Origin of the sequence: Providencia sp., from assembly GCF_052096715.1 — a bacterium.
Lineage (GTDB): Bacteria > Pseudomonadota > Gammaproteobacteria > Enterobacterales > Enterobacteriaceae > Providencia.
In genome coordinates, this window is record NZ_JBQDNB010000006.1 from 1 (window position 1) to 115343 (window position 115343).

At 38.4% G+C, this 115343-nt stretch carries 84 protein-coding genes, 1 tRNA gene and 3 pseudogenes (1 of these 88 running past the window's edge); 40 read left to right on the forward strand and 48 right to left on the reverse strand.

The features are described 5' to 3' along the window. The 9 genes and pseudogenes from ACTH6U_RS06760 to ACTH6U_RS06800 all read right to left on the reverse strand — a co-directional run. A partial coding sequence (locus tag ACTH6U_RS06760) for a SulP family inorganic anion transporter (protein WP_441831869.1) occupies positions 1 to 1309 on the reverse strand: 1309 nt, incomplete at its 3' end. 284 nt (positions 1310 to 1593) lie between these two features. After that, positions 1594 to 2019, reverse strand: a complete 426-nt coding sequence (arsC, locus tag ACTH6U_RS06765) for a glutaredoxin-dependent arsenate reductase (protein ID WP_441831870.1) — start codon at positions 2017 to 2019, stop codon at positions 1594 to 1596. A 10-nt stretch (positions 2020 to 2029) separates the two neighbouring features. After that, positions 2030 to 3302: pseudogene (locus ACTH6U_RS06770) on the reverse strand (arsenic transporter). Positions 3303 to 3357: 55 nt separating this feature from the next. After that, positions 3358 to 5108 (reverse strand): annotated as a pseudogene (gene arsA, locus ACTH6U_RS06775) (arsenical pump-driving ATPase). Positions 5109 to 5121: 13 nt separating this feature from the next. Continuing rightward, positions 5122 to 5487, reverse strand: a complete 366-nt coding sequence (gene arsD, locus ACTH6U_RS06780) for an arsenite efflux transporter metallochaperone ArsD (protein WP_042847034.1) — start codon at positions 5485 to 5487, stop codon at positions 5122 to 5124. 47 nt (positions 5488 to 5534) lie between these two features. Beyond that, positions 5535 to 5870 (reverse strand): metalloregulator ArsR/SmtB family transcription factor, encoded by a 336-nt coding sequence (locus ACTH6U_RS06785; RefSeq protein WP_161738256.1) that lies wholly within the window; start codon positions 5868 to 5870, stop codon positions 5535 to 5537. Positions 5871 to 6379: 509 nt separating this feature from the next. Continuing rightward, entirely contained in the window at positions 6380 to 7051 is a 672-nt protein-coding gene (locus ACTH6U_RS06790) for an inovirus Gp2 family protein (protein WP_441831871.1), read from the reverse strand. A gap of 297 nt (positions 7052 to 7348) precedes the next feature. Next, entirely contained in the window at positions 7349 to 8842 is a 1494-nt protein-coding gene (locus tag ACTH6U_RS06795; protein WP_441831872.1) for a YfjI family protein, read from the reverse strand. A gap of 24 nt (positions 8843 to 8866) precedes the next feature. Further along, on the reverse strand, positions 8867 to 9097 hold the full coding sequence (locus tag ACTH6U_RS06800; RefSeq protein ID WP_441831873.1) for a helix-turn-helix transcriptional regulator: 231 nt from the start codon (positions 9095 to 9097) through the stop codon (positions 8867 to 8869). Between the two features lie 98 nt (positions 9098 to 9195). On the opposite strand from ACTH6U_RS06800, the gene ACTH6U_RS06805 reads away from it, so the two are divergent. From ACTH6U_RS06805 to ACTH6U_RS06855, 11 genes are all read left to right on the forward strand, one after another. Then, positions 9196 to 11199, forward strand: a complete 2004-nt coding sequence (locus ACTH6U_RS06805) for a hypothetical protein (protein WP_441831874.1) — start codon at positions 9196 to 9198, stop codon at positions 11197 to 11199. A gap of 896 nt (positions 11200 to 12095) precedes the next feature. After that, positions 12096 to 12647 (forward strand): inovirus Gp2 family protein, encoded by a 552-nt coding sequence (locus ACTH6U_RS06810; protein ID WP_441831875.1) that lies wholly within the window; start codon positions 12096 to 12098, stop codon positions 12645 to 12647. Between the two features lie 320 nt (positions 12648 to 12967). Beyond that, positions 12968 to 13108, forward strand: coding sequence for a hypothetical protein (locus ACTH6U_RS06815; RefSeq protein ID WP_441831876.1), 141 nt, complete (start codon positions 12968 to 12970; stop codon positions 13106 to 13108). A gap of 324 nt (positions 13109 to 13432) precedes the next feature. Next, positions 13433 to 14305 (forward strand): GTPase family protein, encoded by an 873-nt coding sequence (locus ACTH6U_RS06820; RefSeq protein ID WP_441831877.1) that lies wholly within the window; start codon positions 13433 to 13435, stop codon positions 14303 to 14305. 91 nt (positions 14306 to 14396) lie between these two features. Continuing rightward, positions 14397 to 14822: an antirestriction protein gene (locus ACTH6U_RS06825; protein WP_441831878.1), complete on the forward strand. Its 426-nt coding sequence runs from the start codon at positions 14397 to 14399 to the stop codon at positions 14820 to 14822. A gap of 14 nt (positions 14823 to 14836) precedes the next feature. After that, positions 14837 to 15673: a DUF932 domain-containing protein gene (locus ACTH6U_RS06830; RefSeq protein WP_441831879.1), complete on the forward strand. Its 837-nt coding sequence runs from the start codon at positions 14837 to 14839 to the stop codon at positions 15671 to 15673. 645 nt (positions 15674 to 16318) lie between these two features. Then, positions 16319 to 17053 (forward strand): outer membrane protein, encoded by a 735-nt coding sequence (locus ACTH6U_RS06835; protein WP_441831880.1) that lies wholly within the window; start codon positions 16319 to 16321, stop codon positions 17051 to 17053. A 77-nt stretch (positions 17054 to 17130) separates the two neighbouring features. Beyond that, positions 17131 to 17451 (forward strand): hypothetical protein, encoded by a 321-nt coding sequence (locus tag ACTH6U_RS06840; protein ID WP_441831881.1) that lies wholly within the window; start codon positions 17131 to 17133, stop codon positions 17449 to 17451. A gap of 7 nt (positions 17452 to 17458) precedes the next feature. After that, the gene (locus ACTH6U_RS06845) at positions 17459 to 17761 is read left to right on the forward strand and encodes a hypothetical protein (RefSeq protein ID WP_441831882.1); all 303 of its coding nucleotides are present in this window, start codon (positions 17459 to 17461) and stop codon (positions 17759 to 17761) included. 36 nt (positions 17762 to 17797) lie between these two features. Beyond that, positions 17798 to 18220 (forward strand): hypothetical protein, encoded by a 423-nt coding sequence (locus ACTH6U_RS06850; RefSeq protein WP_441831883.1) that lies wholly within the window; start codon positions 17798 to 17800, stop codon positions 18218 to 18220. A gap of 79 nt (positions 18221 to 18299) precedes the next feature. Further along, positions 18300 to 19718, forward strand: coding sequence for a hypothetical protein (locus tag ACTH6U_RS06855; protein WP_441831884.1), 1419 nt, complete (start codon positions 18300 to 18302; stop codon positions 19716 to 19718). Positions 19719 to 19918: 200 nt separating this feature from the next. Here the strand turns inward: ACTH6U_RS06855 and ACTH6U_RS06860 are convergent. After that, positions 19919 to 20006: transfer RNA gene (locus ACTH6U_RS06860), tRNA-Ser, on the reverse strand. A 182-nt stretch (positions 20007 to 20188) separates the two neighbouring features. Between ACTH6U_RS06860 and tusE the strand changes: the two genes are divergently transcribed. Continuing rightward, positions 20189 to 20518 carry a sulfurtransferase TusE gene (gene tusE, locus ACTH6U_RS06865; RefSeq protein ID WP_294107286.1) on the forward strand — a complete coding sequence of 110 codons (330 nt, stop codon included), beginning with the start codon at positions 20189 to 20191 and terminating at the stop codon, positions 20516 to 20518. 6 nt (positions 20519 to 20524) lie between these two features. On the opposite strand, the gene ACTH6U_RS06870 is transcribed toward tusE, so the two are convergent. Next, the gene (locus ACTH6U_RS06870; protein ID WP_434720017.1) at positions 20525 to 20803 is read right to left on the reverse strand and encodes an acylphosphatase; all 279 of its coding nucleotides are present in this window, start codon (positions 20801 to 20803) and stop codon (positions 20525 to 20527) included. Between the two features lie 303 nt (positions 20804 to 21106). Between ACTH6U_RS06870 and hspQ the strand changes: the two genes are divergently transcribed. After that, a complete protein-coding gene (gene hspQ, locus ACTH6U_RS06875; protein ID WP_294107288.1) occupies positions 21107 to 21427 on the forward strand; it encodes a heat shock protein HspQ in 321 nt (106 codons plus the stop codon). Positions 21428 to 21521: 94 nt separating this feature from the next. Here the strand turns inward: hspQ and ACTH6U_RS06880 are convergent, their stop codons facing one another. After that, positions 21522 to 21935, reverse strand: coding sequence for a CoA-binding protein (locus tag ACTH6U_RS06880; protein WP_294107289.1), 414 nt, complete (start codon positions 21933 to 21935; stop codon positions 21522 to 21524). A 112-nt stretch (positions 21936 to 22047) separates the two neighbouring features. On the opposite strand from ACTH6U_RS06880, the gene ACTH6U_RS06885 reads away from it, so the two are divergent. Continuing rightward, positions 22048 to 22506, forward strand: coding sequence for a methylglyoxal synthase (locus ACTH6U_RS06885; protein ID WP_294107290.1), 459 nt, complete (start codon positions 22048 to 22050; stop codon positions 22504 to 22506). Between the two features lie 57 nt (positions 22507 to 22563). On the opposite strand, the gene helD is transcribed toward ACTH6U_RS06885, so the two are convergent. After that, the gene (gene helD / locus ACTH6U_RS06890; protein WP_441831885.1) at positions 22564 to 24618 is read right to left on the reverse strand and encodes a DNA helicase IV; all 2055 of its coding nucleotides are present in this window, start codon (positions 24616 to 24618) and stop codon (positions 22564 to 22566) included. Between the two features lie 123 nt (positions 24619 to 24741). Here helD and yccS point away from each other — a divergent pair, with 123 nt between their 5' ends. Beyond that, positions 24742 to 26889, forward strand: a complete 2148-nt coding sequence (gene yccS / locus ACTH6U_RS06895) for a YccS family putative transporter (RefSeq protein ID WP_441831886.1) — start codon at positions 24742 to 24744, stop codon at positions 26887 to 26889. A gap of 94 nt (positions 26890 to 26983) precedes the next feature. Here yccS and ACTH6U_RS06900 read toward each other — a convergent pair whose 3' ends face one another. After that, complete coding sequence (locus ACTH6U_RS06900) at positions 26984 to 27586, reverse strand: TfoX/Sxy family DNA transformation protein (RefSeq protein ID WP_441831887.1); 603 nt, start codon at positions 27584 to 27586, stop codon at positions 26984 to 26986. 233 nt (positions 27587 to 27819) lie between these two features. On the opposite strand from ACTH6U_RS06900, the gene sulA reads away from it, so the two are divergent. After that, positions 27820 to 28341 carry an SOS-induced cell division inhibitor SulA gene (gene sulA / locus ACTH6U_RS06905; protein ID WP_294107293.1) on the forward strand — a complete coding sequence of 174 codons (522 nt, stop codon included), beginning with the start codon at positions 27820 to 27822 and terminating at the stop codon, positions 28339 to 28341. Positions 28342 to 28694: 353 nt separating this feature from the next. Then, positions 28695 to 29780: a porin OmpA gene (ompA, locus tag ACTH6U_RS06910; protein WP_294107294.1), complete on the forward strand. Its 1086-nt coding sequence runs from the start codon at positions 28695 to 28697 to the stop codon at positions 29778 to 29780. Between the two features lie 170 nt (positions 29781 to 29950). Here the strand turns inward: ompA and matP are convergent, their stop codons facing one another. Continuing rightward, positions 29951 to 30424, reverse strand: coding sequence for a macrodomain Ter protein MatP (gene matP / locus ACTH6U_RS06915; RefSeq protein WP_441831888.1), 474 nt, complete (start codon positions 30422 to 30424; stop codon positions 29951 to 29953). 228 nt (positions 30425 to 30652) lie between these two features. Here matP and ACTH6U_RS06920 point away from each other — a divergent pair, with 228 nt between their 5' ends. The 3 genes from ACTH6U_RS06920 (at position 30653) to fabA (ending at position 33319) form a co-directional block, all read left to right on the forward strand. After that, positions 30653 to 30775: a GhoT/OrtT family toxin gene (locus ACTH6U_RS06920; protein ID WP_434720022.1), complete on the forward strand. Its 123-nt coding sequence runs from the start codon at positions 30653 to 30655 to the stop codon at positions 30773 to 30775. A 203-nt stretch (positions 30776 to 30978) separates the two neighbouring features. Then, a complete protein-coding gene (locus ACTH6U_RS06925; RefSeq protein ID WP_441831889.1) occupies positions 30979 to 32715 on the forward strand; it encodes an AAA family ATPase in 1737 nt (578 codons plus the stop codon). Between the two features lie 85 nt (positions 32716 to 32800). After that, positions 32801 to 33319 carry a bifunctional 3-hydroxydecanoyl-ACP dehydratase/trans-2-decenoyl-ACP isomerase gene (gene fabA, locus ACTH6U_RS06930; protein WP_294107298.1) on the forward strand — a complete coding sequence of 173 codons (519 nt, stop codon included), beginning with the start codon at positions 32801 to 32803 and terminating at the stop codon, positions 33317 to 33319. Between the two features lie 126 nt (positions 33320 to 33445). On the opposite strand, the gene rmf is transcribed toward fabA, so the two are convergent. The 6 genes from rmf to rlmKL form a co-directional block, all read right to left on the reverse strand. Further along, positions 33446 to 33616 carry a ribosome modulation factor gene (rmf, locus tag ACTH6U_RS06935; protein ID WP_294107299.1) on the reverse strand — a complete coding sequence of 57 codons (171 nt, stop codon included), beginning with the start codon at positions 33614 to 33616 and terminating at the stop codon, positions 33446 to 33448. A 382-nt stretch (positions 33617 to 33998) separates the two neighbouring features. Next, positions 33999 to 34553 carry a membrane integrity-associated transporter subunit PqiC gene (gene pqiC / locus ACTH6U_RS06940; protein WP_441831890.1) on the reverse strand — a complete coding sequence of 185 codons (555 nt, stop codon included), beginning with the start codon at positions 34551 to 34553 and terminating at the stop codon, positions 33999 to 34001. Continuing rightward, positions 34553 to 36202: an intermembrane transport protein PqiB gene (gene pqiB, locus ACTH6U_RS06945; protein ID WP_294107301.1), complete on the reverse strand. Its 1650-nt coding sequence runs from the start codon at positions 36200 to 36202 to the stop codon at positions 34553 to 34555. The genes pqiC and pqiB overlap by 1 nt, the downstream gene beginning before the upstream one ends. Then, complete coding sequence (gene pqiA, locus ACTH6U_RS06950) at positions 36199 to 37473, reverse strand: membrane integrity-associated transporter subunit PqiA (RefSeq protein ID WP_336430809.1); 1275 nt, start codon at positions 37471 to 37473, stop codon at positions 36199 to 36201. The genes pqiB and pqiA overlap by 4 nt, the downstream gene beginning before the upstream one ends. Positions 37474 to 37508: 35 nt before the next feature. Then, positions 37509 to 39416 carry an ABC transporter ATP-binding protein gene (locus tag ACTH6U_RS06955; RefSeq protein ID WP_336430810.1) on the reverse strand — a complete coding sequence of 636 codons (1908 nt, stop codon included), beginning with the start codon at positions 39414 to 39416 and terminating at the stop codon, positions 37509 to 37511. 13 nt (positions 39417 to 39429) lie between these two features. After that, positions 39430 to 41538 (reverse strand): bifunctional 23S rRNA (guanine(2069)-N(7))-methyltransferase RlmK/23S rRNA (guanine(2445)-N(2))-methyltransferase RlmL, encoded by a 2109-nt coding sequence (gene rlmKL / locus ACTH6U_RS06960; RefSeq protein WP_294107304.1) that lies wholly within the window; start codon positions 41536 to 41538, stop codon positions 39430 to 39432. 98 nt (positions 41539 to 41636) lie between these two features. Between rlmKL and ACTH6U_RS06965 the strand changes: the two genes are divergently transcribed. Continuing rightward, entirely contained in the window at positions 41637 to 42752 is a 1116-nt protein-coding gene (locus ACTH6U_RS06965; protein WP_441831891.1) for a YcbX family protein, read from the forward strand. Between the two features lie 153 nt (positions 42753 to 42905). Here ACTH6U_RS06965 and ACTH6U_RS06970 read toward each other — a convergent pair whose 3' ends face one another. The 3 genes from ACTH6U_RS06970 to pepN all read right to left on the reverse strand — a co-directional run bounded on the left by ACTH6U_RS06970 (position 42906) and on the right by pepN (position 47691). Further along, positions 42906 to 43451 (reverse strand): cell division protein ZapC, encoded by a 546-nt coding sequence (locus tag ACTH6U_RS06970; RefSeq protein ID WP_294107306.1) that lies wholly within the window; start codon positions 43449 to 43451, stop codon positions 42906 to 42908. A 249-nt stretch (positions 43452 to 43700) separates the two neighbouring features. Then, positions 43701 to 44711 carry a quinone-dependent dihydroorotate dehydrogenase gene (gene pyrD / locus ACTH6U_RS06975; RefSeq protein ID WP_441831892.1) on the reverse strand — a complete coding sequence of 337 codons (1011 nt, stop codon included), beginning with the start codon at positions 44709 to 44711 and terminating at the stop codon, positions 43701 to 43703. Between the two features lie 361 nt (positions 44712 to 45072). Continuing rightward, on the reverse strand, positions 45073 to 47691 hold the full coding sequence (gene pepN, locus ACTH6U_RS06980) for an aminopeptidase N (RefSeq protein ID WP_441831893.1): 2619 nt from the start codon (positions 47689 to 47691) through the stop codon (positions 45073 to 45075). A 586-nt stretch (positions 47692 to 48277) separates the two neighbouring features. Between pepN and pncB the strand changes: the two genes are divergently transcribed. The 4 genes from pncB to ACTH6U_RS07000 all read left to right on the forward strand — a co-directional run bounded on the left by pncB (position 48278) and on the right by ACTH6U_RS07000 (position 54723). After that, complete coding sequence (gene pncB, locus ACTH6U_RS06985; RefSeq protein WP_441831894.1) at positions 48278 to 49492, forward strand: nicotinate phosphoribosyltransferase; 1215 nt, start codon at positions 48278 to 48280, stop codon at positions 49490 to 49492. A gap of 499 nt (positions 49493 to 49991) precedes the next feature. Continuing rightward, a complete protein-coding gene (gene asnS, locus ACTH6U_RS06990) occupies positions 49992 to 51392 on the forward strand; it encodes an asparagine--tRNA ligase (RefSeq protein WP_441831895.1) in 1401 nt (466 codons plus the stop codon). Between the two features lie 594 nt (positions 51393 to 51986). Next, positions 51987 to 53099, forward strand: a complete 1113-nt coding sequence (locus tag ACTH6U_RS06995) for a porin (protein WP_441831896.1) — start codon at positions 51987 to 51989, stop codon at positions 53097 to 53099. Positions 53100 to 53532: 433 nt separating this feature from the next. After that, a complete protein-coding gene (locus tag ACTH6U_RS07000; RefSeq protein WP_294107312.1) occupies positions 53533 to 54723 on the forward strand; it encodes an amino acid aminotransferase in 1191 nt (396 codons plus the stop codon). An 89-nt stretch (positions 54724 to 54812) separates the two neighbouring features. Here the strand turns inward: ACTH6U_RS07000 and ACTH6U_RS07005 are convergent, their stop codons facing one another. From ACTH6U_RS07005 to cmoM, 9 genes are all read right to left on the reverse strand, one after another. Then, a complete protein-coding gene (locus ACTH6U_RS07005) occupies positions 54813 to 64337 on the reverse strand; it encodes an anthrax toxin-like adenylyl cyclase domain-containing protein (RefSeq protein WP_441831897.1) in 9525 nt (3174 codons plus the stop codon). Positions 64338 to 65152: 815 nt separating this feature from the next. After that, the gene (locus ACTH6U_RS07010) at positions 65153 to 65800 is read right to left on the reverse strand and encodes an MBL fold metallo-hydrolase (protein WP_441831898.1); all 648 of its coding nucleotides are present in this window, start codon (positions 65798 to 65800) and stop codon (positions 65153 to 65155) included. Between the two features lie 39 nt (positions 65801 to 65839). Beyond that, positions 65840 to 66388, reverse strand: coding sequence for a YcbK family protein (locus ACTH6U_RS07015; protein ID WP_294107315.1), 549 nt, complete (start codon positions 66386 to 66388; stop codon positions 65840 to 65842). A gap of 304 nt (positions 66389 to 66692) precedes the next feature. Next, entirely contained in the window at positions 66693 to 68420 is a 1728-nt protein-coding gene (gene ldtD / locus ACTH6U_RS07020; RefSeq protein ID WP_441831899.1) for a L,D-transpeptidase, read from the reverse strand. Between the two features lie 301 nt (positions 68421 to 68721). Next, entirely contained in the window at positions 68722 to 69435 is a 714-nt protein-coding gene (gene aphA, locus ACTH6U_RS07025; RefSeq protein ID WP_294107317.1) for an acid phosphatase AphA, read from the reverse strand. Between the two features lie 378 nt (positions 69436 to 69813). Beyond that, complete coding sequence (mukB, locus tag ACTH6U_RS07030) at positions 69814 to 74256, reverse strand: chromosome partition protein MukB (protein ID WP_441828978.1); 4443 nt, start codon at positions 74254 to 74256, stop codon at positions 69814 to 69816. After that, positions 74253 to 74981 (reverse strand): chromosome partition protein MukE, encoded by a 729-nt coding sequence (mukE, locus tag ACTH6U_RS07035; RefSeq protein WP_336430811.1) that lies wholly within the window; start codon positions 74979 to 74981, stop codon positions 74253 to 74255. The genes mukB and mukE overlap by 4 nt, the downstream gene beginning before the upstream one ends. Then, positions 74962 to 76287, reverse strand: a complete 1326-nt coding sequence (gene mukF, locus ACTH6U_RS07040) for a chromosome partition protein MukF (RefSeq protein WP_336430812.1) — start codon at positions 76285 to 76287, stop codon at positions 74962 to 74964. Before mukF ends, mukE begins: the two co-directional genes overlap by 20 nt. Then, the gene (gene cmoM, locus ACTH6U_RS07045) at positions 76284 to 77072 is read right to left on the reverse strand and encodes a tRNA uridine 5-oxyacetic acid(34) methyltransferase CmoM (protein WP_441831900.1); all 789 of its coding nucleotides are present in this window, start codon (positions 77070 to 77072) and stop codon (positions 76284 to 76286) included. The genes mukF and cmoM overlap by 4 nt, the downstream gene beginning before the upstream one ends. A 323-nt stretch (positions 77073 to 77395) precedes the next feature. Between cmoM and elyC the strand changes: the two genes are divergently transcribed. After that, positions 77396 to 78223: an envelope biogenesis factor ElyC gene (elyC, locus tag ACTH6U_RS07050; RefSeq protein WP_441828980.1), complete on the forward strand. Its 828-nt coding sequence runs from the start codon at positions 77396 to 77398 to the stop codon at positions 78221 to 78223. A gap of 87 nt (positions 78224 to 78310) precedes the next feature. Here the strand turns inward: elyC and kdsB are convergent, their stop codons facing one another. The 13 genes from kdsB to seqA form a co-directional block, all read right to left on the reverse strand. Continuing rightward, positions 78311 to 79060, reverse strand: coding sequence for a 3-deoxy-manno-octulosonate cytidylyltransferase (gene kdsB / locus ACTH6U_RS07055; protein WP_294107322.1), 750 nt, complete (start codon positions 79058 to 79060; stop codon positions 78311 to 78313). Between the two features lie 5 nt (positions 79061 to 79065). Then, positions 79066 to 79245 carry a Trm112 family protein gene (locus ACTH6U_RS07060; RefSeq protein WP_294107323.1) on the reverse strand — a complete coding sequence of 60 codons (180 nt, stop codon included), beginning with the start codon at positions 79243 to 79245 and terminating at the stop codon, positions 79066 to 79068. 143 nt (positions 79246 to 79388) lie between these two features. After that, positions 79389 to 79604 carry a cold-shock protein gene (locus tag ACTH6U_RS07065; RefSeq protein WP_294107324.1) on the reverse strand — a complete coding sequence of 72 codons (216 nt, stop codon included), beginning with the start codon at positions 79602 to 79604 and terminating at the stop codon, positions 79389 to 79391. 392 nt (positions 79605 to 79996) lie between these two features. Beyond that, complete coding sequence (lpxK, locus tag ACTH6U_RS07070) at positions 79997 to 80995, reverse strand: tetraacyldisaccharide 4'-kinase (protein ID WP_441831901.1); 999 nt, start codon at positions 80993 to 80995, stop codon at positions 79997 to 79999. Next, positions 80992 to 82737, reverse strand: a complete 1746-nt coding sequence (gene msbA, locus ACTH6U_RS07075; RefSeq protein WP_336430815.1) for a lipid A ABC transporter ATP-binding protein/permease MsbA — start codon at positions 82735 to 82737, stop codon at positions 80992 to 80994. Before msbA ends, lpxK begins: the two co-directional genes overlap by 4 nt. A gap of 38 nt (positions 82738 to 82775) precedes the next feature. Then, on the reverse strand, positions 82776 to 85184 hold the full coding sequence (locus ACTH6U_RS07080) for a DNA internalization-related competence protein ComEC/Rec2 (protein WP_441831902.1): 2409 nt from the start codon (positions 85182 to 85184) through the stop codon (positions 82776 to 82778). 321 nt (positions 85185 to 85505) lie between these two features. Further along, positions 85506 to 85793, reverse strand: a complete 288-nt coding sequence (gene ihfB, locus ACTH6U_RS07085) for an integration host factor subunit beta (protein WP_294100205.1) — start codon at positions 85791 to 85793, stop codon at positions 85506 to 85508. A 52-nt stretch (positions 85794 to 85845) separates the two neighbouring features. Continuing rightward, on the reverse strand, positions 85846 to 87519 hold the full coding sequence (gene rpsA, locus ACTH6U_RS07090) for a 30S ribosomal protein S1 (RefSeq protein WP_294101314.1): 1674 nt from the start codon (positions 87517 to 87519) through the stop codon (positions 85846 to 85848). A 174-nt stretch (positions 87520 to 87693) separates the two neighbouring features. Beyond that, a complete protein-coding gene (gene cmk, locus ACTH6U_RS07095; RefSeq protein ID WP_336428478.1) occupies positions 87694 to 88377 on the reverse strand; it encodes a (d)CMP kinase in 684 nt (227 codons plus the stop codon). A 279-nt stretch (positions 88378 to 88656) separates the two neighbouring features. Continuing rightward, positions 88657 to 89937: a 3-phosphoshikimate 1-carboxyvinyltransferase gene (aroA, locus tag ACTH6U_RS07100; RefSeq protein WP_294100207.1), complete on the reverse strand. Its 1281-nt coding sequence runs from the start codon at positions 89935 to 89937 to the stop codon at positions 88657 to 88659. Positions 89938 to 90054: 117 nt separating this feature from the next. Beyond that, complete coding sequence (serC, locus tag ACTH6U_RS07105) at positions 90055 to 91143, reverse strand: 3-phosphoserine/phosphohydroxythreonine transaminase (RefSeq protein ID WP_294100209.1); 1089 nt, start codon at positions 91141 to 91143, stop codon at positions 90055 to 90057. 278 nt (positions 91144 to 91421) lie between these two features. Continuing rightward, positions 91422 to 93056 (reverse strand): phosphoglucomutase (alpha-D-glucose-1,6-bisphosphate-dependent), encoded by a 1635-nt coding sequence (gene pgm / locus ACTH6U_RS07110; RefSeq protein ID WP_441831903.1) that lies wholly within the window; start codon positions 93054 to 93056, stop codon positions 91422 to 91424. Between the two features lie 56 nt (positions 93057 to 93112). Beyond that, positions 93113 to 93658, reverse strand: a complete 546-nt coding sequence (gene seqA, locus ACTH6U_RS07115; RefSeq protein WP_294100211.1) for a replication initiation negative regulator SeqA — start codon at positions 93656 to 93658, stop codon at positions 93113 to 93115. Between the two features lie 314 nt (positions 93659 to 93972). Between seqA and ybfF the strand changes: the two genes are divergently transcribed. From ybfF to ACTH6U_RS07155, 8 genes and pseudogenes are all read left to right on the forward strand, one after another. Further along, positions 93973 to 94749 (forward strand): esterase, encoded by a 777-nt coding sequence (gene ybfF, locus ACTH6U_RS07120; RefSeq protein WP_441831904.1) that lies wholly within the window; start codon positions 93973 to 93975, stop codon positions 94747 to 94749. Between the two features lie 304 nt (positions 94750 to 95053). Beyond that, a pseudogene (locus ACTH6U_RS07125) lies at positions 95054 to 97143 on the forward strand (peptidase domain-containing ABC transporter). Positions 97144 to 97157: 14 nt separating this feature from the next. Then, a complete protein-coding gene (locus ACTH6U_RS07130) occupies positions 97158 to 98486 on the forward strand; it encodes an HlyD family type I secretion periplasmic adaptor subunit (RefSeq protein ID WP_294100216.1) in 1329 nt (442 codons plus the stop codon). 3 nt (positions 98487 to 98489) lie between these two features. Beyond that, positions 98490 to 100589: a type I secretion system permease/ATPase gene (locus tag ACTH6U_RS07135; protein WP_294100217.1), complete on the forward strand. Its 2100-nt coding sequence runs from the start codon at positions 98490 to 98492 to the stop codon at positions 100587 to 100589. A 171-nt stretch (positions 100590 to 100760) separates the two neighbouring features. Continuing rightward, entirely contained in the window at positions 100761 to 101054 is a 294-nt protein-coding gene (gene ybfE / locus ACTH6U_RS07140; RefSeq protein WP_294101318.1) for a LexA regulated protein, read from the forward strand. A 150-nt stretch (positions 101055 to 101204) separates the two neighbouring features. Then, entirely contained in the window at positions 101205 to 101732 is a 528-nt protein-coding gene (gene fldA / locus ACTH6U_RS07145; protein WP_294101320.1) for a flavodoxin FldA, read from the forward strand. A gap of 182 nt (positions 101733 to 101914) precedes the next feature. Beyond that, the gene (fur, locus tag ACTH6U_RS07150) at positions 101915 to 102367 is read left to right on the forward strand and encodes a ferric iron uptake transcriptional regulator (protein WP_294100219.1); all 453 of its coding nucleotides are present in this window, start codon (positions 101915 to 101917) and stop codon (positions 102365 to 102367) included. Positions 102368 to 103140: 773 nt separating this feature from the next. After that, entirely contained in the window at positions 103141 to 103656 is a 516-nt protein-coding gene (locus ACTH6U_RS07155; RefSeq protein WP_294100220.1) for a bactofilin family protein, read from the forward strand. A 263-nt stretch (positions 103657 to 103919) separates the two neighbouring features. Here the strand turns inward: ACTH6U_RS07155 and chiP are convergent, their stop codons facing one another. Beyond that, positions 103920 to 105317, reverse strand: coding sequence for a chitoporin ChiP (gene chiP / locus ACTH6U_RS07160; protein WP_434720045.1), 1398 nt, complete (start codon positions 105315 to 105317; stop codon positions 103920 to 103922). 550 nt (positions 105318 to 105867) lie between these two features. Further along, positions 105868 to 106911: an L-asparaginase 2 gene (gene ansB, locus ACTH6U_RS07165; RefSeq protein ID WP_441831905.1), complete on the reverse strand. Its 1044-nt coding sequence runs from the start codon at positions 106909 to 106911 to the stop codon at positions 105868 to 105870. 195 nt (positions 106912 to 107106) lie between these two features. On the opposite strand from ansB, the gene ycaO reads away from it, so the two are divergent. The 6 genes from ycaO to ACTH6U_RS07195 all read left to right on the forward strand — a co-directional run. After that, positions 107107 to 108861, forward strand: a complete 1755-nt coding sequence (gene ycaO / locus ACTH6U_RS07170; protein WP_441831906.1) for a 30S ribosomal protein S12 methylthiotransferase accessory factor YcaO — start codon at positions 107107 to 107109, stop codon at positions 108859 to 108861. A gap of 331 nt (positions 108862 to 109192) precedes the next feature. Then, positions 109193 to 110050, forward strand: a complete 858-nt coding sequence (gene focA / locus ACTH6U_RS07175) for a formate transporter FocA (RefSeq protein WP_294100226.1) — start codon at positions 109193 to 109195, stop codon at positions 110048 to 110050. Between the two features lie 67 nt (positions 110051 to 110117). Further along, entirely contained in the window at positions 110118 to 112400 is a 2283-nt protein-coding gene (gene pflB, locus ACTH6U_RS07180; protein ID WP_441831907.1) for a formate C-acetyltransferase, read from the forward strand. A gap of 203 nt (positions 112401 to 112603) precedes the next feature. Then, positions 112604 to 113413, forward strand: coding sequence for a pyruvate formate lyase 1-activating protein (gene pflA / locus ACTH6U_RS07185; RefSeq protein WP_441831908.1), 810 nt, complete (start codon positions 112604 to 112606; stop codon positions 113411 to 113413). Positions 113414 to 113917: 504 nt separating this feature from the next. Then, on the forward strand, positions 113918 to 114760 hold the full coding sequence (locus ACTH6U_RS07190; RefSeq protein WP_434720048.1) for a BPSS1780 family membrane protein: 843 nt from the start codon (positions 113918 to 113920) through the stop codon (positions 114758 to 114760). 166 nt (positions 114761 to 114926) lie between these two features. Beyond that, a protein-coding gene (locus ACTH6U_RS07195) for a LysR substrate-binding domain-containing protein (RefSeq protein WP_434720049.1) crosses the window boundary here: on the forward strand, positions 114927 to 115343 show its 5' portion. It continues 465 nt past the right edge of the window; only the first 417 of its 882 coding nucleotides appear in the window; the start codon lies at positions 114927 to 114929; its stop codon lies off the right edge, out of view.

Genomic DNA, 115343 nt, shown 5'->3' on the forward strand with positions numbered 1-115343 from the left:
AATGAGCATGATTCACATCAATAATCGCTTTATCAATGTCTTCTTTAAAATCAAAGACATTAACAAAGCGTTCCGATGTGGCAAAGAAAATTTGTCCCCGAACTTCATAATGACGTACCTTTCTGTCTAGTCTTGATGTAACTGTCATGTATCTCGCGACTTTATTGGCAAAATTAAGCGCTGCGATGAGCACCCCGACAAGTACCCCGTAAGCCAGGTTATGGGTCCAAACGACAACAATGACGGTGGCTATCATAACGATGCTGGTTGATAGCGGATGGACTCGTATATCGGCAAGGGATTGCCAAGAAAAGGTCCCAATTGACACCATAATCATCACTGCAACTAACGCCGCCATAGGGATTTTTGATACCCAATCATTAAGAAAAACCACCATTAGCAATAAAACAACACCCGCAACCAGTGTCGATAATCGACCTCGGCCACCCGATTTTATATTGATAATGGATTGACCGATCATCGCACATCCTGCCATCCCGCCAATAAATGCAGTGGCTATATTGGCAATGCCTTGCCCTTTACATTCTCGATTTTTATCACTGGTTGTATCCGTCAAATCATCCACAATCGTTGCAGTCATCATTGATTCCAATAAGCCAACAACAGCAAGCGCTAATGAGTAGGGTAATATGATAAGTAGCGTTTCAATATTCAAGGGAATATCGGGCAAAAGAAAGATAGGCAAACTGTCAGGCAGAACGCCCATATCACCAACCGTTCGGATATCAAGACCAAGCCATATTGAAATTATCGTTAATACAACAATACACACTAATGGAGACGGAATGGTTTTATTGACTAATGGAAACAGATAGATAATCCCTAAGCCTGCCGCGGTCATTGCATAAACATGCCAACTCACATTGGTTAATTCAGGGAGTTGCGCTAAAAAAATCAAGATAGCCAGCGCATTAACAAATCCCGTTACCACCGAACGTGAAACAAATCGCATTAAATTACCGAGCTTTAAATATCCGGCGATAACTTGAAATATCCCGGTTAATACCGTCGCAGCTAATAGGTACTGAAGGCCATGTTCTTTCACCAGAACGACCATTAAAAGTGCCATTGCACCAGTTGCCGATGAAATCATGCCGGGGCGCCCCCCGATAAAAGCGATAATTACCGCAATAGAAAATGCGGCGTATAACCCAACTTTGGGGTCGACGCCTGCAATAATTGAAAATGCGATAGCCTCAGGAATTAACGCTAAAGCAACAACAATACCGGCTAGGACATCCCCACGGATGTTACCCAGCCAGTCCTGACGAGAGGATGACAAAAGCATATTAGACTACCTTGTAATCTATCAATCCCAAGATGGGAGAGTATATTTTAAATAAACGAAATTATCCCAAAGAAGGGATGTGGAAATTGGCTGATTTAGTATCAACCTAAAAGGAAGGAGGTATCTCAGGGTGGCGTAAGGCGCATAATATAATCAGCTGTTCCTATGAATAGTATATTTTTTTTAAAATACCAATATCAACGACCTTAAGCAAGTACCGGATTAACATGAGCGTACTGATGCCATACATCGGTACGCTCATCATGATAAATATCGTCAGTGATTTACTTTACTCTGATGCCTTGTTTATCAACAATAACCTCGCCATCTTCTTTAATAAATTCACGTTGTTGCGAATGAGGTAATATATCCAAAACGACTTCTGAAGGTCGGCAAAGCTTAGTTCCTACTAGTGTAACAACAATCGGTCTATTAATCAGTATTGGGTACTGCAACATAAAATCAATGAGTTGGTCATCGGTATAAATATCATTTTCTAAAGCTAATTGTTCATACGGTTCAACATTTTTTCGTAGTAACGCCCTTACCGTGATTTTCATATCAGCAATAAGTTGTACTAACACATCTTTAGTCGGCGGTGTTTCTAAATAATAAATAATCGTTGGCTCAATGCCGCTATTGCGGATCATGGCAAGCGTATTGCGTGAAGTGCCACAATTTGGATTGTGATAAATGGTAATTTCATTCATTCGGTTAGCCTTAATTTAACAGTGAAAGTCGAAGCACTAAAGCGATAAGAGTGACGGTAAGTACAGGGAGTGTCATGATGATCCCTGTTTTAAAATAGTATCCCCATGTAATGCTCATGTTCTTTTGTGATAAAACATGCAGCCACAGCAACGTCGCCAAACTCCCTATAGGTGTAATCTTAGGCCCCAAATTGGCACCAATCACATTGGCATAAACCATTGCTTGTTGAATTAGCCCTGACGCTTCACTCCCTTCAATGAATAAAGCACCAATTAATACCGTTGGCATATTATTCATTATTGAGGATAAAAATGCAGTTATAAATCCCGTACCAATTGTTGCTGCCCATAACCCTTTGTCTGCAAGGTAATTGAGCGTTTCAGAAAGATAATCGGTTAACCCTGCATTTCTTAAACCATAAACAACCAAGTACATACCTAAAAAGAAAATGACGATTTGCCACGGTGCGCCACGTAATACTTTTTGGGTATTAATCGTATGGCCTCTGGCTGCAATCACCCAAAGAATTAAGGCGCCAATAGCCGCAATTGCACTCACTGGAAGACCTAATGGTTCTAAGACAAAGAAACCAATAAGTAGCAGTACCAATACCAGCCAACCTGCTTTAAACGTTGTCATGTCCTTAATGGCTAAAGTCGGTTCACTCAGTTTGGTAACATCATATTGTTTAGGAATATCTTTGCGGAAAAACCAATGCAGCATCGCTAATGTTGCAATAATTGCTGCAATATCCACTGGCACCATAATCGATGCATATTCAGTAAATCCAATATTAAAGAAGTCCGCAGAAACGATATTCACGAGGTTCGAAACAATCAGCGGCAAGCTCGCCGTATCTGCAATAAACCCGGCAGCCATGACAAAGGCTAATGTCGTGCCTTTGTTGAAACCAAGTGCCAATAACATCGCAATCACAATGGGCGTTAATATCAATGCTGCGCCATCATTGGCAAATAAGGCCGCAACAGTTGCACCAAGTAACACGATATAACAGAATAACAGTTTTCCTTTACCCCCGCCCCACTTGGCAATATGTAATGCCGCCCATTCAAAGAAACCACTTTCATCTAAAAGTAGGCTAATGATAATTACGGCGACAAATGTCGCCGTGGCATTCCATCGGGATGTCTTGAAAACTGATCACACCAAAGATCAGTGCCAATACAGCCCCTGCTGTAGCACTCCAGCCAATACCCAGTCCTTTGGGCTGCCAAATAACAAAGGTGATCGTTAAAATAAAAATGAATGCGGCAATAAACATAACAACCTCATTTAAAAGGTGCTTTTCCGCACCTTTTATTTTTAGAAAATAAAACTTATTCTGCGAGCTGACTTAATGCAGATATCCCCACAGGCACTGTTTCAAGCAAAGGAACAATAGCAACACGTTTTGCCAATGTTGATGTCACCTTTTCAATCTGAGCGACTTCCTGTTCTGCTCTTGAAAGTAACAATGGTGAGGTTGTTTCCGTGATAGATAGACTGTTATTGATTACCCACGCCCACGGATGTATGTCTGCCCGTATTAAATCATTTTGCAAATTTTCCGCCTCAAGCACAGGCGTTGTTTCAGCGAGTGTCGTAATAATGACTTTGGTGCGTTCAGGATCTTGTAATTGCATCATCGGCGTTAAATAGTGGCCTTTTTCACCCATATTCTTAGCAATTCTTTATGGTATGCCCCTGTTGCATCCAGAAGTAATAATGTATGCCCAGTCGGCGCAGTATCCATGACGACAAAACGTTTACCCGCGTCTCTAATGATGCGAGAAAAAGCCTGGAATACCGCAATTTCTTCAGTACAAGGAGAGCGCAAATCTTCCTCAAGTAATGCGCGCCCCTCTGCATCTAAATCTTTCCCTTTTGTTTCTAAGACATAATGACGATAACGTTCAGTTTCAGCGATAGGGTCAATTCGGCTAACTTGAAGATTCGGTAAAACACCATCGAGGGTTGATTCAATATGCGCGGCTGGATCGGATGTAGTCAGATGTACATCAAGCCCTTTTTCTGCCAATTTAACCGCGATTGATGCCGCAATCGTTGTTTTCCCTACACCACCTTTGGCCATTAACATAATCAGCCCATGCTGTTACTGAGATATTTCGCCAACCAGTTCTGACAAGGTGGGTAAAGAAATAGGTTGTTTTGTCGGGGTAATAGTTGGAATTTGTGGCATCTCATTAGATAACAACTGCTTCAGTGCATCGACACCCACCATATTGATATTTTGTAAATAAATAATATCGACAGGTAACGAGCGTAGTGCTTCAGGCATAGATGCTAATGCCGCTTGTTCACGAGAGTAGAGCGCATGGGATAACTTATCATTTTCAGTCACCGCCGTTTCAGGGAAAACACCATTGACAATTAATTGCTGATTTCTGATACCCAGAGATGACAACTCGCTATAGGTTCTCGCAACCTCTCTCAATGCCGCTGATTGAGGTCGTGCAACTAATACTAACCTTGTTAGTGATTTATCACTCAACGCTTCCACCGCCATGCTGTACTGTTCACGTTGTTTATCAAGACCAGACATTGGCCCTAAACATGACGCACCATCAGGATTATCAGTAATAAAATCACTCCATGCACTCGGGAGTTGTAATAAACGGATGGTATGCCCCGTTGGTGCGGTATCAAAAATGATATAGTCAAATTGCTTTGTAATTTCGGTATTGGTTAACAACCCAGTAAATTCATCGAAAGCTGCAATCTCTGTGGTACAGGCACCTGATAGCTGTTCCGTAATACTTTGAATTACCGCTTCAGATAAACTTTCTTTGATTGGATTAATAATTTTGTTTCGATATTCTTCAGCGGCAGCTTGAGGGTCTATTTCAATAGCAAATAAATTTGGAGCCCATGTTATTGGCTTAATATTGTTGCCTATCGATTGAGAGAATACTTGCCCAACGTTAGAAGCTGGATCAGTGCTCACCAGTAAGACTTTTTTCCCTTTTTCAGCCAACTTAATTGCGGTCGCACAAGAAATAGAAGTTTTACCCACTCCGCCTTTTCCAGTAAAAAATAAATAATTAGGTGTGTTATCTAAAAATTTCATTTTATTGCTCCTGTTAACAACACGTTTTACCATTACCACAACACGATTTAACAATTTCGGCTTTTTCAATATTCGGCCGAATACCAAACCATCTTGCTAGCTCATGTCGTTTTGGGTATCGACCAGTCAGCACAATCTCACCATCAAGAATCAATAGTGGAAGTGACTCGGCGCCTGCGGTTTCCAAAAATGTTTTTGCTTTTGTGTTGTTAACGAACTCCATAGGCTCTTGCGCTAAATTAAAACGCCTTATACTTGCCCCTTGTTTTTTTAACCAATCCACATCTGTTGCGAAGTCTACCAATGCTTGATCGACTTCGGTTCCGCAAACACCAGTGCTACAGCATAATGCGGGATCAAATACTTCTAATTTTTTCATATCTCAACCTTATATATGTTTTTTCGAATATGTTAACTTAAAAATTTTTATATAGAACAGCTACTCGCAGGTTCTTTTGTCTCTAAGCTTTTGAGTAAATCTGCAACTCTATTTTTCTCTGTGGCATAGGTGACATCAATGATACTTTTCACCCACGGTAGTAATGCTGGAGATAATCGATAATGAACCCATTTACCATGTTTTGAATCGAGCAAAAGACCCGACTCTCTAAGCATTGCTAGATGTCGAGAAGTCTTTGGTTGCGATAAATTCAAGGCCGTATAGATATCACAGACACATAGCTCACCAGATGCTTTCAAAAGCAACACGATATCGAGTCTTGTTTGGTCACCTAAAATTTTAAACAGCAGTAGTGGTTCCATACATTCTCCTATATTTAATGTATATAAGGTATATTAAAAAAACACATTCGGCAAAACACATGTATTAGCCTATGAATTATCTAAATGGTTTTTCTTACAACGCTATCTTTATTTATTAATAATCCCTTACCGAGGAGCTTGGAACTTTTAATTTTTCAATGTAAGGGTTTTATGCCGGAACCTAGTGGCTTGACGTGATGATCGGCACTTTGAAACAGGCCTCCATGATCTATACTGCGAGTTCTTACTCCAATCTAGCTCCATTCCTGACACTTCAAGAGAAATCACAGTACCCATAGTTCAACCTTTGAATGGCATTTTCCGTAGTACTGGAATACTACCATTACGCCGATTGCGCATCCATGATTTGAACTGGCTTCTATACTCTGTTTTTATCAAATTGGACTGTTCCACGGTAGCGTCTATTCTTTACTCAGACCAGACGGTCAGGCGTAATTGTGTTCTACCAACGATACCTGTCAGTTCAAGTCTGAGCTAATGCCTCTCAATCAAACCTGACTTGTTCCAAAGTTTCGAAAATCAGTATTGAGTTCCTTGGTATTCTTTTTAGTCAGGTACGTTATTCGTAATAAGAAATCAAGATAATTAGAATGACGGGTCAGAGCATCTCGTCTATCAAATCGAAATACGGGATTATTAGGAAAGTTAACCAGTGACGCATAGTCTGGGTAACCTAAGCCAATAGCACTACACCACGCTCGTTGTATTCTGTTCGCCATATTATTGGCATCATCTTGTAAATAGTTACCTAAGTAGCCGTATACATCACGATTAAATAACAAAACTAAATGGTAGTGAGGATATTCACTTTCGTTACGTTCTCTTACCCAGACATAATAAGGGAGTGCTGGTGTACCAAAGCGTCCAGCACGATGATGAGCTGCTCGCAGTTGGCTTTTCAGTGACTCGATAAAGCGGGTAATGGCTCGCTCATCTGCGCGTTGAAAACAGAGTGGCGTATCTGGGGCATCAGGAATACTATCCTGAGCGAACCGTAAATCAACTCGGATCGCCAATATCCGGTTATGCTGTTCTAGTGCATTATCAACCACTGCCAGTAATCGACATAGGATATGCGGGGAAATTAGGGAATCATAGCGACGGCTAGCGAGGATTACAAGTTGATTAAATTCAAATTCACTTAATGCGTAAGATGACATATTCATTACCTTGCTATCATAGGGATATCTGTATTCATTGTTTAAGCACCTATTGTGTCCATAACTCACCGTGTTATGGACACAATAGGTATGCGATTAGATAATCATTGCTTAGGTTATTGATAGACGTTATAATAACGAGCTACGTTGTATTTAATAGAATGGTATATATTACCTATACCGGCACTATTCCACTCAATAAAAGACATACTCAACCACACCCAAAGCCGCAACAAACCTAGCTTGATGATATAATCTTACTCACTAATATTATTCAAAATAACTCTGAAGTTATCCTTATCTTGGTGAGTTATTTAGCATGAATAAACCTCTGCTACTCAGAGGAATATTTAATCGTTCCACGAGTTCTTCAGGGGCCATCTGAGCGCCGATAAACTTGACATAGTTAATGCCCTTTTCTTCAAATAATTGAACCTTATCTTCTTGCTTTAGTTTTTCTAATGCTGGCCGCAAACGGTCAGAGCGCCTCAGTGAATAGGGGCCATTTTTAATGATGTCATTTCGCCTGAAATCATAAGATTTATTGCTGACAAGATGTTCTTCCAACCATAACAGGAGTTTTTCAGCATCACTGACTTCCTTAAAATCATCTATTTTTTTGATAAAATGATTAAGATACCACTGAGCGATATAGACTGCCGATTCAAGCATCTCCTTAGTAATAAGCGCTGAATCGGGAGTTATAAATATTTGCATGACAGCAGCAATTCTAGAAGCATGCTCCATAAAGCGTGCAGCATAGTCATCATAGGCATGCAATTCTCCGCCCGGTTTCATCATCGTGGCTATCTTCTTAGAATAGTTATCCCATAACATCTGAGCATCATATGCAAGGGTAATACAAACACGTTCTTCAGAATCCTCCCGACGTTTAATCCCTTTTTGTAAATGGTTTATCAACGTAGATGAAAAACCCGCTAAGCTTAGTTTATCGAAATGAGCAACACCGTTTATCTTACTTAGATGTTTAATTTGGTCTAAATCCACTAATAGGCTACGTGCTAAAAAGCCTGAGCCTTGCACTTTTTTTCCTCTTCTCACTAAAAAATTGTCAAATAACGTTGGTTGCAACATGAGTAACATTCCAAATCTGAAATCCCTGATAACATAACAGTCACTAGATGCTCGACTTACCGCTTTACCATCAGCGCACCAAAGTGAATTTAGTAATGGAGTTTTTCGAAATAAGTTGCTTTCAAGCACCTCTCCAGCCTCATCGGACATAAGTGTCAATACTGGATAGCTAAGCCCCAATTCCTTGCTTAATGCTTCACTTGTTGAATCATTGATTATTAAACGTTTTTTTACTGGCTCTGCCGGTTTTTGGCTCAGGCACGCTTCTAAATCTAGAAGAGCTTCATCCGTATTTATTCCCTGCATCAGCGCTTTTTTATAACGTTTATCCAATGCGCAAAATGTGCAATTCCAGAGCACAAGACTTCTATCATAGGACGCCTTTTCAAGATGAAACTCATCTTCTAGTTGTTGCTCAAATTCTGAAATTGCTTTCGTGAATAGTTTATAAACTGTCGATTTTCTACACCCGGATCTCGCAAGCACAATGCTATAAAGTGATAATGGATATTTCAGTCCATGCCTAGGCTCAACATCAAATCTATCCTGACACGCCAATGACATAACGCTTAGCATTGTCGGAAAAATAATTTCAGCCGCAGCCCCCGTCCTTGCATGTACCTGCACAATCATTTCTTGACAGTATTTAGGCAGTTTTTCGATTTTTAAGCACAACTCTTCATTTTTGTGAGACATTTTATCATCCGTTGTTAATCAAAATTAATTAATTCGTGAAGCTAACCATTTTTCAACTGAGGCGTATTGCCATCCCACTGATGATGCACCAAGCTTGATTGGCTTAGGAAAGTCTTCGTCGTAATACTTCGAACGAGGGTTCAATTTTTCATAAATGCTGGATCTAGATATACCCAGAATGACGGTTAACTCAGTCATACGCAAAATACGTATAGACAAACTATTCTGATTAATATTCTCTTTTAGATGATGCATTTCGCTCTCCATTGATTAGCGCTCTTAAGTGATATTAATCTGCCACATCATCTGGCAATATGTCCTCGTAGAAAATTGGAAACCAACTGGAGAGCATCATGTACACCCATATCTTTGCTAATTTAATGTTAACTGCCTATGAAATAACAGTTTTAAATAAAGAAAAAATAGAGAAAATCAACAACAATAAAAGACATAATGAAAATAAAAAGAACAAAACTCTAAATTTGGCAAATCAGAGGAAAATTAAAGATTTTTCATTTCATCAAGATTTTTTTGCAGAAACAGGTAATTTGAAAACGAAAGAATATGGTAATGACAACATCAACCCCGAAGAGGTTTACCATAAACTGATTAATATCATTGACGACAAAGAAGTCTTTACTCAAACGGAAAGACAATTGTTTTTCTATAAATATGAGCAATTGTATAATGCGCTTATTGCTCAATATGTTGTTTCTAATTTAGAAAAAAAAGAAATATTAAAAAAATATACAAAAGCCATCATACCCGCCATTGTGGCATTAGATATGTATAAAACGCTTAGCGCTTCAATAGATAAAGAACAATTACATTTTTACAGCCATATTCATCGTTTTATATTAAGTGAATATTATTCCAGTCATCATCACAACCTCAAATCACTCTGTAAGAGCGTGAGGGCCTATCTAAAGCACTACATCAAAACGTTAGAATTTAACCCCATCGTTAATCTCCATGAAATTACAACATCAATTAGCAACATAAGAACCACATCACTCTCAACTATATGTAACATCGATACCACAATTGATGCTTGCAAAAGGGAGGCGAGAGAAATTGGCGAACCGCAAGATACTAAATTTGAGCAACTGAGAGTGGCTTATACCTCTCTCAGCGTACTGCTCGCCTTTCAAAAAATAACTCACCTACTGGCTCCACTTGTATCAAATTATAAAAAATTACTCGAAAGTAAAGTCACTGATTCAGATCCTCTATTTTTTCTAGAACAATATATTTATCAGGATGTTAAAGAAGATATTATTTTTTTAGGCGAAAATGTACTTTATGATTATATTAACGAGCTAATTTTGCACGAAAAAATAGATATCCCTATTTGCAAGGATAACTGTGATTGTGGTCAAGGTCCTGAATGTGAGTGTCAATGTATCCCTAATTCTGTTTACGGTATACTTAATACCCTAGAATACTTTATATTTGAAAATCAATCTAAACCATCTTTACTCACTCTCGTATTTTCCTTCAATTTACCTGACCTTACCCCTGATATAATTAGCATGTTTGAATTATCACAAGAAATGAATAATTTTTGTAGAGAGGTTCCATCACTTGAATTATATATAAAAATCCTCCATATTCTTGAACTGCTTTATAATAACGAATTAGATAGTATTAAAGAGGTTATGAACGAAATTGCATTTGAAGAATTCCCTTTAGGTTTTTTTACATCAACACTTGCCATTATCAATCTCGCATTAAAAATAAAATTTGAGCCAAAATCGATTCGGTACGGAACATTACTCGCCTATATCAATCCTATTTTAACGAATCAAGGTGTATATACTGAATTCCAAGTCGTCATTCCCGATGTCGAAAATCCCACTATGCCGGTTGCTGATACATTAAGAAATCCTGTCGTTAATAATCCCAATAACCAAACTGTTCTACATTCAATCATGGTATATAATAGAATGATTAAAAAAATGACTCTCTACGATGACGGTCATTTCAATCGAATTGCCCCACAATCCGTTCATGGGCTTCTCGATTCTGTTGAACTCGCACTCAAAAAATTAAGAGACGTCATTTCGAATGAGAAAAAATCGCTAACGGATGAAGAATTAGCTAGCCTTATCATTAGAAATAAAATTTTAACTAAACATGAAATTAATAATAATCTGATAGGTATTCTCAATGAGGCAACACTATATAATTGTCTTGGTTGTCTTGCTTACTTATATGAGCATTTAAAGTGTTTGGGGGAAGAGCTTTCTAATATTAGATCACTCATAGGATTATCCAATATAGACCATCAAAAAAGAGAGCTATTACGTCGAGCATTATTCATTGCGAAAGAAAATCAGTCTAAAAAAGACTGTTAACACACGGGATTTTATTTATATCAATCAATGGCTATGCAACAGCTGCTACATGTAGCAGCTGTTGCATTGTGTACACGTTTTTTTTGTATTTTATTGATTATCAAACTGTCCGTTATCCATTTCACTGAAAATCAATATTCATTACTCATGATCAATTACCGGTATTAATCATATATCGAATGATATAACTTCAAGTATCGAATACACTTACCTTAATATAAACCTTAAATTTAACGCCGATTGTCATGGGTTAATTTTAGTATAAAAAACGAATACTATTCCTGCAAAAAATTAATATTCCCCAATATCACAAATATCACACCACAATAAAAAAATGCTAAAAATTATTCACAACATATTTAAATGACAGATATAAAATAGTTCTCACATAATATCATAAAGAAATATGCAATAAAAAATCATTTCCACAGTAAGAAATATTATCAGGCTATCTTATCTGAAAGTTTGACACATAAATCATATTTATTTAATGTACTGTATAACATTGATTAAATTTCATCTATAATTTAAAGCATTTATCAGAAATTATAATAATTGTAAAATAATGATATAACAGCAAGCTCAATAAAAAAGTGAATTTGAATAGCATAATCATGCTAAAATAACGTTGATATTCCCCATAGTTCTTAACAGAACACTATACACCGAAAAACCAATAGCCATGTATCAATGTCAATATATAAATCTATTTAATATAAAGGCCATTATTAAATAGCAAAGGTAGTAACATTAAGCCATTCGTCGAGTATCGATAGCTGCATTACCTTTATTACAGCGTCATCACCCATAACGCTAAGAAATACCAATATCTAATAATCCCCCTTACCCATAACCTTAAATATTTAAGCTGTATAAAAAAGACGTTAACACATGCATTGATAGACTATACACGTATTATGGCATTGCGCGTAGACTTACGATTCCCTAAAACTGATGAGAACGATGATATGCCTACTCACTTTATCAACTTAGATAAAGTGATGTCGCGTTTCATTGATTCATTAAACGTAAGACTCAAGTATAATCAACTCAATACTAAACGACTCAATAAACGAGTTTACCCTAGCCGTTTACGTTATGTTTGGGTAAAAGAGCAGGTGAGTTCAGAGTACCCTCATTACCACTGTGTATTAATCTTCAATAAAGACGCCTACTATCACCTAGGTGATTATAACTTAGATGAATCTAGTCTACCGACGATGATTGCTAAAGCGTGGTACAGTGCGTTACAGAGCGATTTAGACCCTATTACGGATACGGGGGCACTAGTTGAATACCCTGTTCACGGTAAATACTGCTTAGATCAAAACTCATCTAAGTTTGAAGCGGATTATGCGGTATTAATGCAACGGTTAAATTACTTAGCCAAAGACTACTCAAAACATTATAGTGCTAATTCACGGAGCATAGGTTATAGCCTCTCTTGATTATAACTAAGGTTAGTGGTTTATAAAAAGCTACTAACCTATTTGACCTCACAGCATATAATCCCCCTTCTCTTCCACTTTAAGCGATCTGCGGACATTGCTAGCAGCATTCTGTGTGAATCGATGGGGAACAGTTCATTGCCTAACGATTTCAAATCTCAAGCCTGGTCATACTCTTAATTACCCCTATGCTATGCAGATAAGATTCTCTGTAATGGTCAACTAAAACTGGCCACTGTAGTGGTCAACAAAAATTGGTCACAGTTTTATAGTTTTCCCAATATAATCGTTCTGATTCATTGGGCGTTAAGGCGCCGGATGTGAGTTTGTCTGTACCTGTTGCGAAAAGCCAATTGCAATTTCCCGATGAAACGCCGTGCTTTACCCTTAAGCAGGTCTCTGTCACTGGGCAAGATACCTTACCCCATTGGGTGCCGGTTCAGCGCTTATTCCATTTTTAATCTCTCATTTACCCGTTCTGCTAATGCATTTTGATAGCAGTCATATTTTAGGGGAAATAGACAATATTTGTCCGTCATTGAGCAGATGTCCATAGCCGCCTTTCACTCCCTCCGTCAGCTAGATAATCAACTGTTCAGCTTGGTGAGTAAGGGTGTAGAGCGTGCCCACCTCCAACCCCTTCAGCTACTTACCACTGATAATCAGCGGTGGGCTGGGGTTCGGTCGCTGCCGATCCTGTTTATACATCGGCATTATTACAAAAAATTTCAGATATATATTATTTTCTTGAATGACTGTTATTTTCTTTTATTTCAAGGAGTAATATGCCTCAGCACACACATTTTAAAACCCTCCTATCCGCTCTACCTCATTCATTTCAAAAATCTTTCTTCAACCAACTCAACCACCTAATCAACTACTCACCCTCCATTGGAATAATGGGCAAAACAGGAGCAGGAAAATCCAGCCTCATCAATGCCCTATTTCAATCCCCCTTATCGCCTGTCAGTAATATCTCTGGCTGCACACGCCAAGTCCAGCGCTTCAGTATGACTATGAACAGCCATACGCTCACCTTTATTGATTTACCCGGCGTGGGGGAAAGTCTTGAACGGGATAAAGAGTACCACCAGCTTTATCGCAACTTATTGCCGGAACTGGATTTAATTATATGGGTACTCAAAGCCGATGACAGAGCATGGTCTTCCGATGAACAGTGCTACCGCTTTCTGACTGAGCAATGTGGTTATCAACCTAACCGCTTTCTGTTTGTGCTAAACCAAGCCGACAAAATAGAGCCCTGCCGCCAATGGGATGTTAAGTGCCAACAGCCATCCCCTGAGCAAGCGACTAACTTGGTATTGAAGCAGCAAGCCGTGATAACCTCGTTTAAGCCGCATCACCCTGTGATGGTCGTGTCTGCGGTAGAAAACTATCAACTTACTGAGTTCGCAGAACAACTCATACAGACATTACCAGCACAAGCCAGTAGCGGTGTGGCTAGGCAACTGAACAGTACTTACCGGACGCTATCAGTGGAAGATTCCGCACGTAATGATTTTGGGCAATGTGTCAGTGATATTGTCGATACCTTGATAGACATCCTTCCGCTTCCATTACTGATAAAAAGTACGATTAGCACAGTCAAAAGCAGCATCATATCTGTCGCTAAATCAATGTGGAGCTGGTTCTTTTAACTCCTTAAGTTAATACATTATTTATCATAATCAGCGCCAGTCCTTAACGGGATTGGCGCTTTTTTATTTCTTTTTATTGGAGACTCAACTTATGAATAATACAACCGAATGCGCTATCACAATGACACTCATTCCTGATAAACAACGCCTTGATTTTTGGCTCAATCATTTTGGTGGAGTGAAAGGCTGGACTACCTTTGAAGTGGTCATATTCACGACGATGGGACAGTTTTGCGATGATTATCATGGAGGCTGGTGGGAGTATTGCACGCTCTCCAATGGTGGTGTCTTTATCTATCCTGATGTTTCGGAAGAGGCTTTGACGCTGTTCAACATGCATAACGGGAATGAAGCCGAGGTCAGCTGTGAAGCCGCAGGGATTGTCGTTTGCCTTATTCTGTACAGCATCTGGTCATTTCAAACAGAAAGCGAAGTCATGTGCGACCGCTTTTATCAGTTACGTGAGTATGCATTACAGCATGCTGAAGCCACTGCCATTTTCCATTTAATTGATTAATCAGGAGTTTTACCATGAGCTTATTAGCGTCTCGTTTTTGTTCTGCCAACAGTATTCGTCGTGACCGCCCACTCACTATTGAAGAATTATTTCGCACTGTACCCAGTATCTTCTCCGAAGAAAAACACGTTTCACGCAGTGAAAAATACACTTACATCTCGACCGCCTCGCTGTTAGAAAGCCTGCAACGAGAAGGCTTCCAGCCCTTTTTTGCGTGTCAAACTCGCGTTCGAGATATCCGTCGTCGAGAGCACACCAAACATCTACTTCGATTACGCCGTCATGACCAAATCACGGGGAGCCAAGTCCCTGAAATCATCTTGCTCAATAGCCATGATGGCTCCAGCAGTTATCAAATGTTACCGGGCTTTTTTCGATACGTTTGTGCTAATGGGCTAGTTTGCGGAGACCGTTTTGGCGAAGTCAGAGTGCCACATAAAGGGAATGTGGTCGATAAAGTGATTGAAGGTGCTTACGAAGTGTTAGAGACCTTCGAGGCGATTGCCGATAAGCGTGAGCAAATGCAATCACTCATATTGCCCTTTTCAGCGCAACATATCTTTGCCCAAGCCGCGTTAACGTATCGTTATGGTGAAGAGCACCATCCCATCACCGAAGCCCAAGTATTACAACCTCGGCGCTTCGAAGATAAGAAAGATGATTTGTGGACAGTCTATCAACGTTTGCAAGAGAATTTAATTAAGGGGGGATTATCAGGCCGTACCGTAAAGGGTAAGCGTGCCCGCACGCGCTCCGTGAATGGGATTGATGGTGACATTAAACTCAATAAAGCCTTGTGGGTACTGACAGAGCAAATGCACTCGCATTTTGCCCACTGTGAAAAACGATGAACCACCAGAAGAGGTCATTGGGTTTATGACGAATAAGATGAATCTATCAGAACGACAGATACAAACAATGCGCAATGTGAAACTCAAATTCGGTCAACTCTGCAATAAAAGAACGTTACGCTCACTGGAGAGGAAAGGTTTACTTCGATGGCATCCCTCACAGAGTTGGATATTCACGGAATTAGGCTTTAGCCTCTATAATCAAATGCAGAAAAGTGATTGTTTTCTCGATATTAAATGATTAACCCAAAAGTCCACCGAGTTAGCGGATACCCCATTATTACACTCGATAACCGTATTTTTGCATTCGATAATAGTAGATAGTTCACGGAGGTTATTCTAAACACCTCATCCATCCTCTTCCCGTTTCATCAACCATCCATTAACGATTTTTCTTATTAGCCCCCAAAAGATGTTGATCGATTCCGCCGATCGATAAGGGCTTATTGATAGTTATGATCGATATTACCGATCGTATTTCATTTATTAATAGGTAAAACAGATCGATTAAGTTAAACTCTCTTACGCTAAATTGTCTTTATGTCAGTGATATCAAGGTGATTGAGTTAAATCGCTCACTCCCCCTCGCTGACATAACACAACTCAACCACACTTAATTTTATATTGCTTAAAAGGAAATCATTCATGAAAAAAGTACTTATTCTTTCAGCCCTGATGGGATGCGTTACGTTACCGGCATTCGCCAACACGGATGACAGTAAAACAGGACTCTACGTCACCGGTAAAATGGGGGCTTCGATTATACAGATGTCAGGCCAACAGTTTGTCTACAGTGGCTTTGCAGAGGCGGGGGATAATGGGACTAAAAATGGGGATAGCCACCGCACTGGCGTCTTTGGCGGTGGACTCGCTTTGGGTTATGACTTCGCCAGTCAGTTTGATATCCCTGTCCGGGCTGAATTGGAGTTCATAGCCCGAGATAAAGCCAACGCGACCTACAATATCCGTAACCGGGTTCGCAACGGCGTGACCCAAACGCGCGATATTAAAAACCAAGTTAAACTCAATACCTTGATGGTGAATGGGTATTACGACATCAAAAATAGCTCGGATTTCACGCCGTTTGTTTCTGTCGGACTGGGCTATGCGGCGGTTGACTTTAAAACTACGCGTGCCGATGCCAATAACCCGGGAATATCTGAGCATTATACAAACACACATACTGCCAACAACTTTGCATGGAGCGTCGGTGCTGGGGTGAATTACGCCATTAATAAAGATTGGGATATGGGTCTTAGCTATCGCTATTTAGATGCAGGAAAAGCGGATATCACGACAGCGGTTGGGGATGGTAAACACACGTCGAAAATCAAAGTGAAAACCAACGACATCCTGCTCGGTCTCACTTACCGTTTCTAACTTAAGCATTACCCTCAATTATCCTAGCCAACATGCTTTTCCGTGTTGGCTATTTTACATCCTAAAAAGGTCATTACATGAACCAACCTTATTTGATTAAATACCTGCTGATTGCTTTCGTGATTAGCGCCATTGTCGTGATTTATAATTGGATTTCCCCCACAGGTCATATTTACGGAATTTGGGCGGGCATTAAATTTTTCATGGTCATGGGGTTAGGCACAGGACTGGGCATGTTTATCGGTAATGCCATACGACTCGCTATCATGCCGGATTACATCACGACACGTGAAGGCGCGATAGGCCTGATACAGGCCAAACTCTTTTGGGCCATCGGTCCACAAGTTATTGGCTGGTTTGCAGGGCTTATCCCTGTGTACGCCTTCTTTTATGGCTAAAGACACAATGAAAACACTCACCCCATTTCGCTTATGCTCACTCCTCTTAAGCCTCTTATTGTTAGCCAGTTGTTCCGAGTCGCCTAAAGCGGTCTTTATGCATCAATGTGTTAACAACAGTAATGCCTTTAATAAACAAGAATGTGAGTGTGCATTCACACTTCTAAGTAAAAAGTTCCCCGAAGACAAACTGGCCCAATTCATGACGTCAAAAATCAATACGGCCCAATCATTAACCGAAGAGCAGCGTCAATACCTCGGTTATTCCGCCAAAGCGCTTCAATATTGTTCTCGACATCGTAGAGGTTAAATCAAGATGAAAAAAAGACTATTCGCCTGTTTTCTCATGGGCTACTCGCTAAGTGTATTCGCTATCCCCAATTATTGGTCGGCGACCTACGCACAAGGGTATATGGAGTACGGTATCAGTAATGATAAACACCTCAGTGTCATTATTGCCTGTAATGTTGCGGCCGATGATGAAGCCGATAATAGCGTTTACCTTTATCACGGCGAAAACCTTATCGATACGCACAATATCGCCTTCGTGATTAACGACGAAGCCTATTACATCCCCGAGCAAACCCAAACGCGCAGTGAAGGCAATATGTGGAACAGCTTTACCCGTGCTATCGCCGATGCCGATGAATTTGACGTCTATGTCAATGATAAACCGATTGGGCAATTTACCCCCAACTCTAAAAATAGGCTAAAGACTTTTACCGATTTTGATTGTGAACCTTTGCATTATCGTGACGTTCCTCACTAATTCCCCTTCCCCCCTATTTAAGTTTCTCTATCGGCTCAATCTTAATGAGCCGATCCAACCTTTATCAGAAGGACATTGCATGAAGAGTATCTGTGTATTTTTATTCCCTATTTCGTTCTTATTAACCGGTTGTGACAACGCAATACAACAGGTTAAAGATATGTCGTCCCCAGGTTTTAGCCAGTATACGTATCAACAACTCTTAGACCATCGGGATATCTGCCAATCCACTGCTTGGTCAACGGAAAATACGGTTCATCAACACGTCATTTATACCTGTGAACTCAAGAAAGGCAAAAGTTACTTCAATTACAGTGAAGAAGCACGACAGGCATTGTATGCAAAAGCCTATGAGCAAGAGACTCAATTTTTACAACAGCAAGCACAGTCAATACGGGATAATGCCAATGATCGCCTTAATCAATTAAGCACCGACGTTAAGCAGTTAGAAAAGTTACAGCAATATTCTGGTAATCTATTTGCCATCAAATCCCTATCCCCCATAGAGCAAGCGGTATTACAAGACGCATTCTCTTCTTATTATCAACAGAATAAAGATAGGCCAGAAATACAAAAGGTCATCTCAACACTGCCAAATCGTCATATCCCCCCAAATAGTACCATTCATAACCTGACGATAATCAATTTTGATCATTACCAACATTATCAAGAACTTTATTTGTATTTTCACTACCCAGAAGCAAAAACACGTATTCAGGAAATGCTTGATATGGCTAAATCCAGAATGTCATCACATTGTATTTCAGAGGAATTGGACAAGCAAAAAGCCATTTATAAAGAAAAAGTGAGGAATGATAAGGTGTTTCTAGATGCCAAAAAAGCACAATATATTAAGAGGGAAAGAGAGGGCTGTGAACGCTCAAGTGAGCGTTATATCCGATTTGATCCGAACCATTTAAAAACCTGTGAAAGTCGAATTAGCTTCCCTGAATATGAATGCGTTGATAGTGAATCGGCAAACCGTTATCAACAAGATATTGAAACACTGAGAAATAATGCAACAATGCATTGCGAAAAACCGATTATAGAAAAATGGCAAGCGTTTGATAGCACGTTAACAACCCTGAGCGATGCGATACTGAGTCTCAAAAATACAGTAATCGAACGTGAAACCACTGCACTCAAACAAAAAATGCAAGAATATCAGGAGAAACTCGATAACCTAGCACCAAAGAAACAAAATAAAGTGATCGACGCTCAAGCCAAATTAGCCGCTGAAAATGCCGTTAAATATTACCTTCAACAATATCCCGATAAAGGCGTTGAAAAAATTGTCTGGGAATTTAATAAAGGCACTAATAGTTACTTTTTAAAAGAGAAGCAATTGATTGCAGAAACAAAAGACGGTGAGGTTATCAGCATACAGCCTCTGGATATGAGCCAACTCATTGCGGGTTCATTGCGTAATATTGATAATGTAGATGATTACATGACAATGGGCGATCCATTTCGCCTTCCACCAATCTCAGCCCAATAATAAAAGTAGGATAACGAGATAGCCGAGGTCACTTTGCTATCAAGTTATCCTGATGAGCAAAGCACTAAAATACAGGGTAGCGTCCAATACAGACCAATATCATGGGAAGGAAACCAAAACATAATGGCATACTGGATGGCATACCAGCAAAACCTTAAAAGCAAAAACGCCATGCTAATCAATAGCATGGCGTCAAATAATGGCGGAGGAGGAGAGATTCGAACTCTCGGATGGTTTCCCATCGGCGGTTTTCAAGACCGCTGCCTTCAGCCGCTCGGCCACCCCTCCGCAATGACGAGCACTATAAACATCCTCGCATTCAATGTAAACCCCTAATTAAATCATTCGCCTTAAAAATAAACACTTAGCATACTGATGGGTGAAATTATCAACATTTATCACTTGCGCCTTGGGTTATGAGTCAATTTTTGCTAAATTTATGCTCTACTTTTGTTTGGATTGAAATAAGTATGTTGGTTTTTAACAATCAAGAAATTGAAACAGATGCGCAAGGCTATCTACTTGATAGCCAACAATGGAGCGAAGAATTAATCCCGCTTCTGGCTGAGCAAGAAAATATCGAGCTCACTAATGAACACTTAGAGATTATTCGCTTCGTTCGCGCTTTTTATTTAGAGTTTAATACCTCTCCAGCGATTCGGATGTTAGTAAAAGCCGTTTCACAAAAATTTGGTGAAGAAAAAGGAAATAGCCGCTATTTATATCGACTATTTCCAAAAGGACCGGCAAAACAAGCCACAAAACTTGCAGGTCTTCCTAAGCCAGTTAAGTGCATCTAATAAACGTTAATAGCGGACAGTAAAATCCGCTATTGCTTCTGTTTGCCAATCTTCACTAAAAAAATGGTCTATTTTTGCACCGGGCGGGCCCCCGGCTTTTAACCACTCATCCACAAAGTCTATATCCTGCTCATTTCCATAGATAGCTAACTTGACACTTCCATCGTCCCTATTACAAACAAAACCTTTTATGCCATTTTGATTCGCCCAATGATAGGTTTGATAACGAAAACCCACCTCTTGAACACGACCATAAATATAAAAATAGCGACCTGATACTGTCATAATAGTCTCCTGTATTAGAGCATAATATAGCGATACCTTCTTTTAGCAGTTGTCTTTTCTGGATTGAGCAGATAATCTAATTTCTGAGGCACTGCTTTTCATCGTAACGTATAAAGACAGTGTATTTAGCAGTTGTCTTTTCTGGATTGAGCAGATAATCTAATTTCTGAGGCACTGCTTTTCATCGTAACGTATAAAGACAGTGTATTGCGTTATTGATAATTGTCCATATATTAGCTTGAAAACGCGAAATACTGCCCATATATAGATTTAAAGTACAAGCAAGGCTTATAGGAGGTCGCTATGATGATCACCAGTAAATATGGAATCGGGCAACAAGTAAGACACAAACTTCTTGGTTATCTTGGGGTCGTTGTTGATGTGGACCCTGAATATTCGCTCGAACAACCACATGATGATGATATCGCATCTAACACTACGTTGCGCGATCTACCTTGGTATCATGTTGTTATGGAAGATGACAACGGAGATGCTGTTCATACCTATTTAGCGGAAGCTCAAATTACCTATGAAGCTTTTGGCGACCATCCGGAACAACCGTCAATGGATGAACTAGCAGAATCAATAAGATCGCAATTATTAGCACCGCGCTTACGCAACTAACTAACCTGTGGGTTGGTATCTAAAATTACTCGTCAATGATAAATAGTAAAGCAGTTGATCGAACTGCTTTACTTCATCATATGTTCAAAAAGTATTATTTCTCAAGACCTAATGCAGGAATTTCTTGTTTTGGGCATTTATCCATTACAAACTGCATTCCTGCTTGTAATGCAATTTGCTTAGCCTCTTCGCTAATAATCCCTTTTTGTAGCCACAATACTTTTGCATTCACGTCGACCGCTTCTTTTGCTACACCAACGGCCGCATCTGCGTTACGAAATACATCAACCATATCAATTTGTTGAGGGATGTCACTTAACTGAGCATATACTAACTGGCCTAATAAATATTGGCCTGCTAATTTAGGACTAACAGGTATAACGGTATAGCCTTGATGCAATAGGTATTCCATCACCTCATAACTTGGTCTATCTTCGCGGTCACTAGCACCCACTAAGGCAATTATATTTACATGCTTTAAAATTTCAGCAATTTCTTGATCTCTCATCAAAATATCTCCCAAAATCAGTAAACTATTCACCTACATTATGATATATCTTGTATCTAAATGCTCATTCGTTTTTAAAGGCGAAATCATGCCTTTTATTTAAGGGAATATCATGGAATCAACGACCCGTAAATTAGCCGAATCAAAAAATATCGCACTGGTTGCCCATGACCATTGTAAACCTTCCTTACTCGCTTGGTCCAAAAAAAATAGTGAACGACTTCAACTACATAAATTATTTGCGACAGGTACAACAGGGACTCTCATTAGCCAGCATACAGGTTTACAAGTCACTGGTATGCTTAGTGGCCCGATGGGAGGAGACCAACAAATTGGCGCAATGATTGCAGAACAAAGAATTGATTTGCTAATTTTCTTTTGGGACCCTCTAAACGCAGTCCCACATGATCCTGATGTAAAGGCACTTCTACGTTTAGCAACGGTATGGAATATTCCCGTTGCCACTAATGCAGCAACAGCAGATTTCCTTATCACATCACCTTATTTTGATAGCACAATTGATATCGTGATCCCCGATTATCAAAGCTATTTAAATAAACGAACAACTTAATTTTACGCCATACCCGTGCCGGATAACCTCCGGCACACGACTAAAAATCAAAATACATCATGGTTTTTTCTGTCTAGGTACGCCTAACTCGCGAAGATCTTCAACAAAATCAGAAGGATTTTCTGGATTATATAATAACCAAACTTGCTGCTTAGCACGAGTTAATGCCACATATAGCAATCGCCGTTCTTCCGCATGCTCAAACTCTTCAGGTTTTGGTAATAGAGCCTGTTCAATAATCGATTCCCTCGCAGGAGCAGGAAACCCATCCTTGCCTTGGTTTAAACCACAAATAATCACATGGTCCGCTTGCTGTCCTTTTGATGCATGAATAGTCATAAATTTAATATTCAGCTTTGGCCAACGCGTCTGTGCTTTGTTTAAAATCTCTGGCTTTAAATAATGATAACGAGCAAGAATTAATATCGTTTCATCATCAAGAACATAACCGCTCATTTTATCTAATAAACGCTCTAACGCATCTTCATGTAATAAAACTACCGACCTTTTATTACCTTTTGTGAGACTATTAAGGGGTTTATCTAATTGTGCAGGATTTTGTAAAATAAACTGATTCGCGATATCACCAATACGTTCATTAAATCGATACGTGGTATCTAAAGCGCAGCTATCACCTTCACCAAAATAATGCTGAAATGAGGTCGTTAAATTTAACTCAGCCCCACTAAAACGATAAATAGCCTGCCAATCATCGCCCACAGCAAATAATGCCGTTTGCTTATTTTGTTGACGTAGTGCTTGAAGCAATTTAGCTCTTAAAGGCGAAATATCTTGAAATTCATCGACTAAAATATGTTTCCAAGGGCTAATAAAACGTCCTTTTTCCAATAAGTTTATCGCCTGATGTATTAAACCTGAAAAATCGACTGCACCTTCCTCTTTCAAGGCACTTTTCCAGACCTTTAATAAAGGTGCCATCAATCGAATACGTTTTTGAAAAAGGTCTTTTATTTCTTCATCTGTATTTTCTATCATGTCCTTTTGGCTACCCCCATGCATTCGCATAAGGTTCAGCCAACGTTCTAAACGAGCACTGACTTTATAGCTAATTTTTTCATCATGCCAAAATTCACCTTCAGGAATTTGCCATTGTAATTCGTCTGATAGCCATTCACGCCAACCTTTGGCTTGCGCTTTTTTACTTGAACACTGCTCACGCCATTCATCTAATAGTAACGTCTGACGTTTTTGAGTGTCAGTTTCTAATTCACTAATCACCGGAGATTTATTACTACCTTCTCGGATAATCTGCAACGCTAAGGCATGAAATGTTTTTGCTACAATATTTTCTTGTTGAAGGCGTAACTGGATACGCTCATTCATCTCATCTGCCGCTTTACGACCAAAAGCAAGTAATAGTATTTGTTCTGGTTTCGCTAGCTCACGTTGTAATAACCATCCCGCTCTTGCCACCAAAACAGAGGTTTTGCCACTACCTGCCCCCGCAAGAACTAATACATTGTCTTCACCGTTAATAACTGACAGTGATTGAGAATAATTTAACGCAGAAGATTCCACATTTTGAAAAAAATCGGCATAGCGAGAAAGAACAGACTCACACCATTTTTCATTAATTTGAGTACGGCAGCGTTGACTCTGATTAAGCCATTTTTGACATAATTGATATTGAGAAAAACAATTTTGAAATGATGAAATACGTGCTAAAGGTAGTGGGAGCGACGAGAATTGTTGTGTAATTGACTCTCTAATTGCCGCTAAATTGCGTAAACTCAGCCAAGCATCCTGAGTTGTTTGCTGCAATATACGTTCTGCCAGTGAAGTTAACACCTCAGCACTCACCATACTCATTTCAGCGCTCCATTGCTGCCATTTTTCATTTAGATAATGATAAAAATGCTGAGTTTGCTTCCATTCTGTGCCATGCAAGCGCACCACTTGCTCACCAATGATTTCAAATTCTAATTCGCCCCATACAATCCCTCTTTTACACCGAATATCAATGAGTTCATTAAAAGGGATCATGTATTGGTGATTTTCACCACTGACTTCTATGCCTGCATTAAGTAAGCGAACCCGATTATAGGGATGCTGAGCCAGGCGCTGTCCAATCTGCGTCGATTTCAGTTCCATACGTCTTGCACCTGAATTAATCAATAATGAAAATAATGGCAGCTTGATTTCAAACGGTTTTTTATTATCGAGAAACAAGCTATCCTATATAAATTAGGGATTGTCTTACCTTTGAGGTATTTTGTGTTAACGCTGCTGACCAATTTTCGCCGTGTGCTTTATAACAGCCATATACTCTATTATATCCGAATCTTAATAGCGCTGACAGGAACAACATTAGTTCCATGGTTATTAGGTCAGGATCCTAAAGTCACGATCCCCCTTACATTGGGTGTTGTAGCCGCCGCATTAACTGACTTAGATGATAGGCTAACGGGCAGAATAAAAAATCTCATCATCACTTTATTTTGCTTTTTTATTGCATCAGTCTCAATTGAACTGTTATTCCCCTACCCCATCTTTTTCTTTTTCGGTCTCGCTTTTTCTACCTGTGCTTTTATTCTACTTGGCGCATTAGGGCAACGCTACGCAACTATCGCCTTTGGTGCCTTACTTATCGCCATTTATACCATGCTAGGTGTGCCCATTTTTGATACTTGGTATCAACAACCCGCCTTGTTGCTGACTGGTGCTATTTGGTACAATATTTTAACTTTGATAGGGCATCTTCTATTCCCTGTTAGACCATTGCAAGATGCCATTACTCAATGTTATCAGCAACTATCTGCCTATTTAGATGCTAAAGCCAACTTATTCGATCCCGATCTCGAAGATGACTACCAACAATCCGTCTATGATTTAGCACTGGTTAATGGCACCCTTGTTAGCACAATGAATCAGGCCAAAATTGTCCTACTCAGTAGGTTAAAAGGCGATAGAGGCCAAAAAGGCACACGAAATAGCCTCCATTATTACTTTGTTGCACAAGATATTCATGAACGAGCAAGCTCCTCACATGTCCAATATCAGCAATTAAGTCGTACATTGCGCCATTACGATATCTTATTTCGCTTTCAACGTTTACTCACCATGCAAGCAAGAGCCTGCCAACAGGTAGCTCAATCCGTATTATGGCGTAAACAGTACCAACATAATCCTCGCTTTGAACGGACTTTTGCTTACCTCGAAAATTCATTGCAATTATTAAAAGTACAATCACCTAATCTACATGAAATTAAAGCGTTGCATAATCTGCTTAATAATTTAAAGGGCATTGATATACAACTTAAAGGATTAGGTTTAGAACAAAGCTCATGGTTACAAAATGATAAACAAATTGAACAACTTTCTGACGAATCCCTTTCTGGTATTGGCGATATTATTGCGCGGGTAAAACATAATCTAACGCCTAAATCTTCACTTTTTCGCCATGCCGTCAGGATGTCAATACTGTTATGTACCGGCTATGCCATCATTCAATTGTTTGATATGGAACGTGGATACTGGATTTTGCTGACCAGTTTATTTGTCTGCCAGCCCAACTATAGCGCCACTAAACGACGTTTAGCGTTAAGGATCATCGGAACCATTGTCGGTATTTTGATTGGCTTGCCACTTCTCAATATCATTCCATCTATTGAGGGGCAACTTACGTTAATCGTCGTATCGGGATTACTGTTCTTTATGTTCCGTAGCAGCCAATATGCACAAGCCACCTTATTTATCACACTATTAGTTCTATTTTGTTTTAATTTATTAGGTGAAGGGTTTGATGTGGCATTACCAAGAATCATTGATACTGTCATCGGCTGTTTCATTGCATTACTTGCCGTTAGCTTTATTTGGCCAGACTGGAAGTTTCGCCAACTTCCACAAGTTATACAAAAGACAATGGAGAGCAACTGCCGCTACTTAGATGCAATCTTACAACAGTATTATCAAGGTAAAGATAATAGTCTTGAATACCGCATTGCTCGTCGTGATGCTCATAAGAATGATGCCGAATTTGCCTCTATTGTTTCTAATATGGCGACTGACCCAAAATCCTATCAAATTACGCAAGAACAAGCTTTTCGGCTACTTTGCTTAAATCATACTTTATTAAGCTATATTTCAGCACTTGGTGCACATCGCGAAAAAATGCCAAATAACGAAAATCTTACCTTATTAAACGATGCAGTTTGCTACGTAGAGTCTGCTATTCAAGTAACTCAACAGGATGAAACAATTGATGAAAAATCCGATCAATTACGTCAAAGCTTATTACAACGAATTGATAACACGTCCACCAGTGACGATGAAAAAACACAATTGATATTAGAGCAAACTAAATTGTTACTCGAACTTATTCCTGAAATTAAGCTCATGATAAAACAAATTAACGTATCTTAAACGTACTGATGAGCGGGCATTAAAATCCTATAGTGGCGTTTAATGCCCGCTCTGTTATTCATATTGTTACAATGATATTTAATCAATAACGTAATTAATTAACATCGTTATACCAGTTAATCAATTCCTGCTTAATATTTGTTGGCAGTACGGCACTATGGCAACCTTCAATTGCAGCGGCGAGTCCAATTAAAAATTTAATACTCGGATTATGTCGTCCATGTTGTTTTAATTTAAGAAAACAAGCTTTAGCACCCATCATACGCAATTCCTCCACATGATAGATACCAATTTTACCCAAAGCCCTTTCAACCGACATATTCATATTGGGTAAATCTTTAATACGAATTGATACTGTTTGTTTTTGTTGCAGCTCCTCCATCGCAGAACGATACGCCAATTCAATGTAGTAAAGACATAATCCTTCATCACACCATATTTGTTCAGGTAATTGGTAATATCGAAGTGCTAATGGGATCCCTTTTTTACTATAAACTAAGCGGTTAAGTTCCGAGGCCTCAAAATGACTTCCTGCCAATAAACATCCTCTTAAATAAAAATGCTCTTCTAAAATCACCCCAATAATTGCATTATCAACAAGTAGGCAATGCCCACCAAAATGATTTTTTCTTTTCAATTCCCCAAATTGACCTAATAACCGATACAAATTGTAAATTTTTTCTTCCTGTAATGACATATGCCCTCACTCCTTTTAAGGCTTATTGCACTTCAATTCCTACGAGTAGAAACTTTAGAAGTCCTTTTTTTACAAATAATTACACACAACTGATTCTGAGAGTTTCTACAATAAATGCCAAGCTTAATGCATTTAAAAACCACAAAGTTGCGAAGCGCTTTGAAAAAATAGGCTTGATATTGGATGAATATACAGTTACTGTACGTTCATACAGTATCGTAACGAGGTGAATTATGAGCATCTATTCTTGGAATAACACAACAGAACATTCTCTCAATGATTACACACAAACTCTGTCATCAGAAAGTCACTTAAGTGACTCAATGCAACAAGGTATAGTGAGTGAACTTGTCTACGATGAAAAACACCCAATCATGGATTATATTCTTTTACCTATGCTGCGGCAGTTTGGTATACAGTCGCGTTGGCTGCTTTGGTTAAGCCCAAATAAAAAATTAAGTAAACACTGGTTAGAGCAAGCTGGAATTCCAACGCATAAAGTTATGCAATTAAGTCATATGGAATCTATCACGACGATTGATGCAATGGAAAAAGCACTCAGAAGTGGTAATTATAGTGTCGTATTAGGATGGCTTCCTGAAATAAGTGAACATGATTTCATCCGTTTACAATATGCTGCTCAAGAAGGTCGCTCAATTGGCTTTATTATGCGTCCACAAATGACATATAATATGGCTAGCATCAATTCTGGACAGCAAAATCATCTAAAAATTCATTCAGACTATTATCATTAAGCAATATTAAGAATTTTCTTACTAAATTTAACCTCTTGTAATAATTAGCCCTAAAGTGAAATGAAAAACATTGAAGATCAACTAGATAGCTAAAAAGTAAACAAGATGCTAAATATATATATCCCTCTGATTTATACAATAAAATAATATTTTTTTTAACCTTTATTGCTCACTCTACTTGTATCTTTCTCCGTTCGTTGTAGACTTTAGCTTGTTATGCGTAAGGCATTATTTTTTACTTTTCGTAATTTTTTGTAGATAATGTCAGCGAACCTAGCAAGTAAATAGAACCAATGGCAAATAATAAGGCTCATTGAAGCCAGCCAATATTGGATGATAACGAGGCGTAAAAAATGAAAAAAACAGCTATCGCAATAGCAGTGGCAGTAGCAGCATTTACAACTGTTGCACAAGCAGCTCCAAAAGATAACACTTGGTATACTGGTGCTAAATTAGGTTGGTCACACTATGAAAGCACTAGCCTAAACCCATCTAAAGCTGATAACCAAGCATGGAATAATGTAGGTAACTCTACTGACCGTGACACTATCGGTGCAGGTGCTTATGCAGGTTACCAATACAACCAGTACATGGGTTTTGAACTCGGTTACGACTGGTTTGGTAAAATGAAATATAAAGGCGCTGACAACAGCGGCGACCTGAAATCTATGGGTGTTTCACTAACTACCAAACTGAGCTATCCAATCATGGATGACTTAGACGTTTATACTCGTCTTGGTGGTATGGTATACCGTACAGAAGCTAAAGCTAAACAAGATGGCCAACGTTTCAAAGAAACTGACACTGGCGTTGCACCTGTATACGCATTAGGTCTTGAGTATGCAATCACTCCAGAGTGGGCTACTCGTTTAGATTACCAATGGGTTAGTAGCCTAGGTGATAAAGACAATATCGGTGTTCGTCCAGACAATGGCATGCTGAGTGTTGGTGTTGCTTACCGTTTCGGTCAAGAAGCAGCTCCAGTAATTGCACCAGCTCCAGTTGTTGAGCCAGCAGCTCCAGTTGTTGAAAACAAACGTTTCACACTGCGTTCAGACGTTCTGTTTAACTTCAACAAAGCAACTTTGAAACCAGAAGGTCAGCAAGCGCTGAACGAACTGTATACTGAACTAAGCAGCATCGACCCTACTCAAGGTCGCGTACTGGTAGTTGGTTTCACAGACCGTATCGGTTCACAAAACTACAACCTGCCACTTTCTCAGAAACGTGCTCAGTCAGTAGTTGACTACTTGGTATCTAAAGGCGTTCCTACAACAGCAATCGCTGCTGAAGGCCGTGGTAAAGAAGATCCAGTAACTGGTAACAAATGTGACAACGTTAAAGGCCGTGCTGCTCTAATCGAGTGCTTGGCACCAGACCGTCGCGTTGAAATCGAAATTCAAGGTACAACTGAAGTTGTAACTCAACCAGGCGCTTAATTATTAGCCCTAGTTAGAATTTTGAACTGAATACTAAAAAACCCCATTTTATGGGGTTTTTTTTTATACTTATTTTGGTCTCGGCTTATTTTTAATTGTTCATTATGCTCAAATTGAGACTTACCCTAAAAATATCAATATTAACTGCGACCCTTTATTGCTTAATCTTATTACTTTGGATCTTTATTACTCTGAGAGCTGCCCAAAATAGCCTGTAAATCATGTTTTAATGCACTCATTTGATTTTCATATTTATCTTTATGTTCTGCATCTTCAATTAACTGAATAATAGTCTCAGATAACGTTTTATTACGTTTTACTGCTAAATTAGATAAACGCTGCCAAACAGAAAAATCTAAATCAATAGATTTTTTCCTGGTATGTGGATGTTCCGCATTGAAATGACGTTTACGTCTTGCACGTATACTTTGCTTCATTCGATTATCAAGCTGAGGATTCATGTGCTCTTTAATCCATTTAAGCACATCAATTGGGCGACTTTCCATTTTCAGCAGTAACGCTATCGCTTCTTTTTCTGCACTTCTTTCAAGATAACGACTAATCGCCTCGCCAGATCGGGATTTATTAACCAGATACTCCCACTTCCAGCCACATTCAAGATTTTCAAGCTGCTGATATTTCATAATTATTCCTGAAGAAAATCGAACCTATAGTTATATTAGCAATATTAGAAATAAAATGCTCAAGTAGAGATTCAATTTCTCAACTAATCTGTTTTTAACCACAAAGAAAATAACAGTTAAGACGCCAAATAGTGTAGAATTCGCATCCATCCGTTAACAAATTAATAAATTAATATGTCCACTTTTGAATACATACTTCTCGTTTATGGGATTGGGGGCGTATGTTCTATGTTAATCACCCTATTGCTTACCAAAGACCCAAATTTTTATATGCGACTACTGAGCGCAGTATTAATTGGCTTCACATGGCCTATGACTTTGCCAATTGTGCTAATGTTTTCCCTATTCTAGTCAATAATTCAACAATTCTTGCTGCAAGATTGGCTGTCAAAGGCTAATATAGCAAACTTGCCCACTGGGTAATAAACTGACCTGAAATGTTATAATAAAAATAGTGCAAAAAAATGTAATAACATCAAGCCAGATTCAGGTACAAGCGCCCAGCTAAATGGCAGGCATTTCATTTATAACCATATTAATAGCAGATAATTATAGTGATCAGTCAAGAACTTACATGGCAAGGCCTAATACCTGATTTATCGTCTCTACAAACAGATTTTGTCTCTTCGGCAACACTCGCGCCAACAACGCTATCAGATATTCAACCACGACTATTTGATGGGATGCAGCGCTTTGTGAATGAGTCGGATCAAACACGGTTTATGTTTATCAAATCAGATGAAAGTGAGGAATACCTCAGTCTTTTTGCTGATTCAATTCAACCATTGCTGATAAATTCAAAAACCATTGATGGTGACTATTGCCTATCTGAAGATAAGCAATTATTTCAATGGAAAAATGGCATTAAAAGCCGATTCTCGACACAAGAGAGCATTGCTTATCGCCCATGGATTGAACCAGAGCAATTATTTGGCTATATCACGCCAACAATGACACTTGTTCCTGGACTACTACACCAAATTAATGGTGGCGTATTGATCATCGCAGCTAACACGTTAATCGTTCAGCCACTCATGTGGACACGATTAAAAAATATGGTTAATCGTCGTCAATTAGAATGGCTACCATTATCTGAAAATCATACCCTTCCAGTTTCCGTTGAACCTCAACCTCTAGAACTGAAAATTATCATCGTAGGAGATAGGTTAGCACTGGAAGAAATTGAATATAATGATCCTGAGTTATTTAGCCGTGCTATTTATGGTGAATACGAACCCGTTATGTTTTTCGAGGAAGAAGAACAATTATCGCTATGGATGCGTTACATTAAATCTATCATTATTTTAAATCAGTTGCCGGATATTGCCGCTGATGGCTGGCCTACATTAATTACTCAAGCAACACGTTACTGCGAAGACAAATTCAATCTGCCTTTAGATAGTGCTTGGTTAGCACGCCGTCTTATGGATGCCTCACACCATAAAATTGATAACTTAATCACTTGCGATTCATTAACTCAAGCAGAAGAAAACCGTCTATGGCGTCACAGTTTTATTGCTGAACGCACCTTAGACGATATTTTACAAGATCAAGTCCTTCTTAAAACCGAAGGGGAAGTTATTGGTCAAATTAATGGATTATCAGTCTTACAGTACCCTGGTCATCCTGAAGCTATCGGTGAACCTTCGCGGATCACCTGTGTCGCACACTTAGGTGATGGCGAATTCACAGATGTCGAACGTAAAGCTGAGCTTGGTGGCAATATTCATGCAAAAGGCATGATGATAATGGAAGCCTATTTAAATTATGAGCTGAAATTAGAGCAACCACAGCCGTTCTCAGCGTCCATTGTGTTTGAGCAATCTTATGGTGAAGTTGATGGCGATAGTGCCTCACTCGCTGAAGTGTGCGCATTTATTAGTGCTTTATCACTGCAACCAATCGATCAGCAAATCGCGGTAACGGGTGCAATTGACCAATTTGGTTATGTTCAACCTATTGGTGGTGTAAATGAAAAAATCGAAGGTTTTTTCGATATCTGTGCTAAACGTGGTTTAACTGGCAACCAAGGTGTTATTATTCCTTTGGCAAATGTTCGTCATTTATGCACTAACAATGACGTTATTGAAGCCGTAAAAGAAGGCCAATTCCATATTTGGCCAGTTGAACATGTCGCACAAGCGATTACACAGCTCACTAAGCAACCTTACTTTGAGCAACAAGCAGATGATGATAGTGTACATCTGTTAGCTTTAATTCAGGAACGTATTCATCAAGCCAATACTCCAGATAAAGCAAGGCTTCCTTGGTTTCTGAAATGGCTTGGTTGAGTAAAAAATATCAGATCGGAGTTGTTCAGCGTACAAGTGTAAGCTATTCTATGGACCTATACATAATAAAGGCAATCTTAAGAACATGGTTGATAAACGCGAATCCTATACAAAAGATGATTTAGAAGCTTCTGGAAGAGGCGAATTATTTGGAGAAAACGGTCCGCCGTTGCCATCAGGAAATATGTTGATGATGGATCGCATCGTCAAAATGACTGAGGATGGCGGTTCATTTAATAAAGGCTATGTCGAAGCTGAACTTGATATCAATCCTGACCTATGGTTCTTTGCCTGCCACTTTACTAATGACCCTGTTATGCCAGGTTGTTTAGGCCTTGATGCTATGTGGCAACTGGTTGGTTTTTATCTCGGTTGGCTCGGCGGTGAAGGTAAAGGTAGAGCACTTGGTGTAGGTGAAGTTAAATTTACCGGACAAGTTCTACCAACGGCTAAAAAAGTCACTTACCGAATCAATTTCAAACGTGTGATTAACCGTAAATTGATTATGGGTGTGGCTGATGGCGAAGTCTTAGTTGACGGTAAAGTAATTTATACCGCCTCAGACCTAAAAGTCGGTTTATTTAAAGATACTAGCGTATTTTAATTGCCAACTAAGCCTTAAAATGCAAACCTCCGCAAATGCGGAGGTTAATAAATTAACAGATTATATTTAGATTAAATATAAAATTACTTCAGTTATCTAATCTAATAAATCACGGTATATTCTCTTTTATACAGTAACAACTGCCCTGTCCTCCATTGCTTTACGCCAACCACCTAACCAATGTGAACGAGCATCTACTGCCTGATAAGGACATAATTCTTTCGAACGCCCTACTATACCGGCTTGATATCCTCTTGATAAAGCTCTTTCTAAACGATCACGTTTCTGTCTTTTCATGCCTTACTTCCCTCATCATTAAAAATGGAAAAGAAAACAGCACCTACCTTTCGTAATAGGTACCCTATAGGAATAACGCTCTCAGGGTAGAAAATCAAGTAAAGATTTTAATATAAATGTCATAAATAGTATAAATGTGACTTACACACTCTAATTATTCTAATACATTGAATATATTATAAATAATTATTAGTTCTTTATTTTTCATCATATTATACGCAATAGATGTGAATTTATGAGTAAACGAAAACGGATTAAAAAACTAATATATTGATGGGATAAAAGAAAATAAAAAATAGAAAAAATAACAAAAAAATGCACTCCATTTAAATATCAGGAGTGCACTTCAATAACCTAACCTATTAATAACAAATTTTAATCGCTAACGTTCAATCACTTCTTTTGCAATACCATCAGCGACTTGTTGCCAACCAAGTGCAAGTGTGCGTACTAGCTCAGGGTAGCCATCTTCTTTTTGTTCTAATTGAACATCAAAATTACGGCGAGTGACTTCTTTTCCTTGTGTAAAGGTCCAAAAGCCTTGCACTAAAACAATACCATCATAGCGGCCATTAAAAGCCGTTAAAGTAATGTCTAACGTATCAGGTGAATTTTGTAGCGCCTGTAATGACACCAACTGTTCAGGTAAGGCTGTTGAAAGCTCACTGACCATTGATTGCCCTAATTGCTGCTCAAGTGGGCTCGCCCATAAATGCGTACTCGCATTACTATAGCTAACATCTGAGGTTTGATAGGTTATTCCATTAGAGGTCAATACATCCGACAACATAATGCGTTGTAACCAAACCTGATTTTTACTCATCACCTCTACATTTTGAACCTTAGAGGATTTCATTGGCAGCTGATAATACATTTTTTCAGGAACGCTACTACAAGCCGCCAACATCAAAACAAATAGGGATAATAAATATCTCATTATTTTTTCACTCCTTTCGGCTCAACATCCTTAGTCGGTTCTGCTTCAAAGACTAATGCATTACTTTTATTATTCAATGTCCGCAATAATGGCTGAACTTCTCTTAAGACTTGATCTAAGCGTTGCATATTATCAACCATCTTATTATAAGCAGGAGAACCTGGTTGGAAGCCTTGCATTGCGCGATTCATTTCTTGCAACGTTTTTTGTAAGTCATTTGGCAAATTCTGAAACTCTTTGCTCGCCATCACTTTATTCAGTTCAGATAGCATCACATTAGCTTCTTTAATTGTTTTTTGCCCTTCAGCCAATGTTTGTGTTGTTTGGTTCAACATAGGCTCAATTGGCATATCATTAATTTTATCCAGTACCGCAATCACTTTTTGCTGTATTTGCGCTAAACCACCACTTGTAGTCGGGATAATTTTATAACCGGCAACAACGGTAGGTCCTTTATATTCCCCTGCATTCGGGATGAAATCGAGGTCAATATAAAGTGCACCTGTCAATAAATTACCTGATTTTAATGAGCCTCTTAATCCTTCTTTCATTGCTGTCTTCAATTCATTTTTTAAATTGAAATTAGCTCCAACATCTTTTGAGAAACGTTCAGGCTCAATGTGGATTAAGACAGGAATACGGAAATCATTATCCAGTGATTGATCTAGACCAGCGGTATAAAAAGGAACCTGTGCGACAGTACCTAGGCGAATACCGCGGAATTCAACAGGTGCACCCGGTTGAAGTCCGCGCACTGAATCAGAGAAAAACAACACGAAATCTTGATACTGAGTATATAAAGAATTCTGAATACTACTTTGGCTATCAAATAGTTGGAACTCAGCATTTTCTTTAACGCTACTACCTGGAACCCAACCATCTGGCACATCAAAACTCACACCGCCCGTTAATAACGTTGCAATTGAGCCCATTTCAACATGTACCCCTTGGGATGACATATCAAAGGCAATTCCGCTATCTTTCCAAAAACGAACGTTAGAGCTAATTAGCTTGTCATAAGGAGCATTGATGAATAATTGATAACGCATATCACGATTATTCATATCAAAATTACTGGTTTCGACAGAACCAACACGGTAACCGCGAAATAGAATCGGGTCTCCCGGATTAAGTTGCCCTGCCTTATCACTCATCAACGTGATACGGATACCTTTTGCATCTGGTGACGCTAAAGGTGGAGTATCCAATAAGGTAAATTCAAAATGCTCTTTGGCAGCGAGTCCTGGTTGCAATTCAATATATGCACCTGATAACAACGTGCCTAATCCAGTCACACCATCACGACCAATTGTTGGTTTAACTATCCAAAAAGCAGAATCTGTACGCAGTAGCTCTTTCATGTCATTATTTAGCCGCGCTTTAATGATTACGCGACTGAAATTGTCATCGAGGGTAACGCTTTCCACAACACCAATATCGACACTGCGACTTTTAATTTTCGTTTTACCCGCCTCAATCCCTTCTGCGTTATAAGTTATCAGCGTGACTTCAGGACCTTGATGGCTATAGTGGTAAAATAGTATCCAAGCACCTAATAATACAGTCACAATAGGGATCACCCATACCGGTGACCAGCTTTTTAATTTACTGACTTTGGCGTTGGCCTGTGGTGTTTCTTGATCTGTCACCCGATGACTCCTTCTTGTTCAACAGTTTTTACTGTATTTCTTTTTTCACTGCGATCCCATGTCAATCTTGGATCAAACGTCATCGCGGCAAACATCGTTAAAATAACAACGACACCAAAGAAAATCACACCCTGTGCAGGGACGATACTCATTAACTGCCCCATTTGAACTAATGCGGCTAAAATAGTGATAACAAACACGTCAATCATTGACCAACGACCAACATACTCCACCATTTCATAAATAAAATGCATACGATGCGGATCTCTATTGCCATAGCCTTTTGAATCAAGGCATAGCCACGCAATACTTATCATTTTCAATGATGGCACCATAATACTGGCAATAAAAATAATTAAAGCCACAGGATAGGAACCATCTTCCCACAGTAATATCACACCATCCATAATGGTTGAATGCAAATCACTACCTAAGGTATTCGTTGTCATGACGGGCAATACATTCGCAGGAATATAAAGCAAAATTGAGGTTAATAATAGTGCCCAAGTCCATTGTATACTTTGATGTTTTCGAACGGCACCATGTGCATAACAACGCGTACATTGCGATTGCTCTGCCGGTAAAATTGCCGTGCAAACAAGGCATAACCTGACACCTTGGCTAATTCCGGTTTGCCCAACTTTCAATTTTTTATCCAGCAAAGGCGCCGCTTCAATTCGATTCCATAACCAATGGCGGTCAAGGCACTGAAATGCCCTGACTTGTAACATGCAAAATAAGCAATAAGGGATAAAACTCAGCCCGACACCAATATCACCATAAGCAATTAATTTTACAAAGCTGACTAATACACCCGCTAAAAATATCTCAGCCATGCACCATGTTTTCATCTGAAATAAGATGCGTGTTATCCACACTTTTAATCTCTTAGGGATATGCACTTGCAACCCTAAGAGAATAATCGTCACCATACAAAATGCAGGGATGACAAGTGAAAAAAACAAGAAAAACAAAGCTAAACCGCTATAGCGGGTTGTCGAGATAATTTCAATGATTTGAAAAAGAGAGATCTCATTTTCAATACCCGCCGCGCCCATTTTCACAAAAGGAAATAGACAAGCAACAAATAGCATCGCTAGTGCGCTAAATGCATAAGCTGCTGGTTGCTTGTAAGGGTATCGCCACTTTGAAATTAACGTTGTATCACAGCGTGGACAAGTCGCTTTACTGCCCTGTTCCAATTCAGGAACGGCAATCAGCATGTCACACTGTGTACAAAGTACATGTTCATGAGACTCATGAGAACACAAGGTATTGTCTCTCCTCTTTATTTCAAATCGTTATCTCAACCGTTTTTCTGTAATTCAAGCTCTTGCCAACGATCAAACGCTTGCTCTAATTCTTGCTCTTTTTCAGCCAGAGAGCTCAAGGTTTTTTCTGTAACATCATGAGGTTGATTAAAGAAATCAGCATCACCAATTTTTGCCTGAAGCGCTTCAACTTCGGATTCAAGTTGCTCTAATTTTGCTGGTAGTAACTCTAATTCACGCAGCAAATTGTAGCTTAACTTATTCACTTTCTTTGTTGGCTCTTTTGGCTTAACACTTTTTTCTGGCGCAGCGACTTTACTGTTTTGTTCAGGCTTTAAACTCACAGTTTGTGCTCTTTGTTGCTGAGCATCAAAATATCCGCCCGCAAAACGCTTAATTACGCCATTGCCTTCAAAAATCCAGCACTCTGTCACACTGTTATCAACAAATTCACGGTCATGGCTGACCAACAACACAGTACCTTGATAACTATCAACTAATTCTTCAAGTAGCTCTAATGTTTCCACATCAAGGTCATTGGTTGGCTCATCGAGGATCAATAAGTTACTTGGTTTTAAAAATAAACGAGCAAGTAATAAACGATTACGCTCACCACCGGACAATGCTCTCACTGGTGTCATGGCACGTTTTGGTGGGAACATAAAGTCTTGTAAATAACCTAAGACATGGCGCGGTTTACCGTTAACCATGACTTCTTGCTTACCTTCAGCAAGGTTATCCATCACGGTTTTATCTGGGTCAAGTGCAGCACGATGTTGGTCAAAATAGGCAACTTCAAGTTTTGTACCACAATGTACTCGACCACTATCTGCCTGTAAATCACCAAGCATCAAACGTAGCAAAGTTGTTTTACCACATCCATTTGGGCCCACTAGCGCAATTTTGTCTCCACGCATAACTTGCGCAGAAAAATCATTGACGAGTACTTTATTATCAATTTGATAATTCACGTTTTCCATTTCAAACACAATTTTGCCTGAACGGGCAGCTTCGCCAACTTGCATGCGTGCAGTTCCCATTACTTCACGGCGCTCGGAACGCTCGACTCGCAAGGCTTTCAGTGCACGAACACGACCTTCATTACGCGTACGTCTCGCTTTAATCCCTTGGCGGATCCAAGTTTCTTCTTGTGCTAGCTTGCGATCAAACTCAGCATTTTGCATTTCTTCTACGCGCAGAGCTTCTTCTTTACTCAACAAGTAGTTGTCATAATCACCCGGCCATGACGCTAATTGTCCTCGGTCTAAATCGATAATACGAGTTGCCATATTACGAATAAAAGAACGGTCATGGGAAATAAATACGATACTACCTTGGAAATCTTTTAAGAAATTTTCCAACCATAAAATAGTTTCGATATCTAAGTGGTTCGTTGGCTCATCAAGGAACAATACGCGAGGATTACTCACCAGCGCACGACCTAAAGCCGCTTTACGCAACCACCCACCCGAAAGTGAAGACAGCTCAGCATCTCCCGGTAAACCTAGTTTCTTTAGAACGTCCTCAATACGAGAATCGAGTAGCCATAAATTACGGTTATCTAGAATTTCTTGAACTTCAGATAATTTATTTAAATTTTTCTCACTCGGGTCTTCTTCAACCAATTTTAAGATATGGTGATAATCTTTTAAATATTGTGCTTGTTCAGCGACGCCTTCAGCAACAAAATCATAAATAGTCCCTTCAACGTTACGCGGAGGGTCTTGTTGCAAACGTGCCACGATAAGATCTTGTTCATAAATTAGCTGACCATCATCAAGAGGTTGCTCTTTAGTCAGCACTCTCATCAACGTTGATTTGCCCGCACCATTACGGCCAACTAAACAAACTCGTTCATTATCTTCAATATGTATTTCTGTGTTATCAAGTAGTGGTGCATCACTAAAAGCAAGGTATGCACCAGACAAATTAATTAAAGCCATTGATTCTTATCCTTTACTCTGCGTGACGAATTAGCCAGCAGTTATGAATTTGACGATTACGGGCGAAATCTTCTGAACGTGTTTTGCCAGTAATTTCTTCTGCATGTAGCCCTAGCTCATCCAGCGCCTCAGTATCCATTTTGAAACCACGTTTATTATTCGAAAACATGACAGTTCCACCACGGCGTAGCAGGCGTTTTAAATCGGTAATTAATTGAATGTGATCGCGTTGTACGTCGAAAGTACCATCCATACGTTTTGAATTTGAGAACGTAGGGGGATCGATGAAGATCAGATCAAATTGTTCGTCACTATTCGCTAACCAGCCTAAACAATCCGCTTGTATTAAACGATGTTGGCGACCAGATAAACCATTTGCTTGTAGATTTTTCTCTGCCCATTCTAAATAAGTACGCGACATATCAACAGAAGTGGTACTTTTTGCGCCGCCAAGACCTGCATGAACAGTTGCAGAGCCTGTATAACAGAACAGATTTAGAAAATCTGCACCTTTACTCATTTGCCCTAACATTCGACGCGCGACACGATGATCAAGGAATAATCCTGTATCAAGGTAGTCCGTTAAGTTAACTAACATTTTCGCGTTGTATTCTTGCACTAAAAAGAAATCATCTTTTTGTGCCAATTTTTCGTATTGTTGTTTGCCTTTTTGACGTTGACGCGTTTTCAGTATCAACTGATTAGAGGTCAATTCCAAAACATTCATCGTGGCTGTAATGACATCAAATAGACGTTGGCGTGCTTTACGCTCATCAACGGTTTTTGGTGGCGCATATTCTTGCACAACCACTTTGCTACCGTAAATATCCACGGCTACGTTATATTCAGGCAAATCCGCATCATAGACTCGGTAGCAATCAACACCTTGCTGCTTCGCCCATTTACTCAGTTTTTTATGATTTTTACGCAAACGATTTGCAAAATCAGGAGAAATTTCACCAACACCTTCAGAAGGTACTGCTGCCAGTATATAGTTTTTCTGCACGCAATCGAGAGGACCATTTTTGGCCTTAAATTCGCGCTCTGAACGTAATTGCAAACAACTCAGTAACTCAGGTGAACCACTGAATACCGAAAAACGCCATCCAGGAAAACGAGCTTTAACGACACGTCCAAATTGACTGTGCAATGCCACCAGCGCTGGCTCGCTTTCTAAACGTTCACCGTATGGTGGATTACAAACAATCGTACCGGTTATCTCAGTTTTTACTGGATTTTCAAGAGATGCTGCATCCCCTTGATTAAAGCTAATTAAATCTTGTAGCCCTGCTCTGCGTGCATTAGCGCGTGCCATATCTAATACACGTTTATCAATGTCATAACCATAAAAACGTGAAGTCGTTTCTTTAAGACCTTGACGAAAACGCACTTGTGCTTCCGCTTTTAGTTCACGCCATAGCTCCGCATTATATTTCGACCACGCGTAAAAACCCCAATGCTCACGATATAAACCTGGCGCTCTATCCGCAGCCATCATTGCAGCTTCAATTAATAAAGTACCTGAACCACACATAGGATCGACCAAAGGCGTCCCATTTTGCCAGCCAGAACGATTAATAATCGCCGCACCCAAGGTTTCTTTTAATGGTGCTTGACCCGCAAGGTCACGATAAGCACGAACATGTAAAGAGTCGCCACTTAAATCTAAAGCAACACTGACTCTTTCTTTATTAAGGTACACATTGACACGAATATCAGCTTGCTGACGTGCAACATCAGGTCGTTGATCTAACTTACGCGTAAAGCAGTCTACGATGGCATCTTTGACTCTCAATGCACCATACTGACTATTACGAATTTCGTCATTCGTACCGGTAAAGTGCACCACAAATGTGTCATTAACTGAGAAAATTTCTGTCCAGTCAATCGCTTGTACACCTAGATACAAATCCATATCGCTATAGACGTCAAAATCACTTAAAGGCAATAAAATACGCGATGCCAGCCGACTCCAAAGTAGGCTTTGGTACATCACTCGTTCATCGGCCTGAAAATAGACACCCCCTTGTGCAATCTTGCACTGGCTAGCTCCAAGAGCTTCCAATTCCGTTTTCAGTAGTTCTTCCAGGCCTCGAGCTGTGCTGGCAAACAAAGAATTCATAGTATTTATTACCGATTTCAATGAAAATTGTTGCGCATTATAGCTAATCTTATGCGCTTGTCATAAAGTTGCTGTGCAACAATTATAAGGATTAAAAAATGATAACGCTTTCGCGCATTTATACACACCCAATCAAATCAATGAGAGGGATACGTTTATCTCATGCATTCGCTGATATCAGCGGACTGACTTTTGATCGTAACTTTATGGTAACGACACTGGAAGGTAAATTCATTACTGCAAGAAAATATCCACAGATGTTACTGTTCACACCCGCTATGCTTAATAATGGGCTTTATCTTAGAGCACCAAATGGCGAAAGCGCTACCGTATTGTATCAGGACTTTAACGATAATCAGAGTCCTACTGAAGTTTGGGGCAATCATTTTCATGCGCTTATTGCGCCGGATGCCATAAATAGTTGGTTAAGCAGCTTTTTTGACGAGCCAGTTCAATTACGTTGGCTCAGTCCTCAGCTATCTCGCAGAGTGAAAACCCATACCGATATTCCATTATCCTTTGCAGATGGTTACCCTTTTCTATTAATTAGTGAATCTTCAGTACAAGAACTTCAACGTCGTTGCCCTGCAAGTATTAAGCTTGAGCAATTTCGCGGTAACTTGATTATTACTGGCGCCAAACCTTTCGAAGAAGATACCTGGAAAAAAATTCAAATAGGCAATATCGTTTTCACTTTAGACAAGCCTTGTAGTCGCTGCATTTTAACTACCGTCAGCCCTGAAAAAGGCATCAAACATCCGAATAGTGAGCCTCTGGCAACGTTACAAACATTCCGCACAGCAGAAAATGGGAATGTGGATTTTGGTCAAAATGTCATTATTCACAACACGGGTGTCATTCGCGTTGGCGATCAACTCACCGTATTAGAAACCAAGTTAGCAGAAAAATACGTTGAGAAAGAAAGAGAAACACCCGTCGCGATATCGACCAATAAACCACAAATCAACACGTTGAGTTTAATCTTTGAAGGTATTGAATATCAAGGGGATAATCAGAGTGTTATCTTAGAACAGCTTGAATCACATGGTATCTCTGTTCCATATTCATGCCGTGCAGGTCTTTGTGGTTGTTGTAAAATAAAGCTTATCGAAGGGGAAGTAACACCATTAAAACAAAGTGCAATTAAAGATAATGGCTATATATTAGCCTGTAGCTGCATACCTAAAAGCGCAGTCAAACTCGCTTTAAAATAGTATTAATAGATTTGTCTATTCAAACACCATCACGAAAAATAATTTAGATAAAGTGATGGTGTTAATAAACTAGCGTTAAATTAATCGTTATATTTATATGATGGTATTTTATTTATTTTTACTTTTCTGTATTCACCGATCATAAACGATCAACTAAATGACATTTCCATATAGTATACGCTTAGTCTTAGCTGAATATTGCATCATACGATCATTCATGATCTTAATTGGATCGCAAAATCGCAAAGTCCTATCTGATAATTCAAGCTGTGGCTCCGCTAATAAACATAAACTCGCCGATATACCTGCTTCCGCAATGATAAATGTTGAATAGCAATTAGTATTCTCTAAACACACTTGAACCAATTGCCCTTGAGCAGGCTCAGTAACATAGTGAAAGGTTGAAAAATACCAGCTTTTAGGCATTTGTGGTTTTAAAAAACGAAAAGCAACAAGACTATTTAATACTAACTCCGCTCTTTCTTCGAGAGTTATATTTAATCTCTTCGCTTGCTCATCAAATATATAATATTCACCTGCATCTTCAATACTAAATGGCATTTCATTTCGAGCAAAAGCCGTTAGCATTTTTGCGGGAAAACATGACCGGAATATCATTCCGTTGGCGAGGTCTAGCATCACCCTGTCATGATCATGATCAAAATACCAACGCCAATGATCATCAGGTTTAATTTTCATAAACGATCCTTCAGCGATTTATCGGTAAATAAACTTTAGGATCGATCATCAATAATGATTGTTCCAAAAATCTATAATGAGTCCTTAATGTCCAAGTTAAGATTAGATAATAAAGCGCTATATTTGACGTAAATAACCTATAACTTAAAGCATAAAGGAGATAAAACTAGTTAAAAAATAAACAATATTCATAATATAGATTAAAAGGGGGAATAAATAAACCCCCTTGATATGTAAATTTACACTTTATTAGATATTATTGACAATATCTTTTATTAATTTAGGTCCATGGTAAATAAAGCCAGAATAAATTTGTATTAATGAGGCCCCAGCTTCCATTTTTTCCCGAGCGGCAGTCAGTGAATCAATTCCACCCACACCAATAATTGGCAATTTACCGTTTAATTCTTGGGAAATAAGCTTAATCACTTGGGTACTTTTTAATTGAACTGGGCGTCCGCTTAATCCCCCCATTTCATTGCAATAATTTAAACCTTGTACCAATGAACGGTCTAACGTTGTATTCGTGGCAATAACACCATCTATATTATGTCGAACTAGGCTATCAGCAACCTGAATAATTTCTTCTTCAGTTAAATCCGGTGCAATTTTAACAGCAACTGGAACATATTTCTGATACACAGATTGCAACTCAAGTTGCTTAGCTTTAATACCACTTAATAAATCATCTAAAGCTTCGCCATATTGCAAAGTGCGTAGACCGGGAGTATTTGGAGAAGAAATATTCACGGCAATATAACCGGCATGGGCATAAACTTTATCCATGCAAATTAAATAGTCGTCTTTACCTTGTTCAACGGGCGTATCTTTATTTTTACCAATATTAATACCAATTATTCCGCCATAATTTGATTTTTTGACATTCTCAACAAGGTTATCAACGCCTTTATTATTAAATCCCATTCGATTAATCAAACCTTCCGCTTCGACTAATCTAAACAAACGCGGCTTGTCATTACCTGACTGTGGTTTCGGCGTAATCGTTCCAATCTCAACAAAACCAAAACCCATAGCGCCGAAAGCATCAATACAATCACCATCTTTGTCTAAACCCGCAGCAAGCCCTAAGGGATTCTTAAACGAAAGTCCCATGCATTGAACAGGTTTAGTCGCAACAGATTGGCGTAAAAGGAATTTTAGAGGGGAATTAGTTAAACGTTGGAGCTGACGAAAAGTCAATTCGTGAGCTTTTTCAGGGTCGAACTGAAATAGTGCCTTGCGGGCAAGGTGATATAACATATTCAATAACCTATTTTCTATCTATGCGAATACATGTCTAAGCGTAAAGAAAGACACAATATTGCGCGTGCCAATACACTCGCCAATTTAGTTTGCCGAGCCCCTAATAACATAGCTTATTTTTCATTCGATAAAACGCGCTATAGACTACCTTAACTTGACGTTATTTACCCATGAAAAAATCAATAAAAATGATGTTTGATTGATTTATCACCATTTAAGACCCTGTTAGATATGCGAGGACAACAACAAGATAAAAATAATAGATAATAAAAAGCCCCTAAAATTTAATTTAAGGGCTTAAATTGACAGTTTAATCGTTATCCCATTTAGGAAATATATAAACCTAGTTTTGATACTGTTAGCTTTCTAACGCTTTAGTCACCTTCTCAAATAAATCCCCTGAAAGGTTGTCTAATGCTTTTAATTGCAAAAGGATATTACGCATCAAACCTTGACGCTTTTCATCATAACGCTTTAAGCGAATTAACGGCTCAATCAATCTTGAGGCAACTTGCGGGTTACGCGTGTTTAAATCAACTAATATTTCATATAAGAATTGATATCCACTGCTATCTTCTGCATGAAAATTCACTGGGTTACCTGCCGTGAAAGCCCCGACTAATGAACGAATACGGTTTGGATTACTCATACTAAATGAACGATGATTTAATAATTTTCGGACATTTTCTAGCGCATCTTTAGAAGAATTAGCGCCTTGCAAAGCAAACCATTTATCCATCACCAGACCATCATGGTGCCAGCGTTCATCAAAATCAGCCATTAATTCAACATGACAAGGCAATTTCTCTTCATAAGCTGCGGTTAGCGCAGCTAGCGAGTCAGTCATGTTATCCGCGGTTTTATATTGGTTTTGAACCAATTTATTGGCCAATTCCTTATCGTCACCCGCAGCAAGATATTGCAAGCAAGTATTACGTAATGCACGCTTAGCAATGTCTTGGTGATCAACTCGATATCCATCAATTTTAATTGAACCATATACCGCCAAAAATTCATCATGTAATTGGGTAGCCAGTTGACCATAAATGAAATTATGAACTTCATGAATAGCAACAGGATCAATCACAGGGAATTGTTCCGCAATCTCATTTTCTGATGGCAACGTTAAAATCAATGCAGCCAAAGCCGGATCAATTGAATCACTCAACAGCACAGCTCGAAACGCATCAATGACATGCTCAGGTAAAACTAACGCTTCACCCTGATGAAATTTTGCAACGTTGATTTTCGCATAGTTATTAATTAACTGCTGAGCCGCATCCCAACGTGAGAATTCATTGCTGGCATGTTGCATTAAGAAGGCTAGTTGCTCATCAGTATAAGGATAGTCAAGCTTAACAGGCGCTGAAAACTCACGTAGCAACGAAGGTACTGGTTGACTGGTGATTTCATCAAAAACAAAAGTTTGCGACTCTTGGGTAATATTTAAAACTGAATTTACCTGATTCCCTTCGCGTTTTAATGGGATCACCGCGCCATCTTGTCCATACAATTCAATATCCAAAGGAATATGCAGAGGAAGTTTTTCAGCTTGATCTGCTGTAGGTGGCGTCATTTGGCTCACATGCAGAACATATTGTTGCTTTTCAGGCAAATATTCATCGCGTACCGTTAATACTGGCGTGCCTGATTGGCTATACCAACGACGAAATAGTGATAAATCGACATTTGATGCATCTTCCATCGCTTGAACAAAATCATCACAAGTCGCGGCGCTACCATCATGGCGATGTACATATAACTGCATACCTGCTTGAAACATCTCTTCGCCGAGTAATGTGTGGATCATCCGAATAACTTCAGATCCCTTTTCATAGACGGTCAAAGTATAAAAGTTATTCATTTCAATAACTTTTTCAGGGCGAATTGGATGTGCCATTGGGCTTGCATCTTCAGCAAATTGAGCCGCACGCATCACTTTAACATTGTTGATACGATTTACTGAGCGAGAACCTAAATCTGAACTAAATTCTTGATCGCGAAAAACAGTCAAACCTTCTTTTAGACTTAATTGGAACCAATCGCGACAAGTGATACGGTTACCGGTCCAGTTATGAAAATATTCATGACCAATGACCGATTCAATACCGAGATAATCTTTATCTGTCGCCGTTTCACTTTTCGCTAAAACATATTTAGAGTTGAAAACATTCAGGCCTTTATTTTCCATTGCGCCCATATTGAAGAAATCAACGGCCACAATCATATAAATATCAAGATCATATTCAAGGCCAAAACGCTCTTCATCCCATTTCATGGCATTTTTCAATGACTGCATTGCCCAAGGCGCACGGTCTAAATTACCTTTATCAACAAACAACTCTAAGGCGACTTCGCGACCACTACGGGTAATAAAAACATCTTTTAAAACATCAAAATCACCCGCGACAACTGCAAATAAATAACTTGGTTTTGGGAATGGATCTTCCCATTTAACCCAATGACGGCCATCTTCCAGCTCACCTTTTGCAACACGATTACCATTTGATAATAAGTAAGGGTAACGTGTTTTATCTGCGGTGATAGTTGTGGTGTAACGGGCTAAAACGTCAGGCCTGTCTTGAAAGTAGGTGATATGACGGAAGCCTTCGGCCTCGCATTGCGTACACAATGCTTCCCCAGAAACATACAAACCTTCTAATGCGGTATTTTTTTCAGGGCTGATTTCATTCACAATGCGCAAGGTAAATGTTTCAGGTAAGCCCTCAATAATTAATTTTCCGTCTTCTTCTTTATATTGAGTCCAAGCCTGACCATCGATTTCAAGGCTAATGAGTGATAAATCTTCACCATGTAACTCAAGCGTCGAAGATTGAGGATTAAGACGTTTAACCTTACTGACTGCCGTTACTACAGTCTTTACTGGGTCAAGGTTAAAATCGAGTGCGATTTCATTGATAGTATAATCAGGAGCTTGATAATCATGGCGATATTTTGCTTGTCGTAACTGGGTCATAAGGTAACCTTATTATGCGTTAATTCAGTATCGTGCTGTTTTGTTACTTCATACAATACTATAACAACTGATAATGTGAACGGATTTGAGAAACATTTTCATCAAAAGATATTAAGCTTTTATATAAGAATGTTGTCACTTTATCTATAACCGTACCTAACTTTGTTAACAAATCGTTTGTTTGTTGGTGCTATCCCACTATTAAATATTTCATTACCTGTTAGTATCAATCGGTGATTAGTTCCTTTTTGTGGTATCACTCACAGTAAATTATTAGCATTCAAATTATTTGCTTAATTCGTCTATTTTAGATATTCATTTGAAAGTATTACACATTGATTTGAAAGCAATACATTAAAAAATAAACAGGTGAATTAAAGTTGAAATGTCCTCACGGCACATCAAGATAGAATAAAACTTCAATCTTTTGGTAAAGTGAGTATACTTTTGCAACTTTAATGATTTAGACCCTTGATAATTCAAGTGACATGACAGCGTCGAATAGAGCAACTCAATGACGTTTACGTGTACATGAATATGATGGGTATAACTAAGTAGATAAGCTCCGAGAGGATGCCTGCGCGCCATGAATTTAGACGCTACACCAATTATTACATCACTACTCGACACCGATGCTTATAAGCTCCATATGCAGCAGGCGGTCTTTCACCACTACAACCAAGTGCCGGTGGTTGCTGAGTTTCGTTGCCGTAGCAGTGAGCGCTTAGGTGCCTACGCAAATGCGATCCAACAGCAAATTAACTTGATGGCGAAACTATCACTTTCTGATGAAGAATTAAGCTTCTTACGTAGCCTGCCATTTTTCCAAGAAGACTATCTCACTTGGTTTAAATCATTTCGTTTTAACCCTGAACAAGTTAAGGTTTCTGTCACTGATGACGGGCAATTAGCTATTCGTATAAGTGGTCCATGGCGTGAAGTGATCCTGTGGGAAGTCCCCCTTCTTGCGCTAGTCAGTGAAATAGTCCAACGTGATAGACATCCAAATGTCACTGATGAAGATGCCGTTAACCAGTTAAGAAAATTACTGACTATTTTCTATAGCCAAGCATCCGAAAACCAACTTGACCTATCTAACTTTAAACTAATGGATTTCGGTACACGTAGGCGTTTCTCCTACAGTGTGCAATCTGCCATTGTTTCTATGCTAAAAAATGAATTCCCTTATTTGGTTGGGACAAGTAATTACAAGCTCGCCCACGAGTTAGACTTGATACCCGTTGGCACACAAGCCCATGAATGGTTCCAAGCGCACCAACAAATAAGCCCTGAATTATCCAATAGTCAGCGCGAAGCGCTACAAAGTTGGCTTAACGAATATCCTGATCAACTCGGTATTGCATTGACTGACTGTATCACTATGGATGCATTTTTACGCGACTTTGATGAAAATTTTGCGAAGCGCTACCAAGGATTACGCCATGATTCGGGCGATCCGATTGAATGGGGTAAAAAAGCCATTGCCCACTATGAAAAATTAGGTATAGATCCGCTAAGCAAAACATTGGTCTTTTCTGATAGCCTTGATTTGCAAAAAGCCCTTGAGCTTTATCGCTACTTCCATCAGCGAATTAATTTAGTTTTCGGTATTGGCACACGACTGACCTGCAATATTCCTAATGTCGTGCCGCTGAATATTGTGATTAAATTAGTTGAATGTAATGGAAAGCCCGTCGCGAAATTATCCGACAGTCCAGGCAAAACGATGTGTGAAGACGATGAATTCGTCAACCAACTCAGAAAAGCTTTTGACCTACCTAAACTGGAAAAAGCCAGCTAGTCCTCACCCCTATTTTTAGCCTCGCCGCATAAGAATTTACATTTTTCTTATGCGGCGCTTTAAAAGCGCTTTTGCTTTCGCCTGCTTACTATTACTATAGCTTTTGAGCCCTATCTCTATCGTTTATATTCAAATAGAAAGGTTTGTAGCGATTTTTTACTTGTTTCCTACTAAATGGCAAGTAACATAGAGCTTTGGCCCCTGAAATATGGGATTTCGTTAATATATCCCTACTTTACTATTTTATTCGTTATACATTGATTGCTATACCTTAAATAAGGAATATCTAGCAATTCAATTTATTAAATGATTTTAATACGATTTGAGTTATATCCTAAATAATTCGAGTTGTAGGAAGGCGGCAAACAAATTGAGACCTAGGAGCATACATAAGTATGTGACTAGGTTCGATTTGCGAAGCCAACGCATCTACAGCTTGAAGTATGACGGATTGAGATAGTTAAAGTAGATATCGTTAAATTAAAAGAGAGTAAATTTTATGATAGTAGCGCCTGTAGTCGACGTACTGCAAGGCCGAGTGGCGGTAGGCTCAGAAGTCACCGTTCAAGGCTGGGTACGTACAAGGAGAGATTCAAATGCTGGTTTTTCTTTCCTCGCCGTTTATGACGGTTCTTGCTTTAACCCATTACAGGCTATCATCAATAATAATTTATCAAATTATAATGACGAAGTCCTTCATCTAACAACCGGTTGCTCAGTTGAAGTCACAGGCACCGTTAAAGAATCGCCAGGTCAAGGACAATCCTTTGAACTTGACGCGACAGCCGTGAAAGTTGTCGGTTGGATTGATGATCCTGACACCTACCCTATGGCAGCAAAACGCCATAGCGTTGAGTTTTTACGCGAAGCGGCTCACTTGCGCCCACGTACTAACTTAATTGGTGCGGTTGCACGAGTTCGCCATACATTGGCACAAGCACTTCATCGCTTCTTTGATGAACAAGGTTATTTCTGGGTATCAACCCCATTAATCACCGCATCAGATACCGAAGGTGCCGGTGAAATGTTCCGTGTTTCCACACTGGACTACAACAACTTACCGCGCAATGACAAAGGCGAAGTTGATTTTAGCGAAGACTTTTTTGGTCGCGAAGCGTTCCTAACGGTTTCAGGTCAGCTTAATGGCGAAGCTTATGCTACTGCTATTAGCAAAATCTACACTTTCGGACCCACTTTCCGTGCTGAAAATTCAAATACTAGCCGTCACTTGGCTGAATTTTGGATGTTGGAACCTGAAGTGGCTTTTGCAAACCTAGACGATATTGCAGGCCTTGCAGAGCAAATGCTCAAATATGCTTTTAAAGCCGCATTAGATGAACGCCGTGACGACTTAGAGTTCTTTGCTCAGCGTGTTGATAAAGAAGTAATCAATCGCCTTGAAAGCTTTGTTAATTCAGATTTCGCACAAGTGGATTACACCGATGCGATAAAAATCCTCGAAAATTGTGGTCAGAAATTTGAAAACCCAGTTTATTGGGGTGTTGATATGTCATCTGAACATGAGCGTTATTTAGCAGAACAACACTTTAAAGCACCTGTTGTGGTTAAAAATTACCCGAAAGATATTAAAGCTTTTTATATGCGCCTCAACGAAGACGGTAAAACCGTTGCCGCAATGGACGTATTAGCACCGGGTATTGGTGAGATCATCGGTGGCTCACAACGTGAAGAACGTCTTGATATGCTAGATGCGCGTCTTGAAGAGATGGGTATGAATAAAGAAGATTACTGGTGGTATCGCGATCTGCGTCGTTACGGCACAGTGCCACATTCAGGATTCGGCTTAGGTTTCGAACGTTTAGTGGCGTATGTCACAGGTGTTGGCAACGTGCGTGAAGTTATTGCATTCCCACGTACCCCAAGAAATGCTTCATTCTAGTGTCACAAATTAGCTAAGTATTTTTTACTTTCTGTTTCTACTGAGTTAATTTGCTAAATATTGGGTCAATCATCAGATTGGCCCAATACTTTTTGTAGAAATCTTAATTATTATTCTGTTTTTATACCTCAGCATAAATTCTGTATAGTTGTTAACTCAATCACAAATTTTCCGTTATCGCCTTATAAGTGGCCTGTTATTCAATCTTATAAGGAATAGCTAAGAATTATCTGCTTTTGCGATCCAATTACTGACTTCTTTTAGCACAAAACAGCATTCGAGTTTCCCTAAGTCGCTCAAAAAAAGCTCAATTCGCCTTGTGAAAAAGTTCACTTATTTTTGTAATATTTTTTAAACTGGTACGATGTGCGGTTATTATTTGATCTATTTTTTACATTTTGAAACACATTATTACCATTTGTTACAGAAACTTCGTTTTTGTAGCACTTTGAGGGTGGATTAATTTATTTAGCAATGGAACACTGGTCGCCGACATAGACGACACTAATCTCTCATAAATAGTTCCAAATAAATTTGAGAATTATTTTTGGCAGTGGCAGGTGTCCGAAAATAACACCAATGAGGGTAATAATAATGATGAAGCGCAATATTCTTGCAATAGTTATCCCAGCTCTGTTGTCTGCAGGCGCAGCAAACGCAGCTGAAGTTTATAACAAAGACGGCAACAAATTAGACGTTTACGGTAAAGTTGACGTTCGTCACTATTTCGCATCTGCTGATAAAAAAGACAGCAAGGGTGATGCAAAACCAAGCCAAGACGGTGATGATTCACGTGTTCGTGTAGGTATCAAAGGCGACACTCAAATCACTGATCAACTGACTGGTTTTGGTCGTTTCGAGTGGGAAACTAAAACTAACAAAACTGAAACTAACAACGAAAACAAAAACCGTTTAGCTTACGCTGGTTTGAAATTCGCTGATTTCGGTTCAATCGACTACGGCCGTAACTACGGCGTAATCTATGATACGAACGCATGGACCGACGTTATGCCTTTATGGGGCGGCGACACTATGGCTCAGACTGACACGTTCATGACTAGCCGTAACCGTAACCTATTAACTTACCGTAACAACAATGCATTCGGTTATGTTGATGGCCTAAGCTTTGCCCTGCAATACCAAGGCAAAAATGGCGACAACAACAAATCTAGTGCTAAAACAGCTTACGAAAATAACGGTGACGGCTACGGTCTATCTACCGCTTATGACTTAGGTTGGGGCGTGACTCTGGGTGGTGGTTATTCTAACTCTTCACGTACTCCTGCACAGAAAAATACAACAGCTGCTGGTGGCGATAAAGCTCAAGCATGGAACGTTGGTGGTAAATTCGACGCTAACAATGTTTACTTAGCTGCTATGTATGGTCAAGCACTGAATACTACCCACTTCGGTAAAAATGATACTATTGCTAACAAAACTGAAAACGTTGAGTTAGTAGCACAGTACCTGTTCGATTTCGGTTTGAAACCATCTTTAGGTTATAACCAATCAAAAGGTAAAGATATCGCAGGCGGTAACGGCGACATCGTTAAATACATCTCTGTAGGTTCTTACTACTACTTCAACAAAAACATGTCTGCAGTTGTTGATTACAAAATCAACCTGCTGAAAGACAATGACTTCTCTAAAACTTACGGTCTGATGACAGACAACGTAGTTGGTTTAGGTCTAGTTTACCAATTCTAATTATCAGCTAACTGATAATTTTGAAACAGTAAATATGTTTTTGAAAGCAGCACTTCGGTGCTGCTTTTTTATTGGTTATTATTCGCAGCATCACTTATCGCTTTATCTCCCTATCTTGTAATTACGATGCCTATTATCACCCACGACTTTGGCTCATCTAAGCTAAGCGCTAAATAATGCATTTCCTCTAAAAATACAATCAACACTCTCATCACCACACTCATTATCTTGCTTTAAAAACTAATAATTAGACAATATCACTGTATTACTGGCGATTACTGGTCGTATTGCAGGCAATATCTATCTAGTTCACAAGATCTCACCAATTATCGGTAAAACAGTTGGCAAATCCCTTCGCTCACGTTACCCTGAGAACTCGACATTTTCGGCTAAACCACCTTTCAGCTAACAACAGAGCTTTGGAATCGATAACATGTTTGAAAAAATCACTGCTGCCCCTGCGGACCCTATTCTCGGTCTTGCTGATAGTTTCCGTGCGGATCCTCGAGATAACAAAATTAACTTAGGTATTGGCGTCTACAAAGACGAATCAGGTAAAACACCTGTGCTTGATACTGTTAAAAAAGCAGAGAAATTTCTGCTTGATAACGAAAATACTAAAAACTATCTTGCTATCAGTGGAATGCCTGAGTTTGGTCGAGTCACCCAAATATTACTATTTGGTGAAAACCATGAAATCGTAACCTCTAAACGTGCACGCACTGCACAAGCGCCGGGCGGTACAGGTGCATTACGTATCGCAGCTGATTTCATTGCAAAACAAACCAATGCAAAACGTGTTTGGATAAGCGGCCCAACTTGGCCTAACCATAACAATATTTTTGAAGCCGCTGGTTTAGAAGTTAAAACTTATAGCTATTACAGTGCCGCTAAACATGATATCGATTTTGAAGGTATGATAAGCAGCCTAGCAGACGCTACAGCGGGTGATGCAATCGTACTGCATGGTTGTTGCCATAACCCAACAGGTATCGACCCAACAGCCGAGCAGTGGTCTATTCTCGCAGACTTATGTGCAGAAAAAGGTTTACTGCCTATTTTTGACTTTGCTTACCAAGGTTTTGCCAAAGGCTTAGATGAAGATGCTGAAGGCCTGCGTATTTTCACCAAAAACAATCCAGAAATGATTGTCGCGAGCTCTTTCTCGAAAAACTTCGGCTTATACAACGAACGTGTTGGCGCTTGCACCATTATCGCCAAAGACAGCGATAACGCAGAGCGTGCATTTAGCCAAGCGAAAGCCGTTATCCGTGCTAACTACTCAAATCCGCCCGCTCATGGCGCAGCTGTTGTCACAACCATTTTGTCTGATGAAAATTTAAAAGCAGAATGGATCCAAGAACTAACATCAATGCGTGAACGTATTAAACGTATGCGCCAGCTGCTCGTAAAAACGTTGGAAGAGAAAGGCGCTAAACAAGACTTTAGCTTCATCATCAACCAAAACGGTATGTTCTCATTCAGTGGCTTAACCAAAGAGCAAGTAGAACGCCTGCGTAGCGAATTTGGTATTTATGCAGTAAGCTCTGGTCGTATTAACGTCGCTGGCTTAACACTTGAGAACATGGTTCCTTTGTGTGATGCGATTGTAAAAGTGCTATAAGCCAAGCTTATCACTTTTTGCGGTTTAACCGTTGATATCATCAATAGGCCAGTCAGTGAATTCTCTGACTGGCCATTTTTTAGAGATGGTTATTTAAGGTTGCTGAGGAAGTGCTCTGTTATTTGTGCCGCCCCCCAATTTTTTCTATAATTACCATTCTTTATCGTAGAATCAAGGTTACTTTCATAGGCTATACGTTGCTCGGCGAGTAGCTGTATCAAACGTTCAACGGTTTGATCTATATTTTGTTTTGATAGCAGCCTGTGGTCGTTAAGATAATTCACCTCGGTTACATTAGCCACTTTATTCAAATGGTTGTTATGGCGTAACGTCACGACTCTTCCACTCTTTGATTCATATTTCGTTTCAGTCACCGTTGCGGATAACTGATTGCCATCGGTGTCGTTACGCTCAAAACCAATCAATAGCAGCTTATTTCGCCCAGCAAAATCAGTGACCGTCACATCCCCTTCACCATGGCCACTGATAATGTAGAGATCATCTCCTTTATCTGCCGATAATTGGTCTTCTCCATCTAATGAGATCAACACATCCTGATGCATACCCTGTGCCAATAAAACATCATTACCTTGCCCACCATACAGCACATTCTCTCCGCCAGTCGCAATCAGTTTATCATTACCACCACCACCTTTTATCACACGACCGTACTCAGTCATATCCATGATCTCATCATTGTCAGATAAAGCATCAATGAACCAGTTATCTCTCCTACTGTCAGGCTGTAGCGTCCTTCCATCATTACCCGCTGTTAGCATTACGGGTTTCACGGTCAGCCCTTTTAGCGTGTCAGCCAGTTTCTCAGTTGGCTTCCAAGTAGCAAGCTCTCCGAAATGCTTTTCTTCATGCAATTTTTTAGATAAATAATTCACGAGCGGTGTCATACCATCACCTGTGGATGCAATAAATTTTTCATCCAATCGTTCATAATGATGAATGTTAAAATTAGCCGCGCTGTCATCGCTAGGTCGTTTAATTTTGACAATTTTACCGCCTGCTGAAGAATAGAGCAGGTATTCCTCATTACTTTGCTTTATCGGATCGTCTTTAAAGTTGACCAAGTGAATATGATTGTGCCCCGCATCATCTACAATATAAACCCCACCCGCCTGGTTACCCTCAATCACATAATGGTCACTTCCCTCCCCACCCATTAAAGCATCACTGCCATCACTCGATAACAGTAGGTCATCACCTAGCCCACCGCTAACCGAATTAATCCCAGCGCCGCCATACAGAACATTATTTCCGACTGAGGCCTTAATATTATCATCACCCTTACCACCTAATAGGACGTAACTGTCTAAGCTTCTGCTGATAATTATATCGTCACCATTCCCCCCATCAATAACATGCTCTTCTGATATATAACCTGCAGGTAGGATTATTTGGTCAGCGTGGTCACTGCTCTCCATGACGGGTTTTATTGGCGTTATAAAGCCCTCCTTTAGATTCACTTTAAATACGTTGCTGTGTTTATCTTGCAGTAAAACAACCTCCGTCAGGTGCTCTCCGACATTAGTAAACTTGATATCTAATTGTTTTTTCCCTGAATTATTAATAGAGTAAATCTCATAGCCATCCATGTGTAGTGAATAACCATTCTCAGTCGGCAATAATAAATTCACACTATCCGATTTAGTAAAACTATCCTTCACTTTAGAAAAGTCGAACACAATTTGCCCATATTCATCTTTTCCTTGCACAATTTGGTAAGTATCGATTCCACGACTAATTTCAATATAACTACCACTCTTGATAAGTGGTAATAAATTATTTTTATCATTGCCGTAATAGGATAAATGCTCAGCACGGCCAATCGGGGTAAACCAACCCCATTCAGGGGCAATATGGCAACGAGATTGATTTATCGTTATACAATTAGCTAGCTCATCTATTTTGACGGATTTATGTTCAGGGGCTGGTAACTGATCATATTCTTGAATATAACTTAAGCTGAAATATTGATGAGGTCGTGTTTTATCTTGTTGAGTTGTCATCACCCAACCATCACGTGTTTGTAGCTGATAGATATGATGCAGCGTTTTCGAATCGCCATCTGATTCAAACACATTTTCTAACACAATTGATACTTCACTTTCTACATTTGCAAAACTTTGTCCACCAATCACGTGGTCCGCCAATTTTATTGTTAAGACCAAGTTATTACCACTTAACCGTATTTGTATTATTTCATCTAAGGAATATTCTAAATTGACTCGGCTTTGTGAACGATTATATTCATTAATCATTACTTCCGTTTGATATATTCTATTACCCTGTATATAGACAGGGTTATGATACCTTCGAGTTTTAACAACTTTTTCTTTTATGTCAAAATAACGTTCTGTAAGATAAAAATCACTAACATGTTCAGACCAGTCAAAACGGCGAATACGATAGCTATCATTACCATCACCACCTAGCGCTCTACCTTGGGTTAAAATAAGCAGATCATCGCCTCCTTTTCCTTCCAATACATCAAAGCCAAGCCCACCATCTAATATATTAACCGCATCATTTCCCTGTAAAGTGTCATCGCTATTTCCCCTTACCACCACATTTTCCATTGCTTGTAAGTTCGCCGCTGGAATAACGATAAGAGAACTTTGTTCCTGATAATTCAGCGTATTTGCATTTAAATCGACAAGCACCTGATGGTTCTTCGGTAAGCTATCAATAATGACGGTATCTTGCCCACCTTGACCATCTAAATATTTAGTTGGTAATTTCCCTCCGCGTGACATTAATGAACTTACGCTACAATCACGCATAAAAAATAAATCATCGCTGTCCCCACCTGCGAAATATTTTTCACCAAGTAAAACCTGAAAGGAATTTTTTTGTGATTTTTTTCCGATAAGCACATCATTACCATTAGCTGTATTCCAACTTATCCCTTGGCTAAATGTGCTTTCTATATGTAATGCCGTGCGATAAGTATTATTCACCAAATTTTCACTAAAGAAGCGTTCATCAGCGCTAATCAAGCGCTGCCCAAACACACTAAATTGAGTATTGGTTGAATAAAAATTAATTTGTTCTGAAGCTGAATTCTTTAATTGCCTATCTAGGGGCAATGATAAATTATTATCTAGCACCTGATGCCGGACTTTAAATTCATCAAATAATGGGTTCTTATAACTAGTATTTAAAGAATAATGCTCATTAGTCGAGACTCTGCCTATCGGCTTAAGGTCTATTATCTCTTTAGCTTCCCGCTTAAAATGAATCTTTTTACGATAATCTGGCTCAATACTTTCATAGCTTTTATAGAGAGTTTTTAAACGTTTAAACCAGCCTCTATTTCTAGCGAGTTCAATTTGTAAAATGAAATCGGCTTCTTCAGCTGTAAACGTAGGGGCTCCATTACGTAAAAAACAGAAAACAATATTTCCTGATCCTAATTTTTCAGTAGAGAAAGTTCCATGGAAGTAATTCCTATGATTATCAACTAAATAATATCTCTGCAAAGGTTCAGAGATGGGTTTTTCAACAATACTGAGGTGATGACCAAAACCTGCATGCTGAATATTACTTTCGAATAAAATCAGATCCCTATCCCAATCTTGATTTTTGAATGCATTAATCTGGTGTTGATTACTCATCTCTTGCTGACTACGTAAGGTTGGCTCCAAACCAAAAGCGCCTCGGATCCCTTCTTCTAATTCGCGATCCCAGTCAATATCAATAATATTTTTAATATTTTCAACAGCTCGGATGCCGTTATAAACCCAGCCCCCCACGAGCAATACTCCTCCAACAACTAATCCTATAACCGGAATAGTCGAAGAACCGACTAAGACGCCAATGACAGTCACCCCATTGATCACCGAACCCACAATAGAAAAAGTGGCATTAACAATAATGTCTTCACGCTGTTTAGGGTCTGTTACACTGTCCAATTTAGATAAACTGTCGTAAGCTTGATAGGCATCAATTCCCATCCCTATCAAATTGAAGATCACTACCGTGCCCATTGCAAGTCTTGACCGGAACAATGAGCTTGTCCCCTTACTCGATGCGATACTTAATAGCATTGGTTGCACTATCATATCGCCATAATTAAAAAAGGCAGACGCAACAAGTAAATAAAACTGCTTCTCTAACTCTTTACTTTCTTCAACGCTAATATCGGGATTATCCAATTTGGCCAAAATAGCATAAGCGCTAATCAGACTTTGGATCGCACCAGCCGCTCCCATGACTTGCCCAGCATGATTTGCAATACGATGATATTTAGGAAGCTTGTTACCCGCTTGACGAACCTTGAGTAATGTGGAGGACGCAACAGCGTCCTGTTGAGCATCGATATTGCTCGCTAAATATTTAAACTGTTTTTTCAGTGCTCCCGACTCAGCAAAGTTAGCTTTCCGCTCGACGAGTTGGTAAATATCTGCTGATTTTAATTGCTCATGAAACACTTTAATGAAAGAGAGATCCTCTTTCCCACCCTCCATTAAGGTAAAGTAGGTCGATAATTTCTCAGGGGAAAAGCGAATTTTTTTATGTTGTCCACCCACATCGAAATCGCTAAGAGAAATTGTTCTTCCCTCTATTGTGGCGCCTAATTGCTGTAATTTTACAAAAGAAACTTTTTCCCCATTGATAGTAACCCAGCGATTTTTAGGTAGGGAAAACGCAGTTTGCTCTATAATCGATTCTCGTTGATTTTGTAATGAGGGCAATACCTTTTTAATATTTTTAAAATCTAAATCAATAACCTGGAAATCAGCTCTAAAATTGCCATTCTTCATTACTTCGAGCCCGGCATTTTTTCCTCTCGCAATAAATTTTCCATCCGCAAGTTGAATATCTTCATTAAAATAATGTTTAATTTTTTGTTGGAATTTCCATTGAGCTCCCTCAGACGTTCTATTTTTAATACTAAATTGTATCCCTTGAGGATCAAATAAACTAATTTCATGACTTCCATTACGGTTGACTTGCATTACCGTATAAGTAGCTGATTTTCCTTTTATGAAAATAATTGCATTGCCAGAACCGGAGACGGTTGAAAATAAGTTTAATAGCGACTGATCAACCACCAATATACTATTTTCACGAACGACGGTATTAATATAGTGGCTATATTCATCCATTTTTATCAACAATGATCTTTCTGCTGATGTTAATGTACCTTTAAATTTAATTCTCTCAAGCTGTGCTTTTCGCTCAATAATATCTCGCGCCGTATCGCTACCCGTAAAATAAAATTCAATGCCATACATTCCCCCCAGAGTTTGGTCTATCACTCTAGGTTGATCCACTAAACGGATAACATCATGGTTAATTAACCCCACTTTATAACCATAACTTAACAGCTGATTAAATTGCTTCAATCGCTGTGCTTGGTTATTTTCATAGGTTTTAAACACTTCACTAAACGAAAGTCTCCTTAACTGAGCCTCTTCTGCCACTAAATTAGATGAACTAAACTCTTTTAGGTTATTGCTTAATAATATGAATTTATTATCATCAGTGACTAAGTCTAAAACTTTACCTTTATTAAACTCAACTCCATTAAATCCATCCCCAGCCGGAAATATTTTACTCAATAATAGTTTTGAGTTTTCACTTAAATTATTTAATAACGATAAATCATTTTTTATCTCAATTAATAGAGTATGAATATACTCGGCTTGTTGCTGATAACTATTTGATAGTGAAGATTCAAGAAGCAAGTTCATTGACAAAGTATTAAAATCTTTATTTTGACTCAAAATATCATTCAATCTTTTATTAATTAATGGGTCTGATACTGCGATTTTTAATTTTTCAATATCAACCCCTCCATTTTCATCTGAAAAATAATTTAATAAATAAGGATGTTCCACCTTAGTGATATCTTGAATTAAAACCTCTTTTAACGATATTTTTTCCAGTAACGTAATCAATGACTGATGTGAATTTCCGCCTAAAAATGATGTACTCTGAGTATCATTATTTACACTAGCAAGATGGTGATTATAATCATGCGTATATTTGGATTTAACCTCGGAAGTCATACCATGCGATTTAAGATTTGCAGATAAGTCCATAAGAAACACTTTATGCTCCGCCGCGTCAGTTATCATAGCGGGGCCTACTGAATGATATAAAATATTTTCAGGATTTATTAATGGATATTTATTTTTCAGTGCCAATAATTCAGATGCCAATTTACCAGTTGGTTTTCTTATAATATCAGTATCACCAATAATTACCCAATTAGTTATTTTATTTTCCTCTACTAAAGAAATTAAATCCGCTGAACCATACTCTAATATACTTTTTTTATTTTCAACATCCATCTGGAAAATTAACGTATTATGTGGGTCCCTTGCAGCTAAACGTTCTGATTGCAATAAGCCTTTTCTATCATCCGTTAAGCGAATAATCACTGTTAATTCTGAAATATTTTGAGCTGTAATATTTGATACTCGGTTAAGAATGCGTTCAGAACTCACCATTTTCCAAATTGGTGTTTCTTTAATTCCTAATTCATTAATTTTTTCATTAAAGGTAAAATAAAAATCATCAGGTAGATTACCTTTATGTATTTTCAATTCATTAACAAATAATTTATAGGCATCATGGTTATAAATAACTTTCTTTAATAAATCCATATCAAGGGTGCGCGTATCTAGATCCCTAAATACGCGCATAGGATCTGGTTCAATATAATCATTTAATTGATTTAACGTAATCTCACCACGGCGAACTTCATTAATAAAATATAACACACTAGATTTACCATTAATTATAACCTGCTCTGAACCTGTATTATATTGATAAGTAAACTTGTAACCATCTGTACTTACCGAATCACTATCACCATCAATAGGCATAACTAATTTATTCCCCAAGTAAATATTACTTACCATTCTATTGTAAGCAACAACGGGAATTCTTACATTATACTCAGCTAATAAAGGAATTGTTTTTATTACAAAATTTTCATTAGGTCCACCTCGCGCTAGGTTGCACCCTAGCAAGACTAATTTATCTGGAGATTTACTTTTTAATATTTTATTTTGTAAGTATAAAATGCTATTAACATATTCTGCAGCATTCTTTCCAGCATATAACGTTGGCTCATTATTCCCATAATAAATACCATGCCCAACAGTTATCCAGCGTACCTTACCTTTTTTTATCCTTTGAAGATCCCCATGTAATATTTTATATTGCTTATTCGTCATATTATATTGAATAACCATGGAATCGTCTGGGTGTTTAGAAAAAGCATTACCTGTTGCACGAGCTGCAATTTCATCACCTTCAATTTGAATAATTACATTATAATCATATTCAGTTGGTTTTATTTTTCTTACTGTTTCAGCATCCTGCTGCTGTAATTTTCGATATTTATCTATTGGATCAGACCAATGCTCAAGTGACTCAATACTTGATGATTGCTCACCAGCTAATACGCCATTATTATGTGTATTTATTTCATCTAATTGAATATCACCAAAGCCCATATCTAATTGCGCAATAGGTTTACCGAAGTTATTATCAATATATCCTTTTTGATTTTCTTTCCCCTCAATAAAATTCTGATCAACAATAGGGATGCTTTTCTTACGCTGTATCTCTCTTCTAGCATTAATAAAACTATCTGATATTTTTCTTTTTGGATTAAAGTAATCAGCATATTCCCCTTCACACCAGTTAGCATTGAGAGGAGCACGATATCCCTCATTAATTAATAACTGTTGAAAATTTGATAGGCTTTCAACATCATTAATAATAACCGTACCCGATGAATTCATTTGGAAATAAGTATCTATCGATTGGCTTGTTCCTGATAATTTATTTTTTCCTTTGAGTTTATCCGGTAAGAAAAAGGTAATTGGGAAGTTATCTTTCATCACACTTCCAGGATTAGCATCATCAGCCCCATGATGAACTAACTCTAATCCAACAGGGCGCCCTAATTTTTTATTTAAATCTCGATTAATCTCCTTGATTTTTGTATTAGTAATACCATTATCTTTCCCCTCTCTTTTATTATATTCAACCTCAGTCTGATAGAGCTTTTTCTGTTCATTCGTGAGTTCATCATAGTTAACACTCGCCTTCCATTCTTTCCATGAAGGCATTTCTGACACTCTAACATAATGCTCTAGCTCAGAAACTGAAAAAATAACACTAAAAAGATCATAATCTGCCGTCATCGCTTTTCCCGTTTTAGGGTCACCGACCACAAGGAAAGGATTTATTTTATTACCAGATAGATGATAGACTTGCCATACCTTACTTTCTCCTCGAGTTATATTTTTAAGAACAAAATGATAGGATACATTATCCACCTTTGCACTTGTTCTACTGCTGTATTCTCCCCAGCTTACATCCACCAATGGCTCCACTACCTTATATTTAAGTAGCTCATTCATACGTTCATGAGTTACTTCAAGTATCACCGCCTTTGCATGCCCTTGCTCAATAGACTGTGTTACATAATCATTATATTTCTCTTGCTCATCCCGAGCTGATTTTTTGGCAAACTGCTGTAAAATAGGAATAAAGCCACTATGAGGTCCCCAATCTGAACTTTTACCTTTAATCGAGAGCCCTTTACTGCTATACAGACCAGAAGCAATTAAACTTGTCGATTTATAATCAATAGGCCGCATACCTATAATAATATTATAGTCATTGGCAACTTGTGTAATGGCTCGTTGATGATTTTCTGGGATCCCTGTAATAGGCTTGGGTTCATTATTGGACAACGGTTTTAAATGCAAGTTGACACTAATATAATCCCTTGCAATGTTTTGATTATTATGACTCTTATTGATATTTTCAAAGGTCTTGATATCGAAATCTTTATTTATCGAATAAATTTTGTATCCATCTTGAGAGATAAAAACATCTTTTTTAATTTTAGATATAGTTTCAGGATTATTAACTATCCGTGTATAAAGGTCTTGTCCATCTAAAATATCCGTATATGCTATAAATTCGACACTCCCTACGATAACCTTAATTTTTAGTAAACAATTTTCCGGATTGAATTCTTTATATATTATTTTGCACTTACTCCCTTCTTGCTGATAAGTGATTTTTCTTTCAGCTAAAAGTACATTTTCAGTTATTTTTAAACTGATTTTATTTATTTTTTTAAAACCACTCCCACTATTCCAATTTTTTTTAAATTCACTAACAGTTATATTATAATCATTATCAAAAATAGGTATTTTATTTTTTTCAGCATTTATTTTAATGTGATCATCTAAATAAGAAAAAAAATCAATCTGTTTGTTAATCGTCGTAACACCACTATTAGGATCAAAGAATGAATATTCCCATGATTGATTTTTATTGTTATATTTTGCGCTAACAACAACCGCGTGGTTACCTAAAATCAATTGATAATAGAGTGGTGTTTTATTTTTAGCTGTATGAGCAATAATGACGTCCTTAAATCTCTTTACTGTCGTTCCCTCTAATGTATTAAATGAATAATTCTGATGTATATTATTCCCTTTAATACCTCGCTGGTTATTTGTTAGCTCTAACTTTAAATAATTATCTCTATTAATGCTTTCAGATATCGAGTCAATAAAAAAATGCGCATCAGAGACCGAGTATTTACTTTCTGACAATAAATTCCCCCGTATAAATTTTTCTTTTAATTTTAAAAAAATAGGGTCAGAACTAAAAACTTCTCCTTCCTTTGTATTAAAAAAATCCTTATTAGCATATAATGCATTAATATATTCTTTAAATTTTATTTTTTGGGACTCATAAATATACTGATAATAAATTTTATTTTTTTCATTAACCTTCGTAGCTTTCTTTAAGTTTTTATCAATTATATCATTAAAATAATCACCAAACATTCTATTGTTAATTTTATCATAGGTTAGGCCATCAAAATAATCCCTATTTCTTAAAGAGTTATCACGAATTGCTTGGATTTTAATAAAATCATAAATATACTCATTCAATAGAACTTGGGCATGCATTTTCAAAGCGTCATATCTTGCTTTATCTATTGCAGATAAACCCACTCTATCATAACTAGTAATATCATATAAATAATTCAACTGCTGAATATAATCAGCACCTTTATCGTCTATATTATAGATTAAAAATTCATTTGCCAACCCATAACAATAACCTGCTGATTTACTATGATTGATACCATACTCAGTCATAATATTGGTAAAGAATGATTTGTTTTTAGGGGCATTAATATAATTATACAAATTATATTGCATGAAATTTATAGTGTAGTTATTACCTTTCATTTATTAATTATCCATAGTTGTTATTTAACATAAAAAAAATAACAAAACCAATAATTTTATTCTATAAACAAAATTAAATTAGGAGTAAATTTATCTACACTCATAAAAATAAAAATGCCTCATTAATGAGGCATAAATAAATAATATAATAAATTAAGTTAAATTAATTACCAAACAGGCTGTTCATCTTGCAAAAACGGATTGGTCTGACGCTCATGTCCTAAATTAGACATTGGGCCGTGACCCGGAATGAATTGATAATCATCACCGAGCGGCAATACCTTGTTTTTAATCGAGGAGATTAGATCTTGATGGTTGCCGCGAGGAAAGTCACTGCGTCCAACGCCGCCTTTAAATAAGACATCACCCATGGATATCAGTTTATCTGCGTGATTGACAAAAATAATGTGTCCTGGTGTATGCCCCGGACAGTGCAACACATCAAAGCTGATATCACCACAGGTTATCTTATCACCTTCTTCTAACCAATAATCTGGTGTGAAGTCTGGGCAATCGCCAATATAAAACATCGCATTTTGTTCGGCTAAGTTTTCAATCCAGAAAGCATCTTCTTTCTGTGGCCCATGAATGGGAACTGAGAAATGTTTTGAAAGTATAGCTGAAGCACCGATGTGATCGGAATGACCGTGGGTTAATAGAATTTTAGTCAACTTCAATCCACGGCTTTCAATTGCAGAAATTAATTTTTCTGCCTCACCGCCCGGATCGACAATGACAGCTTCCATTGAATTTTCATCCCAAATAACATGGCAATTTTGCATAAAGGGTGTTACTGGGATAATAGTATATTTCATCGAGCAATTACTCCGTAATCTGTGTCACCTATGCACAGATTACCATGTTCTTGCCGGTCCTGTATCGATATGTACGAAATTGCTTCTTGGATAATAACCTACACCGCCAGCTTTCATTTTTAACGCTGCTTTACGGATGTTACTTAGCTGTAAACCTTCAATATGAAAATCCATTGCTTGACCACGGGTATGATAGCTTTTTTTCGCCACACCAGAGCCTTTTTTACGTAATGAATTATTGGTTTCCAATGAGCGATATCCAGAAATTAACTGAACCGGTTTATTAGTTCCCATCAACATCTGTAATAAATAAATTTGATCGAACAGCTTAGGGTCGATAGTTTTCACTTTATCGCAACGGTAATCACGAAACATGTGATTCAAACGCGCAAGCTCAGATTTGTTATAACTGCGGCCATTGAAAAATTCAGTTTTTAAAAATTCGCCAGTATTGAGATTTTCAAATCGTAGAATTCTTGGTCGTGGTGTCGTCATGGCAGCAAATACATGGCTAGGTAATAAGCTGAGGCCGATAGTAGCCGCACCAATTCCCAACCACTTCCTGCGGTTTTGGTCAATTATATCCATAGGTGATAACTCGGGTCTTCGTTATTTAAAAAGAAACATCAGAACTGATTCAGTTTAGCAAATGATATTTAGCTTTAATGTATAATTATGTAAATTAATGCATAAAATAAACAAATTTTATGTCATTTACGCTAAAAGGTGAGTTTTATCACTAAAAATCATTCAATGATAATTTAGCTGCACGTCTCAACTTGTGAACTTAGCTTAAATAATAAAAAATATTGAGCAATGGAATTGATGTGAATAGTTATGAATCGCGATGAATATTCAGGGAAGTTACCTTCCCTGAATAAAAAGAAATGGATTAGCGCAGAATACTTTTTATAGCTGGCAAATATTTTTCCGTACCATCAATGCTCTTATCATATTGATAAATATCAGCACGATATTGCGCTTGTTGATCTTTATCCACCCAAGCCGTTTGATAATACAAATAAACAGGGATTCTATCCGGTATATTCACATAACGCGTTGAGCCTTCTTTTAACGCACCATCAATACGCTTTTGCTCCCAACCCGCATCACCAAGCAGAATTGTCGCTAATTCACTGGCTTTATTCACGCGCACACAACCTGAACTTATTGCCCTCGCATTACGATTAAATAAGCTGTGGTTTGGCGTATCATGTAAATAAATCGCATCCGAGCTTGGCATATTAAATTTATAGCGGCCTAAAGAGTTTGTTGGTCCCGGTGCTTGTCTGACTCGATATGGAAAATTCGCGGGTGTAATATTTTCCCAATCAATAGAGTAAGGGTCGATTTCAAATGAATCCTGTCCCCATCCTGAGTAGACCGTATAACCTCTGCGGCTAAAATAGCTAGGATCTTGCTTCCCTTTTGGCGCGATATCTTTACGTGCCATACTAGTTGGCACACTCCAAGGCGGGTTAATCACCACATTATTTAAAGCGCTGCTCATAATCGGTGTTTTACGATCCGCGCGTCCGACAATCACTTTAGAGTCTAAAATGACCTCATCGTTTAAATAAAAATCTAGCGAGTAACCGGGAATATTGACTAAAATACCAGTGCCATTACTTGCTGGTATAATACGTAAGCGTTGAATATTTAATGCCATCAAGGCGGCTTTTTGTTTTGGTTTCATATTCAACCAAACTTTAGAGCCTTTACCCACCACACCATCAGCATCTAAGCCATATTGTAATTGGAATTTTTTTACGGCTTCAACAAGATCATTGCTATATAAACGAGCTGCTGCCGTCGCTTTGGCGATTTCCTCTGGCGAAGCCGACGCATCAACTTCTGTGGAAATAGCACTGCTATCGAGCAATCCATCACGATATAAGATTTCTCTCAAGGTAATAACATCATCACTTGATTGCCCAGGCTTTAATGATGTCGTGCTGGTAATTTCGAGCGCATCTTCAGTCATGGCGAGCTGTTTAAGCATTTCTTCGCGCATCGGCTGGTACAGCGGATGATTAATTGCTTGGGACTTAACCCACGCTCCTAACCTATTTTCAGAAGCCGCATCGAGCCAAGGTTTCATTTGCGGTGCTGTTGGCGCTATTATTTTATATGGACGACTAGTATATAACCAATATTGGCCACTTGCCTCAACAGAAGATAGGTATTGTATATAGCCCATCATGGCATCAGATAAAATGACATCTCGGCCTAATTCACTTAATTGGCTATCTTCAAGTAACAACAACCACTCACTAAACTGAGGTTGCACCCCTGAAAGTGAAAGTTCAGCTAATTGTCGTTGAAATTGTTCGATAGCCGTTTCATCTTGCCACAACAACTTCATTTGCCGATCGGCATATATTTTAGCCAGTTGTGTGGTAAAAATAGGTTTAACATCAGCCGGTAATGACGATGTTATCTTTACCAAACTTTCTGCTGGTGTAACCGTGACCACTTGATTCAATTCAACAACTTGTGGCTGCTGCATTTCCGTCGTATTTAACTGCATATTTTCTTGTTCTGAAAATGCAGGAAATTGTAATGTCATCAGCCCACAGATTACCGAGACTTGCAGAGCTTTCACTCTTCTCTTTGCCATACATCCACCTTAAGTTACTACATGGATAACAATAGTTTTTATTATAGTTGCAAATTTATTGTATTTAATTTGAAAACGAATGTTATAGGAATAGACTAATTTTGTCTTTATTGAAAGACAAAATAGCATTAAGAATGGAAATAAATAAGAATTTAACTAATGAATAAGATCATTTTCAGTTTAAATCGACTAAAAATATCTGAATACTGAATATTGATGACTTTTATTATTTAATTTTCGGTATTTAATATAAAAATAGCTAAAGGCAATAAATACCTTTAGCTATTGATATTAAACAATTTTAATATTCTGAGTTGATAACAACTTCTTCACCAAACTGACCTGCTTTTGGCAATGGCTGGTAAGATGAGTTTGCCGCTCTTAACACACGAATTCCACGGATATTTAATTCTTTTGCTGCTGCGATATCTGCATCCGCATCACCATAATAAATAGTCAGCTTGTGATCACGCATCCAGCTGACTTTATTATTTTGTCCTGGCTCATCACCGGCAAAAATAACAGGTTGCATTTTATCTGCAGGGATAGCTAAACCTTCTTGTACGTATTTAGTCACAGTTTCGGTTTTAGTTTTTGTACGACCCGTAATGAAGTAAACAGTGTCGCCTCTCGCTAGGTGCATTTTAACTAAATCTACACCTACTTGTTTAGGCATACTGAATTGATCCCACTCGTTATTCATTTTTTCCCAGAACTGAGGATTTTTCAGATAGCTATAATCATTTGGTGAAAATTCAATTTTTCCGCGATAAAAACCTGGGCTTGAAAATAAAACAGTATCGTCGATATCAAATCCGACCGCCATTGGCGCTTTACCATCTAAACTTTTTTTAATTTGTTCAATTGAAACCCAATTTACTGGCTGCTGTTGCGCTAATTCAATAACAGTAACACCGGGACTAACCGTTGCTGGCATTGGGATCTTAGCTTGAGATGCAGCTGAAAAGCTGAACGCTAAAGCAATGGCGCTCAACGTTAGGGTAATTTTTTTCATCTTTAATCCTTGTTTAAGTTTATCCCGCCAATTAACCATTCTTTACTTTTATGGATAAACGAGTTGGTATCAATACAAACAAATACTGCATATCACTTATATTTATGAGGGTAATAAATAAATAGAGCAGCAAATACTGTGAAGTTAAATCACAAGTGCAATGATGATATGAGTTTTTATTACATTAAAATGAGACTAATATCTCATTAATGCTATCTATTATCGACTGGTATGATAATTATGTGACCCATGCAATTATTTTGTGCCACAAAATATTCATCGTCTTCATCGACATAATTTTTAAATAATAATAAAAAACCGACACGGTTTTACCCTATGTCGGTTAGTTTCAAACTGACGGCTGATATAAATGCGTCGTTATTGAGGCAATGCTGCCTGCGTAGTTGGTGTATCTTGACCAAATCCTTTCAGCCCAACCACATGCACATGTTCATTATTACCAAACACTTTACGCACTAACTTATACGTTGTGCCTTTTTCAGGACTGATATTTTCAGGCGCTGCAATAATTAACTGCATCTCTAGCCTATCGCACAGCTCAAAGAGTGTGGCAATAGACTTCGCATCAAGACGTGCAGCTTCATCCAAGAAAAGCAAACGGCAAGGAATAATATCTTTAGCTCGTAATCTACGTGCTTCTTCTTCCCAGCTTTGTACAACCATGACCAATATTGACATACCGGTACCTATCGCTTCACCTGTTGATAAAGCACCACTTTCCGCTTTAAGCCAACCGTCTGAACCTCGATTAACTTCTACATCAAGCTCTAAATAATTACGATAATCCAACAACTCTTCACCAATGGTTTGCGGTAAACGCTGCCCCATATCAACTTGTGGATTTAAACGCTGATACAGCTTCGCCATCGCTTCCGAGAAGGTCAAACGTTGGCTAGTAAATAGATCTTGATGCGATTCGCTCTCCTCAGACAATACGCTAAGTAGTAAAGCATGGCTTTCACGTATATTAACGTTAAGTCTAACCCCTTTAACTTGACCAAAGGAGACTGCTTGTAACCCTTGGTTTAACATACGGATGCGGTTTTGTTCACGTTGAATAGTTTTACGAATAATATTCGCCACACTTTTCGAGCTAATCGCCAATTTTTGTTCGCGAGCTGTTAACTCTTCGGTTAAACGTCCTAACTCAATCTCCATTTGCTCAATTGCATCAATGGGATCATCAGTACGAATAATATCTTGGCGAATACGTTCACGCAGATGCTGATAAACAGCAATAAAGAATTTAATTTTACGATCTGGGAATTTTGGATCTTCAGATAAACGTAAAACATCACGCAGATGTTCATTATCAGCGACAGCTAAACGCAGTGCACCCAACGCTTTATCCGACATAGAACGTAGACTGTCACCATCGGTATAGGCTAATTCGCGACGGTTTAAACGGCGTTCAACGCCATTATCTTTAACCAATCGCATTACTGCACACCAACCCGCTTTAGCAGAAACAACTTGTTCACGTATTTGGAAGTAGTCTTTTTCTAACTTACGCAGTCGTTTTTGCAAATTGTCCATTTCAGCTTCACAAAGTGTGAGCTGTTTTTCTAACTGATTAATACGACTACGATTTGCCATTACTGACTGATGAAGTTCATCACGGCGAATACGCGCTCGTTCTTGTGCATCAGGATCGGCCTTAACACCAATCTCTTGCATCTCAACCTCAAGCTCTTTGAGCATTTCTTGCTTAGTATCAAAGGAGCTACGAAGAGAAGCAAAAACTTGATGATATTGCGCTGTCTGTGACTGATGTTGGCGTAACTGTTCCCTTGCACGACTACGTTCAGTTTCAGCTTGTTCCAAGCGTTGACGTAATTTTTCGTTCAGGTCAGCATTTTCATTAACCATACCCGTTGAGTCACTGTAACTAAAATGAGCTCTACGCTGTACAATTTCAACTAATGCAAAAGCTTGTTGTTTCGCATTTTGTTGGCTGTGTTTCGCCTGTTCGTAATCTTTACGCAATTGGTCATGTTGCTCAGGATCGCTCAGTAGCACTGTCACCATCGGCTCAAGTTTTGCCAACGCATTACCATATTTATTTAGGAAATGTGCCGCTTCCTCAGCTTCTGATAACTCTTCATTAATTTCTTCAACCCGATCAACTAAAGTCTCATCCATTAATAAACCCACAAGCGGTAACAAGCGGTTCAGGGTGGATAAGCTTTCTTTACCTTGGGTAAATTGCTGACGCTGTTGTTGAGTCTGCTCTTCGAATTGAGATAATGCGCGCTCAAGTTCATTACGTTTTTGATTTAACGTTTTAATTTCAGCTTCAGGGTCATCTTCAAATGCAACTGAAATATGCTGACCAATAAAACGGCTAAACGCTTGATGTGAACGCTGAATTTTCTGTACATCAAATGACAGCGTCGCATAACGCTCCGATAATGCATCACGCTCTAAAGTCAACGACTCTAAATGGCTCTCACGCGCAGCGCGACCGAATAACGGTAATTCAGGATAGCGAGAATAGCGCCATTGGCGCTCGGAAGAGCGTACAAGTACTGCATTCTCAAATTCCTGTGCATCAAAAACACTATCGTCAAAACCTTGTGGGTCCCCTTCAATGAAATACACATCATCAGGACAATCTTGTAATGTTTCCAGTTGGCTACGAACAAGGGCTAAGTCTTGAACCACAATACCGTGACGAGCAGGACCATAAAGTGCAGAGAAATAAGCCGCATCTTCAATCGTAATATCATCATATATTTCTGATAATAATACACCGTTAAAGCGTTCAGCTAATGCCAACATGCGGCTATCTTCCGCACCACTAGGTTGGCTAAGACGTTCAATTTGCTTTTCTAGCTCGCGTCGCTGCGCAGCAACTTCATCGCGTTCAACCGTAATTTCACGTTCCTGCTCAAGCAATTGCTGCATGTATTCAGTCACTTCACTACTGGTATTAAACGTCTCATTAGCTTGTTCATTGAGCTGTGTTAACGCTTCTTGCGCCATGATCCAAGCGGGCGCTTTAGCTGACAACTGTTGAATACGTAAACGAATTTGTTCAAGTTCTTGACGCATTTGCATACGTCTTTCACCACTTTCATTCACGCCAATACTTAGCTCTTCTTGTTGCGCTTCAAGCTCTGCCATCAACACATCTAGCTCATCAGGCTCGTAACTTTGCCCATGACGCTTACAAAATTCACTCAGTAATCTTTCTGCATTTTGCTGACTATCCAAACGCTGACGCAATTCAGATAGTTGCATACGCAATGGCTGGACTCGTTCAGCTAGATGCGACTGTGATGACCAGTCACGTAATAACGTACGTGCCTGTTGGTATGCGTCACTACGACTGACTTCGCCAACCATGGTTTTAACTAACTGATAAGCTTGTTCAAACTGGCTATGAGCGGCATCAGCCACACTCATCTTCTGTTCTAATGATAATAATATTTCGGTAGCTTGCTGCTCACGCGCTTCGAAAGTATCAAGCCATTCGTCGGCATTTTCTATTGTTAGCTCAGGTAACTGGCACAATTCACGAGCGCGCGTCAACGCTTGTAAAGCCTGTTGATATTGAATAGCGCGAGTTTGCTGAACATCCAGAGCTTGCTGATAATCCGCTAATTGATTTTTTAATTCATCGACTTCAACTTCAGCCGCTTCTGAACGCGCTTCATATTCTTCTTGGCTTTCTGTCGCGACAGCAACAACTTCGGTTTGCTCTTCTAGACGATAAGTTAGCTCTTCAATATCAGCTTGGTAGCGATCTATTTTTTCTTGTTGGCGTAATGCCGCCTGCACAAGACTCAAATGATCACTCGCCGCTTGGTAATCAGTTTCAAACACCAATGACGATTCATTTTGTTCGTTAAGCTCACGAGCCATATCGACGCTGCGAACTTGCTCAACTTTAAGCTGCTTGCGATTTGCATTTAATTCATTACGCGCAGCTAAGGCAGTATCTAAATGAATACGTCTTTCATTTGAATGACGCATATAATCAGCAGATACATAATCCGTCGCTTGGCTAATTAGATGTTTAAATAAGTCACGATCTGACTGTGTCACACGGATAGCTTCAAGGGTCAGACGGTTTTCACGTAATGCGGCTTCCATGTCTTGGAATGCTTTACGAACCCCGCTATTTTCAGGCAATAAATAATCACGTAATGAACGTGTAATCGCACTGGAAATACCCCCGTAGAGAGATGCTTCAATCAAACGGTAGTATTTACTACGGTCGCCAGCTGAACGTAAACGTTTTGGTAATACGCCGAGCTCAAATAATACTGAATGGTAATCAGTAATTGAGTTGAATTGCTTAAACTGTATACCTTCTTGCGCTTCAAGCCGTTCTTTTAACTCATTTAAAGGAATAACTTTAGCTTGACGACCATCAATAATTTCCGTCAAAATTTCAGTAGGCACTGTCGCAATTGGCACACCTTGAACCATAAAAGGTTTGATATCAACTTTCTTATCACGACCCGCGACTTGTTGAAGGCGAACACCAACCATAACACGCTGATGTTTAGAGTTTAAAACATCTAAAATCGCGTAGCAGACCCCAGGACGTAACTTCCCGTGTAAGCCTTTGTCACGAGAACCAGAGGTGGCCCCAGCTTCCGTTGTATTACGAAAGTGTAATAAGGTTAAATCTGGGATCATGGCGGTAATAAAAGCGGCCATGGTAGTTGATTTACCCGCTCCGTTTCCGCCTGAAAGCGTGGTAACGAGTTCATCAAGGTCAAAGGTTCGAGCAAAAAAACCGTTCCAATTCACCAGCGTCAGTGAGCGAAATTTTCCGCGTTCAATCATTGTTGTCCATCCTCATCACTTTCTGCCGCTTCTTGATTTTCTTCAGGCTCATCTTCATCGCTATCTTGTAATGATAACTCCCCTTCAAGAGAGATAGCTTCGCCATCACGGATCATTCTTAATTGAGCATCTTGAGGGCTATCACCACTACGTACATCAGCGCCAAAACGAAATACAGACTCTGAAATGACGAATTTATTCGGATCATTTTGCAAAAAGTGCACCATACCCAAGCGGCGTAATCGATTTAACGAAGTTCTGAGTTTTTCTTGCAGTTTTTGTTTGTCTAAGTCAGAACCTGTCGAGCGCTGATTCACAAATTTCATTAATTTACTTTCATCAGCAAGCGATAATAGCTCTTCGAACAATTCTTGAGAGGTAAAAATACCTTGATTGGTTAACCGTTCAGGGCTGAGATAAAGATAACAAAGAATTTTACCCACCATCATATCCAGCTCAGAGAGTACCGAGCGAGGGATCAATGTCGTTGAACGGGGGCGCAAATAGAAAAAACCTTCTGGCGCACGAATCAATTCAACATTATAACGTGAGTAAAATTGTTCTAAATCTTCCTGAAAATCCATCAGAAATGCGTGATTATCAAGATCATCAATACTAATATGGCGACCCGAGCGTAACTGACTGTCAAGCTCAGGGAAAATAGGATTAACGAGTGCTTGAGCCAGTTTAACTGGCATAAATTGTTCAATATTTGTCGATGACATGTGCCTGCACCTTGGCTCCGTGATCATTAATAGCACGCCATTTTGACGGTAATCCCGCCAAATCAGCCTCTGCGATACCTAGTTTTACAGCCTGATCGATAATAATACGCGCAACATCAAAATGGCGACTCTGCGGATATTGTTTCAAGTAATCTTCTAATACTTGCCCGACATCTAGCGGCTGTTTATCCGCTTTATAAAATGCCAGTTCAGCTTCCATTAGCTCTGCAAGTCGATCATTTATTTCACTAAATTCTTCGAATTCAAGCTCTGGAGGTAATTCACCAGTGACCTCTTCATCATGCAACGCAAGCTCTTCATCACGCATATCAAATAGTCTGTCTGCATTGGTATAAGTTAATGCCCACGGACTATCGAGGTACTGCTGTACCGATTGGCGTAATCGTTGAGAAAATATCCGATTTTTATCCATATCGATCGCTGTACGAATAAATTTATGCACATGGCGGTCATAACCAATCCATAAATCAATGGATTGCTGTCCCCAGCTAACAATTCGATCCAGTTTATTCTGCAAATCAAAAATTAGTCTATCAACCATATCAGAAAATTGAGGTGCGTTCAGATTCGCCTCTTGAATACGCATCAAGTTAGCTTGCAGTTTATCACCAGTGGCTTCCAGCGTATCTTGCAGCTCTCTTAATGTTCCTGATGTTTCAGACAATAATTGCTCACAATTGGCGATCGCCGCTTGCCAGTCTTGGCTCAATAATGCGGCAATATCTTCTTTCACTGAGCTTTGCTGCTCATCCATAATACGCTGGGATAAATCAATGCTGTCGAATATTTCTGCTACTGAATATTTTAATGGGGCAAAAACATAGCGATGCCAATAAAACTCATCGCCACCTTCTTCCGCAGCCTCTGCCGCACGAAGTAATTCACTCGCCACGATAGAAAGCTGCATTGACAGCCTTAATGTTGAAAATTCACGCTGGCGAATATAATAATCACTAATACCAATGCCTAAAGGCGTCAGACGATAAATGGCATTACCTTCAATGATATCACTGGCAAAGCGGTTAAATATCTTTTGACGCACCATATCATTGATGGCGTTATTTGCTCTGACAGAGAGTGACTCTGTTGTCTGTTCAAACCCTTTACAAACTTCACGAAAGGCGTCAATTAGCTCCCCTTCGGTCATTTCACCATTAACTCTCTCACTGTTCAAAACAGCAACCGATAGCAAAAAGGCTAAGCGCTCTGCGGGAAGTGAAATCGAAAAATCATTTTTTCGTGCCCAAGACACCAGTTCAGGGACGGTCTGGGAAAACTCACTCATAAATCGTCCTTTTGTATTTGTTTTCGCGCCATGACATGAATATAGCGTCCCATGCTGATATAAGGTTCTTCACGACAATATTGCTGTTCTAGCGCCAGCAATGCTGGAAAATCTTTTTGTTGTAACTGTCTACTTTGCAAATAATCATGAAATACTCTTACGCCACTTTTACCTAATATTTCCATATTACAAGACAAAAGCCATTCATCAACCTGTTGTGGGAAGAGTGGATTTTGTGGCGACAACGAACGCTTGCGTCTACGTTGGATGTGAGGGGTCGCGAGATGAAAATTGCCTAAAATCGCATTGCGCATCACTAAGCCATTTGCATTATAGAACATGACAGAAAATATGCCTTCAGGTCTGATTATATCTGCCAACTGCTCAATTGCATATTTTTGATCGCTAATCCATTCCAGTACTGCATGAAAGATAACGAAATCAACCGGCTCCGTTAAATGTTGTGCAATATCCTGTACCGCACTGTTAACAAAGCGGATATTTTCACTAATTCCTTCTTCATGCGCAAGCTCACTCGCCCTTTCTAGCATTTCTTCGGATAAATCGCAAAGTATGACTTGATGTCCCATCGCCGCAAGCTTGCGCGAAAAATGGCCTTCACCGCCTCCGGCATCAAGTATACGTAATGTTTGACCTTTAAAATGGCTTTCTAATAACTGGCTAAGATCTTGCCAAACGACCGCTTCACGTATTTTACCTTTTGTCGTTCCATAGATATTTTTTGCAAATTTATCGACAATATCATCAAAGTTGCGGTCTGCCATGTGCTATCTGGTTACCTATAATTCATTATTCAAAACATGTTTGTTGGTCAATCAGCCTAGCAACGCACCTGAAATTTATCAGTTTTTATTCTGTAATTCATGAATATGGCGTCGCTTATCATATAAAATGCAGGCAATGACTGAATCCTGAATTATAACAGATAATAGCTATATTTTTGCATAGTACTTTATTTTGCTCACTGAATTTCATTTTGGCATCATGACTTTCATTTTTATACGCAAAATTTATTATTTCATCAAAGCTGGTTGAATTGAGCTCAATGAACAATAATGCGTTATAAACCTCTAAAATAGGCTTTGTTATGTTATTTCTGCTAAAAAAATATATTGGTGCATTATTGATGCCATTACCGCTCCTGCTGATTATCGGATTTATCGGTTTAATTCTATTGTGGTGTACCCGATGGCAAAAAAGTGGCAAAACACTGGTCAGTGCCAGTTTGCTCTTCATCTTGCTGTTAGGCCTACAACCAGTATCGGATAATTTGCTAGCCCCCATTGAAGGCAAATATAACCAACGTTATGAATTAATTACCCCCAATCCACCAGAAAATGTGCATTATATCGTTGTTTTAGGTGGTGGATTTACCTATAACCCCGATTGGAGCCCAAGCTCTAATTTATTGAATAATAGCCTTCCTCGGGTAACCGAAGGTGTGAGACTTTATCTGAAATACCCTGGCAGCAAACTTATTTTTACTGGCGGAAAGGCCAATAATCCCATAAGCAGTGCAGAAGTCGCCGCACAAGTTGCTCAATCGTTAGGAGTTCCCGCTGAAGATACTATTGCACTCACTGAGCCCAAAGATACGCAAGAAGAAGCATTTGAAGTCGAAAAAATTATAGGTAAAGAGCCTTTTTTATTAGTGACATCGGCAAACCATCTGCCTCGGGCAATAACCATGTTTACGAGTAGAGGAATGCAACCATTACCAGCCCCCGCAAATCAACTGGTTATTACTAGTGCAATCAATCCATGGGAAAAATACATCCCATCATCTTATTACTTTGGTCATAGTGAACGCGCTTGGTATGAGCTAATTGGCACAATATGGTGGCATTTAAAACCGGATAACACTCAAGTGTTAGAGCAACCGTTACTCACCCCTGAAAGTATTGATGCAGAATAATGCGTCATTACAACGCACAAAAAAAGGTGTAATTCATTGAATTTACACCTTTTATTTTTAGCTAGATTAGCCGTTCAATATCAGTCGCTATTGTGATGCAAATTGCTTTCTGACAATTTCAAGATCTTGCGGGGTATCGACACCAGCTCCAGGTGTTTTTTCGGCAACCGCAACATGAATTTTTTCGCCATACCATAGCACTCTAAGCTGCTCTAGCATTTCGATTTTTTCTAATGGGCTCGCTTCCCACGTAATATAACGACGAATAAAACCTGCACGATATGCATAGATACCAATATGCCGAAGAAAATAATCGCCAATGGTATTTTGACCAGTTGAAAAATTGTCTCTATCCCAAGGGATGGTGGCGCGTGAAAAATAAAGTGCATAGCCTTCATTATCAGTAACAACCTTAACTGCATTAGGATTAAAAGCTTCTTTAGCATCATGAATAGGCACAGCAAGTGTGCCCATATTAGCTTTGCTTCCTTGAAGATTACTAGCAACTTGGCTAATAATTTCAGGTGGAATTAAAGGCTCATCACCTTGAACATTAACAATGATTTCGTCATCTGAAAAACCGTAAAGGTCGATAACTTCTGCAAGTCTTTCTGTGCCAGATTGATGATCAGGATTTGTCATACAAGCTTCGCCACCCGCTTGGATTACCGCAGCGGCGACATCAGGATGATCAGTCGCCACAATAACTCGGCCTGCACCTGATTTAATCGCTTGCTCCATCACCCGCACAACCATAGGCTTGCCATGAATATCAGCGAGAGGCTTACCCGGTAATCGAGTTGATGCGAAACGCGCAGGAATAATTACAGTAAACATAATAGTTACTGTCCTTCATCTAAAGATACTTGGCGAGCTTCGGTTTCTAGTAATACGGGGATACCATCGCGAATTGGATACGCTAGATGGTCAAATTTGCAGATTAATTCGAGGTTGTCTTTGTTGTAACTTAATTTACCGTAACAAACTGGACAAGCGATGATTTCAAGTAAACGGTGATCCATGTTTTCTCCCAAATGGAATTAACTCACTTGGCGTCAGGATATCACATGCAGATATCACCGTTAACTTTAATCTTTCTAGATACAATCTCCTGCAAGAGATAAGAGGATAGTCAGCAGGAGAAAAAGCGCTTTTAATTATTTAATTAGTACGCAATAACGTCGGTTGCCGTAATACCATTTGAATTGCGAGTTACTGAAAACTCGACGTTTTGGCCTTCAGCTAATGATTTCATTTTAGTGCTAGCAATTGACTTTCTTGTTACAAATACATCATCACCACCATGGAATGGTGAAATAAAACCGTAACCTTCTTTCGCATCAAACCATTTAACTCGACCCATATGTAATTGAAAATTCATATTAAAACTCCTTTTGTTCTAAGAACAATATTTCTTTTTATCGTTTTATTATTACTCTTTAGCGTTTTCCCATTATAAATTGCCGATCTATTAACACGTTTAAGAGTAATTAAACTTTTACCAATATATGCACTTAATAATTGTGCGTTATTTATTACGATCCCAATAGTGAATTTCAGACACCGCACATCTACTGTGAATTTAACAGTGTATTTTGACATTTTGATGACAAAACTGATTAAAAATGTAGTTGTTGCGAGGATATGAAGACTAACTAAAGAACGGATCGTGAAATTTAAGCTAGTATAAAATCCAGTTATTAATGTATTGCATCCATATACATAATAAGTGGAGCTATATCACAGTGCGGCTATTATTACCATAATCAAACTTCATAGGCAAGTTTTTTTATCGTTTGAGATAATGTTTTTTATTTCACTTAGAATAGTTTTAGCACCAATTTCATCAAGCTGAGCTTGCACAGGTAAATACCACCAGTTAGCTTGTGCAAAAGACTGGCATTTAACTGCATCTTTTTCTGTCATTAATAAACATTCATTTGGGTTAGTTAATGAGGCTAGCTGTTGTTGGTCATAAGGTTGATGATCAGAAAAAGCGTAGGTTTTTATTACGTTTAATCCTTTGCTTTGCAGAGAATTAAAAAATCGAGGAGGATGTCCAATACCCGCCATAGCAATAACCGATTGCAATTGATTAACTGGACATCTCTTGCCACTCACAAGATTAACAGCAATATCCCCTTCAAGAGACATTAAGACTTCATTACCTTTCGGGCTCCCGCCATTAACAATCTGTGCGTTAACACTTTTTAAGCGTCCTGCGCGTTCACGCATAGGACCTGCTGGTAGCCACCATCCATTTCCAAAACGGCGTTGACCATCAATAACCACAATTTCATAATCTCGTTTTAAGGCATAATGCTGTAATCCATCATCTGTGATAATCACATCTAACGAATTATTAGCTAATAAAGCTTTAATCGCATCACTACGTTTAGGTGCAACGGCCACCGGTGATTTGGTTCTGTGCCAAATTAGCATAGGTTCATCACCCGCCGATGCCGTGGTCGTTTGATCATCGAGTAATAATGGATAATGCTCAGATTTACCACCATAGCCCCTAGAAACAACCCCAACACGATAACCTTCTTTGGTTAATGATTCTACTAACCAAATCACAACAGGCGTCTTACCGTTACCACCCGCCGTTAAATTGCCAACGATAACGACAGGGATCGGCGCTTGCCAAGAACGAAATAATCCAGTTTTGTAACCAAGATGCCTTACTGCCGTTATCAATCCATACAATATGGATAACGGCAGTAATAAAATGTACAGCCAAGATTTACCGGACCAAATACGTTCAATCATTGCTTAAACTGTATACTATGTAATTGAGCATATGCGCCATCTTCAGCTAACAGCTTCGCATGATTCCCACGTTCAATAATATGTCCATCCTGAACGACTAGAATTTCATCCGCATTTTCAATTGTAGACAGTCGATGAGCGATAACCAATGAAGTACGATTTTTCTGTAATTCATCAAGAGCAGCCTGGATAGCACGTTCAGACTCGGTATCTAATGCCGATGTTGCTTCATCAAGGATCAAAATAGGAGAATCACGTAAAAGCGCACGTGCAATAGCGATACGCTGGCGCTGCCCACCAGAAAGCATCACGCCATTTTCACCAATTATGGTATCTAAGCCTTTATCCAATTTATCGATGAAGTCCATTGCATAAGCCATTTTAGCTGCTTTTTCAATCTGTTCGCGGCTATAGCTACCATCTGTTGCATAAGCAATATTATTTGCAATGGTATCGTTAAATAAATATACATGTTGCGATACTAATGCGACTTGGCTACGTAATGATTCCAGCGTGTATTCACGAATATCATGACCATCAATGCGAATACTACCCTCATCAATGTCATAGAATCGAGTAATCAAATTTGCAATCGTTGATTTACCAGAACCTGAACGACCGACTAAAGCAACTGATTTGCCTGCGGGTAAGGTAAATGAGATGTTATCTAACGCAGGATGATCTTTCGTTGCATAGGTAAAAGTGACATTTTCGAATTCAATATCACCTTTTACTTCTTTTAGCACTTTGGTGCCTTCATCTTTTTCTTGCTCGCTATCTAAAATAGCAAACAACGTCTGACAAGCAGCCATACCGCGTTGGAATTGTGCGTTAACATTTGTGAGTGATTTTAAAGGGCGCATCAAGGCAAACATTGATGAAAAAACAACAGCGATAGTCCCTGACGTTAATTGCTCACGAATTTCAGGAAAGCTGGCGGCATAAAGTACAAAAGCCAATGCAAAAGACGCAATCAATTGAACAATTGGGTCTGATATAGCTGAAGCGGTCACCATTTTCATATTTTGGCGACGCATATTATTACTGACTTTACCAAAACGTTCAGTTTCAACTTTTTGCCCACCAAAAATTAAAACTTCTTTGTGCCCTTTCAACATTTGTTCAGCACTAGCAGTTACATGTCCCATACCCGTTTGCATATTTTTACTAATTGAGCGAAAACGTTTAGAAACAATACGAATAGTGATTGAAACAACTGGTGCGATTACAATCAAAATAAGCGATAACTGCCAGCTATAATAGAACATCATCGCAAACAAACCGATGATATAAGCACTTTCACGGATAATCGTGATTAAAGCACCTGATGACGATGAAGCAACCTGTTCAGAGTCATAGGTGATCCGAGACAATAAAGTCCCTGTTGATTGCTGATCAAAAAAACTAACTGGCATTCCCATCATATGACCAAAAAGTTTTCGGCGCATATTCATTACAACTTTGCCAGATACCCACGAGACACAATAGGTAGAAACGAAGCTAGACAAGCCACGAATAATAACCAACCCTAACACAGCTATAGGTAGCCATTTTAAAACGTCGTTATCAGCTTTATCAAAGCCTTCATCAAGTAAAGGTTTTAACAAGGAAATCATGAACGCATCGCCAGCGGCGTTAATGACAAGCGCTATCGCTGCAACGATTAAACCCGCTTTAAACGGCGCGATAATCGGCCATAAGCGACGAAATGTTTGTTTTGTAGAAAGATCTATATCATTCATGCTTTTATTACCAGACTTAATGTAAGCGCACTATTCTACTAGGGAAATAGCAGATCACCAAACCACAGATGGTACCACCGAGGATTAATTTCATTTCGATAGCGTAAAGTATTTATTTTTTCTTTTTTAAACCATAGAGTTAACTGCCCTGTCTCAGACGTATTCAACCATTTAATATTATTCTGTTTATACCTAAAATGCACTTTATCAGCAGGTATTTTCCATGGGCTATACCGCGCAGAAGAGACTATCGCTGTCGATGGGCTAACTGTTCTTAAAAATAATGCCGTTGAAGAAGTACTACTTCCATGATGAGGTGCAAATAAAATATCTGAACGTAATTTATTTCGATACATTGCCACCATCATTTTTTCACCTTGTTTTTCTAAATCACCAGTGAGCAAAATTTTATGATAACCATCCGTCAATTGAATAACACACGAATCATTATTATGTGAAATTTCAGATAACTTTTCAGGCCAAAGTACTTCAAAACTAAGTTTTCCCCATTGCCACTGTTGCCCTTTATAGCAAGGAAGATGCTTATGTTTAAATAAGTGATTACTCACAACAACCCGTTTATCTCTTACGAAGCGACTATTTTTATTTGAATGACTTTTGCGTCCAGAATTATTATAGCGTCCAAAGCTACTACGTACACTGAGCCATGGGTAATAATTAATGAGGTCAGTCACTCCCCCAGTATGATCTAAATGATTGTGGCTAAGAATCAGTCCCATTGGGGTAATGCTGTGATGCTTTAGAAAAGGAATAATTTGCCGTTTTGCATTACTCTCTCCCTGCCATCGATTCCCCGTATCATAGAGTAGCGCTAAATTGTTTTGCTCAATCACCACAGCTAAGCCATGACCTATATCCAATACAGTTAAGCTCCAGTCACCTCTAGGTTCTATTTCTCGCATTCTATCCGTTAATACTAAAACAATTACACACCCCAATAAGCCAATATAATTTTTATACCAACCAAATAGGATGACTAAGGCAACTACCCAACATATTAGTAAAAAATAATAAGGAAACGTATTTAATTCAAACCAAAAACCACTTAAAAACCCCAATGGCTTCATACCAAAGCCAATAACTTCGTCAATAAAAACAAAGAGCCAATTTTGTACGTAAGTAACGGGTATCAAAAAAATACAAAAAATAATAGGTACGACAATCCACGAGATAAGAGGAACAAACCAAAGATTGGCGAAAAAACTCATCACGTTGATGCCTTTAAACAAAATGACTTGTATGGGAATTAATAAAATGAGCAACCCAATCTGCAAATGAATTAACGGTAAAATTTTACTCACAATTTTTCGTTGATTCATGCTTGAAGATAGGGGAAATACAGTAAACCAATATAATATTGCCAGTACAGCAAAACTCGACAACCAAAAACTGTCTGAAAGGATAGATAATGGATCAAAAAATAAGATACAACCGATACTCCATATCGCCCATCGCCATGAAAAGCAGTAAAACGGTTGCTTACGAATATACACCCATAACAACAATGCCAGTAATGCTCGAGTTGCAGGAATAGCAAAATTGGATACCCAAGCGTAAAGAAAGGCAAAAATTAATCCCAGTATAATCGGTATGTTTTGACTCACTAACCTAACAGGAAACAAATACTGTAATAATCGAGCAAATAAATATCCTAAAAGATAGGACATACCGATATGCAAACCAGATATTGCAATCAGATGAGTAAGACCTGTATTTTGTAGCAATACCGAATGCTCTGGTGGCAATAAATTTCGTTCTCCAAACATTAAAGCGTAGATAATACCTGAATATTTAAGAGGGCTTATTCCATCAACAAACTGATTAATTACCTGCTGCCTAAAAGAACAATGCTCATTTAATATTACACTTTTCTTATTCTTTAAAGTTCCGATAACACGCTGAGCTAATTGATAGCGTTGTTGGTTAAATCCCCCTTCATTCAATGATGAATGTAATGGATTCAATTTTGCTTGTAGTTGCCATTTCTGTCCCGCACAAATTTTTATTTTAGAATGTCCCTTTCTTTTCCATGTTGCATACAGCGGTGGAAATACCACTATTGAATCTATATGATCAATTCGGACTTTAAGCTTTTGTTCTATGTCATCACTTAATGGAATGCTAACAACAGTGATATCTAATTGGTGGTGCTGCTTAGAAAGTAAGTTTATTTTTTGTTTTAAATCGATACCGTGCCAGCAGCCCCATAAAAAAATCATCATGATCAAAATGATAAACTTACCGATTCTATTAATTTTACAAAAAAGCAGAAACAAAAACAGGATTGCAAAAATAACTAACGTACTATTTATATTGGGTAATTTTGGTAAAAAAAGAAGGGGTAACACACCGATAATTACTGCAATCGCAGCCTCTGTATATGAAAGGGAAATCGTTTTTTTATTCTGATATTCCCCCCCATTCATATTTTATGCCTCGTTAAGTTAATAAGATAAACGACAACATAAATTATACTTTTCTACATTTTTACTTATCTTAATTTGAAATACAAAGCCGTTCGCAAATATTGTGTTGGCTCGTATTACACCATAAATTAATTGCGAAGCGCTTCGCAAAACACTCAATATTTATAAAAACCCACTTGATATATACGGAGTTTGCGGAGTTTGCGGAGTTTGCGGAGTTTGCGGAGTTTGCGGAGTTTGCGGAGTTTATCTAGTAATAAAAAACAGCGCCGTGTTAAACACAAGCGCTGTTTTGCTGTAATAATTAAGATTTATAGTCTGTTATTGACCATAAATATTTACACGGTCACGCAACTCTTTACCTGGCTTAAAGTGTGGAACATATTTGCCTTCCAACTCCACTTTATCTCCAGTTTTTGGATTACGACCAACACGTGGAGCACGGTAGTGAAGAGAAAAACTGCCGAATCCACGGACTTCAATACGCTCGCCATCAGCTAACGTATCCGCCATATGCTCAAGTATTTCTTTTACAGCTTCTTCGACGGTTTTCGCTGAAAGATGAGATTGCTGGCTAGCCAGTTTTTCAATTAACTCAGACTTGGTCATAGTACCTCCCTAAACTACCGTTACAAAGGGGTAATGAATTACCCCCACTTAATTATTCGCCTTTAGCTGCTTTGAAAGCTTCAGCCATAGCACTGTTGCTGAAAGTCGTTTCTTCTTGCTTGTTCACGGTAGCGATAGCATCTTTTTCATCAGCTTCGTCTTTCGCACGAACAGACAGGTTGATTACACGATTTTTACGATCAACGCCTGTGTATTTAGCTTCAACATCATCACCAACATTCAGAACCAATGTTGCATCTTCAACACGGTCACGTGAAGCTTCTGATGCACGCAGGTAACCTTCAACGCCAAGAGTCAGCTCTACAGTTGCACCTTTAGCATCAACTGCGATCACTTTACCATTAACGATTGCGCCTTTCTTGATTGATGCTAAGTAGTTATTGAATGGATCTTCAGCTAACTGTTTAACACCTAGAGAAATACGCTCACGCTCAGCGTCGACTTGCAGAACAACAGCTGCGATTTCGTCACCTTTTTTGTATTCACGAACTGCTTCTTCGCCTGTAACGTTCCAGGAGATGTCAGACAGGTGAACAAGGCCATCGATGCCGCCGTCCAGTCCGATGAAGATACCGAAGTCAGTGATAGACTTGATTTTACCTTCAACACGGTCGCCTTTGTTATGAGTTTCTGCAAATTGCTGCCATGGGTTAGATTTGCACTGTTTCAGGCCTAGAGAGATACGACGACGTTCTTCATCGATATCCAGAACCATAACTTCAACAACATCACCAACGTTAACAACTTTAGATGGGTGAATGTTTTTGTTAGTCCAATCCATTTCTGAAACGTGAACCAGACCTTCAACGCCTTCTTCAATTTCAACGAAGCAGCCGTAGTCAGTTAGGTTAGTAACGCGACCAGTCAGTTTAGTACCTTCTGGATAACGTTTAGCGATTGCGACCCAAGGATCTTCGCCCAGTTGTTTCAGACCCAGAGAAACACGAGTGCGCTCACGGTCAAATTTCAGAACTTTAACATTGATTTCATCACCAACGTTGACGATTTCGCTTGGGTGTTTAACACGTTTCCAAGCCATGTCAGTGATATGCAGCAAGCCATCAACACCGCCAAGATCAACGAATGCACCGTAGTCAGTAAGGTTCTTAACGATACCTTTAACTTCCATGCCTTCTTGCAGATTTTCTAGCAGTTGATCGCGCTCAGCGCTGCTTTCTGATTCAATTACAGCACGACGAGAAACAACAACGTTGTTGCGTTTCTGATCTAACTTGATTACTTTGAATTCAAGCTCTTTGCCTTCAAGGTGAGTAGTATCACGAACAGGACGTACATCTACCAGTGAACCTGGTAAGAACGCACGAATACCGTTCAGTTCTACAGTGAAGCCACCTTTTACTTTACCGTTGATAACACCAATTACAGTTTCAGCTTCTTCGTAAGCTTTTTCCAACGTCAACCATGCTTCATGACGTTTAGCTTTCTCACGAGAAAGAATAGTTTCACCGAAACCATCTTCTACTGCATCCAGCGCTACATCGACTTCGTCGCCAACCTGGATTTCAAGCTCACCCTGAGCATTTTTGAATTGTTCTACTGGGATAGCAGATTCTGATTTAAGGCCTGCGTCTACCAGGACTACATCTTTATCAATAGCAACAACAGTACCACGGACAATAGAACCAGGACGTGTTTCAATATTCTGCAGGGATTCTTCAAATAGTTGGGCAAAAGATTCAGTCATATTAATGATCTTCAAGGGTTTCTTATTAACGTCCATCTAGCGTCCCGCCAAATGGGGTTGTTTCACATACCCCACAACATTCCTTGTCGTAAGGTGGATACCATACAAATAATATAATCAGTATGGTAGTAAGTGCGTATATTATCTAATTATAAGCTAAAATAAAGCCTATTATCACGATAATTGTAGAATATTTTTAGCATAGGTGCGTGCTTTTTCAATAACTTCCTCAATTGACATACTTGTGGAATCCAGCACTAATGCATCTTTCGCGGCGATAAGAGGTGCTACCGAGCGATTACGATCACGATAATCACGCTCTTCAATTTCGGTTAGAAGTCGTTCAAAGTTAACATCAAACCCCTTTTCCTGCAACTGCTTCATACGCCGATGAGCTCGTTCTTGTGCTGATGCGTCAAGAAAAATCTTAACGGGGGCATCAGGAAACACTACCGTTCCCATATCTCGACCATCGGCTATTAGCCCAGGCATTGTTCTAAATGCACGTTGGCGACGGAGCAATGCTTCTCTTACTCGAGGAAAAGTGGCGGTTTGCGAAGCGGTATTTCCGACAGTTTCTTGTCTAATTTGATTAGAAACATCTTCCCCTTCAAGAATCACTTTTAGCGTATTTTCTTCAGGTACAAAACGCACATCTAAATTTGCAGCCAAAGGTACTAATGCATCTTCTGATTGAATATCAACATGATGATGTAGAGCAGCTAGCGCTAATACGCGATAAATTGCACCAGAGTCTAAAAGTTGCCATCCAAATTCATTTGCTAACGCTTGGCAAAGAGTGCCTTTACCAGCTCCGCTTGGTCCATCAACGGTAATTACAGGGGCAATTGCCGCCATAAAAATCTCCTTTGTGCAAATAGTCTTCGCTACCCGCAATAAAAATCTGTGTAGGTATTATACCTACTCATCAATTTTGTGAAATAAGCAGGTGACAATCAATGAGGTAAAAATGCGTAAACCATGATGAATTAAGTAGCACTAAAATGAAGGAAAAGTGTAGATAAAATAGACGTAAAATTTAGTAGGCTGATATTAAACAAAATAATATCAGCCCTACAGAGCCGTTCAATGGCTCTTTAAAAACGAAAATATCTAACTTCTAATACTGGCTTGAGCTTAATAACGGCTCAAACTAGATAATTGCTCAAAATAGTCAGGAAACGTCTTCGCTGTACAACCTGGATCTAAGATAGTGACCGGAGTGTCAGATAAAGCAACTAACGAAAAGCACATTGCGATTCGGTGATCGTTATAAGTTTCAATCTGTGCATGATTTAATTTTTTTGGTGGAACAATACGAATGTAATCATGACCTTCATCAACTTCAGCACCAACTTTACGCAGTTCAGTTGCCATTGCATATAAACGGTCTGTTTCTTTAACGCGCCAGTTATAGATATTGCGAATAACTGTTTCCCCTTCTGCAAAAAGTGCCACAGTTCCTATTGTCATCGCTGCATCAGGAATCGCATTCATATCCATGTCGATGCCGTTAAGTGTACCGCGTTCACACTCAACATAATCATCACCCCAACGGATGATCGCTCCCATTTTTTCTAACACATTGGCGAACTTAGTATCACCTTGCAAACTATTACGACCAATACCCGTTACTCGCACCACACCACCTTTTATTGCCGCCGCCGCTAAGAAATAAGATGCTGAAGATGCATCACCTTCAACGAGGTATTCACCAGGTGATTGGTATTGTTGTTGCCCCTTAATTACAAACTGTTGATATTGTTTGTTTTCTACTTGTACACCAAAACTTTGCATTAAAGCTAAAGTAATATCAATGTAAGGCTTAGAAACTAAGTCTCCAATAATTGAAATTATCGTGTCTTGTGGTGCCAATGGGGCCGCCATCAATAAAGCGGTTAAAAACTGACTAGAAACTGAACCATCAACCGAAATAGCGCCACCAACAAATCCCCCTTTCAAACGAATAGGTGGATAGTTTTCTTGCTCTAAATAATCAATTACTGCACCGCCTTCTCTTAATGCATCAACTAAGTGCCCAATTGGACGCTCTTTCATGCGCGGCTCACCAGTTAATACAATATTATTGTCACTTAAAGAAAGTGCGGCTGTGAGCGGACGCATTGCTGTACCCGCATTGCCAAGGAATATTTCTAATTCACCATGATTGGATAAACAGCCGTCTATACCTTCTACACTACAACGCGTTTTATCATCTGATAATTGGTATTTAATACCCAACTGACTTAATGCATTCAGCATATGGCGAATATCATCACTATCTAATAAGTTAGTAAGTACAGTCGTACCTTTTGCCATTGCCGCTAATAAAAGTGCGCGATTTGATACACTTTTAGACCCTGGCAAATTAATAATGCCGTTAACTGAAGATATAGGTTGTAATGTCAGGGATTGCATAAAAAGCAGTTTCTCCAATGTTATTTAATACTATTTTCATCACTATAAGAAAAATAAAACATAGCGGGTCAGGCATCCTATCCTGACCAAAACCATATTTAAATTAAATAGTTAATATTAGGCGTGGCGGCGTTCAAAATCAGCCATAAAATCAACAAGAGCCTGAACTCCCGCTAATGGCATTGCGTTATAAATAGAAGCGCGCATACCGCCAGCAACTTTATGCCCTTTTAGAGACAGTAAGCCAAGCTCTTTCGCTTCATCAATAAATTTCGCATCCAGACTAGGATCTTGCATTTGGAATGGCACATTCATCCAAGAACGATTTTCAACCGCAACACGATTAATATAGAACTCGCTGTTATCGATAGCGCTATAAAGCAATTGTGATTTTTCGTAATTGCGATTAGCCATTTCTTGCAAACCGCCTTGTTCTTTTAACCATTTGAAAACCATGCCAGATAAATACCAAGCAAAAGTCGGAGGGGTATTAAACATTGACTCATATTCTGCCAATACAGAATAATCAAACACCGACGGAGTCTGAACAGCAGCGTGTCCAAGTAAATCTTCACGAATAATAACGATGGTTAATCCCGCCGGACCAATATTTTTCTGTGCGCCTGCATAAATTACACCATAACGGCTAACATCAATTGGCTTAGATAGGATTGACGATGAATAGTCAGCAATCACTATTTTATCTTTAGGAAAATCAGGGTCTTCATGAAGCGACAAACCACCAATCGTTTCATTTGGACAATAATGAATGTAAGCCGCATCTTGACTTAATGGCCATTCGCTCATTGGTTTTAGACCAACAACACCGTCTTTTTCTTGTTCTATATGAATAATATTAGGTTTACAGTATTTTTGAGCTTCTTTTGCCGCAGACTCAGACCAATAGCCGCTAACGATATAGTCTGCTGTAGTTTTATCACCAAGTAAATTCATTGGAATGGTGGCGAAATGAGCTCGTGCACCACCGTGACAGAATAGAATTTTATAGTTGCTTGGAACGTTGAGTAAATCACGTAAATTTTGTTCTGCTTCTTTTGCAACTTCAATGAAATCTTTTCCGCGATGACTCACTTCCATTACTGAAACGCCTAAACCTTTCCAATTACAAAATTCTTGTTCAGCGCGACGCATGACTTCAACAGGTAGCATTGCTGGACCTGCACTGAAATTATAAACCTGACTCATTGACCTCACCCTATCTTCAATAATGTTAGTTAAACTCACTCAGATACTTAAAGTTGTATCATCCCACGCCTTTAGCTGCAACGGTTATTGTGAGCTAGCTTTAAAAATCTCGGAGGTTATTTTTTAGCAAAAAAGTAAACAATTTTGTTAATGCCGTCACATTATCAACAGCCACAATATTATGAAGTAATTAACAATAAATAAGGGATAAAATCCCGATTATAGTGATTTATCTATAATCGGGATAAAAGAGGTAGGATGATACTTTAAACCAACAATCAGCGAATAACTTTACTCACAATTTCGATAGCTTCTTTTTCAATGAGACGAAGATGCTCTTCACCTCTGAAGCTTTCACAGTAAATTTTATAGGCCTCTTCAGTTCCAGAAGGTCTTGCCGCAAACCATCCGTAATCGGTCATAATTTTAAGACCGCCGATTGCAGCACCATTACCAGGAGCAGCAGTTAAACGTTGAGTAATTTTATCCCCCGCTAAAGTATCTGCGGCGACCATTTCAGGCGATAATTTACTTAATTTGGCTTTTTCTTCGTGAGAAGCTTTCGCTTGAATGCGATTATAAATAGGTGCACCAAACTTTTTAGCTAGCTTATTATAACGTTGCTGTGGATTTTCGCCGGTTACTGCGGTAATTTCAGCGGCCAGCAAACACATGATTATGCCGTCTTTATCCGTTGACCATGGCGTGCCATCAAACTTAAGAAATGAAGCACCTGCGCTTTCTTCACCGCCAAACCCGAGTTTTCCACTAAACAAGCCATCAACAAACCACTTAAATCCAACAGGAACTTCAATTAACTCGCGACCGATATCATTGACGACACGGTCAATCATTGCACTGGAAACTAATGTTTTACCCACCGCAACATCTTTCCCCCACTTAGGGCGATGTTGGAAAAGGTAATCAATTGCAACAGCAAGATAATGATTAGGATTCATTAAACCATCGGGCGTCACGATTCCATGGCGATCATAATCTGGGTCATTGGCGAATGCTAAATCGAACTTTTCTTTCATACCAAGCAGACCAGCCATTGCCCACTTAGATGAACAATCCATCCGAATCACACCATCATGATCAAGAGGCATAAAACGGAATGTTTGGTCCAATTGATCGTTTACAATCTCAATATCTAATTGATAATAATCTGCAATTTTCTTCCAATACTCAATACCAGAACCACCAAGGGGATCAACGCCAATCTTTAATCCTGATTTCTGAATAGCCTTCATATCGACCACTTCACCAAGTGATGACACATAAGGCATAATTAAATCTTGCTCAACAATATAACCACTAGTCATCGCATCTGTGAAATTCAGACGTTTTACACCCACAAGGTTGCTAGCGAGTAACTGATTTGCGTGTTTTTCAATGACAGAAGTTAAATCTGTATCGGCAGGTCCACCATTAGCGGGGTTATATTTAATCCCACCATCTTCAGGGGGATTATGCGATGGCGTAATAACGATTCCATCGGCAACATCTTGATTTAATTTGTTATAACTTAATATCGCATGGGAGATAGCGGGAGTTGGCGTAAATCCATTCGCCTCTTGAATAACAACTTTAACTTGATTTGCCGCTAAAACTTCAATCACAGTAATGAACGCTGCTTCAGACAATGCATGAGTATCTTTACCGACAAAGCAAGGTCCTGTAATACCTTGTTGTTTACGTAAATCAGCGATTCCTTGTGCAATAGCTAAGATGTGATTTTCATTAAAGTTTTTGCGTACAGAACTACCACGATGCCCTGATGTACCAAATTTTACCGCTTGAGAAAGGTTATCTGACTGTGGTTGTTGCGTATAATATTGAGCGGTCAATTGCGCAACATTTATCAAGTCATTTTGAAACGGAAGCTGCCCTGCACGTTCATGTATTGTCACTTGTACTCTCCCAAAGCACTGATGCTTCGTTATCAACACCAGTGATATCTCAATTTTTAGATGGTATTACTGACCTTTTCAATCACATTTGCAGGGAATTGCATTTCCTGCATGATGGCATCAACCATACTCCGTTTGCGATTGGTATTTGTGTTAGTAATCACCCAGTAAGGCGTACCTGGAATATGACGAGGTTTCGATTGCTTACCTGCCGCGAGCAAAGTTTGCTCATCACCTGCAAAATAAATACGTGTACGGCCATGCATAGATTCTGTCGCACTTGCAAAACAGTTGTTATCTAAGCCATATAACGTGGACAAAATTAACATAAAGCGGTCGATTGCTTTGCTTTTTTCTGCATAAGCATCCGACAATAAAAGTTCTCGAATAACCCTAACAGGATTTTGTGCAACCACTGGCGTACTAATGACCTGAGCGGCTTGCTGTTCTAGCGGCTCATGGTTTAATTTTTTTGCTTGTACTGGCTGCCCGGGTTTGAAATTTAACATACGGCGCAAAATATCCGATGCACTTTCACCGATATGCTGTGTATGACTCGCAATATAGCGGTAAAGTTCTTCATCAACGTCTATTGTTTTCATTTTTTCCCAGTACTTTTTTAACTAAAATTTGCGTAACGATTATAAGACAGATTTAAAAAAAACAAAACAATTAAAATTTCAACAACTTAAAGCAAACATTGTTTCAATCTTCAATGATAATTCAGTAAGTTATCATATCCAAACTCAGTTTAGTTTACCTTTGTTTGCTTTTGCTCAAAACAATAAAATAGTAACATCCATTTTAGTCACCATAAAATTGACAAGGCAAGTAAACTAAATTTTGCAATTTGGTTTTGCTTTATTGATATGCCATGATAGCGCACCTGCACTACTAATAAGTTGATAATTCAAATATGACTGAGCAACTAAATTACACCATTCACCGACCTGAAAATCCTATTTCGAATACACCAGTCATACTCATTCATGGGTTATTCGGCGATCTTAATAATTTAGGTATTTTAGGTCGAGATTTACAACATTACGTTGATACTATTCAAATTGATGTTCGTAATCATGGTGATTCCTTCCGCGCACCACAAATGGAATACCAAGAGATGGCGCAAGACGTCATTACACTCATTAAATCATTAGGTTATCAATCAGCCATCCTAATTGGTCATTCTATGGGTGGTAAAATTGCCATGGCGGCTACTGAAATTGCGCCTGATTTTATTGAAAAAATTGTTGTTATCGATATTGCTCCAGTGGCTTACCAAGTTCGCCGTCATGATGAAATATTCGCTGCACTCGAAGCTGTCATCCAAGGAAAAGCGAAAACGCGCCAAGAAGCGACGGTCATCATGCGCCACGATATAAAAGAAGATGGTGTTATCCAATTTTTACTAAAATCATTTCGCCAAGGTGAGTGGAAATTTAATCTACCTTCGTTGAAGGATAATTATGAAAAAATTATTGGTTGGAAAACTGTTCCTGCGTGGGATAGACCAGTTTTACTAATCCCGGGTGGACGTTCACCTTATGTACAAGCTGAATATAAAGAACAAATTGTCGCACAATTTCCAAAAGCAAAAGCTTGGATTGTGGCTGATGCAGGACATTGGGTTCATGCAGAAAAACCAGAACATGTATTAAGAGCCATTCACCGATTCTTAAATTTATCCGAATAAATTTATCTAATTTCGTAATATTAGATATTGAAGAGCCTAGATGACTTCTTCAATATCTAAATAAGTATTGTCAATGTCATTAGTCCCTATCAAAAAGTAATATAATAAGACTAACTTCAATACACATCGAATTATTATTTCTGTATTATCTCATTTATAAAAAAACCAATTAAATATTATCATTTAATATAAATACTTCGATGCTATTCACTAGAATATTTTAATTAAAAATCATGTTTTACTTAATTTAATCACTGAGCGATATATTTTAAAATGAAATACAAAAGGATTATTAATACAAAAAATGAAAAGTGATCACTCACAATCAACATTACATTTCATTAGCATTATAATAAAATTATCAAGCGAAATTGATCCTGATAATTTTAAAGAAACAATAGCTGAATCTAAAAACCACCATGAGGCCATTAATTTAATTAGAAAAAAATATAATGTTATTTGTAAATACAAAAATCAAAAAAAGAAAGATATAAAAAAAATTGATACCCCATCAATTATTTATGACACGAATGGTAATGCTCTATTACTTGCCAACTACAATCAAGACAAAGTTCTTATCCAAAAATTTGGAAATAACCCTCCTGAGATATGGAGTCTTAATGAGTTTAATCAGCAATGGAGCGGACGCTGGTTACAAGTGAATGTGAAACAAAGTAAATTCGATATCGTTTGGTTTCAAACTGAATTTATGAAATACAAAAAAATCATTGCAGGCGTATTAGTCTTTTCTTTTATTTTACAAATACTCGCGCTAGTTTCGCCCATTGTAATGCAAGTTATTATGGATAAGGTTTTGATTCACAATAGCTTAACAACCCTTGATGTTTTAATTTTCGGATTGATTATAGCGGCTTGCATTGAAGTCATATTAAAAGGGCTAAGAGAATATATTTATCACCATACTGTTAATCGAATTGATATTACTTTAGGATTAAAACTAGTTAATCATTTACTACACTTACCTATTCCCTTTTTTAAAAACAGACAAATAGGCGCAATTGTTACTCGAGTAAAAGAATTAGAAACTATTCGAGAGTTTTTGACGAGTAGCTTTTTTACATTATGCGTTGATGTATTATTTTTATTTGTTTTCATTTACGTTATGAATTTACTGTCAACAACTCTTACGCTACTCTTTTTATGCTCAATTCCATGTTATCTATTAGTCGCTTGGTGGCTAACGCCTAAGATTGAAGCCGCAGCTCAACAACAATTTGCCAATATTGCAATTAACACCTCTTTTCTTACCGAAAGTATTAATGGTATCGAAACAGCAAAAAGTTTGTCTATTGAACCCAATTTTACTCGACGTTGGGATAACCAAACTTCTGATATGAGCCAAACTAACTTTGTTTCAGGTCAAATAAGCTCACGCTCTGAACATATTGTTATGGTAATAGAAAAAGTGACCAGCGCTATTATTCTATGGGTTGGTGCATCTGAAGTTCTCGCCTTACAAATGACGATAGGCCAATTTATTGCTTTTTATATGATGGTCAATCATGCAAATCAACCTTTAGTGAAATTAGTCAAGTTATGGGGAGATTATATTCGCACTAAAGTTGCAATAGAAAAACTTGCGCAAATTATTAATTTGCCTATAGAGCAAACAATTCAACCAATAAAGATATTCTAAACGGAAACATTTATCTTAAGAATATTTCATTCCGCTACCAACCAAATACACCTTATATACTGAAAAATTTTAATTTAGCAATAAAAGAAGGCGAAACGTTAGGTATTGTCGGGACGTCCGGTTCGGGTAAAAGTACATTGGCTCGATTAATGTTACGGCTCTATACCCCTGAGTCCGGCGGTATTTATATTGATGGCTCACCCTTATCATCAATTAATCTTAAATCATTGAGAAAACAAGTCGGCATTGTCCTGCAAGAAAACTTTTTATTTAACCAAACTGTGTTCAAAAATATTGCCCAAACATTACCAAATGCCTCAATGGATGAAGTTGTTAATTCAGCCAAAATGGCAGGTGCTCATGATTTTATTTTAAAATTACCCATGGGCTATGACACGATATTATCCGAAGGTGGTTCTTCTTTATCCGGTGGGCAACGCCAAAGAATAGCCATTGCACGAACCTTATTAGCTAACCCTAAAGTCATTATATTTGATGAGGCCACCAGTGCTCTAGATGATGAGTCCCAAGCTATTATTCAGGAAAATATGCAAGTTATTGCTAAAGGTCGAACCATCATCACTATTGCTCATCGTTTATCGACCATTCGTAACCATCAGCGCATTATTGTTATGCAAAATGGTGAGATTATTGAACAAGGTAATCATCAACAATTAATTGAAAAAAATATGTTTTATAAGCACTTATGGACGCTACAACAATCTCTTAAGTCATAACATGGATGTAATTTATGAAAGATAAATCAGTAGAAAATCGTTATAACAGTTTTTTGCCCTCCCATTTGGCAATATTAAAAACACCACCGTCCTATTTATCAACCAGTATTGCGATTACAATAAGTATTGGAATACTCATTGCCATTATTTGGTCTTTCATTGGCAAATTAGATATTCAGGCAACAACTCAAGGTAAATTAATTGTTTCTGGCCGCACTCAGTTAATTCAAGCCTTCGAATTAAGTCGATTACAAAATATTCACGTCTCAGATGGTCAATTAGTTAAACAAGGTGATGCACTACTAACAGTTAAAGTATTAGGTGTCGATCAAGATATTCTCAGTTTAAATTATCAACGAAATTTCCAGACTAGCGAAAAAATAATTCATCATGCATTGCTCAATGAACAATCGGTTGACGCATCCCCACTATTTTCTCAACTCTTACCTAGCGAACAAGATAGAGCCATACTCAGTTATCAAAGCCTGAAAAATGAATTCGACTCATTAATCAATGAAATAGATAATGAAATTAAATTAAATAGAGTTAATTATCGTACCAAGCAAGTTGAGTTAAAAGATATCGATGCGCTAATCACTAATATCAAAAAGAGACTCACTGCCCATCATGAATTGAATCAAAAACAAATTATTAGTCAGAAAGAGTTTCTAGAACAAGAGCGTGAACTTTTGATCACTAAAAAAGAAAAAACCACCAAAAAATCTGAGTTATCTATCTTGGATAGTCAGCACCATTCACTGAAAGATAAATTAGTTAGGATTAAAACGCAAAAATATCAAGAATGGGATGAAAAACACAAACAAGCTGAATTTAAGCATGTGTCTCTAGAGCAAGAACTATTCAAAAATCAAGAACGTAACCGACTTGAAATTATTCGAGCTCCTGTTGATGGTACTGTGCAGCAGCTTGCTACTCATACGCTTGGCGCCGTATTGCAACCTGCACAACAATTAATGGTCATCGTCCCGAATAATGATGTTCAATTGGCAGAAGTTAAAATTTTAAATAAAGATATTGGCTTTATCCAAGAAGGCCAAAAAGCCATGATCAAAGTTGATGCTTTCCCTTATACCCGCTATGGCACGATAGAGGGAGAAGTTTTATCTATTTCAAGGGATAGCACCCATGATGAAACTTTAGGTTTAGTTTTTTTAGGACAAATTGGTCTAAATAAAAAAGATTTACTCGTAGACGGAAATAACCTTGAACTAACGCCAGGTTTATCAATTGTCGCTGAAATTAAAACCGAAAAACGACGGATTATTGATTATTTGCTCAGCCCGATTAATGAATATACTTCAAACGCAATGAGAGAAAAGTAATCAATGGAACAAATTAATAATAATGGGCTGGAAGCCCTTGTTTGGATTGCTAATCACTTTCAAAAGAATGTCACGGTTGATCAGCTAACCCATGCTATTGGTATGCAATCTAATTCACCAACAGATTGGGAACTAAAGCAATGTGCCCATACTCTTGGTTATGAAACTCAATCCGTTTTATTAACACAGCACCAACTAGCAGATATCCCACTCCCCGCACTGATTTGTATTGATAGCACTTGGTTTATTTTAACGCACAATCAAGAACTGAATTTGGTTAATCCAAAAACCTTTGAAAGCGCACAATGGCAAAATACAGATATCACACCAGAAACTCAATTCAATGTTTTATTAATCAAAGAACAATTAGAAATTGAACAAAAAAGAGCATTTGGTTTTAGCTGGTTTATTCCTTCCATTTTTCGCCAACGTTTCAAATTAAAAAATGTTTTTATTCTTGCGGCTATCGTTCAACTGTTTGCTTTAATTAGTCCATTATTATTCCAAAATTTAATCGATAAAGTCCTTGTCGGACGTAGCCTAGCTAATTTACACATTTTAGCATTAGGCATCCTTGCTATTGCCATTGCGGAACCTGTTTATAGTTTTATTCGTAATAAAATATTTAGTCACTCAAGCACTCAAATTAGTGCTGAGCTCTCAGGTAAAATTTATCGGCATTTAATGGCATTACCACTGAATTATTTTAAATTAAGACCAACAGGAAAAATCATTGCCCGAATCAGAGAATTAGCACATATCCGTCAATTTTTGACGGGTTCAACATTGATGCTATTTGTTGATTTTATCTTTGTTATTTTATTTATTGCCGTTTTGTTCTCCTATAGTAGCGTCATGACATGGATGCTTGTCGGTTCAATGGGGATCTTTTTTGTCCTTTGGCTAATTCTTGGGCCTATTATTCGTCAACAAACCGAAAAAGCCTATCAGGCTGATGAAAACGGACTAACCTTTCTCACGGAGACAATTACTGGTATTGAAACCGTTAAAACAACAGCAACAGAAAAATATTTCTATCAGCGTTGGCAAAAACTGCTCAGTAAACAGTTGATGCAAAATTTTAAAGTTTCTATTCGTAGCGTTGTCGCGACGCAATTAATGACATTAGTGAGTAAAATAACCACTGCACTATTATTATGGGTTGGAGTAAAAGAAGTCTTAAACGGCGGAATAACGGCAGGAGAGCTAGTTGCTTTTAATATGTTAAGTGCACATGTCACTCAACCCGTACTAAGATTTGCTCAAATTTGGCAGGATTTTCAACATACAATTATTTCATTACGTCGTGTTGGCGATATTTTAGATAGCCCGATTGAAAATGAGCGCAAAGGAATTGCAAGCTCTGCAACTATTCAAGGCCAAATTGATTTTCAAAATATTCGCTTTCGTTATCAACCCGAAACGCCAGAGGTACTTAATAATCTATCTTTATCCATTAAAGCTGGAGAGTTTATTGGTATTACCGGCCCTTCTGGCTCAGGTAAAAGTACCTTAACCAAATTACTACAGAGACTTTATATTCCGCAACATGGGCAAGTAATTGTTGATGGTATGGATTTGGCTGTAGCCGATACAATTGCATTACGTAGACGAATGAGCGTGGTCTTACAAGAAAGTATGCTATTTGTAGGAACAATTGCAGAAAATATTCGATTAAGCCATCCGCAAGCAAATGACGAACAACTCATTCATGCCGCTAAATTAGCAGGGGCTTATGATTTTATTATGTCGTTGCCCGATAACTTTAATTATCACTTATCAGAACGAGGACTAAATTTGTCAGGTGGCCAGCGTCAACGTATCGCTCTGGCTAGAGCCTTATTAACAGAACCTGATATTTTAATTCTTGATGAGGCAACCTCTGCTCTGGATTATGAATCAGAAGCCGCTATTATGGCAAATATGCCTTCGATCGCTAAAGGTAGAACAGTAATTAGCATTGCACACCGGCTCAATACAATTATGCATGCAGATAAAATTTGTGTCATTCATGATGGTGAAATCACCGAAATGGATACGCATGATAATTTGCTTAAACAAAATGGGTTATATGCAAGTTTGTGGCAACAACAAACTCAATAACAGTACAAAAAAGCATCACTAATATAGCAAGTGATGCTTTTTTATTAAAAGTGCCTTTTTTTTAATCTATCAAGTCCTTTGAGCATGTATGCAACTATGGCACTACAGAATCAGCTAGGGTATCATTGCGCGCTGAATTACTGGCACACCCCTCCTTTAGCAATAATAGATATGGCAAAAGAACAAACTGATCGCACTACACTGGATTTGTTCGCCGAGGAACGTAGGCCTGGGCGACCTAAAACTAGCCCGCTATCGCGGGATGAACAATTAAGAATCAACAAACGTAATCAACTTAAACGCGATAAAGTCAATGGATTACGCAGAGTTGAACTAAAACTAAATGAAGAAGCTGTCGCGGTATTGAATCAGTTAGCTGAAGAAAAAAATATAAGCCGTAGTGAATTAATTGAAGAAATATTGATGTCTCAACTAGAGCAAACCTCTGAGGCAACAAACAAATAATTTCATCTTGATGAATCACACAAATTTGACAGACTTATCAACGTTTTTTCGCCAAAATAGGGCGTAAAATTATACTTACTTTCGTTCTAATTTAGTTCTAGCAGGCGATAAATGTTAAAGCTGCTAGAAAAACAAGAGGTTAATCACTTTATGGCAGTCATCGGCATTTTCTTCGGAAGTGATACAGGTAACACAGAAAATATTGCCAAAATGATCCAAGAAAGATTAGGCAAGGACGTTGCAGAAATCCACGATATTGCTAAATGTAGCAAAGAAGACATCGAGGCTTTTGATATCCTACTTCTTGGTATCCCGACTTGGTATTACGGTGAAGCTCAATGTGATTGGGATGATTTTTTCCCAACGCTCGAAGAAATTAATTTTGAAGGCAAACTTGTCGCACTATTTGGTTGTGGTGACCAAGAAGATTATGCGGAATACTTCTGCGATGCGATGGGAACTATCCGCGATATTATCGAGCCAAGAGGCGCTGTTATCGTAGGTCATTGGCCGACTCAAGGTTATAACTTTGAAGTATCTAAAGGTATGGCTGATGATAACCATTTTATCGGCCTAGCAATTGATGAAGATCGCCAGCCAGAGCTGACTGATGAACGTGTTGATGCATGGGTAAAACAGATCTCTGAAGAAATGTCTCTTGCTGAAATTATTGGCTAATGCTCAATTAAGAGCTTAATCAGTAAGCTCTTAGAATATAATTATAATAATGAGACAATACATGGTTTCTATTTTTGTTTTCCATGCCTATAATTGTAAATCAGTTTAGAAGACAACTGGATTTATGTTAAAAATGTCTCATTATTGTTAAATTCATGATTCAAGATACAGGACAAACCCGCATGACAGACAACAATAAAGCATTGAAAAATGCTGGACTCAAAGTCACTCTTCCTAGATTAAAAATTCTGGAAGTACTTCAGGAGCCTGAGTGCCATCACGTCAGTGCGGAAGATCTCTATAAAAAGCTAATTGATATTGGTGAAGAGATCGGGTTGGCTACGGTATACCGTGTATTAAACCAATTTGATGATGCAGGTATTGTCACCCGTCATAATTTCGAGGGTGGAAAATCTGTATTCGAATTAACTCAGCAGCATCACCATGACCACTTAATCTGTTTGGATTGTGGAAAAGTGATTGAGTTTACTGATGAATCAATTGAAACTCGTCAGAGAAATATCGCTGCACGCCACGGAATTAAGCTATCTAACCATAGCTTGTACCTCTATGGCCACTGCACCGATGGTAATGACTGCCGTAGTAATGCTGATGCACATGAAGCAAAAGAATAACTTAGTACACTTATCGTGATGTCGATGACGTTACAGTAATGTTACGATTAAATCTTAAAATACCTGATAGCCTAAAGTTATCAGGTATTTTTTTTATATAGCTCATCTAACTGCCATCATTATTTATCACAACAACGCTTAAATTCATTTATTTAGCGCCATAAAAAAACATCTAACGCACCTTTTAAGAATCTCATATATTTAATCTATCTCTAACAGTAAAAAGCACCAATAGTTGACTTAAGTACTTAATTTATAACTTTTATTATCTGCTTTAATGTTAAAAATAAAGCTAAGCTATAATGTGTTGCAATTCAGTTTAAATCCTTTATATTAATTGGCTAATTATCTTATCCTTACTAATACATAAGACACAGGATAATACGTTAAAGGCACTTTATTTTGTTTACTTCATATACACAAAATTAATACCAATAAAGTCTTACACACAATACGCTAAATTAGAGTTAAATTATCTTAGCGTTATGAAATCCTACACTCAAAAAATTAAAATAAATACGCGTTTTAATTGTAACAATAGAATTAAGTTAACTTTCTGTAACCTAATTACCTTATGTTTTATTCAGTCGTTATAATAATTTGTAAGAGATTAAGTAATGAGAAAATCATATCTTTTTATTAATACTAGTTTTTTCTTCTGGTTTCTTACTTTGATAGCATGGATTTTTAGTCGCTCTACCCTGAGCCTATTTTCATTTGTATTATCAATTCTGTTCTTGGTCTTATACTTTAATCAGAAAAAGGTAAGTAAAATGTTCACCAGAAAACAAAATAAATCAGCACCAGAAAATGCCATATCAACGACTCAACCAGAGATCATACCAATGAGAGAAGAACAAACTGGCGTGTCAACACCGACAGTAAGTGAAGAAAAAACCAATACTATAATTGCTAGAGACGTTGTATTTGAAGGTAATATTACGGCAAATGAACTCGTTCATATCTATGGTAAAGTGATTGGAAATATCACAGGAAAAGATAATACTGTTAAAGTAATGTTAAATGGTCAAGTCACCGGAAATATAACCAGCAAAGAACTCGTTGTTAATGGCAAAGTTGAAGGTGAATGCTTATCTGATTCAATTAGTATCGAGAACAATGGTGAGATTCACGGCGTTATCCAATATACCAGTTTGTCGATTAAAAAAGGTGGCATATTATCAGGGCAGGCAAAAGTAAAAAATGCAGCAATACAGGCAGAAAAAGTGACTGTACTAAAAGATAAAATTAAACAAGAAGTACCTGAAAAAAACATTGCATCATTATAACAAATGACTCCTTTATCTATATCCATAATGAGCGTTATAAACATAATATTATAAATAAAAAACAAGATGACAAACATTCATCTTGTTTTTTTATACTTAATTAACTATTAGTTAGTCCACAATTAATCGATATAAGTGCATTTTTTTATTATGCTCATTAAATTGATTATTAATATATATGCTAATCGTTTTTGTATCACTTATTTTGGTAAGTTACTGCCATAATTAATTTATGACAGTGACTCAAACCAAATAGGCTAATTTTAGAAAATAGTAAATGGCATCATAACCATAAACTTAATATCTTTTTCATCTTGGAAAATATTACCATATCCACCACCCCAGCTAGGAATATCGGTATGATTATCATACTTGGTAAAATGTAATTTAAATGAAGTGTCTTTTGCTCGTCCAGTTTGAACGGTATACAGTATATCAAAATTCCAAGCACTCTCTTTTAGGCGTACATCTTGTGCATACTGCGTGTTAGTACTAGGTTTCGCATCCCAGCCATAGATATATGAGGTTCCAACTTTCCAACCCGCTAAATCCCAATTTTTCAAATCATACATAACACCTGCATATAATGCCTTTTCATTATTCGCATTCCAATCTGAACGGCCATCCCACCAAATGTCCATGCGTCCGTTTGAAGTCGCCCAACCTGGGGTCATACGTTGTAAGAAATACCCTTGATTTCCTTCTGCTTTAACGTAAGTTCCTTCCACTTTAAAGTCGAATTGCTCATAGGTATAACCTAAGGTCATCGCTTGTAACCAAGCTAATCCATCATAAACATCATTCACACCACCATCAGTGACCTTATCTTCAGAACCGTAGAACTGATAAGACATACGTAAATCTCGGTCAGCAATTGGAACCGCATAAGATGCTTTAGCAAAATACTGATCCATATAACCCTTAGCTTGACCATAAGAACCCTCAAGCACTAATGAGTTTTTGAAATCATATTTAAAGCCAATTGCATGTAAATAACTGATCCCTGTTTGTCCATCCGCCTCTCTAAAATTATACATTTCAGTATACCAAGGCGCTTTATAGCGGTCAGTCCACATATAAGATGCGCTGAGCTCACCATTTTGCTCAAAATCAAAAACAGCACCAACTTCTAGCCCTCGATATGTTCCAGGCATGTAACTCCAGTGAGATGCTAATAACGTTTGTCCTGTCGGTTGAATATAACCCCCTCTCCCCCAGAAAGGACCATATTTCATTTTGGCAGCCGCTTTATAAATACTGACACCACTTCTATCACCAGTATATTTTTCATCCCAACGCGATCTTGCATCACTAAAACCGATTTCATTTGGTGCTGCCGGACCACTATTTGATAGTTCGATTGCTGTGAACGCAGCGAGATCCAACCCAATTACATCTTGAAAATAGCCAGACGAAAAATCAAGATTGGCATTAAATGTTGAGTGCTTAAGGTTATCTGCATATTTATTATATTTATCACTGCTTGGATTTAAATCTTTACGCGAACGATCTCGCTGCCAATAATACAATCCACCTGTTAGCTTTGAATCATCAAGAAATTGTTCTGCGTACATTATAGGTTGGTAACCAATAGGAAGCATTGCTATCGCTATTTTTAAGACGAGCAACTTCCTGCCAGGATTGACAAATTTATTAACCATTCTGTATTTCCTCTAATATTTTTTTAGAATTATTGTTCGGCCAAAATACGACTTAATTTTCAATTTGAATCTAATTACTCACAATAACTGATGTCATTTGTGATGCTATTAGCCTATTTTTCGCGACACGAATTATCAACATCGATATTAGTTTTATTGCCAAAACATGATCGATGACACATTAATATTATTTAGCAATACAAATTGCCAGTAACAAAATCATGCCAAAACAAGCCTTAATAAATTGAAATATAAGAATAATAAAGAGAAAACTAATAGAGAAAATACAGAATAAAACAATATTCAATCATCAGAAATAAAGCTTAAAAATTGCTATTTAGCCATCTTATTTGTTAAGTATTAGTATAATTGCTTAAATACTATCACCACATTGACCTAATTGAGTCAAAATCTATTAGTGCTACAAGTATATTTAGATATTTTTTTTGTTTTTTTTGATAACAAATAATAAGCAATAATAGATATTTGTTTAAAAAAAATCCGCAACAATATTGTTACGGATCTTCATATATAAAAAACCAGTTAAAAATTAGTACTTCTCAAATAAGGCTTGAATTTGTTTCGGATCTTTAGTTTGTGTTAGAGCTAATTGCAATAATACACGTGCTTTTTGTGGATTAAGTCTTTCTGATGCCACAAAACCATATAAATTATCATCCACTTCCGCATTACGCGTGGTATAACCTGTTGCTACACGGCTTGAGCGCACAACCACGACATCTTGTTTTGCCGCATTAGCTAAAGCTTCAAAAATAGTTTTATACATATTACCATTACCAACACCTGCACTCACAATACCTTCAACACCCTCTTCTCTCAGTGCTTTGATAGGCGCTGCGGATGCATTGGCATAATTATAAACAATACCAACCGCAGGGAGTTTTTCGAGTTTATTGACGTCAAATGCCGCTTTATCACTACGTGGTTGCGCTGCTTGATAAAAAGTCACTTTTCCATCATGAATAAAACCTTCTGCCCCTGCATTAACCGCATCAAATGCCTGCACTTGTGTTGTATTCATTTTAACCACATTTCGACCTTGAATGACTTTATCATTCATCACCATCAATACTCCACGATCTCCTGCGGACTTGTCAGATGCTAATACGACCGCATTGTAGAGATTTAAAGGCCCATCGGCACCCAACGCAGTAGAAGGACGCATTGCTCCAACCAGTACAATCGGCTTTTTACAATTTGTCGTTAGATCCAAAAAGAATGCCGTTTCTTCTAAGGTATCTGTACCATGTGTAACAACAAAACCATCCGTTTTATCACAATCTTGATTAATTTTTTTAGCAAGTGTCAGCCACACTTGGTCATTCATATCCTGAGAGCCAATATTCACTAATTGCTCACCACTGAGATTGGCGATTTTTTTTGTTTCTGGAACCGCATTAATTAAAGCATCAATACCAACTTTACCCGCTTGATAGCTTGATGAAGTGGCAGAATCTCCACCGCCTGCAATAGTACCGCCCGTTGCAAGCACCATAATATTTGGCTGTGCTAATGCTGAAGCGGCAAACAGTGAAATCAGCGTAGCAAGTAGTGTTTTATTTCTGTGTTTCATCCTATTTTCCTTTAATTAAATAACCTGCTGTTATTATGTGGTTTTAGCGTACTGTTGTTGTGAGCTATATAATTATTTTAGGAAAAATATTTAGCTTTCAGATGATTTTTAATGAAATGAATAAAAAGCGTGAGCGCAGCGGTAAAAATCCGTATCATAGGCCGCCTGAAACACTCTATTTACAAGTGACTGACAATGAGCCAAACATTTATACCCGGCAAAGATGCCGCTCTTGAAGATTCCATTGATGCATTTCAAACCAAATTAAAAAAATTGGGATTTGATATTGAAGAAGCGTCTTGGTTAAACCCTGTACCAAACGTTTGGTCAGTGCATATTCGCGATAAAGAGTGTCCTCTTTGTTTTACCAATGGCAAAGGGGCTAGCAAAAAAGCCGCATTAGCCTCTGCCCTTGGCGAATACTTTGAACGTTTATCAACAAACTACTTTTTTGCTGATTTTTATTTAGGTAAATCCATTGCAGAAGGTGACTTTGTTCATTATCCAAATGAAAAATGGTTCCCATTAACTGACGATGATAGCCTGCCAGAAGGTATCCTTGACCCACGTTTGCTTAAGTTTTATGACCCTGATAATGCCCTAGCTGCGAGTCAGCTCATTGACCTACAATCAGGTAATGATGAACGTGGTATTTGTGCACTGCCGTTTACGCGTCAATCTGATAACACCACGGTTTATATCCCAATGAATATTATTGGGAACCTGTATGTGTCTAATGGTATGTCAGCAGGAAATACCGCCAATGAAGCGCGCGTACAAGGACTATCTGAGGTCTTTGAGCGTTTCGTGAAAAACCGAATCATTGCAGAAAGTATTAGTTTGCCCACGATCCCAGCGGATGTGATGGCGCGTTATCCAGGTATCGTCGAATCAATTGAGACCCTTGAAAAAGAAGGTTTCCCTATCTTTTGTTATGACGCATCACTCGGCGGGCAATTCCCTGTTATTTGTGTCGTCTTATTTAATCCACAAAATGGCAGCTGTTTCGCTTCTTTCGGTGCACACCCTGACTTTGGTGTCGCCCTTGAGCGTACCGTTACTGAGCTATTACAAGGCCGCGGGCTAAAAGATCTTGATGTCTTTAATGCACCAACATTTGATGATGAAGAAGTTGCTGAACATACTAATTTAGAAACTCACTTTATTGATTCAAGCGGTCTAATTAGCTGGGATCTATTTAAAGAAGATGCAGATTATGAATTTGCTGACTGGAGCTTTAAAGGAACTACCCAAGAAGAATTTGCAACACTAATTAGTATTTTCAATACATTAGATGCTGAAGTTTACATCGCAGATTATAACCATTTAGGTGTATACGCCTGTCGTATACTTGTCCCTAGCATGTCAGATATTTATCCAGTTGAAGATCTTCATTTAGCCAATAATGCGATGGGAGCTTATTTACGCGATACCATTATGGCATTGCCTGAGAGCCAGTGGAAAAAAGAGGATTATCTCGCACTGATTGAGCAATTAGATGATGACGGCCTAGATGATTTCACTCGTGTACGTGAGCTACTGGGCTTAGCTGTCGGTAAAGATAATGGCTGGAGCAACCTACGCATTGGTGAATTAAAATCAATGCTAGCACTTGCTGGCGGAGATCTTGAACAAGCACTCGCATGGGTAGAATGGACCCAAGACTTCAATAGTTCAGTATTAACAACGCAACGTGCTAATTACTATCGTTGTTTACAGACGTTATTGCTGCTATCTCAAGAAGATGAGCGAAACCCTGCGCAATATTACCCTGCGTTCGTACGTATGTATGGTGAAGAAGCCGTCGACGCGGCATCTGCGGCAATTGCAGGTGAATCTTGCTTCTATGGGTTATGGGCTATTGATGATGAATTAAAAGCATTACCAGCACATCAAGCTCTACTTGCAGCCTATGAAAAACTGCAAAAAGCAAAACGCAACAATGCATGATATTCCAAATTAGATGAAGGCCTTAGGGCCTTTATCTTTCTATAAGTTAAATTAACGATCAAAGTCGCGACATTCACTGTAATTAATTAACATTTAAGTGCATATATTTACCTAGCTGAACTCTTTTTATCCAGTTTTTAAAAAATATTTATAAATTTTAAACTTTATTTTTATGTTAAATATCATTGAGTTAACATGGTTTTTAACATTTATATCACTATTTTGGACGTTTTCTTGATGAAGTTTATGATCCATATCAAATTTCTCACTTATCCCGTTTGTTACTATAATTGCGTGCTATAATTAATCAACTTTGTAAGAGAGTGTTGGTATGAAAGCTGACAATCCTTTTAATTTATTACCACCTGCTATAATGGCCCAGGTCGCAGATGATTCTGGTGTTTATAAAACAAATAAACATCCTGCAATTACCTACTTGTCAGCATTTACTGCCGGTATGTTTATCTCTATCGCTTTTGTATTCTATATCACTGCAACAACAGGTGCAGCTGAGGCTCCCTTCGGTTTTACCAAACTGATTGGTGGGATTTGCTTCTCCCTTGGGTTAATGTTAGTTGTTGTGTGTGGTGCCGATCTCTTCACTTCTACTGTACTTACTATTGTTTCTAAAGCATCAGGCAAGATCACTTGGGGGCAAATGCTGCTAAACTGGTTTAATGTCTATATCGGTAACTTAATTGGCGCATTATTTTTTGTGGCACTGATTTGGTTTGCGGGTCAATACACAGCGGCTAATGGTCAATGGGGATTGAATGTACTACAAACAACTAGTCATAAACTCCATCACACTTTTGTTGAAGCTGTTGCTTTAGGAATTTTAGCAAACTTAATGGTTTGTTTAGCAGTTTGGATGAGCTATGCAGGTCGTAGTTTGACAGATAAACTGTTAGTTTTAATTATGCCAATCGCAATGTTTGTTGCTAGTGGATTTGAACACAGTATCGCTAACATGTTTATGATACCGCTTGGTATCATGATTAAAGAATTTGCTCCTGCTGAGTATTGGACTCAGATCAATATGTCTCCTGATCAGTTTTCACATCTTACGGTAGGAAACTTTATTACAGAAAATCTCATTCCAGTAACTATCGGAAATATTATTGGCGGCGCTTTATTAGTCGGCCTAGTTTATTGGTTAATGCATTTACGTAGTAGCCAAAAACATTAATCGCTACTAACACACAAAAGATTCATTAAGATCTCACAAAGATCCATTGTTAAAAGGTAAAAGTATCATGTCCGAGTTAAATGAAAAATTCGCTTTAGCATGGCAAGGTTTTAATCAAGGTGACTGGCAGAATAACGTGAACGTACGTGACTTCATCCAGAAAAACTACACTCCATATGAAGGTGATGAATCTTTCTTAGCAGGCTCTACCCCAGCAACAGATGCATTATGGGATAAAGTCATGGAAGGGATCAAAATCGAAAACCGTACTCACGCTCCGGTTGATTTTGATACAGATGTTGCTTCAACTATCACTTCCCATGATGCTGGTTATATCACAAAAGAATTAGAACAAATTGTTGGCCTTCAAACCGATGCACCTCTGAAACGTGGTCTTATCCCGTTCGGTGGTATCAAAATGGTTGACAGTTCATGTAAAGCTTACGATCGTACATTAGATCCAAGCCTGAAAAAAATCTTTACTGACTACCGTAAAACACATAACCAAGGTGTTTTCGATGTCTATACTCCAGACATTTTAAAATGTCGTAAATCAGGTGTCTTAACAGGCTTACCTGATGCATATGGCCGTGGCCGTATCATTGGTGACTACCGTCGCGTTGCGCTCTACGGTATTGATTTCCTGATGAAAGACAAATTCAGTCAATTCACTTCGTTGCAAGCTAAATTAGAGCAAGGCGACGATTTGGAAATGACTATCCAATTACGCGAAGAAATTGCTGAACAACATCGTGCATTGGGTCAAATGAAAGAGATGGCTGCTAAATATGGCTACGACATCTCAGCTCCTGCAACTAACGCACAAGAAGCTGTTCAGTGGACTTACTTCGGTTACTTAGCCGCAGTTAAATCACAAAATGGCGCAGCAATGTCATTTGGTCGTGTATCGACTTTCTTAGACACTTATATTCAACGTGACCTTGCAGCAGGCAAAATCACAGAAGAACAAGCTCAAGAATTGATTGACCATTTAGTCATGAAATTACGTATGGTACGTTTCTTACGTACTCCTGAGTATGATGAACTGTTCTCTGGTGACCCAATTTGGGCAACTGAATCATTAGGTGGTATGGGTCTTGATGGTCGTACTTTAGTGACCAAAAGTACCTTCCGCTTCCTGAACACACTGTATACCATGGGCCCATCTCCTGAGCCGAACATGACTATCCTGTGGTCAGAAAAACTGCCTATGAACTTCAAAAAATATGCAGCGAAAGTTTCTATCGATACTTCATCAGTTCAGTATGAAAACGATGACCTGATGCGTCCAGATTTCGACAATGATGACTATGCTATCGCATGTTGCGTAAGCCCAATGATTGTTGGTAAACAAATGCAGTTCTTCGGTGCTCGCGCTAACTTAGCGAAAACCATGCTGTATACCATCAATGGTGGTATTGACGAAAAACTGAAAATGCAAGTTGGTCCTAAACATGCACCTATCTTAGATGCAGTCCTTGATTTCGATACTGTAATGGATCGCATGGACCACTTTATGGATTGGTTAGCCACTCAGTATGTCACTGCGCTAAATATCATTCACTATATGCATGATAAATATAGCTATGAAGCATCTCTGATGGCACTACACGACCGTGATGTATATCGTACAATGGCATGTGGTATCGCTGGCCTATCTGTTGCAGCTGACTCATTGTCTGCAATTAAATATGCAAAAGTTAAGCCTATCCGTGACGAAGACGGTATCGCTGTAGATTTCGAAATTGAAGGCGAATATCCACAGTTCGGTAACAATGACTCACGCGTTGATGATATTGCTTGTGACCTAGTTGAACGTTTCATGAAGAAAATTCAGAAACTACATACTTACCGTAATGCGGTACCAACTCAGTCAATCCTGACTATCACATCTAACGTTGTGTATGGTAAGAAAACGGGTAATACACCAGATGGCCGTCGCTCAGGTGCGCCATTCGGACCAGGTGCTAACCCTATGCATGGTCGTGACCAAAAAGGTGCTGTAGCGTCACTGACATCAGTTGCTAAACTACCATTTGCTTACGCGAAAGACGGTATCTCTTATACTTTCTCTATCGTACCAAATGCGTTAGGTAAAGATGATGATGTTCGTAAAACCAACTTAGCGGGTCTGATGGATGGTTATTTCCATCACGAATCATCTATCGAAGGCGGTCAGCATTTAAACGTCAACGTAATGAATCGTGAAATGCTGTTAGAAGCGATGGAAGATCCTGAAAAATATCCACAATTGACTATCCGTGTTTCTGGTTATGCAGTGCGTTTTAACTCACTAACTAAAGAACAACAGCAAGACGTTATTACTCGTACTTTCACAAGTTCAATGTAATAATTAGCTTAAGAAGTTAAAATAAATTAAAAGCCCCTGATTTTTGGGGCTTTTTTAGCTATACCGGAATAATTTAATTGTAGTTAGTGGTAAACAAAAATAGCTTGAAAAAACATACATCAGTATGTAAGCCAAGTAACTTAATTGAGCACAGCTAATCATCCAACAATTTGAATTATGACGGATATTTTGGAGTTCCTGCTATGTCGACAAAAAATATAATACCAACTGCTGACACTATCCCGACAACGAGTATTTCAATAACAGCCCCTCCTGCGACATTTGGCCGCATCCACTCTTTTGAGTCCTGTGGTACGGTCGATGGTCCTGGTATACGATTCATCGTTTTCTTTCAAGGGTGCTTAATGCGCTGTCTGTATTGCCATAATCGCGATACTTGGGACACTCATACCGGCCAAATTGTGACGGTTGAAGAACTGATGAAAGAAGCTGTCACCTATCGCCATTTTATGAATGCAACTGGCGGTGGTGTTACGGCATCTGGTGGTGAGGCTATTTTACAAGCAGAATTTGTTCGTGATTGGTTCCGCGCCTGCAAACAAGAAAATATTCATACTTGCTTAGATACCAATGGCTTTGTACGTCGTTACGATCCGGTTATCGATGAGCTGATGGATGTAACCGATTTAGTCATGCTTGACTTAAAGCAAATTAACGATGATATTCACCAAAAATTAGTCGGCGTATCGAACCATCGTACCCTTGAGTTTGCCCGCTATCTCACAAAACGTAATCAAAAAACTTGGGTGCGTTATGTGGTTGTGCCAGGCTGGAGCGATGATGACCATTCGGTGCATTTATTAGGTGAATTTACCAAAGATATGACTAATATCGAAAAATTTGAGTTATTGCCTTACCATGAGCTCGGCAAACATAAATGGGAAACCATGGGTGAAGAGTACAAGCTAGATGGTGTAAAACCACCATCCAAAGAAGTCATGGAACGCGTAAAAAATATCCTTGAAAGTTATGGCCATAAGGTTATTTATTAAAATTATTTCTAGGCTCTGTATAGGGCCTAGAACACTTTCACTCCCTGAATATAAACAACACACTACTCACTAAATATATCGACTGCAATAAAGAATCCGTTAGCATGACTGCCATTTCCCTCTTCCAATTCGGATAGCAATTAACCCATTACATAAAAAATAATACTAACAATGATAATTTAATAGCTCTTTTAATGAGTTTTAATCTCATTGAATAAGAATTTATAACTTAAAGTTCCCCATTAATTACAACTAAACTTTATAAAATTCTGTGCTAACTTTATATAAACTATTAATATAGTTTATATAGAAAAATTTTAATCAATCATACCTTACCAGAATAGTCTGCTTTATAATGCTGCCGCATATCGACATACTAGTGTTGATGACTTTTAGTATTAATAGCATCGATTTTACACAGAATAATTTCTAAATTTCATTTAAAATTAATAATATTGCTTTCACACTACTACTTTTATACTACTAATAGGTTCCTTCTTTATCATGAATAATGACAATTTTAATGCAGGCAACTCCCCTGCACCAACAAATACGCCTTCCGTTGATACGTTGGTTTTTCTTAACCAACCACGTGCAGTTGATGCAGGTGAAGGTGTTAACTGGATCAGTCAATCCTGGTCTCTCGTTAAAGAAAAATTGGGAATGTGGGTCTTAATCAACATCGTATTATTTGCCCTTATCTTCATCGTATCCATGATCCCATTTTTAAATTTACTGATCACTTTTATTACCCCAATTTTCCTTGGTGGTATCATTGCGATTTGTGAAAATCAACGTAAAACAGGTCAAGCAGAAATTGGTTTACTATTTGCTGGGTTCCAACAAAAATTCGGTGCATTATTTGCTGTTGGTGCAATTAACTTCGCCGCTAATCTTGTTGGAATGATAATCGCCTTTATTATTGGTGGTTCTGCTATTTTTAGTCTCATGATGGAAGCTGATCAATACGGTGGCCCTTCAGATGCGGCTATTTTTGCCTCTTCTGGCACATTCGCTATTGCAGCTATCGTTATGGGTATTGCTGCATTAGTGGGTACGGCATTAACTTGGTTTGCACCTGCTCTGATCATGAACCACGAATTCAAAGTAGGCGAGGCAATTTCTGCAAGCTTACAGGCTGTTAAGAAAAATATCTTACCGGGTATCCTATTCTTTATCGTGCTGGCCATTTTGGTTATTATTTCTGTTATTCCTTTAGGCTTAGGTTTATTAATCTCTATGCCTATTATGTATGTGGCTTATTACAGCAGCTACCGCAGCTTATTCTTTGCGGAAACAGCAAAAATGAACACTCAAGCACCACAGAATAATTCTATTATTCAATAAGATAAAATTAATCTAAAGTACGAAATTAGATTAATAAAAGATACACCAAAGCGGGAATATTAAATTATTACCGCTTTTTCTTATCATACTTTCCCTCTCTTGATACACTAAACCTTGTTAACTAAACCAATAATATTCTTTCATTAGAAATGGAGTATTCATTGTTATGCGTTTTGATATGACTGACCTTCGTTTATTTTTAAATGTGATAGAAGCAGGGAGTATTACTGGCGGCGCTTCGTTATCTAATTTGACGTTACAATCAGCAAGTGAGCGTATCCGTGGAATGGAAAATGAGTTAGGTGTATTGCTGTTCACTCGTTCAACGAAAGGTATTTCATTGTCAAACGCAGGGTATTCATTATCTGAACATGCGCATGTTATCTTGCAAAAATTCGAACATATGCGCAGTGAATTAAGGCAATATAACCAAGGCTTACGAGGTCATATTAATATTTTATGCAATTCATCCGCCCAAATGGAATTTTTACCTAAACGAGTTGGCGCTTATTTACAACAACAGCCAAACATGTCAATTTCTGTTAAAGAAATGTCGAGTTCAGATATAGTGAGCACAATTAAA

Coding starts and splice junctions, on each gene's coding strand:
- ACTH6U_RS07000 (WP_294107312.1), top strand. CDS start 53,533: ATGTTTGAAAAAATCACTGCTGCCCCTGCGGACCCTATTCTCGGTCTT.
- ACTH6U_RS07155 (WP_294100220.1), top strand. CDS start 103,141: ATGTTCACCAGAAAACAAAATAAATCAGCACCAGAAAATGCCATATCA.
- ACTH6U_RS07065 (WP_294107324.1), bottom strand. CDS start 79,604: ATGAATTTTCAATTACATATGGGTCGAGTTAAATGGTTTGATGCGAAA.
- chiP (WP_434720045.1), bottom strand. CDS start 105,317: ATGGTTAATAAATTTGTCAATCCTGGCAGGAAGTTGCTCGTCTTAAAA.
- ACTH6U_RS07190 (WP_434720048.1), top strand. CDS start 113,918: ATGAATAATGACAATTTTAATGCAGGCAACTCCCCTGCACCAACAAAT.
- ybfF (WP_441831904.1), top strand. CDS start 93,973: ATGACTGAGCAACTAAATTACACCATTCACCGACCTGAAAATCCTATT.
- ACTH6U_RS06870 (WP_434720017.1), bottom strand. CDS start 20,803: ATGACAGTATCAGGTCGCTATTTTTATATTTATGGTCGTGTTCAAGAG.
- sulA (WP_294107293.1), top strand. CDS start 27,820: ATGAGCATCTATTCTTGGAATAACACAACAGAACATTCTCTCAATGAT.
- aphA (WP_294107317.1), bottom strand. CDS start 69,435: ATGAAAAAAATTACCCTAACGTTGAGCGCCATTGCTTTAGCGTTCAGC.
- ACTH6U_RS06955 (WP_336430810.1), bottom strand. CDS start 39,416: ATGGCTTTAATTAATTTGTCTGGTGCATACCTTGCTTTTAGTGATGCA.
- pepN (WP_441831893.1), bottom strand. CDS start 47,691: ATGACCCAGTTACGACAAGCAAAATATCGCCATGATTATCAAGCTCCT.
- seqA (WP_294100211.1), bottom strand. CDS start 93,658: ATGAAAACAATAGACGTTGATGAAGAACTTTACCGCTATATTGCGAGT.
- lpxK (WP_441831901.1), bottom strand. CDS start 80,995: ATGATTGAACGTATTTGGTCCGGTAAATCTTGGCTGTACATTTTATTA.
- ACTH6U_RS06970 (WP_294107306.1), bottom strand. CDS start 43,451: ATGAAAATTAAACCTGATGATCATTGGCGTTGGTATTTTGATCATGAT.
- ACTH6U_RS07015 (WP_294107315.1), bottom strand. CDS start 66,388: ATGGATATAATTGACCAAAACCGCAGGAAGTGGTTGGGAATTGGTGCG.
- focA (WP_294100226.1), top strand. CDS start 109,193: ATGAAAGCTGACAATCCTTTTAATTTATTACCACCTGCTATAATGGCC.
- ACTH6U_RS06965 (WP_441831891.1), top strand. CDS start 41,637: ATGATAACGCTTTCGCGCATTTATACACACCCAATCAAATCAATGAGA.
- pflA (WP_441831908.1), top strand. CDS start 112,604: ATGTCGACAAAAAATATAATACCAACTGCTGACACTATCCCGACAACG.
- ACTH6U_RS06995 (WP_441831896.1), top strand. CDS start 51,987: ATGATGAAGCGCAATATTCTTGCAATAGTTATCCCAGCTCTGTTGTCT.
- ACTH6U_RS06795 (WP_441831872.1), bottom strand. CDS start 8,842: ATGTCTCACAAAAATGAAGAGTTGTGCTTAAAAATCGAAAAACTGCCT.
- ACTH6U_RS06840 (WP_441831881.1), top strand. CDS start 17,131: ATGAACCAACCTTATTTGATTAAATACCTGCTGATTGCTTTCGTGATT.
- ldtD (WP_441831899.1), bottom strand. CDS start 68,420: ATGGCAAAGAGAAGAGTGAAAGCTCTGCAAGTCTCGGTAATCTGTGGG.
- mukB (WP_441828978.1), bottom strand. CDS start 74,256: ATGATTGAACGCGGAAAATTTCGCTCACTGACGCTGGTGAATTGGAAC.
- rmf (WP_294107299.1), bottom strand. CDS start 33,616: ATGAAAAGACAGAAACGTGATCGTTTAGAAAGAGCTTTATCAAGAGGA.
- rpsA (WP_294101314.1), bottom strand. CDS start 87,519: ATGACTGAATCTTTTGCCCAACTATTTGAAGAATCCCTGCAGAATATT.
- cmk (WP_336428478.1), bottom strand. CDS start 88,377: ATGGCGGCAATTGCCCCTGTAATTACCGTTGATGGACCAAGCGGAGCT.
- kdsB (WP_294107322.1), bottom strand. CDS start 79,060: ATGTTTACTGTAATTATTCCTGCGCGTTTCGCATCAACTCGATTACCG.
- ACTH6U_RS06900 (WP_441831887.1), bottom strand. CDS start 27,586: ATGTCATTACAGGAAGAAAAAATTTACAATTTGTATCGGTTATTAGGT.
- arsD (WP_042847034.1), bottom strand. CDS start 5,487: ATGAAAAAATTAGAAGTATTTGATCCCGCATTATGCTGTAGCACTGGT.
- ansB (WP_441831905.1), bottom strand. CDS start 106,911: ATGAAACACAGAAATAAAACACTACTTGCTACGCTGATTTCACTGTTT.
- ycaO (WP_441831906.1), top strand. CDS start 107,107: ATGAGCCAAACATTTATACCCGGCAAAGATGCCGCTCTTGAAGATTCC.
- hspQ (WP_294107288.1), top strand. CDS start 21,107: ATGATGATCACCAGTAAATATGGAATCGGGCAACAAGTAAGACACAAA.
- ACTH6U_RS06845 (WP_441831882.1), top strand. CDS start 17,459: ATGAAAACACTCACCCCATTTCGCTTATGCTCACTCCTCTTAAGCCTC.
- ACTH6U_RS06785 (WP_161738256.1), bottom strand. CDS start 5,870: ATGGAACCACTACTGCTGTTTAAAATTTTAGGTGACCAAACAAGACTC.
- rlmKL (WP_294107304.1), bottom strand. CDS start 41,538: ATGAATTCTTTGTTTGCCAGCACAGCTCGAGGCCTGGAAGAACTACTG.
- fabA (WP_294107298.1), top strand. CDS start 32,801: ATGGTTGATAAACGCGAATCCTATACAAAAGATGATTTAGAAGCTTCT.
- ACTH6U_RS06825 (WP_441831878.1), top strand. CDS start 14,397: ATGAATAATACAACCGAATGCGCTATCACAATGACACTCATTCCTGAT.
- matP (WP_441831888.1), bottom strand. CDS start 30,424: ATGAAATATCAGCAGCTTGAAAATCTTGAATGTGGCTGGAAGTGGGAG.
- ompA (WP_294107294.1), top strand. CDS start 28,695: ATGAAAAAAACAGCTATCGCAATAGCAGTGGCAGTAGCAGCATTTACA.
- ACTH6U_RS07060 (WP_294107323.1), bottom strand. CDS start 79,245: ATGGATCACCGTTTACTTGAAATCATCGCTTGTCCAGTTTGTTACGGT.
- fur (WP_294100219.1), top strand. CDS start 101,915: ATGACAGACAACAATAAAGCATTGAAAAATGCTGGACTCAAAGTCACT.
- ACTH6U_RS06805 (WP_441831874.1), top strand. CDS start 9,196: ATGTACACCCATATCTTTGCTAATTTAATGTTAACTGCCTATGAAATA.
- cmoM (WP_441831900.1), bottom strand. CDS start 77,072: ATGGCAGACCGCAACTTTGATGATATTGTCGATAAATTTGCAAAAAAT.
- pyrD (WP_441831892.1), bottom strand. CDS start 44,711: ATGTTATATCACCTTGCCCGCAAGGCACTATTTCAGTTCGACCCTGAA.
- pncB (WP_441831894.1), top strand. CDS start 48,278: ATGAATTTAGACGCTACACCAATTATTACATCACTACTCGACACCGAT.
- ACTH6U_RS07135 (WP_294100217.1), top strand. CDS start 98,490: ATGGAACAAATTAATAATAATGGGCTGGAAGCCCTTGTTTGGATTGCT.
- serC (WP_294100209.1), bottom strand. CDS start 91,143: ATGAGTCAGGTTTATAATTTCAGTGCAGGTCCAGCAATGCTACCTGTT.
- ACTH6U_RS06820 (WP_441831877.1), top strand. CDS start 13,433: ATGCCTCAGCACACACATTTTAAAACCCTCCTATCCGCTCTACCTCAT.
- ACTH6U_RS06850 (WP_441831883.1), top strand. CDS start 17,798: ATGGGCTACTCGCTAAGTGTATTCGCTATCCCCAATTATTGGTCGGCG.
- ACTH6U_RS06790 (WP_441831871.1), bottom strand. CDS start 7,051: ATGTCATCTTACGCATTAAGTGAATTTGAATTTAATCAACTTGTAATC.
- ybfE (WP_294101318.1), top strand. CDS start 100,761: ATGGCAAAAGAACAAACTGATCGCACTACACTGGATTTGTTCGCCGAG.
- tusE (WP_294107286.1), top strand. CDS start 20,189: ATGTTGGTTTTTAACAATCAAGAAATTGAAACAGATGCGCAAGGCTAT.
- msbA (WP_336430815.1), bottom strand. CDS start 82,737: ATGAATGATATAGATCTTTCTACAAAACAAACATTTCGTCGCTTATGG.
- arsC (WP_441831870.1), bottom strand. CDS start 2,019: ATGAATGAAATTACCATTTATCACAATCCAAATTGTGGCACTTCACGC.
- aroA (WP_294100207.1), bottom strand. CDS start 89,937: ATGCAATCCCTGACATTACAACCTATATCTTCAGTTAACGGCATTATT.
- ACTH6U_RS06880 (WP_294107289.1), bottom strand. CDS start 21,935: ATGAGAGATCAAGAAATTGCTGAAATTTTAAAGCATGTAAATATAATT.
- helD (WP_441831885.1), bottom strand. CDS start 24,618: ATGGAACTGAAATCGACGCAGATTGGACAGCGCCTGGCTCAGCATCCC.
- ACTH6U_RS06830 (WP_441831879.1), top strand. CDS start 14,837: ATGAGCTTATTAGCGTCTCGTTTTTGTTCTGCCAACAGTATTCGTCGT.
- mukF (WP_336430812.1), bottom strand. CDS start 76,287: ATGAGTGAGTTTTCCCAGACCGTCCCTGAACTGGTGTCTTGGGCACGA.
- pqiC (WP_441831890.1), bottom strand. CDS start 34,553: ATGAGATATTTATTATCCCTATTTGTTTTGATGTTGGCGGCTTGTAGT.
- mukE (WP_336430811.1), bottom strand. CDS start 74,981: ATGTCATCGACAAATATTGAACAATTTATGCCAGTTAAACTGGCTCAA.
- fldA (WP_294101320.1), top strand. CDS start 101,205: ATGGCAGTCATCGGCATTTTCTTCGGAAGTGATACAGGTAACACAGAA.
- ACTH6U_RS06885 (WP_294107290.1), top strand. CDS start 22,048: ATGGAATCAACGACCCGTAAATTAGCCGAATCAAAAAATATCGCACTG.
- ACTH6U_RS06855 (WP_441831884.1), top strand. CDS start 18,300: ATGAAGAGTATCTGTGTATTTTTATTCCCTATTTCGTTCTTATTAACC.
- asnS (WP_441831895.1), top strand. CDS start 49,992: ATGATAGTAGCGCCTGTAGTCGACGTACTGCAAGGCCGAGTGGCGGTA.
- ACTH6U_RS06800 (WP_441831873.1), bottom strand. CDS start 9,097: ATGCATCATCTAAAAGAGAATATTAATCAGAATAGTTTGTCTATACGT.
- ACTH6U_RS07130 (WP_294100216.1), top strand. CDS start 97,158: ATGAAAGATAAATCAGTAGAAAATCGTTATAACAGTTTTTTGCCCTCC.
- ACTH6U_RS06920 (WP_434720022.1), top strand. CDS start 30,653: ATGTTAATCACCCTATTGCTTACCAAAGACCCAAATTTTTATATGCGA.
- pflB (WP_441831907.1), top strand. CDS start 110,118: ATGTCCGAGTTAAATGAAAAATTCGCTTTAGCATGGCAAGGTTTTAAT.
- ACTH6U_RS07080 (WP_441831902.1), bottom strand. CDS start 85,184: ATGAATGGGGGGGAATATCAGAATAAAAAAACGATTTCCCTTTCATAT.
- elyC (WP_441828980.1), top strand. CDS start 77,396: ATGTTATTTCTGCTAAAAAAATATATTGGTGCATTATTGATGCCATTA.
- ACTH6U_RS06835 (WP_441831880.1), top strand. CDS start 16,319: ATGAAAAAAGTACTTATTCTTTCAGCCCTGATGGGATGCGTTACGTTA.
- ihfB (WP_294100205.1), bottom strand. CDS start 85,793: ATGACCAAGTCTGAGTTAATTGAAAAACTGGCTAGCCAGCAATCTCAT.
- ACTH6U_RS07010 (WP_441831898.1), bottom strand. CDS start 65,800: ATGAAATATACTATTATCCCAGTAACACCCTTTATGCAAAATTGCCAT.